90 protein-coding genes (1 of these 90 running past the window's edge) are annotated in these 115,343 nt (G+C 51.3%); 37 read left to right on the top strand and 53 right to left on the bottom strand.

Annotation, left to right across the window (positions count from 1 at the left end):
- On the bottom strand, positions 1-569 hold the 5' end (the start) of the coding sequence (locus JOD20_RS02060) for an esterase/lipase family protein (RefSeq protein ID WP_204753680.1). Its footprint begins 661 nt before the window's first position; 569 of the gene's 1,230 nt are visible here — the first part of the coding sequence; its start codon is at positions 567-569; the stop codon falls past the left edge of the window.
- A gap of 340 nt (positions 570-909) precedes the next feature.
- Here JOD20_RS02060 and JOD20_RS02055 point away from each other — a divergent pair, with 340 nt between their 5' ends.
- A complete protein-coding gene (locus JOD20_RS02055; protein WP_204753679.1) occupies positions 910-1,188 on the top strand; it encodes a hypothetical protein in 279 nt (92 codons plus the stop codon).
- Positions 1,189-1,272: 84 nt separating this feature from the next.
- Here the strand turns inward: JOD20_RS02055 and JOD20_RS02050 are convergent, their stop codons facing one another.
- Positions 1,273-2,379, bottom strand: a complete 1,107-nt coding sequence (locus JOD20_RS02050) for a pyridoxal phosphate-dependent aminotransferase (RefSeq protein ID WP_204753678.1) — start codon at positions 2,377-2,379, stop codon at positions 1,273-1,275.
- Between the two features lies 1 nt (position 2,380).
- Positions 2,381-3,433, bottom strand: coding sequence for an STAS domain-containing protein (locus JOD20_RS02045; protein ID WP_204753677.1), 1,053 nt, complete (start codon positions 3,431-3,433; stop codon positions 2,381-2,383).
- A 184-nt stretch (positions 3,434-3,617) separates the two neighbouring features.
- On the opposite strand from JOD20_RS02045, the gene JOD20_RS02040 reads away from it, so the two are divergent.
- Together JOD20_RS02040 and JOD20_RS02035 are read left to right on the top strand one after the other, a co-directional pair.
- Positions 3,618-3,818 (top strand): YgaP family membrane protein, encoded by a 201-nt coding sequence (locus JOD20_RS02040; RefSeq protein WP_204753676.1) that lies wholly within the window; start codon positions 3,618-3,620, stop codon positions 3,816-3,818.
- Between the two features lie 16 nt (positions 3,819-3,834).
- A complete protein-coding gene (locus JOD20_RS02035; RefSeq protein WP_204753675.1) occupies positions 3,835-4,359 on the top strand; it encodes an RNA polymerase sigma factor in 525 nt (174 codons plus the stop codon).
- Between the two features lie 42 nt (positions 4,360-4,401).
- Here JOD20_RS02035 and JOD20_RS02030 read toward each other — a convergent pair whose 3' ends face one another.
- The 9 genes from JOD20_RS02030 to JOD20_RS01990 all read right to left on the bottom strand — a co-directional run bounded on the left by JOD20_RS02030 (position 4,402) and on the right by JOD20_RS01990 (position 18,133).
- Entirely contained in the window at positions 4,402-4,821 is a 420-nt protein-coding gene (locus JOD20_RS02030; protein WP_204753674.1) for a DUF3054 domain-containing protein, read from the bottom strand.
- Between the two features lie 51 nt (positions 4,822-4,872).
- Positions 4,873-5,517 carry an RNA ligase family protein gene (locus JOD20_RS02025; protein ID WP_204753673.1) on the bottom strand — a complete coding sequence of 215 codons (645 nt, stop codon included), beginning with the start codon at positions 5,515-5,517 and terminating at the stop codon, positions 4,873-4,875.
- A gap of 35 nt (positions 5,518-5,552) precedes the next feature.
- On the bottom strand, positions 5,553-6,011 hold the full coding sequence (locus JOD20_RS02020; protein ID WP_204753672.1) for a hypothetical protein: 459 nt from the start codon (positions 6,009-6,011) through the stop codon (positions 5,553-5,555).
- A 77-nt stretch (positions 6,012-6,088) separates the two neighbouring features.
- Complete coding sequence (locus tag JOD20_RS02015; RefSeq protein WP_204753671.1) at positions 6,089-6,847, bottom strand: Crp/Fnr family transcriptional regulator; 759 nt, start codon at positions 6,845-6,847, stop codon at positions 6,089-6,091.
- 29 nt (positions 6,848-6,876) lie between these two features.
- On the bottom strand, positions 6,877-7,878 hold the full coding sequence (locus tag JOD20_RS02010; RefSeq protein ID WP_204753670.1) for an MBL fold metallo-hydrolase: 1,002 nt from the start codon (positions 7,876-7,878) through the stop codon (positions 6,877-6,879).
- Positions 7,879-8,078: 200 nt separating this feature from the next.
- Positions 8,079-9,461, bottom strand: coding sequence for a vWA domain-containing protein (locus tag JOD20_RS02005; protein ID WP_204753669.1), 1,383 nt, complete (start codon positions 9,459-9,461; stop codon positions 8,079-8,081).
- Between the two features lie 189 nt (positions 9,462-9,650).
- Positions 9,651-10,589 (bottom strand): AAA family ATPase, encoded by a 939-nt coding sequence (locus tag JOD20_RS02000; RefSeq protein ID WP_204753668.1) that lies wholly within the window; start codon positions 10,587-10,589, stop codon positions 9,651-9,653.
- Between the two features lie 368 nt (positions 10,590-10,957).
- The gene (locus JOD20_RS01995; protein WP_204753667.1) at positions 10,958-14,005 is read right to left on the bottom strand and encodes a hypothetical protein; all 3,048 of its coding nucleotides are present in this window, start codon (positions 14,003-14,005) and stop codon (positions 10,958-10,960) included.
- 33 nt (positions 14,006-14,038) lie between these two features.
- Positions 14,039-18,133: a tetratricopeptide repeat protein gene (locus JOD20_RS01990; protein WP_204753666.1), complete on the bottom strand. Its 4,095-nt coding sequence runs from the start codon at positions 18,131-18,133 to the stop codon at positions 14,039-14,041.
- A gap of 150 nt (positions 18,134-18,283) precedes the next feature.
- On the opposite strand from JOD20_RS01990, the gene JOD20_RS01985 reads away from it, so the two are divergent.
- Together JOD20_RS01985 and JOD20_RS01980 are read left to right on the top strand one after the other, a co-directional pair.
- Positions 18,284-19,132, top strand: a complete 849-nt coding sequence (locus tag JOD20_RS01985; protein WP_204753665.1) for a glycosyltransferase — start codon at positions 18,284-18,286, stop codon at positions 19,130-19,132.
- Positions 19,129-20,229 carry a glycosyltransferase family 4 protein gene (locus JOD20_RS01980; RefSeq protein ID WP_204753664.1) on the top strand — a complete coding sequence of 367 codons (1,101 nt, stop codon included), beginning with the start codon at positions 19,129-19,131 and terminating at the stop codon, positions 20,227-20,229. The genes JOD20_RS01985 and JOD20_RS01980 overlap by 4 nt, the downstream gene beginning before the upstream one ends.
- Here the strand turns inward: JOD20_RS01980 and JOD20_RS01975 are convergent.
- From JOD20_RS01975 to JOD20_RS01965, 3 genes are read right to left on the bottom strand one after another with little or no spacing between them, the layout of a single operon-like run.
- Positions 20,215-20,808, bottom strand: a complete 594-nt coding sequence (locus tag JOD20_RS01975) for a histidine phosphatase family protein (protein WP_054536656.1) — start codon at positions 20,806-20,808, stop codon at positions 20,215-20,217. The two genes, JOD20_RS01980 and JOD20_RS01975, sit on opposite strands and share 15 nt — an antisense overlap.
- A gap of 22 nt (positions 20,809-20,830) precedes the next feature.
- A complete protein-coding gene (locus JOD20_RS01970; RefSeq protein ID WP_204753663.1) occupies positions 20,831-22,249 on the bottom strand; it encodes a hypothetical protein in 1,419 nt (472 codons plus the stop codon).
- A 34-nt stretch (positions 22,250-22,283) separates the two neighbouring features.
- On the bottom strand, positions 22,284-22,811 hold the full coding sequence (locus JOD20_RS01965; protein ID WP_204753662.1) for a VTT domain-containing protein: 528 nt from the start codon (positions 22,809-22,811) through the stop codon (positions 22,284-22,286).
- A gap of 518 nt (positions 22,812-23,329) precedes the next feature.
- On the opposite strand from JOD20_RS01965, the gene JOD20_RS01960 reads away from it, so the two are divergent.
- The 7 genes from JOD20_RS01960 (at position 23,330) to JOD20_RS01930 (ending at position 33,372) form a co-directional block, all read left to right on the top strand.
- A complete protein-coding gene (locus JOD20_RS01960; protein WP_204753661.1) occupies positions 23,330-24,733 on the top strand; it encodes an exo-alpha-sialidase in 1,404 nt (467 codons plus the stop codon).
- Between the two features lie 431 nt (positions 24,734-25,164).
- Positions 25,165-27,564, top strand: coding sequence for a hypothetical protein (locus tag JOD20_RS01955; RefSeq protein ID WP_204753660.1), 2,400 nt, complete (start codon positions 25,165-25,167; stop codon positions 27,562-27,564).
- Between the two features lie 410 nt (positions 27,565-27,974).
- On the top strand, positions 27,975-30,200 hold the full coding sequence (locus tag JOD20_RS01950; RefSeq protein WP_204753659.1) for a protein kinase domain-containing protein: 2,226 nt from the start codon (positions 27,975-27,977) through the stop codon (positions 30,198-30,200).
- A gap of 57 nt (positions 30,201-30,257) precedes the next feature.
- On the top strand, positions 30,258-31,157 hold the full coding sequence (locus tag JOD20_RS01945) for an amidohydrolase family protein (RefSeq protein WP_204753658.1): 900 nt from the start codon (positions 30,258-30,260) through the stop codon (positions 31,155-31,157).
- Between the two features lie 259 nt (positions 31,158-31,416).
- A complete protein-coding gene (trxA, locus tag JOD20_RS01940) occupies positions 31,417-32,130 on the top strand; it encodes a thioredoxin (protein ID WP_239583682.1) in 714 nt (237 codons plus the stop codon).
- A gap of 85 nt (positions 32,131-32,215) precedes the next feature.
- Entirely contained in the window at positions 32,216-32,440 is a 225-nt protein-coding gene (locus JOD20_RS01935; RefSeq protein ID WP_204753657.1) for an MbtH family protein, read from the top strand.
- An 80-nt stretch (positions 32,441-32,520) separates the two neighbouring features.
- Positions 32,521-33,372: a hypothetical protein gene (locus JOD20_RS01930; RefSeq protein WP_204753656.1), complete on the top strand. Its 852-nt coding sequence runs from the start codon at positions 32,521-32,523 to the stop codon at positions 33,370-33,372.
- A gap of 209 nt (positions 33,373-33,581) precedes the next feature.
- Here JOD20_RS01930 and JOD20_RS01925 read toward each other — a convergent pair whose 3' ends face one another.
- Both JOD20_RS01925 and JOD20_RS01920 read right to left on the bottom strand, forming a co-directional pair.
- Complete coding sequence (locus JOD20_RS01925) at positions 33,582-36,050, bottom strand: ATP-dependent Clp protease ATP-binding subunit (RefSeq protein WP_204753655.1); 2,469 nt, start codon at positions 36,048-36,050, stop codon at positions 33,582-33,584.
- Positions 36,051-36,134: 84 nt separating this feature from the next.
- On the bottom strand, positions 36,135-37,139 hold the full coding sequence (locus JOD20_RS01920; protein ID WP_204753654.1) for a DnaJ C-terminal domain-containing protein: 1,005 nt from the start codon (positions 37,137-37,139) through the stop codon (positions 36,135-36,137).
- A 522-nt stretch (positions 37,140-37,661) separates the two neighbouring features.
- Here JOD20_RS01920 and JOD20_RS01915 point away from each other — a divergent pair.
- Both JOD20_RS01915 and JOD20_RS01910 read left to right on the top strand, forming a co-directional pair.
- On the top strand, positions 37,662-38,123 hold the full coding sequence (locus tag JOD20_RS01915; RefSeq protein WP_204753653.1) for an ABA4-like family protein: 462 nt from the start codon (positions 37,662-37,664) through the stop codon (positions 38,121-38,123).
- Between the two features lie 10 nt (positions 38,124-38,133).
- On the top strand, positions 38,134-39,141 hold the full coding sequence (locus JOD20_RS01910; protein WP_204753652.1) for a hypothetical protein: 1,008 nt from the start codon (positions 38,134-38,136) through the stop codon (positions 39,139-39,141).
- Between the two features lie 324 nt (positions 39,142-39,465).
- Here JOD20_RS01910 and JOD20_RS01905 read toward each other — a convergent pair whose 3' ends face one another.
- On the bottom strand, positions 39,466-40,923 hold the full coding sequence (locus JOD20_RS01905) for a catalase (protein ID WP_204753651.1): 1,458 nt from the start codon (positions 40,921-40,923) through the stop codon (positions 39,466-39,468).
- A 174-nt stretch (positions 40,924-41,097) separates the two neighbouring features.
- On the opposite strand from JOD20_RS01905, the gene JOD20_RS01900 reads away from it, so the two are divergent.
- The 7 genes from JOD20_RS01900 to xseB all read left to right on the top strand — a co-directional run bounded on the left by JOD20_RS01900 (position 41,098) and on the right by xseB (position 48,960).
- Positions 41,098-42,006, top strand: a complete 909-nt coding sequence (locus tag JOD20_RS01900) for a LysR family transcriptional regulator (RefSeq protein ID WP_204753650.1) — start codon at positions 41,098-41,100, stop codon at positions 42,004-42,006.
- A 244-nt stretch (positions 42,007-42,250) separates the two neighbouring features.
- Positions 42,251-42,913, top strand: a complete 663-nt coding sequence (locus tag JOD20_RS01895; RefSeq protein ID WP_204753649.1) for an SIMPL domain-containing protein — start codon at positions 42,251-42,253, stop codon at positions 42,911-42,913.
- A 100-nt stretch (positions 42,914-43,013) separates the two neighbouring features.
- Positions 43,014-43,430 carry a CBS domain-containing protein gene (locus JOD20_RS01890; RefSeq protein WP_110514802.1) on the top strand — a complete coding sequence of 139 codons (417 nt, stop codon included), beginning with the start codon at positions 43,014-43,016 and terminating at the stop codon, positions 43,428-43,430.
- 868 nt (positions 43,431-44,298) lie between these two features.
- The gene (locus tag JOD20_RS01885) at positions 44,299-46,134 is read left to right on the top strand and encodes a 2-oxoacid:acceptor oxidoreductase subunit alpha (protein ID WP_204753648.1); all 1,836 of its coding nucleotides are present in this window, start codon (positions 44,299-44,301) and stop codon (positions 46,132-46,134) included.
- Positions 46,135-46,137: 3 nt separating this feature from the next.
- A complete protein-coding gene (locus JOD20_RS01880; RefSeq protein WP_204753647.1) occupies positions 46,138-47,184 on the top strand; it encodes a 2-oxoacid:ferredoxin oxidoreductase subunit beta in 1,047 nt (348 codons plus the stop codon).
- Positions 47,185-47,671: 487 nt separating this feature from the next.
- On the top strand, positions 47,672-48,739 hold the full coding sequence (locus JOD20_RS01875) for a type III polyketide synthase (protein WP_204753646.1): 1,068 nt from the start codon (positions 47,672-47,674) through the stop codon (positions 48,737-48,739).
- Positions 48,740-48,753: 14 nt separating this feature from the next.
- Positions 48,754-48,960, top strand: a complete 207-nt coding sequence (gene xseB, locus JOD20_RS01870; RefSeq protein ID WP_204753645.1) for an exodeoxyribonuclease VII small subunit — start codon at positions 48,754-48,756, stop codon at positions 48,958-48,960.
- Positions 48,961-49,102: 142 nt separating this feature from the next.
- Here xseB and JOD20_RS01865 read toward each other — a convergent pair whose 3' ends face one another.
- Entirely contained in the window at positions 49,103-50,407 is a 1,305-nt protein-coding gene (locus tag JOD20_RS01865; RefSeq protein WP_204753644.1) for an alpha-L-fucosidase, read from the bottom strand.
- A 506-nt stretch (positions 50,408-50,913) separates the two neighbouring features.
- Here JOD20_RS01865 and JOD20_RS01860 point away from each other — a divergent pair.
- Positions 50,914-51,495 carry a TetR/AcrR family transcriptional regulator gene (locus JOD20_RS01860; protein ID WP_204753643.1) on the top strand — a complete coding sequence of 194 codons (582 nt, stop codon included), beginning with the start codon at positions 50,914-50,916 and terminating at the stop codon, positions 51,493-51,495.
- 31 nt (positions 51,496-51,526) lie between these two features.
- Positions 51,527-52,645 (top strand): DUF418 domain-containing protein, encoded by a 1,119-nt coding sequence (locus JOD20_RS01855; protein ID WP_204753642.1) that lies wholly within the window; start codon positions 51,527-51,529, stop codon positions 52,643-52,645.
- 52 nt (positions 52,646-52,697) lie between these two features.
- Here the strand turns inward: JOD20_RS01855 and JOD20_RS01850 are convergent, their stop codons facing one another.
- The 4 genes from JOD20_RS01850 to lysA all read right to left on the bottom strand — a co-directional run bounded on the left by JOD20_RS01850 (position 52,698) and on the right by lysA (position 58,809).
- Entirely contained in the window at positions 52,698-53,684 is a 987-nt protein-coding gene (locus JOD20_RS01850) for a TerC family protein (RefSeq protein WP_204753641.1), read from the bottom strand.
- A gap of 440 nt (positions 53,685-54,124) precedes the next feature.
- Positions 54,125-55,327, bottom strand: a complete 1,203-nt coding sequence (gene rpoD, locus JOD20_RS01845; protein ID WP_054536631.1) for an RNA polymerase sigma factor RpoD — start codon at positions 55,325-55,327, stop codon at positions 54,125-54,127.
- A gap of 15 nt (positions 55,328-55,342) precedes the next feature.
- Positions 55,343-57,280, bottom strand: a complete 1,938-nt coding sequence (gene dnaG, locus JOD20_RS01840; protein WP_204753640.1) for a DNA primase — start codon at positions 57,278-57,280, stop codon at positions 55,343-55,345.
- 197 nt (positions 57,281-57,477) lie between these two features.
- Positions 57,478-58,809: a diaminopimelate decarboxylase gene (lysA, locus tag JOD20_RS01835; RefSeq protein WP_204753639.1), complete on the bottom strand. Its 1,332-nt coding sequence runs from the start codon at positions 58,807-58,809 to the stop codon at positions 57,478-57,480.
- Between the two features lie 186 nt (positions 58,810-58,995).
- On the opposite strand from lysA, the gene JOD20_RS01830 reads away from it, so the two are divergent.
- The 6 genes from JOD20_RS01830 (at position 58,996) to JOD20_RS01805 (ending at position 65,223) form a co-directional block, all read left to right on the top strand.
- Entirely contained in the window at positions 58,996-60,858 is a 1,863-nt protein-coding gene (locus JOD20_RS01830) for a PD40 domain-containing protein (protein WP_204753638.1), read from the top strand.
- Positions 60,859-61,241: 383 nt separating this feature from the next.
- On the top strand, positions 61,242-61,538 hold the full coding sequence (locus JOD20_RS01825) for a hypothetical protein (RefSeq protein WP_204753637.1): 297 nt from the start codon (positions 61,242-61,244) through the stop codon (positions 61,536-61,538).
- Positions 61,539-61,763: 225 nt separating this feature from the next.
- Positions 61,764-62,429, top strand: coding sequence for a pyrimidine 5'-nucleotidase (locus JOD20_RS01820; RefSeq protein WP_204753636.1), 666 nt, complete (start codon positions 61,764-61,766; stop codon positions 62,427-62,429).
- 86 nt (positions 62,430-62,515) lie between these two features.
- Positions 62,516-63,001 (top strand): PaaI family thioesterase, encoded by a 486-nt coding sequence (locus JOD20_RS01815; RefSeq protein WP_204753635.1) that lies wholly within the window; start codon positions 62,516-62,518, stop codon positions 62,999-63,001.
- Between the two features lie 3 nt (positions 63,002-63,004).
- Positions 63,005-63,631, top strand: a complete 627-nt coding sequence (locus JOD20_RS01810; RefSeq protein ID WP_204753634.1) for a macro domain-containing protein — start codon at positions 63,005-63,007, stop codon at positions 63,629-63,631.
- A 146-nt stretch (positions 63,632-63,777) separates the two neighbouring features.
- Positions 63,778-65,223, top strand: a complete 1,446-nt coding sequence (locus JOD20_RS01805; RefSeq protein ID WP_204753633.1) for a hypothetical protein — start codon at positions 63,778-63,780, stop codon at positions 65,221-65,223.
- A 50-nt stretch (positions 65,224-65,273) separates the two neighbouring features.
- Here JOD20_RS01805 and JOD20_RS01800 read toward each other — a convergent pair whose 3' ends face one another.
- A complete protein-coding gene (locus tag JOD20_RS01800) occupies positions 65,274-65,963 on the bottom strand; it encodes a CvpA family protein (protein ID WP_204753632.1) in 690 nt (229 codons plus the stop codon).
- A gap of 132 nt (positions 65,964-66,095) precedes the next feature.
- Positions 66,096-67,538: a tetratricopeptide repeat protein gene (locus JOD20_RS01795; protein ID WP_204753631.1), complete on the bottom strand. Its 1,443-nt coding sequence runs from the start codon at positions 67,536-67,538 to the stop codon at positions 66,096-66,098.
- 233 nt (positions 67,539-67,771) lie between these two features.
- On the opposite strand from JOD20_RS01795, the gene JOD20_RS01790 reads away from it, so the two are divergent.
- Entirely contained in the window at positions 67,772-68,971 is a 1,200-nt protein-coding gene (locus tag JOD20_RS01790) for a M20 metallopeptidase family protein (protein ID WP_204753630.1), read from the top strand.
- Positions 68,968-69,915 carry a M28 family peptidase gene (locus JOD20_RS01785; RefSeq protein ID WP_204753629.1) on the top strand — a complete coding sequence of 316 codons (948 nt, stop codon included), beginning with the start codon at positions 68,968-68,970 and terminating at the stop codon, positions 69,913-69,915. The genes JOD20_RS01790 and JOD20_RS01785 overlap by 4 nt, the downstream gene beginning before the upstream one ends.
- 50 nt (positions 69,916-69,965) lie before the next feature.
- On the opposite strand, the gene dnaA is transcribed toward JOD20_RS01785, so the two are convergent.
- The 5 genes from dnaA to JOD20_RS01760 all read right to left on the bottom strand — a co-directional run bounded on the left by dnaA (position 69,966) and on the right by JOD20_RS01760 (position 79,965).
- The gene (dnaA, locus tag JOD20_RS01780; RefSeq protein ID WP_204753628.1) at positions 69,966-71,384 is read right to left on the bottom strand and encodes a chromosomal replication initiator protein DnaA; all 1,419 of its coding nucleotides are present in this window, start codon (positions 71,382-71,384) and stop codon (positions 69,966-69,968) included.
- A gap of 345 nt (positions 71,385-71,729) precedes the next feature.
- A complete protein-coding gene (locus JOD20_RS01775; RefSeq protein ID WP_054536618.1) occupies positions 71,730-71,927 on the bottom strand; it encodes a zinc ribbon-containing protein in 198 nt (65 codons plus the stop codon).
- A 534-nt stretch (positions 71,928-72,461) separates the two neighbouring features.
- Entirely contained in the window at positions 72,462-77,855 is a 5,394-nt protein-coding gene (locus tag JOD20_RS01770) for a beta strand repeat-containing protein (RefSeq protein WP_204753627.1), read from the bottom strand.
- 639 nt (positions 77,856-78,494) lie between these two features.
- Entirely contained in the window at positions 78,495-79,499 is a 1,005-nt protein-coding gene (locus JOD20_RS01765; RefSeq protein ID WP_204753626.1) for a class I SAM-dependent methyltransferase, read from the bottom strand.
- A 169-nt stretch (positions 79,500-79,668) separates the two neighbouring features.
- On the bottom strand, positions 79,669-79,965 hold the full coding sequence (locus JOD20_RS01760) for a PspC domain-containing protein (protein WP_204753625.1): 297 nt from the start codon (positions 79,963-79,965) through the stop codon (positions 79,669-79,671).
- A gap of 126 nt (positions 79,966-80,091) precedes the next feature.
- Here JOD20_RS01760 and JOD20_RS01755 point away from each other — a divergent pair, with 126 nt between their 5' ends.
- On the top strand, positions 80,092-82,554 hold the full coding sequence (locus JOD20_RS01755; RefSeq protein WP_204753624.1) for a penicillin acylase family protein: 2,463 nt from the start codon (positions 80,092-80,094) through the stop codon (positions 82,552-82,554).
- A 62-nt stretch (positions 82,555-82,616) separates the two neighbouring features.
- Positions 82,617-85,058 carry a hypothetical protein gene (locus JOD20_RS01750; protein ID WP_204753623.1) on the top strand — a complete coding sequence of 814 codons (2,442 nt, stop codon included), beginning with the start codon at positions 82,617-82,619 and terminating at the stop codon, positions 85,056-85,058.
- 287 nt (positions 85,059-85,345) lie between these two features.
- Here the strand turns inward: JOD20_RS01750 and JOD20_RS01745 are convergent, their stop codons facing one another.
- From JOD20_RS01745 to tsaE, 19 genes are all read right to left on the bottom strand, one after another.
- Entirely contained in the window at positions 85,346-85,816 is a 471-nt protein-coding gene (locus tag JOD20_RS01745) for a hypothetical protein (RefSeq protein WP_204753622.1), read from the bottom strand.
- Complete coding sequence (locus JOD20_RS01740; protein ID WP_204753621.1) at positions 85,813-87,738, bottom strand: serine/threonine-protein kinase; 1,926 nt, start codon at positions 87,736-87,738, stop codon at positions 85,813-85,815. The genes JOD20_RS01745 and JOD20_RS01740 overlap by 4 nt, the downstream gene beginning before the upstream one ends.
- Before the next feature lie 191 nt (positions 87,739-87,929).
- The gene (locus JOD20_RS01735) at positions 87,930-89,549 is read right to left on the bottom strand and encodes an NADH-quinone oxidoreductase subunit NuoN (RefSeq protein WP_204753620.1); all 1,620 of its coding nucleotides are present in this window, start codon (positions 89,547-89,549) and stop codon (positions 87,930-87,932) included.
- 11 nt (positions 89,550-89,560) lie between these two features.
- Positions 89,561-91,075: a complex I subunit 4 family protein gene (locus JOD20_RS01730; RefSeq protein ID WP_204753619.1), complete on the bottom strand. Its 1,515-nt coding sequence runs from the start codon at positions 91,073-91,075 to the stop codon at positions 89,561-89,563.
- 18 nt (positions 91,076-91,093) lie between these two features.
- A complete protein-coding gene (locus JOD20_RS01725) occupies positions 91,094-92,791 on the bottom strand; it encodes a complex I subunit 4 family protein (protein WP_054536609.1) in 1,698 nt (565 codons plus the stop codon).
- Between the two features lie 12 nt (positions 92,792-92,803).
- Positions 92,804-95,014, bottom strand: a complete 2,211-nt coding sequence (nuoL, locus tag JOD20_RS01720) for an NADH-quinone oxidoreductase subunit L (RefSeq protein ID WP_204753618.1) — start codon at positions 95,012-95,014, stop codon at positions 92,804-92,806.
- Positions 95,015-95,094: 80 nt separating this feature from the next.
- Entirely contained in the window at positions 95,095-95,412 is a 318-nt protein-coding gene (nuoK, locus tag JOD20_RS01715) for an NADH-quinone oxidoreductase subunit NuoK (RefSeq protein ID WP_054536607.1), read from the bottom strand.
- A gap of 10 nt (positions 95,413-95,422) precedes the next feature.
- Positions 95,423-96,109 carry an NADH-quinone oxidoreductase subunit J family protein gene (locus JOD20_RS01710; protein ID WP_204753617.1) on the bottom strand — a complete coding sequence of 229 codons (687 nt, stop codon included), beginning with the start codon at positions 96,107-96,109 and terminating at the stop codon, positions 95,423-95,425.
- A gap of 58 nt (positions 96,110-96,167) precedes the next feature.
- Positions 96,168-97,409: an NADH-quinone oxidoreductase subunit NuoH gene (nuoH, locus tag JOD20_RS01705; RefSeq protein ID WP_204753616.1), complete on the bottom strand. Its 1,242-nt coding sequence runs from the start codon at positions 97,407-97,409 to the stop codon at positions 96,168-96,170.
- A 3-nt stretch (positions 97,410-97,412) separates the two neighbouring features.
- Positions 97,413-98,411 (bottom strand): 4Fe-4S dicluster domain-containing protein, encoded by a 999-nt coding sequence (locus JOD20_RS01700; protein WP_204753615.1) that lies wholly within the window; start codon positions 98,409-98,411, stop codon positions 97,413-97,415.
- Entirely contained in the window at positions 98,408-99,520 is a 1,113-nt protein-coding gene (locus tag JOD20_RS01695; RefSeq protein WP_204753614.1) for an NADH-quinone oxidoreductase subunit D, read from the bottom strand. Before JOD20_RS01695 ends, JOD20_RS01700 begins: the two co-directional genes overlap by 4 nt.
- Positions 99,521-99,523: 3 nt before the next feature.
- On the bottom strand, positions 99,524-100,060 hold the full coding sequence (locus JOD20_RS01690; protein WP_204753613.1) for an NADH-quinone oxidoreductase subunit C: 537 nt from the start codon (positions 100,058-100,060) through the stop codon (positions 99,524-99,526).
- Complete coding sequence (locus tag JOD20_RS01685) at positions 100,044-100,796, bottom strand: NADH-quinone oxidoreductase subunit B (RefSeq protein WP_204753612.1); 753 nt, start codon at positions 100,794-100,796, stop codon at positions 100,044-100,046. Before JOD20_RS01685 ends, JOD20_RS01690 begins: the two co-directional genes overlap by 17 nt.
- Positions 100,797-100,884: 88 nt before the next feature.
- Positions 100,885-101,241 carry an NADH-quinone oxidoreductase subunit A gene (locus JOD20_RS01680; RefSeq protein ID WP_054536600.1) on the bottom strand — a complete coding sequence of 119 codons (357 nt, stop codon included), beginning with the start codon at positions 101,239-101,241 and terminating at the stop codon, positions 100,885-100,887.
- A gap of 305 nt (positions 101,242-101,546) precedes the next feature.
- Positions 101,547-102,023: an FHA domain-containing protein gene (locus tag JOD20_RS01675; protein WP_012192498.1), complete on the bottom strand. Its 477-nt coding sequence runs from the start codon at positions 102,021-102,023 to the stop codon at positions 101,547-101,549.
- Positions 102,024-102,752: an FhaA domain-containing protein gene (locus tag JOD20_RS01670; RefSeq protein WP_054536599.1), complete on the bottom strand. Its 729-nt coding sequence runs from the start codon at positions 102,750-102,752 to the stop codon at positions 102,024-102,026.
- 27 nt (positions 102,753-102,779) lie between these two features.
- Positions 102,780-103,298 carry a P-loop NTPase family protein gene (locus JOD20_RS01665; protein ID WP_239583688.1) on the bottom strand — a complete coding sequence of 173 codons (519 nt, stop codon included), beginning with the start codon at positions 103,296-103,298 and terminating at the stop codon, positions 102,780-102,782.
- Between the two features lie 5 nt (positions 103,299-103,303).
- On the bottom strand, positions 103,304-103,975 hold the full coding sequence (gene tsaB / locus JOD20_RS01660) for a tRNA (adenosine(37)-N6)-threonylcarbamoyltransferase complex dimerization subunit type 1 TsaB (RefSeq protein WP_204753610.1): 672 nt from the start codon (positions 103,973-103,975) through the stop codon (positions 103,304-103,306).
- A 38-nt stretch (positions 103,976-104,013) separates the two neighbouring features.
- Entirely contained in the window at positions 104,014-104,529 is a 516-nt protein-coding gene (gene tsaE / locus JOD20_RS01655) for a tRNA (adenosine(37)-N6)-threonylcarbamoyltransferase complex ATPase subunit type 1 TsaE (RefSeq protein ID WP_204753609.1), read from the bottom strand.
- Positions 104,530-104,568: 39 nt separating this feature from the next.
- On the opposite strand from tsaE, the gene JOD20_RS01650 reads away from it, so the two are divergent.
- From JOD20_RS01650 to JOD20_RS01640, 3 genes are all read left to right on the top strand, one after another.
- Positions 104,569-104,706: a hypothetical protein gene (locus JOD20_RS01650; protein WP_204753608.1), complete on the top strand. Its 138-nt coding sequence runs from the start codon at positions 104,569-104,571 to the stop codon at positions 104,704-104,706.
- Positions 104,707-104,782: 76 nt separating this feature from the next.
- Complete coding sequence (gene clpB / locus JOD20_RS01645; protein WP_204753607.1) at positions 104,783-107,362, top strand: ATP-dependent chaperone ClpB; 2,580 nt, start codon at positions 104,783-104,785, stop codon at positions 107,360-107,362.
- A gap of 174 nt (positions 107,363-107,536) precedes the next feature.
- Positions 107,537-107,914: a nuclease A inhibitor family protein gene (locus JOD20_RS01640; protein WP_204753606.1), complete on the top strand. Its 378-nt coding sequence runs from the start codon at positions 107,537-107,539 to the stop codon at positions 107,912-107,914.
- On the opposite strand, the gene JOD20_RS01635 is transcribed toward JOD20_RS01640, so the two are convergent.
- Positions 107,911-108,639: a hypothetical protein gene (locus JOD20_RS01635; RefSeq protein WP_204753605.1), complete on the bottom strand. Its 729-nt coding sequence runs from the start codon at positions 108,637-108,639 to the stop codon at positions 107,911-107,913. The two genes, JOD20_RS01640 and JOD20_RS01635, sit on opposite strands and share 4 nt — an antisense overlap.
- A gap of 569 nt (positions 108,640-109,208) precedes the next feature.
- Between JOD20_RS01635 and JOD20_RS01630 the strand changes: the two genes are divergently transcribed.
- Entirely contained in the window at positions 109,209-110,504 is a 1,296-nt protein-coding gene (locus JOD20_RS01630; protein ID WP_204753604.1) for a sensor histidine kinase, read from the top strand.
- Here the strand turns inward: JOD20_RS01630 and JOD20_RS01625 are convergent.
- From JOD20_RS01625 to JOD20_RS01615, 3 genes are all read right to left on the bottom strand, one after another.
- On the bottom strand, positions 110,479-111,375 hold the full coding sequence (locus JOD20_RS01625) for a phosphatase PAP2 family protein (protein WP_204753603.1): 897 nt from the start codon (positions 111,373-111,375) through the stop codon (positions 110,479-110,481). The two genes, JOD20_RS01630 and JOD20_RS01625, sit on opposite strands and share 26 nt — an antisense overlap.
- A gap of 98 nt (positions 111,376-111,473) precedes the next feature.
- Positions 111,474-113,219, bottom strand: a complete 1,746-nt coding sequence (locus JOD20_RS01620; protein WP_204753602.1) for a DEAD/DEAH box helicase — start codon at positions 113,217-113,219, stop codon at positions 111,474-111,476.
- A 246-nt stretch (positions 113,220-113,465) separates the two neighbouring features.
- On the bottom strand, positions 113,466-114,860 hold the full coding sequence (locus tag JOD20_RS01615) for a hypothetical protein (RefSeq protein WP_204753601.1): 1,395 nt from the start codon (positions 114,858-114,860) through the stop codon (positions 113,466-113,468).
- Positions 114,861-115,343: the final 483 nt, after the last annotated feature.

The following is a 115,343-nucleotide window of genomic DNA, read 5'->3' as shown; positions in this document are numbered from 1 at the left end:
AATTGCTGACCATTGCTGGCAATCGGCAAACCAGTGTTATAGCGCCCATGAATTGGGCTATAGCCTAAAGCTGCGGCGGCAGCCAAGCCATGATCATGGCCATGCTGTTTGAGTTGCTGCTCGTGCATACACACGCCATGCAGGTAGAGCAAAATTCGCAGTTGGGGCTGCTCGATTGCGGTTTGGAGCGCAGATTGTTCAAGGTCGAGTGGTTTTCCTGCCACGCGTAGGCTCATGCTGGTTTGTAGCGGGTTGTGGCTGGCCACGAGATAATCGCCTAAAACACCATTTAAGGCTGCCAGCAAGTCATCGCGTTGGCGAGATGATTCTGTTTGCGTCGCCGCAGCGCCAAATGCAGCCAAAATTGCCTCAAGGCCCTCGCCAACCAAGCGTGTGATCGTATGGATTTGGCGATAAACGAAGCCAGGAATCCCGCCAATGCGGCGGTTTGGGCGGCGCATAATTGTGGCAAACAAGCCTTCGCTGATATTGGTAATCTGAGTTGTAGCCTCAATTGCCAAGCGACTAATGCCTTGCAGATCGCTGCGCTGCAGATGAGCTTTGGGCATAACGCCTCCCTGCCTATGAGTAGGCTGTGATCAATGTTCAGGTAGATGAAATAGCTAAGGAGCAGAACTGGGAGCCAATCCAATCAACCATTACAGGTATTGTATAGCAGATACGCGAGCGCTGACGGCTTGTATGCTATACTATGTTAAGTTTCTTCGATCAATGTTGCGCCTGTTGCCTATGTTTAGGATGGTGCTATTTGCCCGCAAGCAGATCAGCAATGCAAGCTTCCTCGCTTAATCAACAACTCATGGATGCTCAAACCGAGCCACATGAGCCACAGCCAATTGATTTTTTGCTTCAGCGATACCCCACAATCCTATGAAATGAGGCCAGTCAATGCCCCCGAAAACCTATCTCCATACCCGCAGCCAGCGTTTGGCTGAGAATGCTGCGACCAACGAGCGGATGCTTGATGAACGTATTGCCCGCGTTGTCGCCACTGCCAATGCCGCAGAATCAGTCCGGCTCGCCGAGCTTTGCCCAAGTTGCCAGCGGGTAGCTTGCCAAACTCACCGGAGTTGTATGATTCGGTTTCGTGCCATCACTCAACATCGGCTGCGTCAAGAAGCTGAAGCAGCCGCCCGCTGGCCTGAAAGTCGCGATTTTCCACGCTAATCAGATACTTCAACCCCAATTCAGCGTGATAAGCATTGCCGTCACGCTGAATTATTTACTTCACAAAGCTGGGTTTGACAAGCATCAATGCTGACTCAACCTGCGCAGGGTTTGCTGAAATAGGTCTAAGCCCGCCGCAACAACTGTGGAATCGCCGCCAAAACCAAGCCGCACATGCTGGTGGTAGGCTGGGCCAAAGAATCCTCCAGGCACACAGCCAGTTAATGCAGCTACTTGCGAGATTTGGGCCACAGGTAGATTGAGGCTGGGGAAATAGCTACACCCAGCTTCAGGAAGCGCTCCACGCAGCAATTCGCGCTCAATTAATGGCTGAAGTGCAGCATGCACTATTTGACGATTGGCGGCAACATGGCGTTGAGCCTCCATCTGATAGGTTGGCAACTGTTCAATCACCATCGCGGCCAGATATTCGGTCAGCGGTGAACCAATATTAATCAAATCAAGATAGGCGGGGCGTAGTTGCTCAAGCATTGGTGGCGCTGCCATAATCCAGCCACAGCGCAGCATACTTAAGCCATAGACCTTCGCGAGGCTATTGATGCTAATCCATTGTTCGCCAAGCTCAGCAACGCTGCCAAATTCAGGCTGAGCCACCAAATGCCAATAAATTTCATCAACCACAATTGGCAGCGGCGCAAGGCCAAGCCTAGCAGTTGTTTGATTAAGGGTTTGCTGTAAAGCCAAGAGCTGGCTTTTACTACTTAAGTTGCCACTTGGATTATGCAAATTACTGAGCAGCACAAGCTTGGTGCGGGGAGTAATGCTAGTTGCGAGTTGCGCTAACTCAAATTCGAAGCTGATTGGATGGCGTTGGCAGGCGCTCCAGGTTGCGCCACGAGCCAAAACGCAACGCTGAAATGGCTCGTAGTGCGGAGTTTCGATTAAGGCATGGTCGCCTGGTTGCAACAAGGCTTGGCAGACGACCGCTAAAGCACTCGATGCTCCCGCCACAATTAATGGAGCATAGCTGCTGGTGTGCCAAGCCTGCAATGCCTGTTGGAGCCGTGGATGGCCCCAAGGATTGGCCTGTTGGGCAGCCTCGAACCAAGCAGGCTCGGCCAATTGCTGTTGAATCGCGTTGCGCACACTTGGCAAATAGACGCTGCTATTGCTTAATATTGCGCTTGCTGGCTGCTGTTTAGCCCATTCAAGGTAGCGTGGTTGGGGCATGCTACTTTTTGCTCTGAAGCATAGTTAAATCTTCAATTGCATCGGCGATAGTGGCATAGGTTTCGGGCAAGGCAGTATGCAAATCAAAATCAACAAACATATGCGCAGTTTTTGGCTGAATTCCAGTCAGAAACACTTTTGCGCCCAATACATAAATTGCTTGTACCAAACGCTGTAGGCCTTGAGCAAAATGCTGATCAACGCTGATCACGCCAGTAATATCCACCAAGACTGTTTGAATCCGCTCACGATGAATATGTTCAAGCACAATTTTTTGAATTTTGCTTAAACGTTCATCGGAAACATAGCCCAAAATCGGAATAACCACGGTATCGGCCAGAATTGGAATCGCCGGCGTTTCCAGTGTATCAATGACATCAAGCAGTTTTTGTTTTTCAAGGTTATCGTGGTGCAATTGTTCGTTGAGGACAATTTGATCAAAGCGGGCTTCTTCTGCATCGCGCGCACGTAAAAACGCTTCGTCTGAACTCTCTTCTAAACGCTTAACTGCCATATTAATAATAATTGCCGTAACAATCAACATACTCAATATCATAATGATTTGAATAATAAATGTAATAATTACGCTATCATCAAATTGATAGGCTTTAAACCATTGATTATAGTCGGCGATTGCCAAAAATATCGAAACAATAATTGATACGACTAGAGGATAAATTGTATACCGGAAACCTATCAAGATGGCACTAACAATAATCAAGACAATGGCAACTAAGGCCATAAACGATGGAAGATTAAACACAACTGCCAAAATTGCGCCTGATAAAATACCACTCATAACGAAGAAAAAGGCTCCACGCCGCGGGTAGCCACGCCGAATCCAGTATTGGCTGATGAGAATAATCGCGACTCCATTGATCGCAACCAAGGTCATAATCACAAACGGGAGTGTTCGGGCTTGGGGCAAGGCCAAGGCAATCAGCATCAGAACGCTGAGTGTGCTCGTCGACACGAGCATCGTGCCAAGAATTTGATTAAGCAGGAATTGCTGAATTTGGCGATACGATTGACCAATTGTTTTATCTGCTTCCATAAAAAGCTCCCAAGACCCTAGCAATGAGGATTGATGCTTGGCGCTATTATACTCTAGGGCTGGCAGCAATGATAGTTACCAATCTGGCAGCTTGATGACAAACTCGTTTTGCCGATTTTGAATCCTTTGAGCCAATTGGCGACTCTTATAGCTATAACAACAATGTAGCTATGAGGAATCACGCATGCTCTATCGCAAAAATCTGCCAAGCTGGGAACGTTGGGTGCGAAGCATTGTAGCCTTGGCCTTGGTTGGAGTGGCGCTGTGGCTAGCCCCAACAGCAATTGTTCAATGGCTGAGTATTATCAGTGCGCTTGTGCTGTTGGTCACAGGAATGGTTGGCTATTGCCCTGCATGCCATTTGATGGGCCGTAAACCACAATAAAACCCGAGGAGCACCCATGCTGCTAATCCAAGATTTAGTCGAACAAGCTCAGCAGGGCGATCACGTGGCCCTACAACAGCTCTTGCACCACTACCAACCAGATGTGACCCGCTTTGCGCGCCGCGTCTGTGCCACGCCAGAAGATGTCGAAGATGCGGTACAAGAGGCGTTGTGGATTGCCACCCGCAAGATCGGGGCATTACGCGTGGCAGGAGCATTTAGTCGTTGGTTATTTCAGGTTGTCAAACACGAATGCTATCGTTTAATGCGCCAACTACGAGGCAACACCAGCTTATCTGAGCAATTGGCGCTTAGCATGGCTCAAACTGATCAAAGCGAACTAAGCCATGATTTGGCGTTGGCAATCAGCAATTTAGCACCGCTTGATTGCCAAGTTTTGGTGCTACGCGATATTCAAGCCTTGACCACGCCAGAAGTTGCAGCCCAACTTGGCTTAAGTCAGGCGGCGGTCAAAAGTCGGTTGCATCGCGCACGGCAACAGCTGCGCCAAACCCTTACTGAGCAGTATTGCCTTGGTTAAAAAATTCAGCGCATAAATGTTGGTTTATGCGCTGAAGTAGTTTTATTGGCTGCGCTTGCCCGCTCGATAGGCCGACCAGCCGCGCCATGCCAACAGCAAAATCATGTTGAAAATGAAGGTGGTAATGGCAAAGCCAGGCTTGAAATCGTGCTTCCAAACCAGCGAGCGCAACACGAGTCCAATGGGTGCAGCCACACACCACGCCAACGCGGTGCGTTGCAAGGCAGTTTTGGTATGTTCGCTGACCGCTGGGGTGTAAAGCTTCAGCAGTGGCGCGGCAACGCCCCAGCCAATTACGAATGGCGCAGCTACATTAATCACTGCATCTGCATTCACACCTTCCTCGTGCGAAAGCCGCCCAATAATCACAAATAAGGCAAAAATCGCCACATCGCCAACAATCAGGCCAATCACACGGGCTGAGTTGTCGGGCGTGTTGCTAAGTTCTTGATTTGTCGTCATGGTCAAATCCTTTGTAAAGCAATTCGCTATCTTGGATTGTAGCATAGGCGCTCACTCCCAGTACGCTTCCCAGCGCTCGGCAAAAGCTTGTTTGAGCAGAGCTTGGTAGTGGCGGGTTTTGATTTTGACCATCCACAGATCGCCGCCACCAGTGCCGCCCTTACAAACAACGCCTTCGTGCACACCAAATTTGCCATTGCGCACATCCTCGAAAAATTGGCCAGTTAATTTGCCTTCGTAAACCACTCGCGCACTATTGAGGCTAGCAAAATCGGCGCTAAATTGCTGTGGCCCGATAAAACCATAGCCCTCAAGCCACACATCAAACAAACGCAATTCTTTGGGGTCAGCGGTTTTGTGCAGGCCTGCAAACGAGTTGGGGCCGAAAAATTCAGTAAACACCCGAATTTCATTGTAGGCTTGATAATTGGCATTGCGTAGCAAAATTTCGGTTAATGGCTCGGCCAAACTTGCCTGAAATAGATTTGGCGCTGCTTGAAGATGGGCATGCGCTTGGCTAAATTGCTTGCTGCCATGGCTGGTTAATTCAAAGGCTTCGCGACGCGTGCCAAAGCGATGCCAACCAAGCTCCCGATCCCAATCCCAGTGCAAATTTGTGCCATCGTATTTTTCAAAGGCCCAGCAACGAGTCAAGGGTGCGTTGCGGCTATCAGCCATTTTGGGATAATAAAGCATGATCATTCCTCAGCGCCAGATCATGCGTGCTGGATTTAGGGCACAATCTGGGGCAAATCGCCATTGATTAAGTGTATTTTCCAGCTTATCTCGGCTTTTGTACTTGGCAAATATTGATGATTAACCCGCACTTGCTGAACCACAACGTTATCCACAAGCTGGTGTTGATGGCCGAATTGATCGGTTAGTGTGCTGGTGATGACTGCGGTTTTGTAAAATTGATTCTCAGTATCGTGGAACGCCACAGCTTGAAAATGAACAGTGTGATTGGCGTAGATCGCCGTGGCCTGCTGTAACTGGCTGCGTTGCTGCTCAATCTGATCAACAAATACTGCTTGCTCGCTTAGGGAATCGGGTTGCTGCATATAGTGCAAATAGGCTTCAATCGCTGCTTGGGGATGGGCATGCAGCGGAACTGAATCTAAATTCAATAAGCCCAAGCCAACGAGTAACAAACATCCCGCCATGAGGAAACCAATTAGCCATTTTTGCATTAACTTCTCCCACTTAAACCCAAAGCCACAAGTGGTTGCTTGTGGCGTGTTGCTCGTTTGCAGGGTTGCTCCACAGCTTACTTAATGCGTTTGGCCAAGGCTTCAAGGTTGTGCAAACTGATGTGATAGTGTTGATCAACACTCAGATAGCGGCGTTGCTTGAAATAGCCGATCACTTGATTAACCCGCTCGCGTGATGCACCGACCAAGCCTGCCAAATCGCTCTGGGTAAGCCGAATCGGAATTTGCACTGTGCCAGCTTCATCGGGATGACCATATTTTTGGGCGAAGGCTAAAAGCTGACGCGCCACCCGCCCATGGACATCGAGGGTTGCCAAGGCCTGAATTTGCTCATTGGCAAGGCGTAAACGGCTCGAAAGCATGCGCACAAGGTTCAAGGTAATGACCGGAGCATTTTGCAATGCTTCCAAAAAAGCTGTGCGATTCATCCAAAGCAAGGTTGATTCTTCTTGAGTGACGACGGTGGCTGAGCGGCCAGCGCTATCGATTAAGCTCATTTCGCCGACCGTATCGCCAGCGCCAAGCATCGCGATGATTACATCGGTGCCATCTGCCTGCTCGACATGAATTTTGACCGTGCCACTCAGAATGATATAGACAACCTCGCCAGGTTGCTCGACCGACATCAAATTGGTTCCAGCAGGGAAGGTACGCCGCACCAAGCGTCGGCTAATGTGGGCGGCCTGCTCTGAAGCAAGGCCCTCAAATAGCTCAACATCGCGGAGTAACGCCAGTTCTGCATCGCTCAACATTGGGTTATCTCCTAGCATGCGCCAGCCAAAACTCTGATTTATCGTTGTTATGGTTGGATTCATGAGCGTCTTCCTCCACCTGCTACCGTTAATCAACTTATGACATCGGTGCTTAATGGCTCAGTCACATCCATGCTGGAATCTTCGCTACTGATTGTCTCAGGTTGCGGTTTATTCAGCACCAATTCCAAGCCTTCGCGGGCGGCAAGCGTGCCAGAAAACATCGACTGGGCATGCTGTTCAATTGCTTCGATCACATCGTCGCCATAATTTGGCTCGTGATGGAACAATACCAAGGTGCCAACTTTGGCTGAACGAGCCACATCACAGGCCATGGTGGCGGTTGAGTGACCCCAGCCTTGGGTCGAGCCAAAACCTGGTGCTTTGCCTAAGTAGTGATCCTCGGTGTATTGCGCATCGTGAATCAGTACATCAGCTCCTTGGGCAAATTGAGCTAGCCGTTGATCACCATTAATATAGCCTTCTGTGTCAGTGGCGTAGACAACGCTCATGCCTTGCCATTCAATGCGGTAGACCAACACACCATCGGGGTGTGCATATGAGCGCAGGGATTTGATCACGATCATATTCTCGTCGATATCGCTGAGATTATCGTGAAAACGATTGCGCAACATCGCCTCGCCGCGCTCCTCTGAGAGCAATAATACATCAGTTTCGCGAATGCTCGACACCATTTTTTGGGCGGGCAATTCGGCCATCGAAACCGGAAAAACTGGTGGCAACATGGTTTTGGCCAAGGTTTCTTCTAAATCGCGCTCAAAAATGCCAGGCCCAAAGATATGCATATTGGTATCGCCACGATAGGCAGGGGTGAAAAATGGAAAGCCCTGGGTATGATCGTGGTGCATATGGCTGAACAAAATCGTCACATCAATTGGCTTGCCGCTGGCTTTGGCGCGCGCATTCAGGCTTTTGCCAAGGTTAATAATCCCAGTCCCAGCATCGAGAATAATCGTGTGGCCATTGGCCTCGACCTCGACGCACAGGGTATTGCCACCGTATTTCAAATATTCTGGGCCGGAAACTGGGTGGCTGCCACGCACACCCCAAAAACGCACTGTCATGGTTGTCATTGGCTATCTCCTTCTGGGTTGACGTGGGTTTGATGTATCGTGGTTCTATTATGCCCAATTCGTAAACAAGCGGCTGTTAGCTAGCTCACACTTGCCCAACGAACTATAGCACAGGTTAATTGTGGATTAAAGCAACCATACAGGGGATTATCGGTGAGGATTCTGAGCCACCTATGGCCTATAGGTGGCTCAATAAATAGCTAGTTAGCCAATAAGCGATCAACCGCCGAGGTCAGTTCGGCCAGATTAGTCACGAGGTGAACCCGGTCGCAGAGCGGCGCGTAGAGCTGCATATCGCTATCGCCAGTGCCCCATTGGTAGGTATCTTCGGGCGTAAACCAGATTAAGCGTTTGGCATGGCGACGGATGGTTTGCAACGATTCCAAGCGCGGATTATTAAAGTTGTTGCGACCATCGCCCACAATAATCACCGTTGTGCGCCAATCAACTGTGTCCAAGTAGCTATGCAAAAAGGTATCGAGGCTGCGGCCAAGGTCGGTGTTGTAGTAGCCAGGCGGAATACTTTCGAGCACATCATTGACGCTAATATCAGCGCGACTATCGTTGAGTTGGTCGGTAATATCGTGCAAATTAGCAATAAACGCGAATGAATGCGTTTTACTCACTTGATCTTGCAATTCATAAATCATGCGCAGCATAAACTCAGCCACAGGCCGCATTGAGGTTGAAATATCGCAAATAATTACGAGCTTAGGTTTTTGTTGTTTCTTGCGATGTTCCAATTTCATCGGCACGCCATCATAGCGCATATTATTGCGCATCGTGCGTTTGATGTCGATTTGTCCTGCTTTATCACGCTTTTGGCGTAATGATGCCCGTGAACGCAACAAAGCTGCCAAACGGCGCACTTCTTGACGCATGCGCTGAATATCTGCATCGGAGAGCGAGCCAAATGGTCGATGTTGCAGATCGTCGCCATATTGCGGATTATAATCGTCGCTCATGCGCTCGGCTAAGCCAGAGCCAACAAATTGGCTAATTTGGTCGCGCATGGCTTGAGCGTTGCCCTGCATTTGCTGCATTATTTCAGCGAGGGCTGCCGCATCCATGCCGTCTGCTTCCAATTGTTTGAGCAAATCCTCAAGCGACTGTTTGAACTCGGTCAAGCCCATTTGCTGTTCCATGCGCCGTTCGACCCAGCGGCGTTGGTTGAGCGATTGAATATGATTGATGCCCGAGCTACGAGCCAGCCCCGCCAATTCCTCTGGCGTGAGATTTTGACCATCCATCAGGCGCTGCATTAATTCGCGAATTCGTTCGCGGAGTTGGGCAATTTCTTGGCGCAACTGCTGCAATTCTTCGGAATCAAGGCCGCTCAAGCCATTGGCTTCGCTAATCATCGGGGCATCGCCATGGCCAAAAAAGAGCGGAAACAGCTCCTCGAACTGGGCCTGATTGGTTGCATCTTTGACCAACGTTGCCAACAGCGCATCGTGAAACAGCTGGCGATCGGTGATGCCCAGCTGTTCTAAGGCATTAAAACTATCAAGGCTTTCGGCGAGCGACACACGAACTCCGGCTGCTCGCAGCGCCTTCACAAATGCCACAATTCGTTCATGCATCGGAACCCCCCTGCAAAGGATGAAGGATGAGGGATGAGGGATGAAATATCTTTGGATAAGGATGGATTATGAGCAATGCAGTAATACTAAAGAAGGCTTCATAATTCATCCTTCATAATTCATCCTTCATAATTCATCCTTCATAATTCATCCTTCATAATTCATCCTTCATAATTCATCCTTCATAATTCATCCTTTATTTCTGCGTCCTTCGTCGTTGCGGTTGCGGCCTGTTTGCATAGCGCGTTGGGTGCGTTGCAAATCGCTTTCATGTTTCAAGAGCACGGTCATAGTTTGATCGAGGGTTGCTTGGTCGAGTTGCTTGGCGTTGAGCAACACCAAGGCGCGTGCCCAATCGAGCGTTTCGGAGATCGATGGCGATTTTTTGAGATCAAGATTGCGCAAGCGTTGCACAAACTCAACCACTTGGCGCGCCATTTTGGCTCCCAACGAAGGCACTTTCAACTCAACAATGCGCAATTCTTCTTCGAGCGATGGATAGCCGACGAACAGATACATACAACGCCGTTTGAGTGCTTCAGAAAGTTCGCGGGTATTATTGCTGGTCAAAATCACAATTGGCCGATGGGCAGCTTTGAGCGTGCCAAGCTCAGGCACCGTAATTTGAAAATCTGATAAGACTTCGAGCAAAAAGGCCTCAAACTCAGCATCAGCACGATCAATTTCATCGATCAGCAACAATGTGGGCTTGGGATTGAGAATCGCCTTGAGCAATGGGCGTTGCAACAAAAAGCGCTGCGAGAAGAAAACTTCTTCTTCGGCGGCGAGGCGATCGGCGGCAGAGCGCAACGAATCGGCATCGGAAAGCAAATTGTTGAGCTTATCGCGCAAGAGTTGGGTATACAACATCTGTTTGGCATATTCCCACTCGTAGAGCGCCTTGGTTTCATCAAGCCCTTCGTAACATTGCAAGCGAATTAATTCGCGGCCTGTTGCTGCGGCCCAAGCCTTGGCAAGCTCGGTTTTGCCCACGCCGGCGGGACCTTCGGCCAAAAGCGGTTTTTCCAAGCGATCAGCCAAGTATAAAACTGTGGCAATTTGATCAGTTGGAATATAATTTTGGGCAATCAGCCCATCCTTAACAGGCTGAATTGGTTGCTCTTCCATAGAATGCTGCTCCTGTAGGCTTGGCGGAAAACTTGGTTTAGTGAGGGAGAGTTAGGGGTAACGGTCACACAAGTTAAAGTGTAGCACTTTTTTGATCAAATGCATGGTTGGATCAGTGGAGCATGCCCTTACAGCAACCCCTCTTACAAAGGTAGGTTTAAGATCCCCTCGCCCCAACCCCTCTCCCGTGGCGCGGGCGAGGGGCTTTTGGTTGTGTGGGTTTGGCATGATTGGTGGTGAAAATAGGTACTCCCCCTCGCCCGCGTTTTCGTGGGAGAGGGGGCTGGGGGTGAGGGCAGGTTTGAACCAATCGCTCAAACCTGCCCTTGTTGGGAGCGCGGGCCGAGGGTGAGGGAACGCTCAATCATTTAGCGTTTAACATTGACGCTTGGCAGATACAGTTCGTAATCAATATCGAACCGCCCGCCATAGGTTTCGACCCCAACGTTGCCAGCCTCGTCTTCAACCTGAATCATCAGTTGCAGTGGTTGGGCAGCGGTCGTGGGCAGGCTGGCTGAAATTTGCCAGCGCTCGGTCGTGCCAACTTGGAAGGTATTCATGCTGATGCTTTGCCAAGCGCCAGTGCTAGTTTTGACCAACATCTCGGCTTCAATTTCATCGCCTGGGCCATCGTCATCGCGCTCAATCACCATTGCGCGAATCTTGCCATCGCTGCTGCGTTGGGTATCGCGCACAATCGGTTCGAAGCTATCGTTGAGCAAATCGGCATCAGCGCCATCGCTCAAATATTTAAGCCGCAAGGTGATTGTGTTGAATTGGCGTAATTCGCCGCCGTTGGCCGTGCCTTTAAATTGAGTTGGAGTCAATAAAAGCTGCGAGAAACGCCGATCTTGGTTGAAGGGGCCGTTATCTTCGAGATTATCGCTCTCGAAGACACTATAGCTAAATGGCTGGTCGGGATACCAGCGATCAGCAAAATCGAAGCTTGGCTCGTGAGTCAGATAAATTTCATCGGTAATCAAACGAGTAACAAGCGGATTAAAGGTCGCGGTGGTTACGGTTGTGCCGCCAAGCAGCTGAATACCTTGCAAACGTTGCTCGCCAAAGCTATCGGCCAACGAAAGTGGAATATTAAAGTTGGGCAATGATGGCAAACCTGCCGCATTGACCATGGTGCTATTGAATGTTCGTCCGGTCAGCAAGCCTTCACTATCATTGACCACCGTAGCTTGGGCCGAAATAAGCTTGCCACGGCTAGTATTTTGGGCAGTTGTATAGCTAATGCTGAAGCTAAGATCGCGATCAATTGTATCGTCGGTGACAGTTGCCCTTTGCGCCACATTTGGCGGACAGGTCAAACAGCCGTGATCTTGGCGATCGTTTGGTGGGAAGGGAATTGGAGATTGCACCTTAACTAGGACCATCGGCATGCCATATAAGGTTGATTGCAGTAGCACTTTTTCATCATAGACGCTGAATGTGCCAGGCGTGCCTTCGCGCAAATAGGCTCGTTTAGCACGCACTAAACCATAGCCAACCGGGATTCCTTCATAATCGTTCGATTGATTCATCCATTCGCGGCCCATTTCAAGGGTAAATTGGGCCATGAGTTTTTCGCTATAGCCCACCAAATCGCTATCGCCATAGCCAAAACCAGTGTTACCAACCCAGATCCCATGCTGTTTGATATAGGCTTGGGGGAAGTCGATTGCTGCGCCACTGCCGCTCACCACATCACTATCGACGACGCTAAAGCCTGAGTGACAGCCAACGCTATAGCCTAAACGCCGAATTTGATAGGCACTTTCAAGCGTTGCGTATGGGTGATTATAGAGAACTGAGGCGCTCACAACATCGCTCGAAGTGGCAAAATTGGCCGGAATTGCCTGATAGTGGGTAAAGTGGGCATTGATCGATTGCGCTGGATATGGTGACTTGGAAAGATTATTATCAATATTTGGCAGCCATGTTTGCAGCAGATCATTGGCATTCCAGCTATCGTTAATTAAGCCAATTGGCCGTAGCCCAGTCAACATATTCAAGGTGCTTGAAACCATCTTAGCTTGGTCGGTCAAGAAATCGTAGCCCGTCACCAAACTGCTAGCTTGAGAATCTAAATAAATTTTACTATCTTCCTCAAAGGTAGAATACATATTCAGTTTTTTCAAATAAATATGAATCGAAGCTGGGCTTTCGACCAAGCGCCCAACGCTCAATTCAGGAACCCACAACTGGCGACCACGATAGGGAATTGGCTTGATCGCGCCATAAATATTGTCGGTCAAAATTGTTTTGTATTTAAGGCTGCTGGCGGTAAAGCTATTGGGGTCGATCTTTGAGCTAGCCAAATAATCGCTTTCATTGGCGATCACGGTTTCGTCGGGCACGCGATAGAAGGGCACAACTGCATCGCCGCCTACAATCGTGATATAGCGCAACATCGGGCAACGCCGCGCATATTGAGTGATCAGATGATGCACACCCTCGGCCAGCCGATTGGCATAAAATGGATTTGTGCGATGCGCATTCCACTGGGTCGCGGCATCGCTGAAGGCGTTGCTTGGCTGAATCCAGGCAATATTTGCCAAATCGACCACTAAGCCATTGGTATTCGGATCGTTGATATTATCGGAAAAACCAAGCAGTTCGGTATAGATGCTGGTGTTGTAGGGCGCAAAGGTTTGGTGAATATTGAGATAGTCGCTATGGGTGATGTACAACGCGCGCTTACAATCTGGTGGCTCATTTTGCACAATATTAAACGGAATCGGCGCAGGCTTGGTGAGATTCTCATCGTGCGTACCGCTAATGCGAAAGCTATACTCACCACTCTGATCATCATCAAAGGGATAAATCATCACATAATAACGGCCAGGAGTCCAAATAAAATCGTTAATAACACTGTTTTGATAGCCATATGCGCCAATGGCATCCAAGTTGCCAATGGCATCCAAGTTACCAATTGCGTCCAAGTTGCCAAGGCTTTCGATCTGGCCAATTGCGTCCAAGTTGCCAATTGCGTCCAAGTTGCCAATGGCATCCAAGTTGCCAATGGCATCCAAGTTGCCCAAAGAAACATGGCCCGTTTGGGTAATTGGTTGGGCTAAATCATAGAAGAGCGCAATGCCAAAATCGCCCATTGGATCGGTAAGCGAGATGCTTAAGGTTGTCGCAGGTGGCACCATAAACGAAAACCAGTCCAGATCCTCGCCATCAGCGAGCGCACCTTCAATGCCACAGCGATCGCCCATGGGCCAATGACAATTATTTGCATCCCATGGTGGGGCATAGGCAGTTTGCCATGTATCGTTAACTGCGGTTGTGCTTTCATTTTCGGGCAAATCGATTGAACCGTATGGACGAGCCTGAGCAGCAGGCGTTTGGGCATTGGTTAGCCCCACGCCTAGCCCAAAAATAATCACAAACAGAATTCGAATCCAGCGCGCCATCTGCATACTGCCTCCACAATGAAGCTGATTTCTTGGCTATTAATCAGCGAGTTTTGGTTGGATGATTGTTGCGAGTTGTGCCTGATAATGTGCCGCAAGCGTTAAATTACTGTCGCTTGTCATGGCAATGAGATGCTCAAGGCAGCTCCGAATATCCTCCTTATTGGTACATTGGCTCAAAATAGTTAAGGCTTGCTGACCTGCTTCAAGTGCAAGAGTTGGTTGCTGCAATTGCTGGAGTACCCGACTGCGCCACAATTCGGCCAAGCCTTCGTCGGCCTTGGCCGAGCGTTGTTGGGCTTGGCTAAGCGAAAATTCACAATAATCGAGCGCTCGGCTATAGGCAGCTTGGCGATAAAACAGCTCGGCGTAAATACGATACAGCTCGGATAAAAACGAGCTAACATTAATCTCATCAAAAATGGCGCGGCTTTGATCTAAATAGCTTTCAGCGGCATGAAAGTTCGCTTGGGCTAAGCAGGTATTGCCAATATTCATGGTTGTGATTGCTGCGCCTAAAAACGATTTTAGTTTATTCCACAGCTTAAGGCTTTGCTCAAAGGTATTCAGCGCTTGCTCAAATTGACCAGTTTTGCGATATAACTCACCCAAGTTAAGGCTCACGAGCGCTTGACCATAGCGATCATTGATCGAATCTTTGATTTGATAGGCTTTGAGGTAGAGTTGAATTGAAGGCTCCCATTGGCCAATATCGCTGTAGGCTGTGGCAGTATTATTGTAGGCATCGGCTAAGCGCGAAATTTCGCTGGTTTGTTCGTAAAGTTCAATGCTTTGGGTTAAAAGCCGAATTGCTAAGGGTCGATCGCCCAAAACTCGATGTGCGCTGCCCATCAGCAAATAGGCCCGCGCTTGCTCTGCTTGCAAGCCTAGCTCTTCGGCCAACGCCAAGGCCTGCTCGGCCCAAGCAATTGTTTCGTGGTAGCGGCCTTGGCGTTGATGCAGGCCCGAACCAAGCAACAACGCCCGCACACGCTCAACCGATTGCTGCTCGCCCAACAAGGCGAGTGCTTGTTGCAGCTGCTCAAAAGCTAGCTCGTATTCGCCTTGGCGCTCGTAAATTGTGGTGATATGGCGCAAAATGCGGGCTTCGCGGCTGTGGCTATAGACGCTACTTTGGCGCAATTGGGTTTGCGCTTGAGCCAAAATTGGCAACGCTTCAGCATAATCGCCTGCTTGCAGCAGCACATAACCCAAGCGCTCGGTCAATTCTTGCGCCAATGAATGCTCAGGTTTGCCCAAGTTGGGCAGCAACTCCAAGGCATCGCGATAATGAGCGCAAGCTTCTGCATTAAAATAGCGTTTTTGGGCGGTAATGCCAGCTTCGCGATAATAGCGCACAGCTTCGTGCCAATCCTCGGCGCGGGCATAGTGGCGCGCCAAAATCGGCAACACATCAAGCAAATTTTGGCGATAAACTTCTTGAATACGCGCTGCCACCCGCCGATGCAATTCACGCCGCCGCGCATACAAAATGCCTTCGTAGGCTACGTCGCGGGTTAGCGTATGTTTGAACAAATAGGCCAAATCGGCGGCAATATGGTCGGGCAACACCACGTCGGCGTTGGTCAGGCGATCCATTTGATTGACCAAATCGTCATCGTTGGTGATGCCGCGCAGAATTGTCAATTCAAAGCGGCGGCCAACCACCGAGGCAACTTGCACAGTTTCGCGAATCCGTGTATCAAGCCGATCTAAGCGCGCGGTAATCACGCCTTCAATCGTGGTTGGCAGGCTATCAAGCTCGCCGCGCAAATCCCAGCCGTCGCTGGTTTCGACGATAACGCCTTGCTGAATCAGACTACGCATCATTTCTTCGATAAAAAATGGGTTACCCTGAGGATTGAAAAAGCGTTCGTCGCTGCGTCGCCAGCGTTCGAGCAAAGCCGCAGGCAATGGCGCATTGCCAATAATTGCACTGGCCAAGGCTTCGCTTTCGGGCATGCTCAATTCGCTCAGCTCAAGCGTAATCGTCTGCTCAGGCCAATTCATGGCGCTCAGGCCTTTGGTACGCGAGCCAACCAACAAGGCAATCGGCGCTTGCTCGGCATGTTTGGTCAAGCGTTCGAGCAACTGACGCGATGAGGCATCAATCCAGTGGACATCATCCCATAAAATTACCAGCGGCGTAGCATTAGCGCTAGCCACAATTAATGCCACCACCAACTCAATCGTTTGATCGTGGCGTTGCTCCGGTGCGAGGGCTTGGGTCAATTCATTTTCAGCCAAGCTTACATGCAAAATATCGCTCAGCAAAGGCAAAAATCGCTCAAGCTCAGGAGCCAACTTACTCACCCGTTGGCTGATAATCTGAATCAAACGCTCGCTGGTCAAACTGCTATTTAAGCGTAGCACTTGGCGTAGCATCTCGCTGGCCGAAGCAAATGGCGTTGTTTGCTCATACAATTGGCATTCGATTGTAATCGGCATAAATTCGGGTACGTTCAGGTTTGGGTCGAACGAAGCCAACGATAAACGGCTGAGCAATTCTTCGAGCAAGCGTGATTTGCCAATCCCAGCCTCGCCAAAGATATTGATAATTTGGCCTTGACCTTGCAAGGCTTGGATGCTAATCGCTGCTAATTGATCAAGCTCCTGTACCCGACCCACCAAATCGGCGCGCATTGTTTCGCGACGCACGTTGTAGGCCCGATCAACCCGCGCTGGCTCGATTGGCTCGCTTTTGCCTTTGAGCGCCAAGGCTGGCAAGCTTTCGTAGGCAAAGGCATGGCTGGTCAGTCGCTTGACCGCAGGGCTAGCCAACACCTCGCCATAACGGCAAACGCTCATCAAACGCACAGCAGTATTGACCGGATCGCCCATGACGGTGTATTCGCGGCGAGTTTCGCTGCCTACAATTCCAGCAAAGACGTGGCCTTGGTTGATGCCAATTTGTTGGTCGAGCAAGGGCAAACGCAAATCGTGCTGTTGAATCAAGGCATTAATTTCGTTCATGGCCGATTGCATATCGAGGCCAGCCCGCACCGCTAGCTCGGTATCATTTTCGTTGGCTACTGGCGCACCAAAAATTGCCAACAATTTATCGCCATCGGCAGCCATATCGAGCTTGTTGACCACGCCGCCGTAGTGATTGACGATCTGTTGCATGCGCTGGTAGTAGTGGTTGAGCAACAGCGTGGCGCTAGCGGCATCGCATAATTCAACAATCGTGCTAAATGGCGCAATATGGGCAAAAACAATCGTTACCAAGCGAATTTCGCCACTTTTGCTGGCGGCGTTGCTGAGCAATTGCTCTTCGCTCATGCGTTGCGGCAAGAGGCCTTTTAGGCCGTGATAGATCGTTGCGAGGGCTTGCACCCGCTCCAGAGTAACTGGCTGAGCAATCGCCGTAACATTGGATTCTGCTTGATAGGGCGGATGTTCAAGCGTGGTCGTGAGGGCCGTAAATGGCGTATTGGGGTCGGCGGGCAAGCCAAGCAAGCGCATTGTATCTTTGGAGCACACCACCTCGCCAGGCCGCGCCAACTCTTGCGCACGGGCAACCAAGTTGACCGCAATCCCAGTCAGCATCAACTCGGCATGCTGCTGATCACCCAACAAGGCTGCAAAGGCCTCGCCGCTATGCACGCCAATCCGCAACGTAAGGTTAAATTGGCCAGCTCGAATCTGAATCTTGCCCAAACTGGCCATGGAGGTTTGCATGGCTTGGGCTGCGTGCGCTGCAAACAGGGCGTGCTGCACACCAAGTTTGGTTTGATCAAAAAAAGCGGTAACTGCATCGCCGCCAAATTTGATTAACGCCCCGCCATGGGCCTCAATATCAGCCACCAGCTGGTCAAACAAGCGATTGATAATGCTTGTCACCTGTTCTGCGCCCTCTTTGCCCAAGCGGGTCAGGCTTTCGGAAAGCGCCGTAAAGCCCGAAAGATCGGCAAAGAGCAACGAGCCAGTCCAATGTTCGCCATAAGGAATCGTCAGCGAGCCTTGTTTCAAGCGCTGCACAATTGGGTCGGGCACATAGCGCTGCAATTGCTGAATCCGTTGATCAAGCTGATGGTACAAAGCATCAAGCTGTGGTTGGGTAAGCGAAACCTCGGCCTGTTGAACTTGGCGCAACAATGAGGCAAATTCTGACGAAGAAGGCGAAATCGACATGGTTTAAACCTTCGCAAAGTAGCAAGCATCAATCACGATACCCTGCATTATAGAAGGTTCTGGCAACAAAACAACGGCCTACTGACGGGGATTTCTGAGCGACGTGGTATATTAATCACAGATTGAATTGGCTAGCTGAATGGACGATCTGTGAGCGAAATTCCCCAAATTGCGGTGGTTATTCCGGCCTTGAATGGCGAAATTAGCGCCTTGCGAGCTTCGCTGGCCCGCCAAACGTGGCAGCCAAGCCAAATCGAGGTTGCGGTTGGAGTGCGGCCCAACGGCAAAGCGCGCAATACAGCAACCGTGCGCACCAGCGCGCCCTACGTGGTGTTTATTGATGATGATGCAGTGCTGGCCAATGACGATGCGCTTGAGCAATTGGTCAAGCCGTTGCTCAGCGACCAAACGCTTGGGGTGACGGGCGCAGCCAAGCTCTTGCCACCAGATGCTTCGGCGTTTCAGCGTTGGGTCGCGCGCGAAGTCCCCAGAATTGAGCATGCTGTGGTGCAAACGCCGCTGGAGAGCAATCCCGACCCACCTTCGTTTTATTGCGAATTAACGACAACCTGCTGTGCAATGCGCCGCGCGGTGTATGACGAAGTTGGCGGCTTCAACAACGAGTTAATTCGCGGCGTGGATACCGAGTTTTTTACGCGAGTGCGGCGGGCTGGCTATCGCTTTATTTTGGTGCCAAATACATGGACGTGGCATCCAGCTCCGGCTAATTTGTGGGCTTTATTGCGCAAACATTGGTTGTATGGGCTGGGCCATGCCCAAGAGGTGCGGCGTGATCCGGCGCGTGGGCGGGGGCGGGTGCTCAAAACGCCGTTGCATGCGCTGGCCTATTGGTTGCTGCGCACGCTGATTTTGCCAATTAATATTTTCTTGCCCTACTCGTTTGCAGCGCCATCGTGGCGGCCAAGCTTCAAGCCATTGAAGGCATTAACCAGCTATGTCGGGGCCTTGGGCTATATTTGGGGATGGTATCGGGCATGAAGCAAGCAACGATTGCGCTTGATTTACGGGTGTTGGATGATCATTTTCCAGGGATTGGGCGCTTTACCTATGATCTGACCTTGGCGTTATTGCAAACGCCAATCGCCAAGCAACTGCATTTGGTTTTGCCGCACCAACCTCAAACCCAATTTGATCTGCAACCAATCTTGCGGCACTCGGCAATTTCGCGGGTGCAGCATGGCTTGTTTGGTTTGGGACAACATGGCGAGTGGCGCAGCTTGCTGCGTGAAATTAATGCCGAGCTAGCGATTTTCCCCTATTATATTCGCCCGTTGTTTCAGCCTTGCCCCAGCATCACGTTAATTTACGATACGATTTCGTGGCGCGTGCCAGCTAGTTTTAGCCGCAGCAAGCGTTGGCAAATCGCCGCCTTGCATCATCTGGCAATTCAGCAATCAGCAGCGATTGGCACGATTTCGCATTCTGCTGCTAGCGATATTGCCCAATTTTATAGCGTTAATCCCCAGCGTTTGGCCTATTTGGGCGTGGGCATTTCGGAGCAATTTCAGCCTCAGCCAGCAGCAACCATTGCGGCGCTGCGCGCCAAATATGGCTTACCAGAGCGCTATATCGTTTATGTTGCTTCCGACAAACCGCATAAACAAATCGACTTTTTGTTGCAGGCATGGCAAGCGGCCCAAACCGGCGAGGTTGGTTTGGTTCTTGGTGGGCGTTGGCGCAACCCAGCCAGCGAGCAATTGCTGGCAAATCCCAGTTTGCATGGGCGAGTTTGGCGGATTGCCGATGTGCCAGAGGCCGATTTAGCAGCCTTGTATAGCGGTGCGTTGGCGCTGGCTTTTCCTTCGTTGTATGAAGGCTTTGGCTTGCCTGCACTCGAAGCAATTGCCTGTGGCACGCCAGTGTTGGCCCAAAACAGCTCATCATTGCCAGAAGCGGTTGGCGCGGCAGGCTGTTTATTGCCAAACGAGCAAGCAGCGTGGGTCGCAGCCTTGGAGCGCATCTGCCATGATGCGGCGTGGCAACGCGATTTAGCGGCTCAAGCCAACGCTCAAGCCGCCAAATTTAGCTGGTCGCAGGTTGCCCAACGCTTAGTTAAGCTATTAGATACTCTCTAACTCGGAGATGCCCGCATTCTCGGTGCTGCGGCGCACAATTCGCCAGCCGCCATGGCGTTGCAAATAACGCAGCGTCATCCAAATAAAGGCGCGATGAGCAACCACGACCGCGCGCGTGCTTGGCGACCATTGCTCAAGCATCGTATTCCACGCTTTGATCACGCGGCGCTGCGCCACCCACCACGTTTCGCCCCACAGCGGGCGATGTGGAATCAGCTGCGAAAGATAGCCCCGAATATACATTGTGCGCAACAGCCGCACGCGCTCGCGGCGCAGCAAAAATGGCACAATCGCGCTAATCTCGTGCAATTCATTAATCGTTTGAATTGGCAGCCCAACCCGTGCCGCAATAATTTGGGCCGTATCGAAGGCCCGAATATAGGGGCTGCTATACAAACGGGTGGGATTGAATGCGGCTATTTCTTCTGCGACATTTGCCGCCTGCTCGCGACCCAAGGCAGTTAATGGTGAATGCTGGGCATGCTCCAATAACTGCCGAAAATCTTCTAGCCCAATTAAGCGTTTTAAATCAGCGGCATTTTCTGCCGATTGACCATGGCGCACCAGATAGACCCGCATGGTTCCCCCACAGGCTAAGCAACTATTCGCCAGTCGTTAATGGCGTGTATTGTTTATACATGAATGGGTCGGGAAATGCTAGTACATGAATATTGGGATCGATCATGCGCACAGTGCTGCTATTGGTTGGATAGCCATCAAAATTAAAGACATTCAAGCCGCTGGCAAACTCGCTCATGCCAACCGAGGTCATGGTTTTGTCGTCGCCTTGGCCGCCAACCATGCGAAACAAGGTCAAATCGCTGGTGCGAGTGCTGCCCAAAAGCACATTGGTGTTGGCCCGCAAACGAGTGCGCACTTGTGGCTCGCCATTTTGTTGGCCAACCGTCACATTGCCCACCACAATTCCACGAGTAAACCCAGACGTAGTTAAGAGACAATTGGCCCACGAGCTAAATTCGCCATTGCTGAAGAAGCTGCTTGAATCGTTCATGCTGGTACAGGTGCGGAAGTTGCTGCCACTCGGGAAGGCCAAAACCACCAAACTTGAGCGCGAAAGATAGGCTTGATTGCTGCCGCTACCATTGCCCAAGAAATTGATCGTATGGTTGCCAGCGGTCAAATTAAAGGTTGCAGCAATTGAGGTTGAAATATCATTGCCATCAATTTGCTCATTGTTTGGCTCTAAACTATCAACATCAACATAGCGATCGGTGCGCACATCACCGGTTGTTGCTTCGTCAACGCCCAAGCGAAATTGCAAAGCCACTTCGTTGCCAGGAATTGGCAAGGCCGAGCCATCGGCGCTGACAAAGACGGTGCTATTGCTTGGCAAATTGAAACTACAAGCTCGAACCACACTGAATGCAGGTGTTGCGCGCCAAACCCCCAGCCCAGTGTCGGTGGCGCAAACTTGAATATTGGCCGAGTTGGTGGGGAAGGCCAAAACGGTTAATTGCGCGTTATTCAAGGTCAGAGGGCCATAGCCAACAAAGCCGCCAACCAAACTCAGCGTATGCACGCCAGCGCTGGCAGTAAACACGGTGGTGCTGGCAAAAATGCTGGTTTCGCCAGTGTTGAGTTGGCCCAGCGCATAGACATTGCCCCAACGATTGCTACTTTCACGCAACACACCATCGAGGGTTAGGCCAATCCGGCCTTCGTAGGTGTTGGTTACGGCGTTGGTTTGCATGCTGAAACTGCCAGTAGCCATCACAAAAATCATGGCCGATTCGGGCACATAAATTTCACAATTGAGCGCTGGAGTATCATCGCGGACGCTGCTTTGCCAATTTTCGGCGCTTGCAGCACAGGGAACGAGCCATTCGCTGCCACCTTGCGGGGCTTGGCTGCGTAAGGGTTCGCGATTGCTGAGGCTTGGTTCGGGCCTAATTTTTGGCGATAGCGGTTGTTGCGCTTGGCTCGGCTGCACTGCCGTAGCCAACAACAAGGCCAACAAACCAAAAAGTCCTAGTGTACGAACCTGTAGCAAATGATGCACATGTTCCTCCCTTCCAAAAAAGCTAACACTGGCATCACATTGTAGATTGACCGATGAGCGCAAGGATGGTAAAGCGCACAATTTTACCAGCGCAGCAGGCCAGCAAAAATTTATACACTGGCATGCGGGCGATCCCTGCGGCTATGCCTGCAAAATCCATCAGTGGATTGGGGAGGGCTGCTAGCGCAAAAATGGCGAATGCTCCCCATCGTTCAACGTAGCCTTGAATACGGGTAAAGCGTTGTTGTTGATCAAAAACGCTGCGACCTGCGCGCCCAGCAATATAGCCGGTCACTTCGCCAATGCCAGCCCCCAACCCGCTGATAACTCCTACTAACCAGGGGTTGAGGGTGCGCCCAGCGGCCAAGGCGGTCATAAAGGCTGGCGCGGGCACAACCACGGTCGCATTGCCCAACAAGACCAGCACAAACACTCCCAGATAGCCATATTGGCCAAAATGGCGAAAATCGACCAGCAATAAGCCAATGCTGATGGCGATCATCAATCCAATTGTTAAGCTGGCGCGCAAACGGCTTGGTCGGGGCGATGTTGGCGTTGTCATTGGCTGGCTCTTTCAATTCTAGCATTCATTGTGACGATTAAGCATAGTACTATCCATTGATCAACTGCTAGTTCTTAGGTGTATTGGGCGATTTGGTTTAGCTGCTCTCATCCCCGACGCTTCTGCCAAGTATTGGGGTTTAACCAAGTTTGCATGATCACCACCCTTCCGTCCCGCCTCAAGGCGGGAAACGCAGGGGGTTTTCATCCCCTGCACCCCCTAAAGAACATGAAGTGGATGGTATGCATTGATCGATGAACCAAACATCCTGTGGTTCGCAGCACCAAAACTATGGATGAAACGCTGCACCCGCGCCGTGGCAAATTGGTTGGAATGAGCAGGAGCAACGATTCCTGTTAAGATTAATTGTTTGCTTGCAGGATGTAGACCTTTAGGACGATGACAGGTAATTTAGACTATTAAATTTATTAACTAAGCCCGATAACGGCTTGATTATACGAGTGAATTGCTGGCATGGAGCAAGGCAGGTTTGGCAAATGCTGTATTTGGAGGTTTGGATGGTTCGTTTAATGCGTTGGTTTGGCATCGTGTTGGCAGGGCTTTTAATCAGTAGTTTAGATGCCCAACCACTGGCTCACGGGCCAATTTATGCTGGCGAAGAATTGGATTATCAGCCGTCGATTATGCGGCTTGGCAACTCGAATCAGCTTGTAATTGTGTTTGAGCGTTTGAATCCGACCAATCTCAGCGGCGATTTATTGCTGAGCAGCTCAAATGATAATGGCGCAACCTGGAGCATTCCGCAGCCAATCATCGCCACGAATAGCAACGAGCGCCACCCAGCCTTGGTGCAGCATGGCGCACAAGCCTACAGTCTTTTTTATCTTTCGAATGCAACTGGCGGCTTTCGCATTCATCGAGCAACCTCAAGCGATGGCTTAACCTGGGCAGCCCAAGGGCCGCTTGAGCTTGGCTGGGCCAGCGCTGGCGAGATCAATCCAACCGTGATTGTGGCCGACGGCAAACTGACCATGACCTACCAGCGGCTGGGAAGCCCTTCGACAATCCACATTGCCCAATCAAGCGATAACGGAGCAACCTGGGATACCCAACGCACCCAAATTGCCCAAGGCCAATTGCCGCGCTTGGCATGGCGGGCCGAAGATAATCAGTATCTTGTGGCGTATCAAATTGGCAGTACCATGCTCAAAATGTATAGCAAAACCTCAAGCGATGTTTACAACTGGAGCAACCAAGCGCATCCGCTATCAATCGAGGCTAATAGCCACGATGCAATGCCGCTTGTGCTTGAAGATGGCACATTTTTCGTGAGTTATGTCAAAGCGAGCGCTGCAACAGGCTTTGATGTGATGTATCGCACCAGCAGCGATGGTCAAACGTGGTCGCCTGAAGTTGCGGTTACGAATGAACATGCTGGCGATGTCGAGCCACATGGCTTGCTAACTGAGCAGGCAGGTCGATTGCTGTTGGCATGGGGCCGCCCAGTCAGCGGCAGCGATTATAATATTTGGCTCGAACGCGATTTGGTTATTCCCGCGGATCTCAGCAATGCCCAACTCAGCGTTGATCAAACCAATTTCGACCCCGGCACAAGCCTCAACTACACGCTACAATTTACCAACACCGGCCTTGCGCCAAACACTGGTCAACTGACAATCACCCTGCCAACGGTTTGCTGCCCTGATCTTGCAGGCCAAAGTGCCAGCCATGGAACTCTCATCTATCATTCCCCCAACCAATACATATGGAAGCATCTGCTGGCAGTTGGTGAGCCAATTAGCATCAATTTGAGGCTTAATGTTGCTGATCTCAGTATGGCATCTGGTAGCGTGCTAACCACTAGTGTAATCATTCAAACTAACGATCAACAATGGCCCTTGAGCGTGAGCAGCATCGCCAATGGCGAACAGCGCATCTATCTACCATTCGTTGGGCACTAACTACGCTGTCACGGATGGCTATTGGCTAGTTGAAGTAACAACAGGATCATTCCCTCACCCCAACCTCCCGTGCGCGGGCGAGGGGCCTTCATTCTGTGGTTCTTGCCTCAATCGTGATGAAAACGGTCGGCTCCCCCTCGCTCGCGTTTTCGTGGGAGAGGGGGCTGGGGGGTGAGGGAACGCGATTGATAGTCCAATGAACCATTACAGCTAAGGGATAGCATGCTCCACGTTAATTTCATCCTTCATCCCTCATCCTTCATCCTTTCCGCCTGGGCTTTCAAAAAACGATAAAATATAGTAGGATTAGCACAACAGCGCAACGCGTCAAAACAGGCAACTTTTTAAGCTTTTGACAGCCTGCCTAGGCTCCTCTATCATAAGCATATTAATTTTTTTAGCCATTGGGCATGTGGTGTGGATGGGGTATCATGGATTCGCAGCAACAGTTCACCGCTGCCTCGCATTTGACTGCTGATAACTTGCGGAGTATTGCACGTTCAATCTCAATCAGTCAGGTGTCGCGGTTGTCGTTGCCGGAGATCGATGCCGTTGTTGACCAAATCTCGCGGGTCGTGCCAGCTGGCAACGTGCCGGGGGTTATTCTCAGCGGCATGGCCAAGCTCACAGGCCGTCGCCCTGCTGGCAACGTGATTAAACGCGATGTCAATTTGCTGTTTCGCGGCGTTGAGCAAGCGCTCGATCGAGCAGTGTTTAGCACCTTCTTTGCTGGGCCGGCTGCGGTTATTTGGGGTTATCAAAAGCTGCTCGAACTGGCAGGCAAAGATCCCCAAGATGCTTTTCCCGAAGGCACATGGCAATTTTATGTTGGCTATGCCTTGCGCGAAGATACCGCCCGCCACGCCAACGAAACCATCGGCTTCGACGAAACACTCAGCGATCATAAAATCAATTTGCCGCCGATCGACCGCATGACAGCCTGGGTTATGGCGGCAATTCACATTCTCCACAGCTACCCGGAATTGCTTGAAAATGAATGGCGCGAACGAGTTTCGTTGGCCTTGCTGCGCGACTTAACCAAGGTCAACCCTGAAACCCGCCAATTTGCCGACCTTTATAGCCAATGGGAACGCCAACGCCCCTATGGCCGCGGCCCCGATGTGCAATCGCAAGAAACTTACGCCAGCTATCGCAAACGAAAATTCGATGAATTTATGGCCGAATCGACCCGCGATTTGCCTAAAGAGCTGCGCGAACGCTGGGGCAAGCAATTTCAACGCGCCCGCGAAATCGCCCTGCCTGCCTATCAACGCCAAATGTCGTTGGCAGCCTACCTTGATCCCACCCCATATAACGAAAATATGGTGGCCTTGCCGCGCCAAAGCTGGCATATTGGCTTAATCTTGCGTGGTCACTATTATTTGATTCCTGCTTGTGCTCCCAATAGCACCCGCCCCAACGATGTGGGCAATGTGCGCAGCCAGATTGCCGCGCTGCTGGCCAGCCCCGCCAATCATGCGCCAACCTCGTTGATTCCCTTGGCAACCACCAAGCGCGCAAGTTTGCCAAGCATTTTGGGCAAGCTGCGGCCAGAAACCAGCCAACAGCTCGAAGCGCTGCGTTGTGCGCCAATTTGGTTTAACGCAGATGGCCGCCCGCGCCATTTGCCGTTGGCCGAAGTGCGCCTAACCGAACGCGCGCTTGGCGACCACGGCCTCACCTTGATCGACACAGGCTCAAGTATGGTCTTCGACCAATCGCATATTTTCTTCGATGGCGCTTGGGGTTCAGCAGTTGCCGAAATTATGACCCTCGAAGCCTTGGCTTGGGCGGTCTATTTGCGCGGCCAGCCAGCTCCAGTGGCGGGCACGGTTCGGCCATATGCACCAAATATCGAGCTGAACGACGAAGAAAAGCAGATTTTAGCCGATAGCCCCAAAATCGTGGCCGAAGCTAGTGCCGAATCAATCGGGCTTGATCTGAAGAAAATATTGGATTTGCGCAAGCTCTTCAAGCAGCGCAACGACCAAATTCGAATCACAGTTAATGATATTTTGGTGCTCTATCGCGCCATCCATGCTGTTTCCTACAAGCCAAATCCTGAGTTGCAGGCCTCGTTGCAAGAAGCTGCCAACGATCCTCAGCTCAAGCCAGCAGTGGAAGCAACAATCACGGCATTCGAGGAATCGCTCAGCAATCCAGCGATTTTAATTCCGGTTGATGGCAGCATTCCCAACCCCAGTGATCGCCTGCATCCGATGACCTTTGAAGTTCCACTCGAAGAGCTTGAGATCACCAAGTTGCACGAACGCGCGTTGAGCTTGCTCGATCAGGCTCGCCAAGAGTGGCGGGCCGAAGTGTGGGATACATTTGAAGCTACCCAAAAGCATTATTTGGCCACAATCGCTGGGTTTGGCGAGGTTTCAGCCCGCGCCAAAGATATTGCTCAATCGGGCGAAAGCACCTCGTCGGGAGCTTTGCGCTTGTTGGCGCACGTGCCAATGGCCTTGCAACGCCTGCTTGATGCGATTCCTGGCAAATTCGATGTGCTCAACGATTTGATCAAAGGCCGCGAAGTGCTTTCCAATGTTGGCGCGGTCGCCGACACCAGCTCGCTCTCGCGCTTTATCACGGCCAAAGACGATAACGAAAAGAAAACCTTGGCTTGGGGCGTAATTACCGATGCCAATGGCGTGATGCACGTTTCGCTGCGCGACTTCCGCCCGCATGTTGGCCTGTTTATCAATGCTGGGCGACGCGATTTGGCCCGCCGGATCGCCAACGATTATCTTGAAAGCTATGTCAATGGCCTCAATCGCTTTATTAGCGAATTGACCAAAATTACCCAAGGCCGCCATAGTAGACAGTAAAGAACATAGAACATAGAGCAGAGAAAATAGGGATTGGGGCAGAGAGAAAATTATGAGGGATGAAGGATGAAAGATGAAGAACACAAAGCATAAAAGATAGGATTTGGGGATCAGGGGTCGGGGGCTAGGGATCAGGGATTAGGCTAATGAAACTGATTTGAAATGCAAACCATTGCTCCGGTAGCCAAGAGCCATATCTCCTTCGTGGATCAATATTTTTAACGCAGAGGCGCAGAGAAGCGAAGGATCAAGTTAAAACCCAAAGCCCATAGCCAACAACCTATCCTTCGTGCTCTTCGTGGTCTTCGCGGTTACAATACGTTATGGCACTACAACATTAGCAATATCTCTATTACACGCTCGATCAAGCCGTTCTGCCTTTTGATTTTTGATTTTAAGCTTGGCACACTATGACTGATGATCTGCTTGGAAAACAACTCGCCAACTTTCGCATCGACCGAGTTCTAGGCCGTGGTGGCATGGGCTTGATCTACGTCGGCCACGATGTCAAGCTTGATCGGCCTGTGGCGATCAAGGTGATCGATGGGCGCTATCGTCAAGTGCCAAGCTACGCCGAGCGTTTTGTGCGCGAAGCTCGTGCCATCGCCACCTGGCGGCACGAAAATATCGTGCAAATCTACTACGCCGACGATACCGATAATCTCTATTATTTTGTGATGGAGTATATCGATGGCGTTGATCTTTCCAAAGTGCTTGCCCAATACACCAGCACCAGTAGCCTGTTGCCGCATAGCGCCGTGATGCACATTGCCCGTAGTTTGGCCAGCGCACTCGATTATGCCCACAAAAAGGGCGTTATTCACCGCGACATCAAGCCCTCAAACGTGATGGTTGCTCACGACCAACGGGTGGTGTTGATGGATTTTGGCTTGGCGCTCGATACTCAGCTTGGCTCGCAGGGCGAAGTCTTTGGCACGGCCCACTATATCGCGCCCGAACAGGCTCGCCGCTCATCAGATGCAATTCCGCAATCGGATTTGTATGCCTTGGGCGTGATTTTGTATGAATTGTTGACTGGCTCGGTGCCATTTGATGATCCATCGGCGACGAGCGTGGCCTTGCAACACCTCACCCAAGCGCCGCCAGCACCGCAAGAGAAAAACCCCAAGCTCAACGATGCGACATCAGCGGTCTTACTCAAAGCCTTGGCCAAAGCACCAGCTGAACGCTATCAAACGGGCGCAGATCTGATTGCGGCGTTAGAACAAGCCTTGGGCATCACAGGCAGTCATCAAATTACGGCGGCAGCAAATAATGTTGCGCCTGGCGTGCGCCCACCATCGCAGCCAGGAGCCTTGGGCTTTGCTACCTTCGACCCAGAAAAACCGTTGGAAGGCCAATATCTCGATGGCTATCGGGTTGAGGCCTTGCTTGGGCGCGGCGGCATGGCCAACATCTTCCGTGGAGTCGATATACGGCTCAATCGCACGGTTGCGATCAAAGTTATCGACACGCCCTTCCGCAACGACCAAAGCTACGCCGAGCGTTTCAATCGCGAAGCCCAAGCCATCGCCCAGCTCGAACATCCCAACATTGTGCGGCTCTATCACTATGGCGATTCGTATGGCCTGTTGTATATGGTGATGGAGTATATCGAAGGCCAAAATCTGCACAAAGTGATTGAGCAGGTGCGAACCAGCGCCCAAGAATGGACACCCCGCACGCTGTGCCGCATGATTCGCGAAATCTGCGCGGCGTTGGATTATGCGCATAGCAAAGGCGTAATCCATCGTGATGTCAAGCCATCGAACATTATGATCAACAAAGATGGACGGGCTATTTTGGCCGACTTTGGCTTGGCCTTGTTGACCGAAGTTGGCACGCGCGGCGAGATTTTCGGCTCGCCACATTATGTCGCGCCAGAGCAAGCAATTTCATCGGCCAAAGTTGTGCCCCAAACCGACCTCTACAGCTTGGGCGTGATTTTGTATGAGCTTTGGACGGGCCAAGTGCCGTTTGACGATGCCGATCCGCTGGCGATTGCCATGCTGCATATGGCCGAGCCGCCCAAAGCGCCGCGCTCAATCAATCCGGCAATTTCGGCTCAACTAGAGGCCGTAATTCTCAAAATGTTGGCCAAAGATCCCAGCGAGCGCTTCCCAACTGGTTTGGATTTGGCAGAAGCGTTGGAAGCTGCTTTGGGCATTTCATCAACGGGCACAGGCGAATATGTACGCAGCAAAATCACGCCGGTGCTTGACCAAGCAGTCAATAGCCCAAGCCAACCAGCGATTTCAACTCCAACCCCAGTGGTTGTGGCAAGCGAGCCAACTGCGCCCAAAACGGCTAGCCAGCCAGTTGCCAATGTGGTGCCAGCAGAATCGTTGCCAACGCCACCAACGCCTAGCAACAAGTATGAAAAAGCGCCATCGGAGCCGACTAAGCGCCGAGTGCAACCCTTACCGCCAACGCCTGCGGCAGTGGCCAAAGCGCCTGAGCCAACCAGCGCACCAACCATGCCCATGCCGCCAGCAGATAATACCATTCGCGAAGCACCAGCGCCGCGCTTATACACCAACCGCCAGCAACGCAGCCGCTGGTTGTTTATGCTGATTGGCGCAATTGTTTTAGTTACATTTCTAGTTATTCTCTGGCAATTAGTCAGCATGATTTAGGCACTATGGGCATTGGTGCTACTATTTGAGCAGAACCGCAACTAGCTGGAGTGCTCAATGTATACCAATGCCCATACCCATTTAGAACTTAGCGCCTTGGCCGAGCTTTGCCCAACTGGCCAAGAATTTGGCGCATGGCTGCAAACGATGTTAGCGCGGCGCATGCAGCTCGATAATGCTACCCTCGAACGCGGCATCCACAGCGCCATCGAACAGCTTCACCACAATCAAACCACTACGGTTGGCGATATTTCGGCCACCAGATTAAGCATCGAACCCTTGCTCAACAGCGGCTTGGCTGGCGTGGTCTACCTCGAAGTGCTTGGCTTTGATCCTGATGTGGCAAGCCAGCGGTTTAGTGCCGCCCAACGCGAAATCGACACCTTGCGACAGCGCGAAACCGCCATGAAAATTGGCCTCAGCATTCACGCGCCCTATAGTTGCGCGCCATCGCTGTTTGAGGCAGCGGCTCGTTGGTGTCAGGATGAAGCCTTGCCTTTGGCGATCCACATTGCTGAATCACCAGCAGAAGTGGCATTTTTGCAGCAGGGAATTGGCGCATTGCGCGAGCTGAATCGCCGCATTACGCCGCATATTGAGTGGCAAGCTCCCCAATGCTCACCAATTGCCTATCTCGAACAGCTTGGCGTTTTGGAAGCCCAACCTGTGTTGGTGCATGCAGTCCAAGTCGATGCTGATGATCTGGCGTTAATTGCCAAATATGATTGCGCCGTGGTGCATTGCCCACGTTCCAATCACAACCTCTTGTGTGGGCGCATGCCGCTTGAACAGATGCTAGCCCATGGAATTCGGGTTGGCTTAGGCACCGATAGCCTCACCTCGGCTCAATCGCTGGATATGCGCGATGAAATTAGCTTTGCCCAGCAATTACACGCCTACAAAGTTGAGCCTGTCCAGATCGAGCAATTAGCAATGCAAGCCGCTATCTTGAACTAAGATTGGCTACTTGACTAATCATAGAAGCTCTACGGTACTTCACAAATTGTCCTTTAGGGGGTACAGGGGGATTAAAGCCCCCTGTGTTTCCCGCCTTGAGGCGGGACGGAAGGGTGGTGATCACCAATGCTTGTTCACAACCGATCCAAATCTTAATAGATAAACCTTATAGCTGAGGGCGTGAACATTGATAGATTGCTAATGCACCACGCCAGGGCAGCATGCTAAACTCAGAGCAGAAACAGCAAGGAGCTGAGCAATGACATTTTCAACCCCAATTCATACCAACGATCAAAGTTTCGAGCGCGTGCTCAAAACTGGCTATCCCTTGATGGTCGTCTGGAGCAGCAAAACCGACCAGCACAGCCAAGCCTTGGATAAAGTACTCAATCTTTTGGCAATCCAATACGAAGGCCGCGCCCTGATCGTCAAAGTCAATCCTGAGGAAAATCCCAACTTAACCAAAGACTACAAGATTACGGCGCTGCCGAGCATAGTTTTTATGCGCCAAACCGATGAGCAAGGGCGCTGCGTCGGCGCACTGAGCAAAGAGCAATTGCAACCAGTGCTTGATGCCTTGGTCAATGGCCAAACCTTGAGCAATTTGCCAAATGCTGCCAGCACACCCATAGCATCTAGCGCTGCGGCTGGTGGCTCCACACCCGTGACATTGACCGATGCCAATTTTGAGCAGACGATTCGCAGCGGTCAAACCGTGCTAGTCGATTTTTGGGCCGCTTGGTGTGGGCCATGTCGCGCCATTGCACCCTCAATCGAAGCCCTGGCCAAAGAGTTTGCAGGCCGCGCAGTGGTTGCCAAATTGAATGTTGATGAAAACCCACGCACCGCTCAACGCTTCAACATCCAAGGCATCCCAGCCTTGCTTGTGTTCAAAGCTGGCACGGTTGTCGAACAAGTTACTGGCGCACAGCCATTGAATGCCTTACGCCAAGTTTTGGCGCGCCATGCCTAATTTTGGCTCTTGCTAGCCGCTCAATCTATCTAGTAGAATGGATTGAATTCTATGCAAAGCCAGCTTAAGTGGAGGATTATCGACCATGGGTTGGAATGACGAAGAAGACAGAACGATTTACAAAGTCGTGATCAATCATGAAGAACAATATTCGATTTGGCCAGCCGATCGCGAAAACCCATTGGGCTGGAATGATGCTGGCAAAAGTGGCACCAAAGCCGAATGTCTGGACTATATCAGAGAAGTTTGGACTGATATGCGGCCCTTGAGTTTGCGCAAAATGATGGATGAGCAAGCAAATCAAGGCTAAACAGCTACAAAAAGTCACTGCCTGACACATCAAGCGACTATCCTACAAGGGTAGTCGTTTTTTGCTGCAAGGAGCCTGTGATGAGCCACAAGTTGCCAGCATGGCACACCGAATTGCGCCGCAACCAAACCCTGCATCAATGGGGCTTTCGCTGGCATTCGCAACGCCGCTTGAGCCGCACGCCAGCCCGCAGCGATGGCTTGATCAGCGTGGGTTCATGTCCGTCGCTCACAACCCGCCATGGCCGTGCCAGCATCATCTTTGATCCAAGCCAACCCCACGATTTATGGCTTGATTTTTGTAACGATCCCGAGCAACCACATTTGCGCTGCGAACCGACGTTTGCCGCCTTGAGCCAGGTTTATCAGCGCTATTTTCAGCGCTTCAATGGCCAACCAAACAGCAATGGCATGCGGATGTTGGCGCAAGTGGTGCAATTGCGCGCGCAACTCAACACGGTTGGGCTTGACAGCATTTTAGGTGTTGGGTATCAACAATTTCAGCTTTTCTTGGGCTTGATCGACGAGGATGGAATTGTTGGCTTGGAAAATTCGCTGGTGTTTAATCCATGGCTAGACTTGCATCCCTTGGCCATAGATTCAGCCAGCGGCTGTGGCTATTCGCAATATCTCACAGCCTATTCTGGTTCGATCTTAACTATGCAGTTTAATCGCGATTACACGGATGATGATGTTGCGCTGTGTCTGGCCTGCATTGCCTATCAGCCAAGTGCTGAACAGGCGAACATCCAACGCTGGCAAATGCAAAATTCCGAATCGATTGCTGCTTGCTTGCCGCTTGATGTGCCGTTTGATGTCTTGGGCGCGTTTCAGCATGGCGCTTGGGGTTGGTGGCAAACCGCAGAAGCTGCCCAAGCCTTGGCCGCCGAAGGCGATTCCAACGCGGCGATCATCGCCAGTTTATTGGCCTAAAAAAACGCCCAATAATACCTGAACTCGACAAGCACCATGATCCTTCGCTACAAACAACTCAGGACAACACCACAGTATAAAGCCCCTCGCCCGCCGCGTGGGCGAGGGGTTGGGGTGAGGGAATGTCAAGCGCATACACTGCAAAAGTCTAAAAAAACGCCAGCGGTCGAGAAGCTATTTCTCGACCGCTGGCGTGCAATTCGTTTGGTTTAGGCCGAAAGTGGCTCAACCGGTTTGCTGCTGGTCATTTGCAATTGTTCGCCTTTGTTGAAAATAATCACGCCATTTTCAACATCGACCTCAACCACGTCGCCAGCGCTGAATTCGCCTTTGAGCAAAGCCCGTGAGAGCGGCGTTTCAACCAAGCGTTGCAAGGTGCGGCGCAATGGGCGTGCCCCATACACTGGGTTATAGCCTTCTTGCACCAACAATTCCTTGGCGGCGCTGGTCAAATGCAAGCTAATTTGCAATTCGCTCAAGCGAGCAACAACCTCATTAGCCAAGACATCGATAATTCCAGTCAATTCGGCCATTTCCAATGGCTTGAACAGAATGATCTCATCGATCCGGTTTAAGAATTCAGGGCGGAAGGTGCGTTTCAAGGCATCGTCAACCCGTTTGCGCACTTCGCCAAGGTCAATTTTGTTCTCGCGGCGGAAGCCAATCGAGCCAGCCCGAATCTCATCAGTCCCCACGTTCGAGGTCATAATGATTACGGTGTTGCGGAAATCGACGGTGCGGCCTTGCGCATCGGTCAGGCGGCCATCGTCAAGCACTTGCAACAAGGCGTTGAACACATCACCATGCGCTTTTTCAATCTCATCAAACAAAATGACTTGATATGGGCGACGGCGAATTGATTCGGTTAATTGACCGCCTTCATCGTAGCCAACATAGCCTGGAGGTGCACCAACCAAGCGCGAAACGGTATGTCGTTCTTGGTATTCAGACATATCGACGCGGGTCATGGCATCTTCATCATCAAAGAGGAAGGCTGCCAAGGCTTTGGCCAATTCGGTTTTACCAACCCCAGTTGGCCCCACAAAGATGAACGAGCCGATTGGCCGACGTGGGTCTTTGAGGCCCGAGCGGGCACGGCGAATCGCATCGGAAACCGCAGTCACAGCATCGTGTTGACCAACAACCCGCGCATGCAAACGCTCTTCCATCTCGACCAATTTAAGTTTTTCGGTTTCGAGCATACGCTGCACTGGAATCCCAGTCCAAGTCGCAACAATCGTGGCAACGTCTTCTTCATCGACCACATCGTCGAGTTGGTTGGTTTCGAGCCATTGCTGGCGCTCAAGCTGGAACTCGCTTTCCAAGGCCAAGGCTTCAGCTTTGAGAATCGCGGCGCGTTCGTAATCGCGCTGATTGCCAGCATCTTCCTCGCCACGGTGCAAATCGCGAATGGCTTGTTGCTTTTCGCGCAGCTCTTTGGGCATCGAATAAATATCAATCCGCAGCTTAGCCGAGGCTTCGTCGATCAAGTCGATCGCCTTGTCGGGCAAGAAGCGGTCGTTGATGTAGCGGTGCGAGAGATTGGCGGCGGCCTTCAAGGCAGCATCGCTAATCGTCAAATTGTGATGTTCTTCGTAGCGGCGACGCAAACCACGCAACATCTCGATCGTGGTTTCAACATCTGGCTCTTCAACATATACTGGCGAAAAACGCCGTTCTAAGGCTGCATCTTTTTCGATGTGTTTGCGATATTCGTCGGTAGTCGTCGCGCCGACAGCCTGCATCTCGCCCCGTGCCAAGGCTGGCTTGAGCATATTCGAGGCATCGATTGAGCCAGCAGCTGAGCCAGCGCCAACCACAGTGTGCAATTCATCGATAAAGACAATCACTTTGCCTTTAGCCGAGCGCACTTCGTCCATCACAGCTTTGAGCCGTTCCTCAAACTCGCCACGGAATTTTGAGCCAGCGACCATGCCAGCCAAATCGAGCGCCAAGACGCGGCGATTGCGCAAGAGTTCTGGCACATCGCCATTGGCAATACGTTGAGCGAGGCCTTCAGCGATTGCAGTTTTACCAACACCAGTTTCGCCTACCAGCACAGGGTTATTCTTGCTGCGGCGGCTCAAAATCCGAATCACGCGGGTAATTTCGCCATCGCGGCCAACCACCGGATCAAGCAAGCCTTGGGCTGCCAGCGCGGTCAGGTCGGTGCTGTATTTTTCCAGCACTTCGTAACGGCTTTCAGCAGTTGGATCATCGGCGCGTTGCGAGCCACGAATCTCCATCAAAATTGCCAACAAGCGCTCGGTATCGATGCCAAAGCTGGCAAGGATACGGGCCGAAGCACCTTCGCGTTCGCCAGCGATGGCAATCAACAAATGCTCAGTTGAGACATATTGATCGCCCATGCGCTCGGCTTCTTGCTCGGCGCGTTTGACCAAGCGTTGGGTGCGCGGCGTAACGTAGACGCTTTGCTGTGGATAACCATAATTATAAACTTTGGGCGATTTATCAAGCTCGCGTTCGACGCGGGCAATCACCGATTCAACATTGACACTAAGGCGACCCAAAACCCGCCCGGCAATCCCATCTGATTGGCGCAACAAAGCCAAGAAAATATGCTCAACATCGAGCTGCGAGTGATGCTGTTCGTGCATCAACTCTTGGGCATGTTGAAACGCTTCTTGCGCTTTTTCGGTAAATCGTTCTAACTTCATATAAAAACCCTTTGAAGGGATGAAGGATGAGGGATGAGGGATGAAACAGCTTCATCCTTTATCCTTCGTCCTTCAGCCTTTCGGTTAATCGCTATCCCGTAGAGCCATCACCAATTCGCGCTGTTTGGGAGTCAGGCTAGTTGGTAGCACTGCCTGAACTTTGACCAGCAAATCGCCGCGAGTGTTTTGGTCGCGCAGGTTGGGCAAGCCCTGGCCGCGCAAGCGAAAAACTTTGGCATTTTGGGTCTGTTCGGGCACCGTCAATGTTAATTGCTTCCCATCAGGCAATGGGACTTTTATTTTGCCACCAAGGATGAGGGTATGCCAATCGACTGCGAGATCGGTATGTAAATCGTTGCCTTTGCGCTCGAAGCGGCTATCGGGCACGAGATTGACCACCAACATCAAATCGCCACGTTTGCCTTGGTCGATGCCAGGGCTGCCTTCGCCAGCAACGCGAATGCGCGACCCTTGATCGACACCGGCGGGAATGCGCACGTTGATGGTGCGGGTGCTTGTGCCGCTTACGCCAGTACCGCCACAAGTTGGGCAAATACTGCCACGACTGGCCCCACTGCCACCGCAACTGCTACACATCTCGGGCGCTTGTAATTGAATCGTGCGTTGAGTTCCACTGAGCACTTCAGCTAAAGTAACATCAATGGCTTGCTCAACATTTTGGCCGCGTTGTGGTCGGCGATTGCCATAGACCCCGCTGGTTTGGCGGCGGCTGGCATTGCCGAACAACATCTCGAAAAAATCGGAGAACTCACCGTTGGCGAAATCGCCGCCAAAGTTGCTACCAAAACCACCTGGTTGCGAGGCGTATTGATTCCAATTAAACCCCGAACCTGTACTTTGGGCGCGTCCCCAATCGGCACCGAAGCGATCGTACTTCTCTCGCTTGTCTTTGTCCGACACTACCTCATAGGCTTCGTTGATTTCTTTGAATTTACGTTCAGCTTCAGAATCGCCGGGATTGAGGTCTGGGTGATATTGACGCGCCAATTTCCGATAGGCTTTTTTGATTTCAGCTTCGGTTGCAGTTTTTGTTACTCCAAGAATTGTGTAGTAATCCTTGTAATCCATTACAACCCCTTCTAGTGCGAGCTTCTGAACGTGAATTGATCATACGCCGCCCACCATGGCATGTCAAGATAACACAACGTTAACGGCACATTTTCTAATATCCTGTTAGCAGTTAGGCCGATTAAAACCGGCTTCCTTCAGCCTAACCCCACGCTCATCGCGCAGACGAATGGATTTTCAATGAATGCTAACCCACACATTTTAAGCTTATCGCACTATGCCTAGCATTCAACAATCGTCCTTTAGGGGGTGCAGGGGGTTAAAGCCCCCTGCGTTTCCCTCCGGCGGAGGGACGGAAGGGTGGCGAACCTTGATCGATCGAAACCCACTTCCATGTTGAAAAACCACGCTTCATGTCCATCCAATAGTACCAAGCCATGCTATGAATCGTCTAGCGTTATCAATCGAGGATCAGGCTAGTTCTTTCGGCATAAGCGGCCTAGGCCCAAATAGCCATCACAAGCAATATTGTGACCGCTAAACTATCCAACAGTTACCCTATCTACATACGCGGGAGGCGCTATGGTCGCTCAATTGTTTTCGCTAAGCAGTCTATTTGTTATGCCATTTTGGTTTTTGATGGTCGTGCTGCCCTTTTGGAAGTGGACGCAGCGCATCATTCAATCGCCATGGATTATTCTTGGCCCAGCTTTGATTTATGCAATTGTCTTAGCTCCCATCTTTGGCACGGTTTGGGCAGGCGTAAGCAACCCCACGCTGCCAGGCATCATCGAATTAATTGGGAATGAGACCGGTGCCACCCTCAGTTGGGTGCATTTTCTGGCCTTTGATCTGTTCGTTGGGCGTTGGATCTATTTAGATAGCCGGGAACGCAACATTTTTGCTCTCATCACCAGTCCTATCCTCATCAGCGTCCTAATGATTGGCCCAGTCGGATTTTTGATCTATATGGTCGTGCGCACGATCCACGGTCTTGTTCGTTCAACCAAACCTACATCCGCTATGCAACCTGTAGCTAAATAAAGGAACAGCCATGACAACGACTGCTCAATTCCCAGAGGCTCGGCAGACTATGCCAGGAGCTGGAGCCATTTTGCGCCAATTTTGGGCCACCAGCAAAGGCATGACCATCTTTTTAATTGTAAGTTGCTTTTTCTTGGTGCTGGCCTTGGCAGGGGTAATTGTCGACCCTCGTGAGGTGCTTGGCCAACCAGTTTGGATGAAAAGCCTGAAATTTGCAATTTCGTTTGTGTTCTATGCCCCCACAGTGCTGTGGATGTTCAGTTATGTCAAAATTCGCCCCCGCTTGATGCGCTTTGTGCTGGATGCATGTGCAGCAGCACTTTCGATCGAAATTGTGCTCTTTATCATTCAAGCGGTTCGCGGCCAAGCAATGCACTTTAATATTTCAACTCCGTTTGATACGGCGCTATGGAACATTATGAGCATCTCGATTATGCTGTTCTACATTATTAATATTATTGGATTTGTGGTATTTCTCCGCCAAAAACCAGTTGCCGATCGCGCTTTTATGCTGAGCCTCAAGTTGGGCATGGGCCTGATGCTGATCGGCTTTGGGCTTGGCTTCCTAATGACCAATCCAAGTGCAGATCAGCTGAAAACCTTAGAAGCAGGTGGAACGCTGGCTGCAATGGGCGCGCATACGGTTGGTGCAGTCGATGGCGGGCCTGGAATTGCGCTGATGGGCTGGAGCAGCGAGCATGGCGATTTGCGGATCGCGCACTTTATCGGGATTCACGGCGCACAAGTGCTGGCATTAGTCGGCTGGTTGCTCTATACCGCTAAGCAACGCTTTAGCGATAAACAGCGTTTAACCTTGATTTGGGGCGCTGCGGTTGCCTACCTCGGCCTCGTTGCCAGTGTGACGGTGCAAGCATTGCGTGGTCAAGCGCTCTTTCAGCCAGATGCAATCACCCTCGGCTCATGGCTCGGGCTGGCTGTGGTAAGTATCTTGTTTGCTAGTGTTGTTATGAAGCAGGGATCAGGGGCTGGGGTTCAGGGATCGGAGATCGGGCTATAGGCTATAGGCTTTGGGCTAGCAAGAACAGAATCAAGCCAATCTGTGGTGAAAATAAAATATGAAGGATGAGGGATGAAAAATGAGAGCAAAGAACATAGAATAAGGATGAAGGATGAAATTAAATCATTCGTGTAATTCGTGGCTAAAAACTTAACCTTCGCGCCCTTCGTGTTCTTCGCGGTTTCAGCCCTTCGTGGATCAAAAGGCTCTTGGCTTGGTAGCTTTGCTTCTACTTCTGCCAAGAGCCTTAACTTTTAATCTGCTGTATTACAAAGGTGCGAGCTGTTCATCCCTCATAATTCAGCCTTCATCCTTCCAAAACTACTAGGCTTCGAGACTGCTGATGTCGAGGCCCAAAGCTGCGGCAACACCGCGACCGTAGGCTGGATCAGCTTTCAAGAAGTGGCCAATTTGGCGCAATTGAATAAATTCTGGCACACCTTGCATTGCTGCTGCGATGTTGTTAAACAACTGTTGTTGTTGATCAGCATTCATCAAGCGGAACAAATTGCCTGGTTGGGTGTAATCGTCGTTGCCATCGCGATGATTGTAGCGATCGGCATCGCCGCTGATTTTCAATGGTGGCTCAGCGTAGCGTTGGTTTTCAACTGGGCCGCCAAAGCTGTTTGGCTCGTAGTTGACCGAACCGCCGCCATTGTTGTCGAAGCGCATTTGGCCATCGCGATGATAGGTGCTGACTGGTGAATGTGGCTTGTTGACTGGCAACGCAGCATAATTCACACCAATCCGATAGCGGTGAGCATCAGCATACGACATAATCCGTGCTTGCAACATCTTATCGGGCGAGAAGCCAATGCCGGGCACGATGTTTGATGGCTCGAAAGCGGCCTGTTCGATTTCGGCAAAGTAGTTTTCTGGGTTGCGGTTCAACTCCAAGGTGCCAACTTCGATCAATGGATAATCGGCGTGTGGCCAAACTTTGGTCAAATCAAATGGGTTAATGTGGTAGGTTTCAGCTTCAGCTTCGGGCATAATTTGCACGCACAGCTTCCAGCTGGGGAATTCGCCGCGTTCGATTGCTTCAAACAAATCGCGTTGTGAGCTTTCGCGATCAACGCCAACGACCTCGGCTGCTTCGGCGTTCGTCCAATTCTTGATGCCTTGTTGGCAGCGGAAGTGGAATTTGACCCAGAAGCGTTCGTTTTGGGCGTTGATAAAGCTATAGGTGTGGCTGCCAAAGCCATGGACAAAGCGATAGCTAATTGGCAAGCCGCGATCGCTAAACAAGATGGTTACTTGGTGCAAGCTTTCGGGTGAGAGCGACCAGAAATCCCACATTGATTGGGGCGAGCGCATATGGGTTTTGGGATTGCGCTTTTGGGTATGAATAAAATCGCTAAATTTCATTGGGTCGCGCACAAAGAACACCGGCGTGTTGTTGCCAACCACGTCCCAGTTGCCTTCATCGGTGTAGAACTTGACCGCAAAACCGCGCACATCGCGTTCGGCATCGGCAGCGCCGTGTTCGCCAGCAACGGTCGAGAAGCGCAGCAAGACTGGAGTTTGCTTGCCAACTTCACCAAAGATCGCAGCCTTGGAATATGCCGTTACATCGTTGGTAACAGTAAACGTCCCAAATGCGCCCGAACCTTTAGCGTGGACGACCCGTTCTGGCACCCGTTCGCGGTTGAAGGTAGCCATTTTTTCCAACAGTTGAAAATCTTGCATCAACAGTGGGCCACGGGGACCAGCCGTCAATGAATTTTGATTGTCGGCAATCGGCGCACCATGGGCGGTCGTCAGTTGTTCTTGCTCATCCATTCGAACAAATCTCCTAAGGTAATCTGAGAAAACGGGGTGCTCGCCTCTTTTGGCACAAAGCGAGCGAACGAACAGGTGCAGTAGTTGGTCGAAACCAAGCATGCCCCCATACTGTATGCTATTATAGCTATAGTTGCAAGATCTTATTAACTATACATTCTATAGGCAACAACTATGGAAATTCATCAATTGCTCTATTTTGTGGCCGTGGCTGAAACCGGTGGCTTTAGCAAAGCCGCCCAACGCTGTGCGGTTAGCCAACCTTCACTCAGCCAACAAATTATCAAATTGGAGCATGAGCTTGGCCAAAGTCTGTTTGAACGCTTGGGGCGCACAATTCGGCTCACCACTGCTGGCCAAGCCTTGCTGCCTCAAGCCCAACAATTGCTCGCTCAATGGCGTTCAATCAAGCAGCATGTCAGCGATAGCGTTGAGCAACATGTCTGTCGTTTGGCGCTGGGCATTATCCCAACCATTGCACAGCACTTTTTTCCTCATGCAAGCGCTGCTTTTCAACAGCATTATCCGCGCACAACATTAACAATAGTTGAACATACGACGAGCCTATTATTAATCCAGCTGATCGACTACAGCTTAGATTTGATTATTGCCAGTGCGCCAATTGAGCATCCGTTGTTGCAGATTGAGCCATTATTTGATGAACCATTGTTGGTTGCGTTGCCCGCTAGCCACGCTTACGCGCAGCGTTCAGCTTTGCAATTAAATGATTTATATCACATGCCGCTACTAGCGTTACACGATGACCATTGTTTGAGCCAGCAAGTCGATGCCTTTTGCTACGAGCAACATTTGGAGCCACAGATTGTTGGCAGGGTCACCAATTTAGCCACTATCCAACGCTGTGTTGCTGCTGGGTTGGGTATGGCGTTTGTGCCGCAATCATTGGCCCAAACAGAACCCCAGCCAAATGTGGTTTATCGGCGCTTGGTCGAGGCCCAACCCCACCGCAGAATCGTCGCCGCCTGGCATCATCAACGCTCACCAAGCAGTAGTGTGCTCACGTTGCTGAAAACAAACCTTTTACAAATTCAAAAGGAAGAAATCAAAAGTCAAAATAGTTAACGCAGCGGCGCAGAGGAATGAGGGCTATGGGCTTTTGGCTATCGGAATATTCTTCGGGTAATTCAGGTAATTCGTGGCTAAAAAGCTCTACGCCGCTGCGTTAACATGCTTATCGATGAATGGAGCAACGAATCCCCGATAGCCAAAAGCCTAGAGCCTATTCCCCTTCGTGGCTCTTCGCGCTCTTCGCGGTTTCACCCTTCGTGTCCCTTCGTGCTCTTCGTGGATCAACAAAGGAAAAATTATGGAACTTAATCTGCTCAACGTCAGCAGCAACTACCACCAAATGATCGATGCCAATCGTGCCGAAATCAGCATCAGAATCAAAGGCTCATCGGTGATTAGCAACGCCACCGCCTTGGAAAAAGCCAAAGAAGTGCGCCAATTGGTCGAAGCATTAACCAACTATGGCTTAGCCAAAACCGCCATCCAACTACAAAGCGTGGTGGCTGAGGTCAATAATGGCGTGTTGTTGCGCAGTTCCAGCGCCACCTATAGCCTGTTAATTCGCTGCAACGATTTGGAGCAACTACCCGATCTGCTTGGCATTATCACCAACCAAAAACAAGTCAGCCTCGAAAACGTCAGTTGGGATTTTCCCGATGATCCAGCAATGATCAATACGTGGTTACAAGCTGCCTTGGAATTAGCCAAAGCCAAGGCCAAAGCGATGGCCCAAACCCTTGGCGTGCAAATTATTGGCGTGCATCGGGTCGATGATCACTATCATAGCGAGCACCAAGCCTACACCTCGCAAGCTTTGAATCGCAAATCGGTTAGCCAATCGCGGGCTGGTGGCAGTTTCACAAAAGACGATTTGGGCTTAGCAATGGTGCATCGCAAACGGATTGAGGTTCAGGTACAAGTTGCTTTTATCATCAACCAAAATGAGAATTTTTCGATTTAGCGAATATTCGCTAAAAAGTACTTGATAATGCAGTGCGTCATGCTATAATAGCCAGCAATCGAACCTCGGCCAAACCTCAGAAATGCAAAGGAGCATGGCAATGACTGCTCAATTAACCGTTGGCGACACCATGAACGCAGCCGTAATCTCCTGTCGTACCGAAACCAGCCTGCGTGAGGCGATCACGCTGCTGCAAAGCAATCGCATTCAAGCCCTCGTTGTGGTTGATGGCCCAGGTTCTCTAGCGGGTGTCTTTTCGCAAACCGATGCGCTGGGCGCGTGGAGTCGCGGCCTCGATTATGAGCGCTCGATGGATAGCCCAGTTGGCGAGTTTATGACCCGCGATGTCATTACCTGTATGCCCCATGTTGATCTAAGTCGCGCCGCCAATCTGCTGACCAACAACCGAATTCATCGTTTGGTGGTGGTCGAGGAGCGCAACGATGGCCGCGTTTGGCCAATTGGCGTACTTTCGCAAACCGATATTGTGCGCAAATTGGGTCAAGAAGGGCAGTAATTGAAGGATGAAATATGAAGGATGAGGGAGGAAGAAGTCAGAAGTCAAAAGTCAGAAATCAAAAGCCAATAGTCACATCTTCGTGTCCTTCGTGCACTTCGTGGATCAGATTTTTAACGCAGAGGCGCAGAGGAATGAGGGCTATTGGCTATGAGGCTTTTGGCTATTGGGAAGTCAATCTGTGGCTAAACATACCTTCGCGTTTTTCGTGGCCTTCGCGGTTTCAACCCTTCGTGGATCAACTTTTTAACGCAGAGGCACAGAGAAAGGATGAAGGATGAGGGATGAAGGATGAATGGCTCATTCGTGGAATTCGTGCAATTCGTGGCTAAAAAATAATCCTTCGTGAAACTTCGTGTTCTTCGTGGATCAAGCAACTTCATCCCTCATCCTTCATCCTTCATAATTTCGCAAACTGCTACTTGACAAACAATCGAACCTTGGGTAAACTACGCCCATCAATAAAAACTGATTTATCCGATAAAACAGTTTTTATTATGACGCAGTTCTGAAGCACTGGACATGCATCATTGGCAAAGCGTCAGCATTGATACGAGGGCGTAGCGGCAACTGCGCATCTCGGTGCTCCTCTCTCCCCTCTCCAGTTGGCACGCCAGCCGCCCATGGCACAGAGCGGCTGGTTCTTCTTTTAGTGCTAAAATACAAAAGTGTGCTAAAAACTGGCTAAAACCCCTGTTCTCATAGACGCGCTCTATGGATATAATAGACAGAACACATCGCAGCTAAAGCAATCACGGCGTACAATTATGGTTTAGAGACCGGCTTTGGTTGGTTGACGAACCATTGGGTTCGCAGTATCTTTAGAGGCTATAACCTGGCAAAGAAGCCAATTAAGGAGAATACGTTCATGGCAGTCGTAGATTATCAGACGGAGCAACAGCCCGCTGAAATCGCCCGTGAGGACGTGAATATTAACGACTTCGCGATTATTGTGGCTACTCCCAATGGTTCCGGGAGCCAAACCGCCAATAATACCATCCTCCGTGCTTGTTTCAACATGGGTATTCCGGTAACAGGCAAAAACCTGTTTCCATCAAACATCAAAGGTTTACCCACGTGGTATTCAATTCGCTTGAGCAAGGATGGCTATCAAGCTCGCCGTCACAAACGCGATGTTTTGGTGGCCATGAATCCAGCCAGCTTTGGCGATGACCTTCAATCGCTTGAGCCAGGTGGGATTTGTCTGTATCCTGATGATTCGCGCCAAGAGCTTTCGCGCAGCGACGTGACCTACTTCCCAATGCCAGTTAAGGAATTGGTGAAGAACTCAGGGGTCGATGCCAGCTTGCGCGATTATATTGCCAACATGGTCTATGTTGGAGTCTTAGCCCATTTACTTGGCATTGAAGTTGCCGAAATCGAAAGTGCCTTGAACAAGCACTTCAAGGGCAAGCAAAAAGCTATTGCCTCGAATATGAATGTGGTTAATGCTGCTGTGGCCTGGGCTGCTGCCAACATCACCACCCAATCACCATTCCGCGTTGAGCGCATGGACAAAACCAAGGGCATGATTATGCTCGATGGGAATGCAGCTGGCGCGCTTGGCTCGGTCTTCGGTGGCGTTTCATTCGTTGCTTGGTACCCAATTACGCCTTCAACCAGCTTGGTCGATGCCCTCAACGACTACCTGCCAGAACTACGCATCAACAAAGAAACCAATAAGCCAACCTATGCAGTAGTGCAAGCAGAAGACGAATTGGCTGCAATCGGGATGATTATTGGTGCTGGTTGGGCTGGCGCGCGCTCGATGACCGCAACCTCAGGCCCTGGGCTTTCGTTGATGGCTGAGTTTACCGGCTTGGCCTATTTTACCGAAGTTCCATGTGTGGTTTGGGATGTGATGCGGATGGGGCCAAGCACTGGGATGCCAACCCGCACCGGCCAAACCGACTTGATCTCAGCCTATTTCTTGAGCCACGGCGATACCCAACACGTTTGTTTGTTGCCTTCAAGCATCAAAGAATGCTTTGAGTTTGGCTGGCGCTCATTCGATTTGGCTGAACGCTTGCAAACGATTGTGTTTGTGCTCAGCGACCTCGACTTGGGCATGAACCAATGGATCTCTGAGCCATTCGAATACCCAACCGAGCCAATGGATCGGGGTAAGGTGCTCGATGCCGATGCCTTGACCGCCGTCGGTGATTGGGGCCGCTATCGCGATGTTGATGGCGATGGCATTCCATATCGCACGCTGCCAGGCACCAATCATCCTAAAGCAGCCTACTTCACGCGTGGTTCAGGCCACAACCAAGATGCCAAGTATACCGAACGCTCAGACGAGTGGGTCGCCAACTTGGATCGCTTGGCTCGTAAGTTTGAAACTGCGCGCACCATCGTGCCAACCCCAATCACGGTCAACGAAGAAAACGCCACGATTGGGATTCTCTCGTATGGCTCGAACGATCCAGCAATTATCGAAGCCTTGGATCGCTTGCGCGAAGCCAACATCAACGCCGCCTACCAACGGGTGCGGGCATTGCCTTTCACCAAAGAAGTTGGCGAATTTGTGGCCAAATACGAACGCATCTACGTGGTTGATAACAACTACAACGGTCAAATGGCACAATTGTTGCGGATGGAATACCCAGAATTAGCTGGCCGGATTATTGCTGTTGCAAGCTGCGATGGCTTGCCATTAACCGCCCGCTGGGTTACCGAATCAGTACAAAAAGGGGAAGCATAGGCCATGGCAACGACCAAAGCGACTCCCAAGCCAAAAATTAACCTGCTTGGGTTTGAACAAGGTGAATACAAAGGCGCACCTTCGACGCTGTGTCCCGGGTGTGGCCACGACTCAATCTCATCACGGATTGTGTCGGTCTGTTTCGAATTAGGTGTTCAGCCCTACCAAGTTGCTAAATTCAGCGGCATTGGCTGTTCATCGAAAACTCCGGCCTATTTCTTAGGTCGCTCACATGGTTTCAATAGCGTTCACGGACGCATGCCCTCAGTTGCAACTGGTGCAATCGTCACCAACCGCAATTTGGTTGGCTTGGCTGTGAGCGGCGACGGCGATACTGGCTCGATCGGGATGGGCCAATTCAAGCACTTGGTGCGCCGTAACGTACCAATGGTCTACATCGTCGAAAACAACGGCGTGTATGGCTTGACCAAGGGTCAGTTCTCAGCAACCGCCGACATCGGCCAAAAGCTGAAATATGCTGGCTTGAACGAACTCCCGCCAATTGATCTCTGTGCAGAAGCGATCATTGGTGGCGCAACCTTTGTTGCGCGCTCGTTCGCAGGCGACCCACGCCAAGTTGAAGCCTTGCTCAAGGCAGCCTTGAGCCACCGTGGTTTGGCGATTCTCGACATCATCAGCCCATGTGTAACCTTCAACAACCACGAAGATTCAACCAAGAGCTATGCGTATGGCAAGGAACACGAAGAACGTCTGCACGACATGACCTTCATCCGCGCCCAAGAAGAAATCACGGTTGATTACGAAGAAGGCGAAGCAATTCCAGTCAAGATGCACGACGGCTCGACAATTGTGCTCAAAAAACTTGAGACCGATTACGACCCAACCAATCGGGTTGCTGCCTTGTCACGCTTGGATGCCGCTCGCGAAAACCAAGAGTTTATCACTGGCTTGATTTATGTGAAGCAAGACAACAATCGCACGATTCACGATTTGTTGCACATGGACGAACAGCCATTGAGCCATCTCTCAGCAGAACAACTCCGCCCAACCAAAGAAGCCCTCGATTCAGTCTTGGCTGACTTGTACTAATTTGGTTTTGGCGCATCACCCCAGTTCTGGCATTCGCTCAGGGCTGGGGTGGTTTTTTTTTAAGGATGAAGGATGAGGGATGAAGGATGAAAGCCAGAACATAGAGCAAAGAGCATAGAACATAGGAATTTAACCGCGAAGGTTATTTTAGCCACAGATTGGCACAGATTGCTCAGATTAAATTCCCATAGCCATAATCCATAAATCTTTTAGCCACAGATACCACAGATTGTTGTGATGATGCTTCTATAGCCCAAATCCTATAGCCAAAAGCCCATAGCCTATCGCCTCATTTTTGCCTTCTGCCTTTTGACTTCTGCTTTTCATCCCTCATCCTTCATAATTCATAATTTATATTTCGCTTATGCTCTTATTTTGCCTTCATCCTTCATCCCTCATCCTTCATCCTTATACCTTGGTCTAGCCCATGCTATAGTTAAGCAGCCAACTGCTTCAGCAAATAAGCAGCCACTAGTAGATAGGAACAATGATGCCACGAATCCAAGCAATTGGGCTAGGCGTGCCACAATATTGCGTGCCCCAACGAGCAGTGCAAGATATGGTTGCCCAACGCTTTGCCGCAGCTTTTCCCGAAATTCAGCGCTACCTGACGATCTTTCGCCATGCCCAAATTGATACACGCTACTTGGTACGCCCATTGGAATGGTGGCACGAACCACGCAGTTTTGCCGAATGCAACGCGGTGTTTATTGAGGCAGCCCTCGATTTGAGTTGCCAAGCGATCGAAGCATGTTTACAACCACTTGATCTTACGCCCAACGATATTGACCATATTGTGGTTGTTACAACCACTGGGCTAGCGGCTCCCAGCCTTGATGCCTTGGTGATGCAGCGGCTTGGCATGCCGCCCCAAACCCGTCGCACGCCGATTTGGGGCTTGGGCTGTGCTGGTGGTTTGGGCGGTCTCAACACGGCCTTCGATTATTTGCGCGCCGAGCCAACCCAACGCGTTTTGTTGCTCAATGTTGAATTTTGCTCGCTGACCTATCTCGCCGATGATTTCTCCAAACGCAATTTGATTGCCACCTCGCTGTTTGGCGATGGCGTAACGGCGGTATTATTAGAAGGCGATCAGGTAAACCCGCGCAATCAAGCCTTGGGCGAGATTGTCGCGACTCGCAGTCATCTCTATCCCGATAGTGCCGAAATTATGGGCTGGAATATCGTCAATTCTGGTTTTGAAGTTGTGTTTTCATCGCGGATTCCCTCGATTGTACGCGAGCAATTTCGGCCTTTACTGGAGCAGTTTCTGGCTCAACACGGGCTCAATCAAGCAGATCTTGGGCGCTATTTGCTCCACCCAGGCGGGGCCAAAGTTGTGCAAGCCTATCAAGAATCATTGCAACTCAGCGATGCTGATTTGGCAGTTTCGCGCTCTGTGTTGCGCACCTATGGCAATATGTCTTCAGCGACGATTTTCTTTGTAATGCAACAAGCTTTAGCCGCCAAACCGCTCGCAAAAGACGAATTTGGCTTGCTGGCGGTGTTTGGGCCAGGCTTTAGTGCCGAATTAGGGTTAATTCGCGGCGTGTAAAAAGGAGAACGTTTATGTCAACCAATCAAGCATACGAAACGGTGTTTCATGAGCTAGAGCAAACCGTCAATGCCTTGGAAGCAGGCGATTTGCCCTTAGAACAAGCTTTGAGCCATTACGAACGCGGCATGGCGCTCGCAACCCAGTGCAATCAATTGCTGCAAAGTGCCGAGTTGCGGGTTCAACAAATTATCAATGGCCAGTTGGTTTCAGTCGAATAGCGGCGAGGGTCGAGGGGTCAGGGGTCAGGTTCTAAGCTGAAGTAGCTGTTTTGGCCACAGATTTGGATGATTTTTCTTCAGTACCTAGAACCTGATCCCCGAACCTTGACCGTTATGCTCTATGTTCTATGCTCTATGTTCTTTATTCCAATTCTAAAGCGACGACGGTCGCGGTTTCATTGGGCAATTTGGCTGAGGGCCAATTCAAAAACAGGTCGTCAGCATAATCTTTGGCAATCCACGGCAGCTCAAGTTTTACCTCGGAATGATCGGCGAGCAAGCATGCCCGTTTAACTTTGCCATTCAGCCCGCGAAAGTTAATCGGGCCAATTCCACGCTCGTAGATATGAGCATAGATCGTCGAGCCGCGCTGAGTGTAGCGGCCCCACTCTGGCTTCTCCAGCTGGCTGCGGCCACAGCCATAAATGCTTGCACTATGCTCAGCCATCCACGCCCCAACTTCGTGCAAAATCTGTTGGCAGGCTTGCGGAATGCGGCCTTTGGCATCTGGGCCAACATTCAACAGCAAATTGCCATTTTTGCTCACACACTCGATGAGGCCATGCACAACTTGGCGCGCCGATTTGAAATCGCGGTCGCTGGCCGAATAGCCCCAATGATGATTAAGCGTGATGCAGGCTTCCCATGGCACTGAGCGACCCATTGTATCAACCAAACCAGCAGGCGGAATCAATTGCTCAGGACAGGCAAAATCGCCAGCATAAATTTCGGGTGTTGACGTGCCAAAGCTCGTGTTGCCCTCGCCACTAGCAGCCAAACGATTATCAATAATCAAATGCGGCTGGATTGCCCGCGCTTGATTGATTAATTCGCTGGCCCGCCACGCCTCGCCACTCAGCTCGCCATACGAAAAATCAAACCACATAATATCGATTTTGCCGTAGTTGGTCAGCAATTCCTTGATTTGGCCATGCATATAATCGAGGTAGCGCTGAAAATCGCGGGGCTGGTCGCGATAGGCTTCGTTGCCCCGCATTGGGTGATACTCATCGTCGAAGGCGGGATAATCGGGGTGATGCCAATCGAGCAGCGAATAATACAAACCAACCTGCAAGCCCTCAGCCCGAAACGCCTCGACATACTCGCGCACCAAATCGCGCTTGGCTGGCGTATTGGTCGATTTATACTCGGTCAGTTGGCTATCGAAGAGGCAAAAGCCATCGTGATGTTTGGCAGTCAGCACGGCGTAGCGCATGCCAGCAGCCTTGGCCAGTTTGGCCCATTCGCGCGGCTGATACTCGGTTGGGTTAAATTGCTCAAAATAGGGTTGATAATCTTCGTTGCTAATTTTCTCAAGGCTGCGTACCCACTCACCACGAGCAGGAATCGCATACAAGCCCCAATGGATAAACATGCCAAAGCGTGCATCTAAAAACCATTCGGTGCGTTGATTGCGCGCCGTAATCAGCGGATGTTCATTGTTCATTAAACGTGTTTCCTTTGCTACCCACATTCGTGTAATAGCGTTATCATAGCCAATGTTGGGTTTTGGGTATAGCCTCAAACACGCAGAAATAGTTGATAAAGTTAGAAAAGAACATAGAACATAGAACATAGAACATAAGGCTAGAGGATGAGCTTTGAGCTAGCAGGAACATAATCCAAATAATCTGTGCCAATCTGTGGCAAAAAAAAAGAACTCTTCGTGATCTTCGCGATCTTCGCGGTTTCGGCTCTTCGTGTACCTTCGTGTTCTTCGTGGATCAATCGTTTAACGCAGCGGTGCAGAGGATGGGTGGCTATGGGCTATAGGCTCTCGGAACAGTTGGTGGTAAGTCAAGAATTCCCGATAGCCAAGAGCCTGGAGCCTATCGCCCCATCCTTCGTGGTTAAAAATAGCTTCGTGACTCACCCTAGACAAACATGATTTTTTCTTTTAGAATGCGAGTGAACGTTCATTCGCATTTTTTCTAGCTAGGAGTTTACGAGGGTATGAGCACAAAAGCCGAGGCACGGCAGCGCCAAATCTTAGCAGCAGCAGCGAGCTGTTTTGCCCGCAAGGGCTTTCACCAGACCACCATGGACGATATTTGTCGCGAAGTTCAGCTGAGTCCTGGCTCGGTCTATCGCTACTATCGCAGCAAAGAGGCGATTATCGCGGCCTTTGTCGAGGACGATAGCCGCGATTTAAGCGAACTCTTGCAGCACGTTAGCCAGCAGCCAGATCTTTGGCAAGGGCTTGATTGGCTGATCGACCAATTGTTAGCCGCGATTAGTTCGCCGTTGTATGCAGAGCTCAGCGCCGAAATTGGCGCGGAAACCATGCATAATCCAGCGATTGCGGCCTTGGTGCGCCAAAGCGATCAAGCAAACCTGCAAGCACTGATTGAAGTCTTTCGCTTGGCCCAACAACGCGGCCAACTTAGCGCAACGCTTGATTTGGCAAGCACAGCCAATTTAATCATTGCGCTGATCGATGGCCTAACTTGGCGCAAAGGGCTTTACCCTGATGATGATTTAAGCAGCTATGCCACGAGCATTAAATCCATGATTAAGCAACTCCTGAGCGCTTAATCGGGGAATTTGCGCTGGCTGGAGAGGTACTATGGCAGTTACAACAACCTATAAGACCACAAATGTGGTCAATCAAGCGCAGCGAATTATTGGCTATGATGTTGCCCGCGCTTTGGCAATTTTAGGCATGGTGATCGTGCATTTTAGTCTGACATTAGTGGAAGGCGATCAGCAGAGCGGTTGGTTGGGCTTAATTGTGGCATTTTGCGAAGGGCGGGCGGCAGCCTTATTTGTGGTGTTGGCTGGCGTGGGCTTGAGCCTCATTGGCCGCATCAACCCAGACGCTGAGGCTGTGGCAGTTCATGCTAAGCGCTGGACATTGATCAAACGGGGCTTATTTTTGCTGGTTTTGGGCTTGATCAACCTTTCAATCTGGCCAGGCGATATTTTGCGGGTCTATGGCGTTACGTTTTTGCTGATTGCATGGCTGTTTCAAGCCTCAAATCGCGTTTTGCTTAGCTTAGCACTTGGCTTTGTGCTGGCATTTGTAGGCTTGATTCTGCGTTTCGATTTTAACCAAAACTGGAATTGGGCCACGCTTGAATATCATAATTTGTGGACGCTTGCAGGCTTGGTGCGCAACCTATTGTTTGATGGCTTTCGCAGCGTTTTTCCTTGGGCGGGCTTGATTTTCTTTGGCATGTGGCTGGGGCGGCAACATGTGCAGGTTGCCCACGTTCGTTGGCGCTTGTTTTGGGTTGGGGTAGGTATGGCGCTTGCAGCCCAACTTGGATCAATTGGCTTAACCCATGTTTTCAGCCAAACATGGCCGATTTTGGGTAAGCCCGATGCAGCAATGTTGTTCAGCACCGCGTCGATTCCGCCAATGCCGTTGTTCATGCTCTCGGCAGCTGGCCTGAGCTTAGCAATTATTATGGGCTGTATTCAACTGAGCCTTGGATTAAGCACCAGCCGCATCATCAACAGCCTCGCAGCAACCGGCCAATTGGCATTGACCTGGTATATTGGGCATATTGTGCTTGGTTTGGGTAGCCTGACCAGCCTTGGCTTCTACCAAAATAGCAGTTTGGCAACAGCATTGGGGTTGGCGCTTGGCTTTTTCGGCGTAGCAGTTGGCTGTTCGGTTTGGTGGAAAAAACATTTTAATCATGGCCCATTAGAAGCACTGCTGCGTTGGGCAACCAGCTAAATCAACAAAGCCCCCAATCGCTTGTACGATCGGGGGCTTGAATTCAAACAATTTAGACTTGGTTATCGGGCTTGATCACTGGTTTGTTGGTCACTGGGTTATCCAATGGAGTATCGACACCTTCGAGCCGTTTGGCGCGGCGCAACGAAGCGATAACCGAAATAACCAACACGCCGATAATCACCGCCAACGAAATATAGGTTGGAACGTGAATGCCCAAGGCAATCACCAACATCTTTACCCCAACGAAGGTCAAGATCACAGCCAAACCATATTTGAGGTAGTAGAATTTATCGACCACCCCAGCCAAAACAAAGTACAGCGAGCGCAAGCCGAGAATTGCAAATACGTTCGAGGTATAGACCAAGAAGGTATCAGTTGTTACTGCAAAGATTGCAGGAATCGAGTCAACGGCAAAAATCAAGTCGCTAGCTTCGACCAAAACCAAGACCAAGAACAATGGCGTGGCCATCAATTTGCCAGCATTGCGGGTGAAGAAATGATCTTCATGGTATTGAGAAGAAACAGGTAAGATTTTACGCACAAATTTAACCACGGGGTTGGTATCGGGGTCCATATGGGTTTCGCCTTGGCGAGCCATATTAATCCCAGTGTAAATCAAGAATGCCCCGAAGATATAGATGATCCACTCAAAGCGTTCGATCAAGGCGGCCCCGACGAAAATCAGGATTGCGCGCATGACCAATGCGCCGAACACGCCCCAAAACAAAACCCGATGTTGATATTTGGCTGGCACTTGGAAATAGGAGAAAATCAGCACAAAGACGAAGATATTATCGACGCTGAGCGATTTCTCAATCAAATAACCAGTCAAGAACTTAAGGGCAACATCGCCGCCCTGCCAGAAATACAACCCAACGTTAAAGCTTAGGGCCAACGAAATCCAGACCACACTCCAGATTGCTGCTTCCTTCACTGAGACTTCGTGCGAATTGCGGTGGAACACGCCTAAGTCGAGTGCCAACATCGCGAATACAAAGACGGTAAATCCAACCCACGGCCAAATTCCAATGTCCATTCGTGTCCTCCGCTGCTTGCTTTAGCCTGTGGTGCGGGGCATAAAAAAAACGCCGCGCAAGATCCACACGGCACGGTTAAAAAGAAACGTGTCGTAATGGTCTTGCCGACGTGAACATTGATTGCTCACGTGCAAATAGCCGGGAGCTGTTTGGCTCCGTACTGACGACTATTTGCCCCGAAAGGCGGGTGGCTACTCCCCATGCAGTTCGTTATTTAGCTACCCAACAACTCTACATTGAGTTTTGGTTGATGTCAAATTGGCTATGCAAGCGCTATGCCATCAAAAGAGCATAGAACAAAGAACATAGGATTGGGGATTGGTTGATGGAGGCTGGGGATTGGGAGTAACCGACGAGATTTATTAACCACGAAGAACGCGAAGAACGCAAAGTACTTATCTTCGTGTTCCTTCGTGCTCTTCGTGGTTAATATTTCAATTTACTCGAGATAATCGCGCAGTTTTTTGCCAAAGCGGGGGTGGCGCAGCTTGCGCAGGGCCTTAACCTCGATCTGGCGAATCCGTTCGCGAGTTACCCCAAACTCTTTGCCAACTTCTTCAAGCGTGCGTTGAGTACCGTCCTCTAGCCCAAAGCGTAGTTTCAGCACCCGCTTTTCGCGTTCGGTCAACTGATCAAGCACTTGGGCCACTTGTTCGCGCAACATCTGGTGCGAGGCCGCATCGGAAGGCGCTTCAAGCTTTTCGTCGGGCAAGAAGTCGCCAAGCTGGCTATCTTCCTCTTGGCCAACTGGCGTTTCCAAGGAAACTGGCTCCATTGAGGTTTTACGAATCGCTCGCACCTTCTCGACGGTCAAGTCTAGTGCTTGTGCCAGTTCTTCATCGCTCGGCTCGCGGCCATTCTCTTGGGTCAAACGGCGGGCGGTACGCATCATGCGGTTGATCGTCTCGACCATGTGGACGGGAATCCGAATCGTGCGTGCTTGGTCGGCGATGGCCCGCGTAATTGCTTGGCGAATCCACCATGTCGCGTAGGTTGAGAACTTAAAGCCCTTCAGGTAGTTAAACTTCTCGACCGCACGAATCAAACCAACATTGCCTTCTTGAATCAAGTCGAGCAACGAAAGCCCGCGACCGATATATTTTTTGGCGACGCTGACCACCAAACGCAAATTGGCAGTTGTGAGATGTTCGCGCGATTGATGGCCACGATCAATCCGGCGGCGCAAGGCAAGCCGTTCAGCATCGGAAAGCGTATGATCGTTTTCGATCAATTCCTGTTGCGCTTTATCGCCATCTTCCATGGCCTTGGCCAACTCGACCTCTTGCTCGCCCTTGAGCAACGGCACTAAGCCAATTTCGCGCAAATACAAACGAACGGTGTCGTTGACACTAATGCCCTCGTTGGAAAAATCGACTTCGGGATTCTCGCTGACAGTGATTTCATCATCATCGTCGCCAGTTTCCTCGACCCGAATATTGGCCTTTTGCAAGCTCTCACGAATTTCTTCGAGTTGTTTATCTTCATCACGTTGTGAATCGATAATTTGTTGAATTTCGCCCGGCGTAACATAACCGCGTTTTTTACCGGTGGCTAAAAGATCGCTGAGTGTGCGTAAAGCGGGAAAATCGTCCGTTTCATCGCCCGCAAGCTCAGAGTCGAGGACTTCATCGTCAAGAGCCATCTGTTCCTCCTCTAATTATTTGAGCGAATCACGGGTATCAAGAAAATAGCTGCTACGGCGTGGTTCTGATGTGGCACGCAAATAATGTTGTAAAGCCATGGCTTGCTCCAGCAATCGTTCCTGTTCACCAGGTTCGGCGGCGGCAATCATCTGACCAAGGCGTTCGCTCCAGCGCTTGCCCAATCGGTAGCGCAATGGGCGCAAACATTCCTCGGCCTCACGAGTCACACGGAAACTACGGGTTGGTGGAGCATGATCCCAATTAAGTAGGCGTTCGCCATGGGCTTGCAATTCGGGTGGTACCGTTTCAAGCCATTCAATAGGATTGGGAGTAGCCATCGCCTGGGCTGAGCGCCACAGATCCCATAATACACGATTTTCGACTCGTTCAAATAGTTCGCTCACATCGCCATTCCACAACTCACGCAGGGTTGGCGCTGCGGCTAAATCATCACGTAACTGTTCGCTGACCACCGCATGTACTTGGGGAAAGCGAATTAATAACGATAAGAGAAAATCTTCGCGCCGCGCCTCCTGCTCGAGAATTGAAAACACTGGCGGCGGTGCAGCGGGGCGGCTTTGGCGTTGATTCTGCTTGCGCTGCCGCTCTGGTTGATCGCCGCTAATCGTACCTTCAATGAGCCGCTGATCAACCTTGATCTGGTTGGCGAGCCGCTGAATATAGTGGGCGCGCTCAACTGGGTCGGCAATTTGATTGAGCAATGGCGTAAGCCGCTCAACTGCTGCCGATTTACCCTTGGCACTGCCCAAATCCAAGCCCCGCGTTAAGGTTGCCAGATAAAAATCCATCAACGGCTGAGCATTGGCAATCAGCGCGCGCCAATCATCAGGATTGTTGCGCACAATATCGTCTGGGTCGCGGCCATCGGGCAGCAGAGCAATCGCAATTGTTGCATCAAGTTCACGCTCCCAACGCAGCAAGCCCGAAGCTGTTGGCACAGGCCGCACATGGGTATCAAGGGTTTCGCGCAAGGTTTCAAGGCCACGCAAAGCCGCCGATTGACCAGCAGCGTCGCCATCCATTGCCAAGGTAATGCGCTTGGTCATTTTATTCAGCTGGCTGGCATGAATATCGGTTAGGGCTGTGCCCATTGGCGCAATCACATTGCGAAAGCCAGCCTGATGAGCCATAATCACATCCATATAGCCTTCGACCACAACCACGCTATCGCTGCTACGAATGGTTTCGCGGGCTTGATACAGGCCATATAACAGGCTGCTTTTATCAAAGAGCAAAGTTTGCGGCGAATTGATATATTTGGGGTGGCCATCGCCCAAAATCCGCCCGCCAAAGCCCACAACTTGGCCCTTGGGATTATGAATTGGGAACATCAAACGCCCGCGAAAACGATCGTAATAGCCACCGTTCTCACGCTCCAAGGCCAAGCCCGCCTCGGCAACTTCGCTTGGCTTTGCGCCATGACGATCGTGCAAATAGCCCAACAAGCCTGACCAATCGTCGCTGGCATAGCCCAACTGAAATTGCTCGACGGTTTGCGGCAACAGCCCGCGTTGCTCGATATAGCTGCGAACATGGGCCGCTTTGGGCGATTGCAAGAGTTGATGGCCCCAAAACTTGGCAGCAGCAGCGTTCAACTCGAACATGCGCGAGCGCAGCACATCTTCTTGCTCATCTTGGACGGTGCGTTGGCGCAACTGCACGCCAGCCCGCGCCGCCAGTTGGTTCAGCGCCTCAGGAAAATCGATGCCCTCGCGTTGCATCAAAAAATCAAAAATTGTGCCGCTGGCTTTGCAGCCAAAACAGTGATAGCTATTGCTTTCTGCAAACACGGTAAACGCTGGCGTGCGGGTATTCGAATGGAATGGGCAAAAGCCCACCCAATTGCGCCCGGCCTTGCGCAACGGCACATAATCGCTGATGAACGACACAATATCAATGCGTTCTTTGATGTCTTCAATCACTGAGTTCATAATTATTTAGAGCATAGAACATAGAGCATAGAACATAACAATATTTGGTTGTCGGGGATTGGGGGTTGGGGGTCGGTAACTTCTGTTAGCCTACTATCCCTTGCCAAACCCAACAAGTATTTCAGCCACGCATAATCTCTGCGCCTCTGCGTTAAAACCCAGCCCCTGATCCCCGACCCCCAACAACCGATCCCCAATTAAATATCTCTTGCCATCAAATCGGCGTAGGTTTCGCGGCGTTGCAGCAGCGTCGCTTGGCCTTGATCGAGCAGCAATAACGCTGGGCGTGGCACTCCATTATACGCGCTGGCCATACTTAGGGTATACGCGCCAGCGACAGGCACTGCTACAAGCTCACCAACCTCGGCGGCAGGTAAGGCAACCTCGCGAATTAAGACATCGCCAGACTCACAAAACCTTCCGGCCAATTGCACAGGCGCAATCGGCGGAGCAAGCGGACCAGCAACCAACGCAGCGGTATACTGAGCATTGTACAACGAAGGCCGCAAATTATCGCCCATTCCGCCATCAATATGCAAATAATTGCTGCCACCAGCCACCGTTTTATGGCCAGTAACGCTATAAATTGCCACGCCAGCCCGCGCTACCAACGATCGACCTGGCTCGATAATCAGTTTTGGCAATGGAATCTGATAGCGTTCGCATCCAGTTCGGACTGCATTAGCAATCGTATTGGCGTAGGTTTCAATATCGCCAGCCTGCTCGTTGGGCATGTAGGCCACCGCCAAACCACCACCTGGGCTTAATTCCGTTAATAGCCAACCCCGTTCACGACGCTGCTGATCAGCAAATATCAACAAGCGACTGATCATCTCGCGCAAGGCTGCCCAATCGCGCATTTGCGAACCAATATGGGCGTGCAAGCCAACCAAATTCAAGCCAGGTGCTTGCAAGGCTAGACGCACAGCTTCGGCAGCGCTTCCATCATCAAGCGGCAAGCCAAATTTGGCGCTGGCTGCGCCGGTGCGAATATGGGCATGCGCGCCAGCAGCCACATCGGGCGCAATCCGCAATAAGATTGTTTGCGGTGTAGCGCGATTGGCGCAAAACTCGGCCAAAAATTTCAGCTGATCAAGATTATCGACCACAATTCGGCCAATGCCTGCCTCAACCGCTTGAGCTAATTCGGCTGGTGGTGTACCATTGCCGTGCAAATGAATATGATCGAGCGGCATTCCGGCTCGTTGCGCAATCGCCAACTCACCACCAGATACCACATCCAACCCCAAGCCCAAGGAATGCACCAATCGTGCTACCCCGACATTTAATAAAGCTTTGCTGGCATAGTGAATGCTGACAGGGCCACCATAGGCATGGCGCAAGGCGGCACTATAGCGCATTGCAATCGTGCGAATCGTCTCAGCATCCAAAACATAGAGCGGGGTTCCATATTCGGCAGCAAGCGCCGATAGATCGCAACCAGCAATCTGTAAGCGATCATGAATAACGCTGGCACTCATTGGCCAAATATGGGCATTGGGCATGCGGCGAACTTCGGCGTGTTCCATTGGCTAATCCTCGTGGCATGGTTAGATGAATTTTAGGCGGTTAAACTTTATCAGGTTTAACAAGCATTTATGACATATATCTCAGATCTGTACAATTTGGTTCACACGACGACCATTGTATAGTAGAGCCAGATACCGCAGATGACGGATCGAGAAACTGGTTCTTTTGCTTAGGAGGAAGTCGCAATGTCTCGATTGAAGGTTCGCCTTACTGGTTTGCTTAGTGCTTTCGTGATGGTCAGCACATTATTCCAAGGCACGGCTAGTGCTGCTCCTTGGGCCAATCGTTCGGCCTTTGTCTCACCCAAATTCGAAGAAGTGTGGCGACGTTCGGATGATCCACGGGTTCGTGATGGACGCTCGTTGTATTGGGGTTTCGGGCCATGGTTTGATTATAACGAATATTACCGTGAATCGCCAAATGGCTTACGCCGCGTGCAATACTTCGATAAAGCCCGCATGGAAATCAACGGCATCAATGGCAACACCGACGTAACCAATGGCTTGTTGGTGGTTGAATTGGTCTCTGGCCAATTGAAAACTGGCGATAACGCCTATGATAACGCTTTTCGCAACGCTGCCGACCGCGTGCCAGTTGCCGGCGATGGCTATCAAACCAACAGCAATTCGCCAACCTATGCATCGTTCGCAGCAGTTTCGACCTTCAACAATAACGGCTACCGCGATGCAGACCGCCGCGATCAATCGGTTGCCGATGCAATCGACAAATCGGGCAACAAATCAACCCGCAACGATTTGCGCGATGCCTACAAAGATCAAACCAAACTTGTGGTCTACAACGCCACAACTGGCCATAACATTCCCCAAGTCTTTTGGGATTTCTTGAACCGCACCGGCCCAATTGTGGTCAACGGTCAACGCACAACTGGCTCAATCGTCGATTGGACGAGCGCCATGGGCTTGCCAATCAGTGATCCATACTGGGTCAAAGCAACGGTTGGCGGGGTTCAAAAAGATATTTTGGTGCAATTGTTCGAGCGCAGAATCTTGACCTACACCCCAACCAACGACGCAGCCTATCAAGTTGAAATGGGCAACGTCGGCCAACACTACTTCCAATGGCGCTATACCCACCTTGGCACGCCATGGAATAGCTCAGAGCCAAGCTTGCCAATTGCGTTTGGTTCAAAACGTGATGGTGGCGCAGAATGGGATACCTACACCATGAACGGCGACGGCACCAGCCAATTGTTGTATGGGAGCAACGATAGCAAAGAAACCGTGCCATACTCGTGGGTACGCTCGTGGGACCCAAGCAAAGTTAAATTGTTCGTCGATTCACGCCGTGGCAATGGCGCAAATCGCCAAATCTGGACGGTTGGCGCTGATGGCGCAATGACCCGCGTGACCTACACCGACGGTACGCCCACCCCTCCAGGTGTGCCATACCAAGGCTATGTTGGCACTCCATCGAACGATTACAATGCTTCGGTTTCACCCGATGGCAGCAAATTGGCCTTTGTTTCAGACCGTTCAGGCAAGCCCCAAATTTTTGTGAGCTATACCAACGGAGCTAGCCAAACCCAAGTAACGCTTGATGATTGTGTTAATGAAACGCCAAGCTGGAGTGCTGATGGCCGCTATCTCTACTGGGCAGCAAACTGTGGCACCAGCGCCAAGTACAACATCTATCGCGCCGAATTGAACTGGCTGGCCGACCAACCAACCAACGATTATCCATACCTTTCGTTGGAATTGCGCAACAAGGTCAATTTGACCAACAGCACCACCAGCGATAACGGTTTCCCACGGGTCTCGCCAGACGGCAGCAAGATTGTCTTCACCTCAAACCGTGATGGCAATAGCGAAATCTATTTGATGAATGCTGATGGCAGCAACCAGACCCGTTTGACCAACAGCAGCGCAGAAGATGGCGCTCCATCGTGGAAGCTCGATGGCACTAAAATCGCCTTCGATAGCAACCGCGATGGCAACTGGAACATCTATGTGATGAACACCGACGGCACTGGCCAATCGCAATTGACCAACAACAGCGCCGACGACCGCTGGAATGTTTGGGGCCAATAAGCCCGAATCGTTTCTAACCCGAACCTCTCTCCTGTAACGGGAGAGAGGTTTTTTTGTGCGGATTAGGTGAGTGATTCCCTCACCCCCCAGCCCCCTCTCCCACTGAACGCGGGCGAGGGGGAGCACCTGTTTTTACCAACCAATTGCGCAAAACCATGCTATTAAAGCCCCGCGCCCGCCGCGTGGGAGAGGGGTTGGGGAGAGGGGACGTTTGAGCACGTAGGCTTGGCGGAATGGCACTTGCTATAGCTATTGCAGGTTGAATTATTGGTATTGAGGGTTAATTGGGTTGCCATGATAGGCAAAAATAGGCTACTATACCCAATGCAATACACGTTTGCACCCTCTGGCCAATCCTCAACCCTATGCATAAGGAGCAACCAATGATGCAAGAATATGACTTAAGCTATCAACGCCAGCACGATCTGCTCGATCATTTGGCGGAGCTAGCAACTTGGTGGCGCGCTGCAAATATCGCCCGTCGCCCAATGTTGGTTGAGGCTTATCATGAAACCCTCGATGAATTATATGGCGCTGGCTGGAACGCCGAATTAGCGCCGCAGCAATTGTTGCCACCATGGCTCATGCCCGATTGTTATCTGGCCAAATATCCTCAGCCCTGCGCGACCGATGCCCAATCTCTCCACGATTTGTTTGGCGAGCGCAACTGCGCCGCCTAACACGGCTTTGGTAGGACGTTGATCTTCTGCACCGCTGCAACTCCACGCTTCATCAGTCGCAAGCATGGCAAGGTTTAGTCAAACCAATGCCAATTCTTAACATGCCATTTACACAAGCCTCTTGATCTGCGTGATAGACTACTAAAACCCTCAATTGAGGGTAGTAGATGATCGCTTATCGTTGAGGTATTGAAACCAGCACTGATGTTGTCGAAGGAGGCTCCAATGACGCTTCGTTTTGCTTTGTACGATTTAGATAACACCCTTTACGCTGACTCATCGGGGCTGATGGAACAGATTAATGATCGGATTGGGTTGTTTTTTCAGGAACATTTGCAGTTAGATGCCGCCGAAGCCAATCGCTTGCGCCAAAGCTATTATGAGCAATATGGCACAACCTTGGCGGGCTTGCAAAAACACCATGGCGTGGTCGAAACCGAAGATTATTTGACGTTTATTCATCAATTGACGCTTGATGTGTTGTTGCCTGATGATGGCACGTTGCACGTCGCGTTGCAAGCTTTGCCATTGCAAAAAATCATCTTCACCAATTCGCCACGTGAACATGCGGTGCGCGTGCTCAATCAACTTGGTTTATACGACCATTTTGAGCAAATTTTTGATATTCGGGCCTTTGAATTTTTGGCCAAGCCCGATCTGAATGCCTATCATACGGTTTTGCGCGCCCTCAACGCCCAAGGCCACGAATGTGTGCTGTTTGAAGATACTATGGCCAACCTTGCGCCGGCCAAAAGTTTGGGCATGACCACGGTGCTAATTGCGCCAGAAGGTACGCAGCATCCATTTGCCGATATTATTGTGCCAAACGTTCTCGCAGGCACTTTAGCCATCCACGAGCGTTGTGGCGTGCCCCTCAATATTGCAGCCTAAGCCCCCGATTATATGCTACATTAATCAGCAAATCTTGGAATATTTCAAGCCTATGGGAGTGCCATAGGCTTGTTTGAGGTTGTGCAATGACAACATTTTTAGAGCAAGCTCAGCAGCTTTTGGCCAAAATGGACGAACGCGAACAACAATTGGCCTTGACCATTATTCAGCGCATTGGCAAGCATCATGGCTATGGCGCGGCCTTTACTTGGAGTTTGGGCGTGGTCTATGAGGATGTGCAGCCAGGGCGCTCGCGCTGCTCAATTCAGATCGATCCTGGCCATTACAATCCCGCTGGCATTGCTCACGGCGGCGTTGCCTACAGTTTGCTCGATACCGCGATGGGCAGCGCATTTTGGACGGCGCTGGAACGACCATTAGGCTGCGCCACACTCGAATTGAAAATTAATTACTTACGGCCCATTGTTGACGGCAATATTATTGCTAGCGCCGAACTGGTCGAGCGCACGACGCGCTTTGGAATTTTGACTGGGCGGGTAGTTAACGAAGCTGGTGATTTGTTGGCATTGGGTCAAGGCACATTTGCAATTATTAATTATCCTAAGGAGTAACCGATGCAGATTATCTTGGCCGATGTGCAACCAGCTATGGTCGCCGCATGGCAGCAAATTTGTGGCGATTTGCCGAATGTTAGCATTCAGCATGGCTCAATTCTCGATTGCACGACTGATGCAGTAGTTAGCCCCGCCAATAGCTTTGGCTTTATGGATGGCGGCATCGATATGCTATACAGTCGCTTTTTTGGCTGGCATGTGCAAGAGCGATTGCAAACAATCATTCAACAGGAGCATTTTGGCGAGTTGTTGATTGGTAAGGCGGCGCTGGTGCCAACCGACCATGCCAACATTCCATTTGTGATTGCCGCGCCAACCATGCGCGTACCAATGATTTTGCAAGGCACGGTCAACCCATATCTGGCTTGTCGAGCGGTGTTACTGCTGATCAAACATGGCACATTCGCTGGCCAAGCAATTGCTGAGTTGGTCAAAACTGTGGCGATTCCTGGCTTGGGAACGGGAGTTGGGCGGGTTGCGCCAGAAGTTTGTGCGCGCCAAATTCGGGCCGCAATCGAGGATGTCTATGGCGCAGGGTCGCAATTTCCTAGCAGTTGGTGGGAGGCGCAAGCCCGCCATCAATGGTTGTATGGAGCTGAACCACGCGATTTACAACGTGAACAATAAGCAAGCATCCTCACCAAGGATGAGCGCAAATCACCCGAAAGAACACCCATGCAGGTTCCCCCAAAAGTTTTTCTTTTTAATCTCTTTATGCTAGCATAGGGTCAATCTTTACGACCGCTATTCGTATTCTTGGAAAGGACGTAGCAATGTCGCGAATCCGCGCTTCATTCCGTATCGCCATTGTTCTATTGGCACTGTTGTTCCTGGTTGGGCCTGTTTTTGTTGCCCGTGCCCAAACGAACCCAGCTCAAGCCCCAGTTCAAAGCGCAGCAACTCCCAACGATACCCAGTATCTTTGGATTGCAGGCAGCTCGTTTCAAACCCGCGACTCAACCACGGCCTTTGAAACAACCCGCAACACCAATAATCAACCAACTGGTTGTATTTATGCCACCAGCAGTGGCGAATTTACGGCTCCGGTTGCAGTGCCCAACGGCGCAACCATCTTAGGCTTGGATTATTATCTCAACGACACGAGCACCAGCCAAACCAAGGCTGAGTTGACGCTCAACGACAGCGATATGATTATGCCTCGTGAATTGATCACGGTGGAAATTTCAAGCTCGATTGGTTTGACCAACACCTATGCGCCAATTCGCGCGCCATATGCTCCGTATGTGGTCAACATGCAAAATCGCGGCTTGTTCTTGGAATGGTTTCCCCGCGTGACCAATGCCTCGATGCAATTGTGTGGCGTACGGATTGCTTACACCGCGCCAGCAGAGCCACGCCCAGCAACCGATTATCTGTTTATCGTTGGTAGCACCTTGGTCAACACCAACTCAGCCACCGAACATGGTTATGCTGGGGCTGGCTGTACCTTTGTTAAAATCAATGGTCGAACGCTAAATGCTGATGTCGACTTGCCCCAAGGCAGCCAACTAACAGCAGTGCGTACCTACTTCCGTGATGTTAATAGCGCTGACCTGACGGTGAAACTGATCGCCTCAAATGGCCAAGGCGTAACCAATACGCTTGCGACCTTGACCAGACCAGTTTCCGATACAGCATTGGTCAATGCCGATCAAAACTTGAATTACACCGTCAATGAAAGCAACGAATCGTTGAGCGTGGTTGCTGATTTTGCTGGGGTTTTGAGCAATCAACTGCGCTTGTGTGGAGTTCGGTTCCAATATAGCAACCCTACCACCGAGCCAACCCAAGATAGCCGCTTCATCACCGGCAGCACCTTCGTGCCACGGCGATCAAACGTGAACTACAGCAGCGATGCCAACGGCTGTGTCAACGTCAGCAACGAAATCGAAGATTTGACGACCAACGTCACCGCGCCAGAAGGTGCGAAGGCCGCCCGCGTGACCTTCTACTACAAAAATGCTGCTGCTGGCCCAACCCTCAACTTATATAGCTTTGTTGGCAGCGGCGAATTTACCCAAATCACCAGCGTCCCAGTGATGGGTACAGGCACGCAAAACTCAGTCAGCATCAACTACCCAATTGAGAACACCGATAAAGGCTTAGCCTTGGTGTGGGATGCTTCATCAGCAAGCAGCGACTATGCCTTGTGTGGAGCCAAGATTGACTTCCTCTACACCCAACAAGTGTTCTTGCCAATTGCCTTGAACAACTACTAAATCAACGCTTAAACAGCAATGGCCGAAGCAATTTCGGCCATTGTTGCGTTTTAGGCAGGTGGTTTATCTTTTTTGATCTCAGCCAAAATCAAATCGCGCAAGATCGGGTTGTTGACCGTATCGGGGGCTGGTGGTTTTGGTTCTGGTGGTTTTGGAGGATCTGCTGGTTTTTTCTCAACCTTCTTCTTTTCTTCTTTTTTGGTTTCCTTGCCATGGATTTTGAAAATCAAGCGTTGCAAGAGCCGCAAATTGACTAGCACGGCAATTGCCACAACGCCAAACAGCAACATTGTGGGAAAGCGCTCGATAAACACCATTGCCACGCGGCTACTGGCCGCCCACGGGCTGAGCATCAGATCATTATTATAAACATTGCCATAGCGCAAAATCAGGCTGAGCAGCAAGATACCATTGAACAAGCCAGCGCCAGCGCCAAACCAACGCGAGCGACCCAAGGCCAATTGCTTGCGCGAAGGCAAGAGCAAGGCTCCGCCATAGCCGATAAAAATCGTGCAAATAAGCAGCAGAATAATCGAGATCCACGCAGTCGTATCGGCAATATCTTGATTGAAGCGGGTGGCATTATTTGGTCCCCAAATTGGCCCCCAAAGCTCAGCCAACAACGCTCCCAACAAAATGCCGATTAATGTCATGGCCTCGCGCTGAATCCCACGACTCGCGCCTAAAATGGTCAAACCCAGCGGGACACCCAGCAACAATCCATTGAAGACTAGACCCACAACAACCTTCCTTTTGTGCTGATGGTTTTGCTACGAGCTATGATAGCACAGCCCTTGCCTGATTCGCACAACCAAAAGCGGCCTTTCGAACCTCGAAAGACCGCTTTTGGACCACTGATTGCTTAGGTTTACTTATTGCGAGTTAGCCCGCACATAGTAGCCTTGGTCGAGGTATTGTGGGCTGAACAACACCAAATCGGTTGCATCAGGAGCCACATCAAAGACCAACGCCGTGGTGAAGTTGCCACCTGGCGCGGTTTGTTTTTGGTTGATGTATGGGAAACCACGATTAACAAAATCGGGGTAGACATTGGTTACTGCTTCGGAAGCATCAAGGTTGGCGCGATACACGCGACCTTGCGCATCTTTCAACACAACCAAATCGGCAGGAATGTTGCGCCCGCCAGCAGTGTCGGCCATCAACAAGCGCACCGCAATCCAGCGGCCTTGAGGCTGGAGGTTAATCGCATTGCCATCAGCAACCAAATTGCCACCAGCATAGTTGAAGAACCAACCATCAACATTCAAGGGAATCGTGCCATCGGAAGGCAACAAGGCTGGTTGAGCACTGCCCAATTGTTGATCGACTGGGAAGGTGTTGGGATCAACGATTGGTGGGACTGGGGTCGGCTGTGGCACGTTTGGATCTGGCGTTGGCTCAACGATTGGCGTTGCTTGGGCCAAATCAGCGGTTGGCGAAATTGGCTGGGTTACGCCGCCACCAATTGCGGTTGGCTGTGGTGTGTTCAAATTGGCAACCGGTTCAGGATCGCCTGAGAAAATGAACTTCCAAGCCAAGAAGCCCAACAAGAACAACAGCAAAACCCCAACCACAGCGCGGATTAAGGCGCTATTGCCTTGGTTGGTTTTGCGTTTGCCGCCACGAGGCGTAACATTATTGCTTTCTGCGGTTGCAGCCGACAAGGTTGGTGAACGGCGAATTGGTTTTTTAGCTTCTTCTGGTTTGACTTCGATTTGCGAAACATCGACCCGTTCGCGGTTCATGTAGGCATCGAGGTCGAGATCATCGCCAAAATCGGGAATATCGAAATCGACCGATGAATCGTTGCCACTCTTTTGGCGATCGCTCATGGCGTTCGAATAACTGCCCAGCGAATCCAGCGACATGGCAAATTCTTCATCTGGCGTTAGTTCGCGGGTTCGGGCAGGCTCTGCTTTGGCAGCAGGTGCAGGAGTTGGCTCAACAGCACGCGGGCTTGGTTGCCCCCAATCGACATCAAAATCATCTAATGCGGTAGTGGTTGCTGGCTCCACAAAAACTGGTGCAGGTTCTGGAGCAGGCGGCGGTGTTTGAACAGCAGGCTTAGCCGTTGGGCCACCAAGCGCCTCTAAACCTTGACGGGCCAATTCATTCGACGGATCGAGTTCGGTGACTTTCTCCAGCGCAGCACGCTTTTCCTCGCGATCCTCGGCAACCCCAGCCAACCACAGCCATGCTTGGGGGTCAGATGGAGTTTCGCGGGTCAGCAAACGGAAAAGTTTCCGCGCCTCTTCTTTGTCACCCGCACGCGCAGCTTCGATACCGAGCTGCAGGATGCTCTCTTTGTCTGCCATGCGGTCTCCTTGCCTGCACGTATTGTTCCAGGCACTAGCGCACAATTTGTGCCATAAGAGAGGGATACAACGGTATTGGGCGTTATTGTATCACACGCCTTAGATGCGGGCAAAGCCTATTATTCAGCGTTATGGGTGATTTTTGGTAAACTAAGGGTTTTGTCAAAGATCAAAATCTGTGTAGCATGACGGTAGTGGTCTTTTCACCCAAGCTCAGCATGAAGGAGTTGTCTATGGCTAGTCGTCCAGATTTTCGCTATGTTGCCCACACGTTGGTGGAGCAATTGATCACTGATCGGCGTGATTTACACCAGCACCCTGAACTTGGCTTCGAGGAATTTCGCACTGCCAAAATTGTAGCCGATCGCTTGCGCGAGTTGGGCTACGAGGTGACCGAAGGGCTGGCCACAACCGGCGTTTTAGGCGTGATTCCTGCTCAGCCAGGCGGCAAATTGGCCATGCTGCGCTTCGATATGGATGCGTTGCCAATTCACGAGCAAAATGATGTTGATTATCGCTCAACCATCGATGGCAAAATGCATGCCTGCGGCCACGATGGCCACGTTGCAATCGGCTTGGGCGTTGCCGCAGCCTTGATGCAAAACCGCGAAGCCCTTGGCACTGGTGGGATCAAATTGCTGTTCCAGCCAGCAGAAGAAGGCGGCGGCGGCGCGCAAAAGATGGTCGAGGCTGGCGCGATGGAAAATCCTCGGCCTGATATTTCGCTGGGCTTGCATATTTGGGCACCTATGCCTTTGGGCACGGCCAATGTGCGTTCTGGGCCAATTATGGCTTCTGCCGATACGTTTAATGTGGAAATTACCGGCAAGGGCGGCCACGGCGCACAACCAGAAACTACTGTCGATTCGGTCTTGGTGGCTTCGCATCTGGTCGTCGCCTTGCACTCAATTGTCAGCCGCAATATTCACCCTGAACAACCAGCAGTGCTGTCGGTTGGCTCGGTGCAAGCAGGCACAGCCCACAACATCATCGCCCACAGCGCCACCCTGACAGGCACAATTCGCAGCTACGACCCAGAAGCCCGCGAGCGCTTGAAGCAACGGGTGCATGAAGTGGTACAAGGTGTAGCCGCAACCTTTGGCGCAACCGCAGTTCTCAAATACGATGAAATGTGCCCAGCGACGATCTGCGATCCTGCCGCCACCGCCTTGGTACGCGGCGCAGCCGAAGCAATTTTGGGTGCTGAAAATGTCGATGATAGCATCCGCACCATGGGTTCGGAAGATATGTCGGTCTTGTTGAATGAAGTGCCTGGCTGCTATTTCTTCTTGGGTGGCCAAACCTTGGAGCGTGAATTGGGCGCACATCCGCATCATCACCCAGCATTTAGCTTCGATGAAGGAGTTTTGCCCTTGGGTGTGGCGATTTTATGTGAAGCTACCACCCGTTATCTCAATGGGGGCAACGAATGAGACAGCGCGTTTGGCTACAACGCTTCTTGCAAATTGGCATGATCTTTAGTTTGGCTGGCTGCGGGGCAACCGCCAGCACGCCAGTAGCAGAGCCAGTTCAAACGGTCGCGCCAACAATTGTGCCCTTGCCCAAGCCAAGCCTCACCGATAGCCCGCAATTCAATGGGGCCAATGCGATGGAATTTGCCAAAGCCCAGATGCAATGGATTCCCCGCGACACTGGCACGCCTGGCTGGCAAGCCAACGGCGATTGGATTATCCAAACCTTGCTTGAATATGGTTGGGACGTTGAAGAGCAATTTTTCAACGTGCCCGAAAACAAGAAAGGCCGCAACATTATTGCCAAACGTGGCACCGGGCCGCTGGTGTTGCTTGGCGCGCACTACGATGCCCGCCGCTACGCCGATAATGATCCCGACCCCAATAAGCGGATGCAGCCAGTGCCAGCAGCCAATGACGGAGCCAGCGGCGTTGCCGTGCTGCTTGAATTGGCGCGGGTGCTCAAGCCAGAACGCTTGAACGAGGAAGTTTGGCTGGTGTTTTTCGATGCCGAGGATAATGGCATCATTGGCGAGTGGGGCTGGACGCTTGGCTCAATCGACCTTGCGCCCAAGCTCGAAACAGCACCCAAAGCAGTGGTGATCGTTGATATGATTGGCGATGCCGACCAGCAAATCTACCTTGAGCAAAGCTCCACGCCAGCGTTGCGAGCCGAGATTTGGCAACAAGCAGCCGATTTAGGCTATACCACCTTCATCTCTGAAACCAAACATCATGTGCTTGATGATCACACGGCCTTCTTGCAGCGGGGCTTTAGCGCTGCCGACCTGATCGATTTTGATTATCCGCATTGGCACACCACCAGCGACACAATCGATAAACTCAGCGCCACAGCCTTAGAAGCTGTTGGACGCACGCTTGAAGAGTGGCTGACCAAAAATTAACCATGATTAAACCCAAAGGCCACGGTTGCTCGACCGTGGCCTTCGTGCGTTTAGCGGGCGTTTTCGCCGTAGAGCCGTTGGCGCAGCGAGGTGATGTCGTTGCGCAAACGAGCATCACTCGTCAGTTCGTCGTTAATTTTGTTGTAGCCATGCATCACGGTGGTATGGTCGCGACCGCCAAGCAATTCGCCAATTTCCACTAGCGAGGCATCGGTTTCTTCGCGCAGCAAATACATCACAACTTGGCGCGGCAATACGACGTTGCGCGAGCGGCCACGGCCACGAATTGCCCGTTGATCGATGCCATAATGTTGTGAAACTTCACGAAAAATATCATCAGATGTGACTCGTTTGCGCCGACTGGTATCGAGCAAATCGGCCAAGGCAGCAGAAGCAACCTCAACCGTCACTGGCGTGCGATTAAGATTGGCATAGGCAATCACCCGATTCAAACAACCTTCCAGCTCGCGAATATTGCTTTGAATGCGCTGAGCCAAGAAGTCGATCACATCAGATGAAACTGGCACTTGCAAGGTTTCGCCTTTGGCGCGCAAAATTGCCGTCCGCGTTTCGAGATCAGGGTTTTGCACATCGACAATCAAGCCCCATTCAAAGCGCGAGCGTAAGCGTTCTTCGAGGGTCAAAATCGCTTTTGGCGGGCGATCGGAGCTGAGCACAATTTGTTTGCCAGCGCCATGCAAGGTGTTGAAGGTATGGAAAAACTCTTCCTGCGTGCCTTCTTTGCCAGCGATAAATTGAATATCGTCGATCAGCAAAATATCGATATTGCGGTAGCGAATGCGAAACTCTTCGGTTTGTTGGCGACGAATGGCGTTGATCAAATCGTTGGTGAATTTCTCCGACGACACATAGAGCACATTCACTTCTGGATTGCGATCCAAGGCATAGTTGCCAATTGCCTGCAACAAGTGGGTTTTGCCCAACCCAACGCCGCCATACAAAAACAGCGGGTTATAGGCTTGGGCGGGGTGTTCGGCCACCGCCATACAAGCTGCATGAGCCAAACGGTTGGAGCTACCAACAATAAACGACGAGAAGGTATAGCGTGGGTTGAGCACCGATGAGCGATTGGGATCGCCCAAGGGTAGTTGGTTGAGCATTGGCGCAGGTTGGTTGAAACTAGCAAAACTCGGCTCGACCACCTCTGCTGCTTGGCTAGGTTCGGCTGGTGAGGGCGTGGCAGGCTCGCTTGGCGCAGCAGGCGCACTGCTGATAATCACCCGCACATTCACTTGATAGCCCAACACCTCGCCCAAAGCGCGGCGCAACACACTCATAAAACGATCTTCAATCACCTGCTTGGTGGTGACATTCGGCGCGCCAATCACGGCTAAATCGTTGGCAACCGAAACCAAGGCCGTGGTTTTGAGCCAGGTATCATAATCGTAACGAAGTATTTGGTTTTGCAAAGTCCCGAGGGTTGTCAACCAAATCTGTTTTGTATCCAAAATTAAAAGCTCCTCTGTGCTGGTGGGTCGTCCAACTCGCCGTTGAGTTCATCAGCCCACAGGAGAGTAAATCGTATCGATGCAGGCCTAAATGTAGCTTGCATGATAGCGGATAGTAGCGTTTCTTGGCAAACTCGCATGCGTGCTCTAAGCACGGTGTGGATAAGCAAAGTTGTGGATATGTGGAAAACCAGATCTAGCACTAGAATAATAGCCTGATTCTGATGATTAGAATGGGCTATTTGCTGCCTACAACGCTATTGAATAGCATGTTGATAAGCAGTGGAACGCTGTGGAAAACAGCCTAAAAACGGAGACTGCAAGGTCTCCGTTGATCATCGTCGTTTAGGCGGCGCGTTGATCATTTTTGCTACGATTGGGGTTATTGCGGCGCGCAAGGTTGGTTGAGCCACAGGCATGGCATTTGGCATTATGCGGCAACGGCCCTGAGATTTGCATTTCATGATTGCATTTTTTGCAGACCAAGGCCTCGGTCGCGAAATCGCTCACATCTTCGTAGCGGCCTGTTTTGATCATCTTCATTGAATGCCTCCTTCGGCATGTGAGTTGCTGCTTTTCACTATAGCTAGCCACCCGCCGCAAGGCGACCCTTGAAGATGACAAATCAAGAACATTTGTAATTTTGAAACCCAAACTTCGCGCTCTTCGCGGTTCCCGTTTATCCGACCCTAACAACCGATTCCTGATCCATGAAACCTAATCGCTCGTTTTACCACCCTTCCGTCCCGCCTCAAGGCTGGAAACGCAGGGGTTTTGTACGAGGGGTCAGGGGTCAGGGGCTGGGGATCAGTATCCCGTGCTGTGCCAACCATCTGTTGCTAAACCCGATGATTTTCCGATAGCCAAGAGCCTTCTCCCCTTCGTGCTCTTCGCGCTCTTCGCGGTTCCCGTTTATCCGACCTCCAACGCCCAATCCCCGATCTCAAACTTCGCGATCTTCGCGGTTCCCGTTTATCCGACCCCAACAACCGGATCCCATCTGTATGTTTTGTACATCGCACAAAAAAGCCCCTCGCCCGTACTACGAGCGAGGGGTTGATGTAAACCTAAATTTGCCTATTTGACCACGTATGGCAAATAGACCAGCCACTCATCATCGTCGATAATCGTGACTTCGATGCTGGCAGTGCCAAGCGTGAGGTTGCTTGGATTGCTCAAGCCAACGCTAAAGGTTTCGTTTGGCTCTTTAACACGGTCGCCAACAATGCTGATGCTGACCACTTTTTGGGTTTCGCCAGCGGCAAAGTTGAGGGTCAAATTCTGGCCAACGAAGTCGCTGCCTGCGCTGGCAGTGCCCGCAGTCGTGGCTACTTGCACACTGCTTGCGCGACCGCTGGCTGTCGAAAGGGTCACGGTGAATTGCAAGGTTGTGGTGATACCACTGCCTTCAATCACACTGTTGAGACCGCTCAAAGCCACACTTGGCGTTGGATCGTTATCAACAATTGTGGCTGTGCCAACAGTGCCGAGGGTTGCGCCGCCCGTTGCGCTGCTCAGTACGAGGGTAAAGGTTTCATCGGCCTCATCCAAGAGATCGCCAAGCACCACGACGGTTACGGTTTTGGTCAGTTCGCCTGGAGCAAAATTGAGCGTGCCAGCGGCAGGCGTAAAATCAGTGCCGCTCAAAGCCGTGCCCGCCAAAGTTGAGTAGTTGACGCTCACAGCGGTCGCACTCGGGTTGGATAAGCTGACGGTGAAGGTGGCATTGACGCTGTTGGCATCGCCTTCGGTGACGCTGATGGTGTTGGCGTTGATCGTTGGCGCACCATCGTCGTCAATAATCGTGCCAATTGCATTGGAGTTCAACAAGTTGGCATTTTGCGGATTGCTGACGGTAATGGTAAAGGTTTCGTTGCTTTCGTCGATCAGATCGCCATTAACATTCACAAAAATGTTTTGGCTCAACTGGCCTGCGGGAATCGTCAAGGTTCCGCTGATCGCGGTGTAGTCGCTGCCAGCGGTTGCAGTGTTGTCGAAGGTGGCGTACTGCACGGTCACAGCTTGGCCGCTCACTGCTGAAAGGGTTGCAGTCACGGTCAAAGGCTTCGTGCCCGTATTGCCTTCGAGCACTGGAAAGCCAGTAAGATCGAGCATTGGCGCTGCATCATCATCAAGAATCACGACTGTGCCAGCACTGCCAGCTGTGGCGTTGCTTGGGTTGCTCAATTCTACGCTAAACGATTCGTCAGTTTCATCGAGCAGATCGCCCAAAACTTGGACATCGATGGTTTTGCTGGTTTCGCCTGGGGCAAAGCTCAGCGAGCCATTGCTGCTGGTGAAATCAACATTGGCGGTTGCCGAACCAGCGACGGTTGCATAATCAACCGTGATCAGGCTGCTGCTTGGGTTGCTCAGGCTCACATTCAGGGTTACGGTTACGCTGCCGCTGTTGCCTTCGCTCACTTCGCCATTTGCCACCGTGATGACTGGGGTTGCATCATCGTCGAGAATCGTGGCAATCGCTTCATCGTTGCTAATCGTGGTGTTGACTGCGTTGCTCAGCGCCACGTTGATCGTTTCGTCTGGCTCGTCGATCAAATCGCCAACCGTAGCAATATCGATGGTTTTGCTGGTTTCGCCTGGGGCAAAATTGAGCGTGCCGGTAATGGTGGTGTAATCGCTGGGAGCGCTCGCCGTGCCATCGGTGGTCACAAATTCAACGCTAATTGGCAGATAGCTGGCATTCGAAAGCGTGACTGGCACAGTGATTTGGCCAGGTGTGCCACTGCCTTCATTTGCGCTAGCAGCATTCACGCTAATCGTTGGCGCGCTATCGTCGTTGGTAATTGAGCCAATGCCTTGGCCATCGCCAATTGCGGCGTTGGTGGCGCTCAACAAATTGATAAAGAAGCGTTCGTTGAGTTCAAATTGGGTATCGCCATGAACTTCAATTGTGACTGGCACGCTCAAGCTATTAGCTGGAATCGTGGCGGTGCTGCTGGCAGCGGTGTAGTCTGCTGGCGCAATCGCTGTATCATCAGCGGTTACATAGCTCACAACCACGGGGCTGGCACTGACCGCCGATAAGCTCAGGGTAAAGTTCAGGTTGGTCGTGCCGCTATTGCCTTCGACCACCGTTACATCGTTGACGCTGACGCTTGGCAAGTTGCCAACCGACGAACAGCGCGAGAATTCCGAGGTGTTGCCATTGGCATCAACCGCAGTTGCAGTCACGCGTTGGCCCAAAGCCACGGTCGTGGTCAAATTGGCGGTGTAGGAAATTGCGCCAGTTGCGCCGGTGTTGATGGCGTATGAGCCAATGTAGGTTTGACCTTCGCCAAAGTTGCTTGGATCGCACGCACCTTGGCCATAGAAATCGAGGGTCAAGGCAGCATTTGGTGCGCCAATATACGAGCCAACAATTTGAGTCAAGCCTCCACCAGAGCTGGTCGATTCAACAACTGGATAGTTGAGCAAATTGTTTGGCCCAGTATCGCTATCGTTGGCATCGTTGGCAGTTACGCCATCGCCGTTGGCATTATTATCGGGTCCAAGGTCGATGCCCAAGCGATTGTTGCTAAAAATGCTGTTGCGCTGAATCCGTTGGGTCGTGGCAACTGCCGCGCCTTGGGTAATCAGCACGCCATTTTTGGCGTTGAAGGCAATCACGTTGCCAGCGCCTTGGGCCGAGCCACCGATAGTTGTGGTTGTGCCAGCAGCCACCCGCACGCCGTTGAATTGGTTGGCGACCCCAGTTGGGCTAGCTGGTGCAACAAAGGCATTGGTGCCAATGTAATTGCCTTGAATCACATTCGCTGCCGAACTTGCAGTAAAGATGTTGATCCCGTTATTGCCGTTGCCGGAAATGACGTTGCGCTCGCCGATGGTCAAGCCACCAATTTGGGTGTTGCGCGCGCCGTCGAGTTTGATCCCATCGCTCACATTGCCAAGCGCTGCATTGCCATTGAGCGTCGTGCCAATGTAGTTGCCCTTGATGATATTGCCAATCGCCGAGCCGCCGCCAATCACAATCCCGTTGCTATTGGCTGAGATCAAGTTGCGTTCAGCGGTGGTTGTGCCACCAATCGTATTGCCGCCAACATTGAAGATATAAACCCCAGCCGAGCTATTGCCCAAGGCCGAGCCACCGCCATTGTTAGTGCCGATGTAGTTACCAGAAATTTTATTGTTGGTTGCGCCAGCCTCGATAATTGCCACGCCATCGCTGTTGTTGCCAGAAATGACGTTGCGTTCAGCGGTTGTGCCGCCAACCAAGGTATTGGCGCTGCGATCGATAAAGACCCCGCGTTGGCTATTGCCAATATCGAGGGTTGCGCCAATGTTGGTGCCAATAAAGTTGCCTTGAATGCGGTTGCCCAATGGCGCTGAGCTAACATTCACCAGCACGCCATGTTCGACGTTACCAGAAATAATGTTGCCCAACGTGCCAAACGTACCGCCAACTTGATTGTTATCGCTGCCGATGCGCACGCCGCTCTTGCTATTGCCAAGTGCTGCGTTGCTGTTCAGGCTGGTGCCGATGTAATTATTTTGGATGGTTGTGGCGTTGGCCCCAGCCACCAGCGTAATCCCATCGCCATCGTTGCCAGAAATTAAGTTGCGAGCATTCGAGCCGCTGCTACCACCAATTAAGGTGTTTGCAGATTCAACGCGTACACCCGACAGGCCATTGCCAGCATCGACTGTGCCCGAAGGATCGGTGCCGATGAAATTACATTCAAGCGTGTTGCGGCCAAGAGTTGCCAAACGCACGCCATTGCCAGTAAAACGATTGATCACCAAGCCGCGAATAAGGCTATTGCCACCAGTTACCTCGAGGCCATTGACGTTTGCGCCAGCCAACGAGCCGTTTAATTCGATCAACGGAGCGTTGCATGCAGCGCCAGCTTGGCTCAAGCCATCGAGAATCACCGGAGCGCTGATCGTTGGCAAGGCGGCAGTTGGCGAAATAGTGCGCACGCCGCTGCCAAGCAAATTAAAGCGAATCGTATCGGTTTGCGGGGTGCTATTCGCCAACGTAATTGCTTCGCGCAACGAACAATTGAACGTCGTACATGCTCCATCATTGGTATCCAAATTGGTGCTAACCAAAATTGGCGAAGTTTGGACGCTATTGCTCGCTTCAAATGCACCAATATCCAAGCGGCCTTCGCGCACCCGCACAAAGCCAGGCCCGCGTTGGTCGGTTGCTGGCAAGCCAATTGGCGCAGGATCGCCAGCGTTATAGGCTGGGCTATTTTGCAACACAGCTGCGGTTGGTGTGCCGCCGCCGTTGTTCTGAACCTCACCAAGCGCTGGGTCTTGGCCAGTGATATTGCTGGCGGTTGAGCCACTAAATACTGCGCCGCTGGGCACAGTTTCAATCAAGTTATAGCCATTTGAGGTGATGGTTTGGCCTGTGCCAACCCCAACATCGGCGCTGGTCAAGGCTGTGTTGGCAGCACGTTGGGTATTGTTGGCCACAATCGTGTTATACAAGCTAACGCGTAAACCAGGCTGGCCGCTAGTTGTAAACCCGTTAACAACCCCACCAACAATCGAGCCAGTACTGTTCGAGGCTGCATTGTAGGCAATTGTGCTGTAGTAAACATCGATGATGCCATTGTTATCGTTGTAAATCGCTGCGCCCGCCTTGCCACGGTTGTAGGCAATCGTGGTGTTGGTGATTGCCGTGGTCAAGTTGGCAGGAGGATTTTGAATATTAACGTGGTGAATCCCAGCGCCCAAGCCTGAGCCGCTGGTGATGCCGCCAGATGTGCTGGTGACGGTATTGCTCAAGACAGCGCTATTGACGATTGTGGTGATACTGCCGCTGGTGCTGAAAGCGCCACCATTGGCGGGCGCAGTATTGCCCATAATCACGCTATTGTAGACCCGCAAAATCCCAGCAACGCCGCTGGTGCGTTGGTTGCGCAATGCACCGCCGTTGCCGCTGGTGCCAGCAGTGTTCGAAAGCACAGCGGTATTGCTGATAACAACCGTACCACCTTGGTTAAGCACAGCACCACCGTTGGCAATGCCCGTATTTGGGGCTTTACCACGTTGCAAGGTCAAGTTGTAGATTGCAAGATTGGCAGTTGTGGCCGTGACATTGAAGAGGCGCACGCTATTGTTGCCATCGATTTTCAGGCCAGGCGCGGCGGCTCCATCGATCACAACCACCCGCGCAACGCTCAACTCAGCAGTTAATGTGATCGTTTGGCCCGTCAAACTTGGGTCGAATACAATTGGCGAACAGGTTGCGTTGGCCAATGCTGCCCGGAGCGAACCAACTGGCGGCGAGGCTGCGTCGCTGGTGTTGGTTACGACACAAACCGCAGTTGGCGCGCTGGCAGAACGGGCTTCAGGAAGCTGTGGTGCTGCAATGCGTGCTGCTGTTGGTTGAATTGGAACAACAAATAATGCCAACAAGAGTGCCAAATTAAGCACCAATGCACGACGACGAACCTGCGGTTGCAAAGTTCGCCCTTGATCAGGGGATTGGAGCATACAAACCTCGTACTAGACTCTCGAAGAGCAACCCTGCGCCGAGCATCATTACTCTTGAGGCCAATTAAGTGGAGACGATCAGCACAGCTTCAGCCGAGCTTAAGCCATCACCAACCTATGCCGCTGCTTAGTACGAAGCGGAGCAGTAAGTTATGACTAAGGTACTACTGAAGTGCATGGCGATTATATGCCAAGGTTATAGCAATTGCTAGGGAAAAATTTATTAAAATTGCAGTTAGTAGCGGTTCCAATTTTAACCAATTAATATATTTTTATGGCTAAGAATGAGGCTATTGTATAGCGAAACCACGAAGGCCACGAAGCACGCGAAGAGCGAGGGATGAAAAGTGATCATTCGTGGAATTCATGCAATGCGTGGCTAAAAATGTTCATGGCTATTGGCTATTGGGAAATGAATCTGTGGAATGTGAGGCAATTGGTAGGATGCCCTCACCCCCAGCCCCTCTCCCACTGGACGCGGGCGAGGGGAGCGGACGCTTTTTTAACACGCATTGAGGCAGAACCACCAAGTTAAAGCCCCTCGCCCGCGCCACGGGCGAGGGGCTGGGGTGAGGGGAATAAAGTTTTATGGATGGCTAATTTGGTTCTTCATCCTTCATCCCTCATCCTTCATCCCTTTTAAAATCCTCGGCGGCGGGTTTTCAAAACGGCAATTTTGGTCGAATGATTGAACGGTGCAGGATTGGTCACTGGCTTGCCAACCCGCGTATCAGCATAGCCCGTGAAATCTTGGCCAATATCAATAAACTGATCAATCGTGACATAGCCATCAGCACAAATTTTTTCGAGCAACTCGATATATTCAGCACCGCTCAAAAACAGCGCATTGTTAATTGCGATAATCGTGCCGTTATGCTCCATTAGTGGCCGCACCCGATTTAGCACCTTGGTATAATTTTGGGCCAAATCGACAACGCCATGGTCGGTGGCAGCAAACATAGGCGGATCAACAATTACACAATCGAACAATTCTTCTTTGCGCTTAAACTTGTTGATTTGCAGCCAAAAATCTTCAGTTTGAAAATCGGCTTTGTTAATCGGAAAGCCATTTAAGGTATGTGAGGTTTTGCCAACATTCAAAAAGCGCCGATTGCGGTCGGTTTGTACCACTCGTTTTGCGCCTGCGGCAACGGCGGCCACGCCCAAACTGCCAGTATAGGCAAAGGTGTTGAGCACAGTTTTATCAGCCAAGTTGGCCAAAATCCACTCGCGCAGGTTGCGAGTATCCAAGTAGAGACTTGAATCGCGGTTCATGGTCAGATCAAGCGCGTACCAAACCCCATGCTCGCGCACGCGGGTGGCCAGCTTTTCGCCATAGCGCAAAACCCCGTTTTGGGCGGTTTCATCATCAGTATTGCGGGTTTTGACCAAAATCGATTCGAGCCATGGCAAGCGACTTGGCAACCAAGCCAGCACTTGCTCAACCAAGGCCTCGCCAGCCTTAGCAGGCTCTGCGTAGTTATGTACCACGGCGGTTGTTGCATATACATCAATCACAATTTTGGGTTCGCCTTCAAGAAACCCATTAAACAAGCGCAAACCAGCTTGATGGCGTTCGTCAAACAAACTCTCACGAGCAACAATCGCCCGCTCTATTCGATCAGTCAAATTCACGACTGGCATATTGTATCCTTATTGTTGCCAACAGATCATTAGCATTATGCTATTTTAACCGAAATCGCAAATAAGGATCAAAACCATGCGCATCGGGCAATGCTCGACAAACGCTAGCACCTGTTAAATAAAAAAATGGCGCAGTTTTGATTAACTGCGCCATAGAACCAGTTAAGTTTTAGTTGCCAAACAAGATTGTGAATGGCAATGAAATCAAGAAACACATAAAGGGAATGCCGAAGAGCAACAAGGCAATGATAATTGGAGCACCAGCGCGCTTGCCAGTATAATCAGGCATAACTGCCCAACCAATTAAGTAGGCCAAAATCCCTGAGCCACCGAAGAGGGTGAAAATAACCAAAGCAACCCGTACAACGGTTGGATCGATGCCAAAATAGTTAGCCAGCCCAGCACAAACCCCAGCCATAACCCGACCTTGTGTCGGACGAACCAATGGACGTGATTGATTTGACATTCTATCGCTCCTAAACACACACGAACTGTTTAATTTTATACTATCTCAATCTATCTGACGAACTTGCGTGGCAGTAAGACGCAGGATCATCGTAAAAGGTTTCAGCTTGGACAAAGGAGTCTGCTCGTGGCAACACCAGCCAAACGCTCATTACGCGATCGTCCACCCTTTCAGCGTTGGTTAATTCTCTTTTCGCGCTTTTTGTTAATTGTTGTCCTAGTCCTTCTCCTCGCCAGTGGCGGCGGCTATCTCTATTTGCGCCGTTCGTTGCCAACCACCGAGGGCACATTAACCCTCGCTGGCTTGAGTGCCCCAGTCGATGTGCTGCGCGATAGCAATGGCGTGCCGCATATTTATGCCCAAACCGAATCCGATGCGCTGATGGCCTTGGGCTACGTGCACGCCCAAGATCGCCTCTGGCAGATGGAGTTTCAACGCCGGATCGCCCGTGGCACACTTTCGGAAGCCTTGGGCGAAACCACGGTCGAAACCGACCGCTTTTTGCGCACGCTGGGCGTGTATCGCGCTGCCGAAAGCGCCTACGCCAACCTCGACGCAACCGCCAAAGCGGTGATTGATAGTTATGTCAGTGGGATCAATGGCTTTTTGGCTGAGCATAGCGGCGGCCAGCTTTCACCTGAATTCACCTTAATTGGAGTTGAGCCAGAGCCATGGGTTGGCGCTGATGTGCTCGGCTGGGCCAAGATGATGTCGTGGGATTTGGGCGGCAATTATTCGACTGAATTATTGACCATGGAATTGATGGCCAAACTAGGCAGCGAAAAAACCAAGGATCTCTTGCCTCATTACCCAAGCACTGGACCGCTGATTTTGCCAACCCCCGTTGGCGGCCAAACCCAACAACTCTTGGCGCTCAGTCGGCGGGTAGAGCAAGGGTTGGGCATTGGCGGCGGCAACATTGCAGGAGTTGGCTCGAACAATTGGGTGATTGGCCCAAGCAAATCTGCCACCGGCAAGCCACTTTTGGCCGACGACCCGCATTTGAGCTTTCGCACGCCCTCAATTTGGTATATGGCCGAGCTTGAAGGCGGCGAGTTGCACTCAGTTGGCGCAACCATTCCAGGCTTGCCAGGGGTGATTGTTGGCCACAATCAGCGCATCGCCTGGGGCGTGACCAATACCGGCCCCGATGTCCAAGACCTGTATCGCGAAACGCTCGACCCAACTGGCACCAAAGCCATGTTCAAGGGCAATTACGAACCCTTGACGATCATCAGCGATACGATTCGGGTCAAAGATAAAGGCCTCTTGCCGCTCACGATTCGGGTTAGTCGCCATGGCCCATTGATTTCTGATGCACTGAATGCCAATAACGCCGACGACCCCGACGCGCCGCAACGCGAAGCCTTGGCCTTCCGCTGGACAGCACTTGATCAGACTGATAGCACGCTCAACGCGTATATTGCGATTAACAAAGCCCAAAATTGGCAAGAATTTCGGGCTGGCTTGGCAAGCTATGTTGCGCCAGTGCAAAATTTTGTTTTTGCTGATGTTGATGGCAATATTGGCTACATTGCGCCTGGCAATATCCCAATTCGGGCCAAGGGCGATGGCACCTTGCCAGCAGATGGCGCTTCTGGCGAGTACGAATGGACGGGCTTTATTCCATTTGAGCAATTGCCCCAAAGCTACAACCCGCCCCAAGGCTATATTGCGACCGCCAATAACAAAGTGGTGGCCGATAGTTACCCATATTTTCTGAGCCACGAATGGGCACCACCATTTCGCGCCGACCGCATAACGAGTATGATCGAAGCCAAACCAACCTTAACCATGGACGATATGGCAGCGATTCAGGCTGATGTGCATTCGAGCTATGCAGAGGAATTTCTGCCTGTGTTGCTCAACTTGGTGCAACCAACCACCGATCAGCAACGCCAAGCAATTGCCATGCTGCAAAACTGGAACTACAGCACCGCTGGCGATCAACCAGCAGCCAGTATTTTTCAAGCTTGGGCCTTCTATTTGACCGTACCAATTGTTGGTGATGAATTGGGCGAAACCTTGCTCGAAAGCTATGGCCAACGTCGTCAACTGATCGATCTAGCGATTCCGGCAATGCTGCAAGACCCTAACAACCCTTGGTGCGACGACGTAACCACTAGCGGGGCAACTGAAAATTGTAATGCAATGGTGACTCAAGCGCTCGATGTGGCGCTCAAAGATTTGAACTTCCGCCAGAAGGATGCGCCGATGGAGCAATGGCGTTGGGGAGGATTGCACCTTGCCTTGTTCCCGCACAATCCACTTGATGCAATTGGCCCGTTGCGCAGCTTTTTCAGCAAAGCGATCGAGAGCCAAGGCGATGGCAGCACGGTCAACGTCGGCCATATTGCCGATGACGCGCCGTTTGATCAAGATCGTGGCCCAATTTATCGCCATATTATCGATTTGGGCGATTTTGCCAACAGCCGCATGATCAACGCGCCAGGCCAAGCAGGCCATTTTCTCTCGCCGCACTACGACGATTTGCTTGAACGCTGGCAGAAAGTCGAGTACATTCCGATGCTTTATGGCCGTAGCGCGGTCAACACTGGCGAAGTGAAAATGTTACAATTACAACCCTAGAGCCTTAATTCGGGCTACTGGCTGCAACACCAGTAGCCCGCCAATCACGCTACGGAAGAGGTATGATGAGCCGAGTTTTTTGTTGGTTGGGATGTTTATGTTTGTTAATTGGCTTGAGCTTTGTGCCAAACCCAAGCATCAAGCGTGCGAACGCCCAAACCACGAACTTCCAAGTGCAGGCCGAGTTTCAACGCTATTGGCAGGATAATGGTGGTGCAGGATTAATTGGCGAGCCAATTAGCGAGGCGCTGTGGTTCGATGGGCAGTTGGTGCAATATTTTGCCAACCAACGCCTGCATTTGGTCAACAATCAAGTTGTGCCCGCCAAGCTTGGGCTTGAGCTGTTTCAAGCTAGCCGCCGCACATGGCAAAACCAACGCCAGCATTTGCCAACCAAGCAATGTTTGTGGGTTGAAAGCACCAAACGCTCAATTTGCGAACCATTTTTCAGCGTTTGGCAAGCCAATGGCGAAGCCAACAGCCTCGGCAATCCCATCACCGAAACCGTCACTGAAACCAACCCCTTAACTGGCAAAATCGCCACGATGCAATATTTTGAGCAACAGCTGCTGGCCGTTGATCCAGCCAGCCAACAAACGCGGCTCAGCCCGCTTGGGCATTGGCAAGCCAGTTGGCTCTTGAATGGCACACGCCAAGCAAGCCCAATTCGGGTCACGCTAAGCGGGCCACAAGCAGCAGTAACCCCACTTGCGCAATTGACAATCCACATCGATGCTGGTGCGTATGTTGGCCCTGCCAGCCTACGCATATTTGATAGTGCTGGCCAGCTTGAAACCAGCCAAAACTTGAACCTGACTGGCCAAAGCCAAAGCCTCAAACTACAAGCCCAAGGAGCCTTGGGCCAACATTATGCCGTGTTGCTGATTGAAGGCAAAGTAGCGGCAATCAATAGCACCATCTATCAACTTGATGCGCACACCAGCATTCAAACTGGCGTTGCAGCCTACGACACCATGCCCAGCAAAGTCGAAGAATTTCTACGCAACGACGTTTCGAGCTACGAATACAAGGGCTACCCGATTCGTGGCTATCGCTCGCCCGACAGCTACCTGATTTGGCTGCGCGACCATGTGCATCAAGGCTTGGGCTATCGCTATTTTGAGCACGATATGACCAGCACGCTTGATTATTTTCGGCGCGAACAAAAAGCCAATGGAGCCTTTGATGATTATTTTGCCATGGTCAATGGCGAGCCAGTCCAAGGCCGTACCGAGGTTGAGGCCGATTTAGAATATCTGTTTGTGCAAGGCGTATATCAGGCGTGGCAAGCAACTGGCGATACCAGTTGGATGCTTGAGCAAAAGCCAGCCATGTTGCGGGGCATCAACTATAGCCTCAGCGATCCACAACGCTGGAATCCAGACCTGCAACTGATTCGCCGCCCCTATACGATTGATACATGGGATTTTGAATATGGCGGGCCGACGATTGCCCCCGATGGCAAAAGCTCACCGCGCCATTGGATCGATGCAAAAACCCGCTTTGGGATTATGCATGGCGATAATACCGGCATGGCCCATGCGCTGGCGTTGCTTGGCAAACTTGAAGTAACCCAAGCCAATTTTGCGCAAGCCAACGAGTGGCTCATTCGCTCACAACAACTGACCAAGCAGCTTAATCAAGTCGCATGGAATGGTAAATTCTACATTCACAATGTTTTAGAGCAGCCATTTGATATTCCAGAGGTTGACGAGGCGCGCCAACTTTCGCTCTCCAACTCGTATGCGCTCAATCGCTATGGCATGGAAGCTAGCCGCGCCTTAGCGATTATCGACGAATATTATCAACGGAGAGTTGCTGATTCAAGCAACCTTTCCTCGGAATGGTTCAGCATTGATCCACCATTTCCAGCAGAACGCTTTGGTACTTTACCGGGCTGGGGCAATCAACCAGGCGAGTATGTCAATGGTGGGCGGATGCCGTTAGTTGGCGGCGAGTTGGCACGTGGAACCTTTCGCTGGGGCCAGCCAGCCTATGGCTTTGATATTCTGCGCCGCTACGCTCAAATGATCGAAGCCCAAGGCGGCAGCTATTTATGGTATTACCCTGCTGGCAACCCTGGTATTTCCGGCCCGCAGACGCTGGCAACCGATGGTTGGGGCAGCACCGCAATGCTGGCAGCGCTGATCGAAGGCGCGGCTGGGGTAAACGATCAAGCAGCGCTCTATCAACATGTTCAATTAAGCCCGCGCTGGATTGTTGAGCCAGAAGTGCAGCAAGCGCAGGTTACGGCCCGCTATGCAGCCTCGCAAGGCTATGTAAGCTATCGCTGGCAACGCCAAACCAATGGGTTTCAGCTCGATTTTACTGGCGGCGGCCAACAAACCACCTTGCAATTATTCTTGCCCAACGATGCGCCTGCAAACGTCAAGTTGACGATTAACGGGCAAGCCTCATTTGGCCATGAGCGCAGCATTGGCCCAAGCCGCTACCTCGAAGTGCGCCTAACCAAGGCTACAGGCACCGTTAACGTGAGTTGGTAAGATCCCCTCACCCCAACCCCTCTCCCGCCCAGCGGGCGAGGGGCTTTCATTCCGTGGGTTTAGCATGATTCGTTGGTAAAATGGGTGCTCCCCCTCGCCCGCGTTTTCGTGGGAGCGGGGGCTGGCTTACGGGGGTAGGTGTTACGATCCCCTCACCCCAACCCCTCTCCCGCCCAGCGGGCGAGGGGCTTTACTTACGTGGTTTTAGCATGATTCGTTGGTAAACACGGGTGCTCCCCCTCGCCCGCGTTCAGTGGGAGAGGGGGCTGGGGGGTGAGGGAACAAGTCTATTGCGGAATCGATTGCTTGAGGGTTTGCAATTCACCAAACAAATTCGCCAGAATTTCTGGATACTCAGCGCCATCAATGGTGGCAATCGATTTGTTGCCGGTGGTCAGCGTATAGCTAAACATATCGCAGCAACTCCCCAAATCGCCATAGCTAGCAGCAAGGCTGGCAAACTCAGGGTCGTTCAAAAGCGTCTGAATTGAACTCAATTGCGCAGGCGTGGCCTCGCCGATGCGCAAGGTGCTTGCAGCACTAACGCTGGCAAGCTCCAACTTACCATCACTCCACACAGTGAGGGTTTCGTTGATGCCAGCGATGCCACCGGTTTGGGCAAAGGTCAGCAAGACCTCAGGGCTGGCTGCGGTGGTTGGGGTGGCGGCAGTTGTGGCCGTAGCAGGCACGCTCGTTGGCGTTGCTCCGCCACAGCTTACCAAAAAGAGCAAGATCAAACTAAGCCATACACGTTTCATTCAGTTAATCCTCGAACAAAGGTCTCGTGACGAGCAATTTTATATTTCTCTGGGCTAAATAGAACACTGGCCTCAAACCGCGCGGTTGCATCTGGCGATAAGCTACTATTGCCAGGCATGACTGTATCGACACTAATAATTTCATCTTTCTCGTTGTAGCACACAAGATAAATCATCAAGGTTTTGGTGCGCTTTTTGCCGGTATTGGTAATTTTGCCAGTGGCTTCATAAAACAGGCCATCGGGCTTAATTTCCAAATCGTCAATCCGCAAATCACGATAATCAATCGGGCTAGCATAGCTATTATCCATGCCAAAAATCTCATACTTAACGGTTTGATATTCTGGCGCATCATTCAAAACCAGAATCCATGGCGCGCGTTCACCTGGCCCAAGCACGCCCAAAACCGAATAGCCAGTCTCAAATTCTACCTCTTTATTATCGACCAAAAAGGTAGCTTCGATTTTAACCGCACTTTTGGCGATCTCGGTATTATTGGTAACCATGCCATAGATCAAGGTCGTTGAGCCAGCTTCGCGCTTGCCAACATTCGAAATACTGAACTGATTGGCAGCATCAGGATTCGCTGGCTTAACGGTTGGCTCAGGCTTCTTGTAGGGAGTTATGGTTGGGCCTTTATTGCCGCCATTCGTTGGGCGTGGAGGCCGTTCGGTTGGTAAATCAGGAATTTGGGCCACAACCCCTGGATTTCTGGGCGACTGCTTTTTGAAGGCTGAATTGACGGTATAAACGCCCAAGCCACCAATAATAAAGACCGATAACAAGGCCAACCAAAACCATGGCGAGATACCGCGTTTGGCTGGCTGGCCAATCAGCACTGGGTTCGCTGGCGGCATTGAGCCATGTTGGGGCAGCGTATGGAGATTGCTACTTGGTGGCATTCCACCATAACTTGGCTGGCTCGGATGCGCTGCACCTTGGCTTGGCTGATTACTATAATTGCCATAGCTTGGTTGGCTCGGATTGCCAGCATTATAATTTACTTGGCCCGGGTACGAAGCATAATTGGCAGGCATTGGCTGTTGCGGGCGCACAACCGCTGGCCCAGCAGGATTTGCATAGCCGCCAGGAGTCGCCGCATTGTGCATAATCGAGCGCAAAACCCGCGCAACTTCGGCCATACTTGGCGGACGTTGTTGCGGTGCTTTGGCCATCATTGCCATAATTAAGTTATCGAGGGCTGGGGGCAAAAATGCGCCAGTGGTGCTTGGCGAAGGTGGCTGGGTATACACATGGCCAAACATAATTTGCGGCGTATCGCCTTCAAATGGCAAACGCCCAGTCACCATTTGGAACAGCAACACACCCAAGGCATAAATATCGGTACGCGCATCAAGCTGCTGAGCTTGAATTTGCTCAGGAGCCATATACGAGAGCGTGCCAATAATCATGCCACTTTGGGTCAATTGATGCTCTTGCGATTCGCTATTGGCTAAGCGTGCCAAACCCAAATCGACCAACACGGCGCTGCCATTAGGTCGAATCAAAACATTGGCTGGTTTAATATCGCGGTGCAAAATCCCTTGGCTATGCGCATATTCCAGGGCATCGGCTAATTCGGTGGTAATTTTCAAGACTTTTTCTAAGGGCATGCGCCCTTGACGCAACTCATCGCTCAGGCTCGGGCCTTCGATCAGTTCCATCACAATAAAAGGCATACCTTTATCTTCATCAACATCAAACACCCGCACAATATTGGAGTGCGATAGCTGCACTGCCACTTGAGCCTCGCGCAAAAAGCGCTGGCGGGCATCTTCAGTCGCATTGCCTAAGATAATTTTAATCGCTACAGCCCGCCCAAGCTGTGGATGGATGGAGCGATAGACTGCGCCCATGCCACCAGCCCCCAAGGGTTGGCCAAGGGTATATTTGCCTAAGGTTGTGTTGGTTAAGTCTGTCATGATCGCCTCTTATTGCTTGCACCACGCCGATTTATCTTAGCACACCATAGCAAGAGTTTATCAATTAAATGCTCATGCGCAATCACTATTCTTTCACTATTGACGTTTGAATAGCGGGTTGTGTTTCCCTTAAAAAGCAATCGCCCGCTGCGCACAAGGCGAGCGAGCGATTTTGGGTTGAGTCGCGACGTTTAGCGTGCGCCAATCCGAATTGTTGCTTGTTCAAGCACGCCGTACAACCAAGTTGGCACAATCCCCAAACCAAAGATCAACAAGGTCAGGGCTGTCATGACAATGCCAGGCCCAAAACCAACTTTGATTGGTTCTTCGGTTTCCGCAGGCGCGAAATAAACCGCCTTCAGGAAGCGCAAGTAGTAGTACAAGCTGATGACGGTGTTGCTGACCGCGAAGATTACCAACCACTTCGCGCCTTCTTGCCAAGCGGCAATAAAGACATAGAACTTCACAAAGAAGCCTGAGAGTGGTGGAATCCCTGCCAACGACAAGACGGCAACCGTCAAGAGCAAGGTCAAGCCAGGTGAACGTCGACCCAAGCCATTCAAATTGCTAAAGTCGGTACCACCAACGTTATCTTCGACCACGGCCAAGATCCCGAAGGCTACCAAGTTGGTGACGGTGTAGGCAACCAAATACATCAAGAACGAGACGCTGCTATCGCGTTGCGTACCAACCAAGCCCAGCATCAAGAAGCCAGCTTGGGCAATTGATGAATAGGCTAGCATGCGTTTGGCGTTGGTTTGCGGCAAAGCTGCCAAGTTACCAACCAACATCGTAACCGATGCCAGAATTGCAACTAAGCTCGTCCAACCGCCAAAGCTCGTAGGTACGCCAATCGCTGCCGTGCCCATAATACTTGGCGCATCGAAGCTGGTTACCAGCACCCTATACAGCAAGAAGAAGCCAGCAGTTTTTGATGCCGTCGAGATAAAGGCGGTCATCGAGGTTGGCGCACCTTGGTATACGTCTGGCGACCAAGCGTGGAACGGCACAATCGCTACCTTGTAGGCCATCCCTGCAAGGATAAACAACAGGCCTAAGATCGCAACGCCTTGGCTTGGGCCTTCAGGGTTAGCAAATGCCAACTCAACTGCGGTTTTCACCGAGCTTAAACTGGTTGGGGTAGCGTTCATGGTCTGACCATTCATCAAGGTCAAGCCCAAGAGCAAGCTCATGCCAAACAGCAAGATTGCCGATGAAAGCGCGCCGAAGATGTAGTATTTGGCCCCAGCTTCGGTGCTCACAGGGTCGCGGCGGAAGTAGCCAGCCAACACATACAGCGGAATACTGGTCAACTCAACGCCAAGGTAAATCATGATCAATTCGCCGCCAGCGGTCATGAAAATCATGCCGAGGGTTGCAAACAAGATCAAGGCATAGAACTCGGCTGGGTTGTTCGAAGGCTTGGCTTTGCCAGTCAACACCACCGTCACAAAGGCTGCGCCGATGAAGATCAAGCGCCCAATGTGGGTCAGTGGGTCAACCACAAACGCCCCGCCCAGAATACTGCCATCAAGGCCGCTGGTGCGCAGATTTTGGAAAATACTGAAATTATAGAATTTCCAATCGCCAATCTGCACCCAACTAAAGAAGCCACCTTGGATCAAGACCATCACGAAAGCTAAGCCCAAGCCCATCAAGGTCATGGCAATCGCTTCGCCCGTGCGTTCAGCTAAGGATTCTTTGCCCTTCGACCAGCGCGTCAGAACATCGCCAAGCAACACCAAGGCTGCAATCGCCAGGATCAAGAACTCAGGGATGAGCCGCGTAAAATCAGCTATTTGAAAATTCACGTCATTCCTCCCTAACGTCCTGCTAGATCAATCATGCGCTGGGCGATTGGCTGGACACCGGTTGCAATGTAATCCATGATGATGCTTGGGAATAAACCAACCCCAATCACCACGATGGCCAAAACCGTGCCTGAGAATTTTTCTTGCCATGTCAGCGGTGGCAAATCATGGTAGTGCGGGTCTTTGACCTCGCCCATAAATGCCATATAGCCAACCCGCAAGACATAGGCGGCAGTAATCGGAATCGACAAGGCCGCAACAACTGCAACCAAGGGATATTGATTCATTACACCAGTAAAGATCGTGAACTCTGCCATAAAGCCCGCCGTGCCCGGCATCCCCATCGACGAGAGACTCGCGATGATAAAGACCACGAAGGCAAATGGCATCACTTTCATCAAGCCACCAAGTTCGGGCAATTGGCGGGTGTGGGTCCGTTCATAGACCATCCGACCAACCACCGCAAAGAACAAGGCGGTCATCACGCCGTGCGCAAACATTTGCATCACTGCGCCGTTGAGGGCAGTTTCGTTCATCGAAGCCAAGGCCAACATCACCAAGCCCATGTGGCTCACCGATGAGTAGCCGATCACATACTTGAAGTCTTTCTGAACCATCGCAATCGATGCCCCATACACGACATTCATCAAAGTCATGACCGCAATCCCTGGCAACCAGAATTGTGCGCCATTCGGCATCAACCAGAGCGCTGCCCGCAACGCGCCATAGGCTCCCAGCTTCATCAACACCCCTGCGTGGAGCATCGAAACCGCTGTGGGAGCGGCCACGTGACCTGTCGGCGACCAAGTATGGAAGGGGAACATCCCCGCCAAGACCGCGAAGCCAACAAAGACTGGCAAGAAGAAGATTTTTTGGAATTCGAGGCTGAAGACGCGTTGTGAAAGCTCGACCATATTAAAGGTCCCGCCCACAACGTAAATCGCCACCATCCCAATCATCAAGGCTGCCGAACCAACCATCAAGTAAATGGTAAGTTTCATCGCGCCATATTCTTTGCGCGTCGAACCCCAAATCCCGATCAGCAGGTACATTGGCAACACAGCCAATTCATAGAATACGAACATCAGGAACAAGTCCAGCGCCATAAACACGCCGTACACGCCCACCACCAACAAGAGCAGCAGAACGAAATATTCCTTGACCCGATCTTCAATGTTCCACGAGATGAACGTGCCAGTGAAAATTACCAGCCCGTTCAAAACAATCAAGGGCAAGCTGATCCCATCAGCGCCGACCAAATACGACATGCCGAGCTGCGGAACCCAATCGAGCTTCTCGACAAACTGCATCTTCGTGCCCATATAGCCCGCTGCGTTGGGGTCGTAGGCAAAGAAGACCAACAAGCCGAGGCCAAACGAGATCGTTGCAACCACTGCCGAGATAATCCGCATGGCTTGTTTTTGCTCTTTGGGCAAAAACATAATCACCAAAGCCCCAAGTAAGGGAACTAACCAGATGAGGCTCAGGTACGGAATGCCCGCTGGCAAACTTTCGATCAAATGCATCGTTTAACTCCGTCCACGTTACAGGCTTGTAAAGACCTGAGCCATCACCGTGGCTGCGTAGTTTGATAAATCCATCAGTGGCTTGGGGTAAATCCCAAACACCAACAGCACAATAATCAACGGTAGGGTCACGTTGAAGGCCCAATCACCAACTTTAATGTCAGGCAAGTTGGTCAGCTTGTGGTTGACTGGTCCGTAGAAAATCTTTTGATACATGCGGATCAGCACCAAAGCGGTCACAATCAAGCCCAAGACGGCAATTGTGGTGATAACTGGCTGCGTACCCCACGCGCCACGGAAAATAAAGAATTCGCCGACGAAGCCAGCCAAACCAGGCAAACCAAGATTGGCAAACATCGCCACACCCATAATCCCAGCGAAAATTGGCATAACTTTACGCAAGCCACCAAATTGATCAAGCTGGTAGGTTCCAGTCCGCTCGTAGAGTTCGCCCGCAAGGAAGAACAAGGCAGCGGTACTAAAGCCGTGGGCAACCATCTGGGCTTGGACCCCGTTCAAGGCCGAGGTACGAATAGCCACGTCTAAGTTGCCCAAGCTTTCTGGCGCTGCCGAAGCTGCTGCCGCCAAACCAAGCAACACATAGCCCATGTGGTTAATCGATGCGTAGGCAATCAAACGCTTGAGGTTGGTTTGAGCCAAGCCAGCGTATGCGCCAAACAAGATGCTCGCCAAGGCAAAAATTGCCAAGATTGGTGCAAAGTGATTGGTTTGTTTGGGGAACAGCATAATCATCAAGCGAATCATGCCATATGCGCCCATTTTCGACATCACTGCCGAAACAATCATCGAGCCACTGGTTGGAGCGTTTTCGTAGGTGTCTGGCTGCCACGTGTGCAACGGCCAAACTGCCAATTTCACCGCAAACGCCACAAAGATACACCAGAAGATAATCGCTGCTGGCGTGCCATTGCTATTGCCCAAAACGCTGGTCAAGCCAACATCTTGTACGGCGCTGAACAACATCGATTGCAGGGTTGCGCCATTGCTATAGCCAGCGCCCAATTTTGGCGCAAGCAAAGCTGGATCGACGGGCAAGCCCTGCGCCAAGCGCGAGAGCACTACCAAATCGAAGGTCCCAGTTGCCAAGTAGATAAATTCGAAAATAATCAACATCCCAACTGAACCAGCCATCGTGTACACGAAGAACTTGAAGGCCGAGTAGCGGCGGTTTTCGCCACCCCAGTTGTTGATGATAAAGAACATTGGCACCAAGCTGAATTCCCAGAACAGGAACAACAGCAAGAAGTTGAGCGATACGAAATAGCCCAACATCGCCGATTCCAACAACAACATCAAAGCCAAATAGACGTTTTGGCGTTGTTTGATGCGGAAGGCCGCCAAGATACAGACTGGTGTTAGGGCAGTTGTCAAAAACACCAAGGGAAAGTTCATGCCATCAAGGCCAACAAAGTAGTCAGCATTGAAAAACGGAACCCAGCGCACCCGATCCACTTGCTGGATCATGGCTTGATCGCCAGTGACCGAAGCGAGGGCTGGATTAAAACCGCCGCTTAGCCACAAAAAGAGCGTGAGTCCGAGTGGCACCAAGCTCCACGCAAACACCCCCCACGCGATGGTGCGGCTATTTTCGGCTGGCTTGGGAAATACCAAGGCCAGCAACATCCCCACCAATGGCGAAAGGGCAATTAGCGTGGTGATGCTCCAATCACTGAATTTGATAAATTCGTTCAGCATTCGCTCACGCTCCTAGAAGGCATACATATAAATCAAGGCCAACAGCACCACGCCACCAAAGATGTAGGCACCGTAGTCTTGAATCTTGCCCGTGGCCGATTGACGCACGCCGTCACCCACCGTAATCGTGCCTTCGCCAATATCGTCGGTGACGGTATTCAGCGAGAAGTCGTCGATGATGAAGTTGAGGCGGCCAATGAACAAGGTCACCAAGCCAGTCAAGTTAACAACCCGATCAACCACGTGGCGGTCGATCCAGTTCAGCAACCAGCCTGCGCCGTAGGTCAGGGCAATAAAGGTTTTATCGTAAATCTGGTCGATGTAGAAGCGATTTTCCAGCGCCGTCCAGATTGGCCCCAAAGCGCCAGCCAAGGGGTCGCGATCGTTGGCATTTTTGAAGGCGTTGCGATAGGTCAAGACACCTAAGCCAGCCCCAACCAAAGCAACCGCCGTGGCAATCCCTGCCACCATATAGCTAGGATCAGGAATCTCACCACCTGGGTTCACATAGTCGCTAAACCAGTGAATGCCCAAGAAGCCTGCGTTGACAAACCCAGCAAACACCGCAAATAAGCCCAAGATCATCAACGGAATCGTCATCGAACGTGGCGATTCGTGGGGATCATGCGCTTCGTGATGGTGGTGATGGTCGTCGTGGTCGCCATGGCCGTGATCATCATGCCCATGCCCGGCAGCCACAACAGCTTTACGTGGTTCGTAGCCACGGAACTTGCCAAAGAACACCACGACAATTTGGCGGGTCATATAGAACGCCGTCAAGAAGGCAGCAGCGGTCAATACGCCATACACCACGTAATGGTGCTTGATAAAGGCATCAAGGATAATTTCGTCCTTCGACCAGAACCCAGCAAACGGTGGAATCCCAATCAAGGCGAAGAAACCAGCCATATAGGTCAAGAAGGTAATTGGCATGAATTTGCGCAAGGTACCCATGTTACGAATATCTTGAGCTTTATCAGGATCATGGCCAACTGTTGCTTCCATGCCGTGGATGACCGAGCCAGAGCCAAGGAACAAGAGCGCTTTGAAGAAAGCGTGGGTCAGCAAGTGGAACAAGGCTGCAACCCAAGCGCCAATCCCCAACGCCGCCACCATGAAGCCAAGCTGCGATAAGGTCGAGAAGGCCAGAATGCGCTTGATGTCATATTGCGCCACCGCAATCAGGGCTGCGAACAAGGCCGTGAATGCACCAATAAAGGCGACCACTGGCAGCACATCGCTCACCGCAAAGATTGGGAAGGTCCGAATGACCAAGAACACCCCAGCCGCAACCATGGTTGCAGCGTGAATCAGCGCTGAAACAGGCGTAGGGCCTTCCATCGCATCGGGCAACCAAACGTGCAGCGGAAACTGCGCCGATTTGCCGACCGTGCCAAGGAACACCAAAAACGCCATCAATGAAGCAGCGCTAACCCCAGGAATCAAGCTCGCAGCAGTTTTGATGCTTTCCAAAAATTCGCCGTTGTAGATTTGGCCTGCTTCGTGGCCGAAGGTCAGCGAGCCAGATTTGTTGTAGATGTACATCATCCCCAACATCATGCCCACATCACCAATCCGGGTGGTGATAAAGGCTTTTTTGGCAGCTTCGCGGGCCGAAGGCTTGAAGAACCAGAAGCCAATCAACAAGAACGAACACAGACCCATCAACTCCCAGCAGATAAAGAACAGCAATAAGTTATCTGCCAGCGTCATTCCCAGCATCGAAGCGGTAAACAACGCAATATAGGAGAAGAAACGCGATTGGCGTTGGTGGCCGGCGGGGAATTCGTCGTGAGCCATATAGCCCACTGAGAAGAGGTGAATACACCACGCAGCCAGTGTGACCATCGCCAACATCAGCACTGTAGCACCATCTAAGCGATAGCCAAAGTTGAAAAACCCTGAGCCATCTGGTGCCCATGCAAACGATTTATGATAGAAATTCCCAAATGTTGGAATTGCGGTTTCCGCATGGCCACCTTCACTCGCTGGTTCTTGACCAGCTTCGGCAGCAACACTCGTAACCAACGGAGCACTAGGGAATCCTTCGCTGATCGATTGTGCCAAAACACCCCAGGCAATCACCGTAGCCAGCCCAAGCAACACTAACGCCGTGGTATACGACGCTTTGCGCGAGCGCCCAATCGGTGGCACGAGGGTGATCAACACAAATGCTGCCAATGGCAGCAGCGGAATCAACCACGCAAGATCAAAAAACGGCATTGATCAGTCCCCTACTTCGGGACGAATTGCAAAGGGTGGTCAAAGTGGTTCACACTCTCGCCGGCCTTTGCAATCCGTCACTATCCTTTAAGTGTATCTATTTCGTCAGCGTTAATCGTCAGGCGAGCGCGATAGATTGCAATCACCATTGCCAAACCAACCGCCACTTCAGCAGCGGCAACTGCGATGGTAAAAATTGCAAAGATCAAGCCAGCCGTGCCAGTTGGTTGTAGGTAGCGCCAGAAAGCAACTAAATTAATGTTGACTGAATTCAACATCAACTCAATCCCCATCAGCATCCCCACGATGTTGCGCCGCGAGAGCGCCCCAAACAGGCCGATGCAGAACAATCCGGCAGCGAGGGTAAGCACCCACACTAATGGGACAGAACCAACCATCGTTTTCTCCTTATGCCTGTTCGGAATCGAGCAGAATAACCTTGCCTTCGGCTTCGCGAGGCACAACCGCGCCTTCAGCATCCCGTGGCTCGACAATTCCGCGTTTTTTCAACGCTAGTTCTTCGGCCAAGGTCAGCACCCGACGGCGGCGAGTTCGTTCTTCATAGGCAATGACCACTGCCCCAATCAAAGCCATCAGCAACAAGACTGAAACAACTTCGAATGGCAAGAGATATTCGCCCATAAACGAGCGCCCAATTTCGGTCGCGGTCGCAACTTGCAAGCTATTGGCGGCTCCATCAACCGGAGTTGGGCCAACTTGAGCCAGTTTTGCTGCTTCTTCCCAGGTAGCGCCGTGCTTCCAGAGGGTTGGCACAATCACTCCGAATAGCCCCAAAGCAATTAAGAGGGCTACCCACCAGCGCTCAAACACCACGCGCACACCTTCACCAGTAACTTGGCGTGTGAGCATGATAGCAAACAATACGAGGATTGAAACAGCCCCCGCATAGACCAAAATCTGAACAACTGCTAAAAATTCAGCTTCCATCAGCAAATAGAGCGCTGCCACCCCGATAAACGAGGCAATCAGCCATAATGCTGAGTGGATGATGTTTCTCACTGTCACGACCATAATGCCCGAACCGAGCGTCAGCAGCGCGATGACAATAAAAACACCTATCGCAATCGGGTTCATCAAGCTAGTCCTTCCGTATGAAGGATGGAGCAATCGCCCCATCCTTCACGCTTGCGCTTTACGATAATCCAAGAGCAAGTTCTTCGTCGGTTGTGTATAAGTGTTTCTGAACGTTGCGGTTGGTCAGGCGCATAATCAGCGCCACAGCTCCCGCGTTGATCAACAGGGTCAGCACAATTGCAATCGCCAAACGACCCCAGTTGGTCGCATCAGCAGTGCTTGGTGCGCCAAACCATTCGGTCAATTGTGGCCATTGTTGGTCCCAGCGCAGCAAGGCTACCCAGAACGAGGCGCTCAAAATGTTGACCAAAACCAAGGGCAGCAAGAACTTCCAAGCAAAGCTCATCAGTTGGTCAACCCGCAAGCGTGGTACAGTCGCACGGATCAACACCATCACAAAGAACAGCGCGAAGGACTTGAGCAGGAAGTAGACGAGTGAGAGCAAACCGCCAGCAATGCCACCAAGCGCATCAACGCCCGGCCCATTGCCGCCACCAAGGTACAAGGTTGCGGTGACAAAACAGACGGCCAAGTTGCTCATGTAGTTTGAAAGATAGAAGACCGCAAACTTCATGCCGCTATATTCGGTCATATAGCCTGCAATAATTTCCGAGTCTGCTTCGGGAATGTCGAAAGGTGTCCGTTCGCCTTCGGCCAAACTAGCCGTGAAGAACAAGGCAAAACCCAACAAACCCACTGGCGAGAAGACATACCAGCCCAAGCCAGCAAAATCGTTTTGGGCTTCGACAATCTTTTGCAACGACATCGAGCCGGTCATCAAAACCACCGGGATAATCGCCATAACTTGGGGAATTTCATAGCTGATCAGTTGCGCAACCCCGCGCATCCCCCCAAGCAAAGCAAATTTATTGTTGGAACCCCAACCGGCCATCATCATGCCAATGCTGTGCAAACCGCCAGTAGCGATCACAAACAACACCGCTGCGTTCAGATCGACGGGGAACATACGCCCCCACGGAATGACCGCAAATGACAGCACAGTTGCCCCCAGCATCACGACTGGAGCCAAAAAGTGCACAATTTTATCAGCATCGCGTGGCGTTGCATCTTCCTTGGTCATCGTTTTGATGGCTTCGGAAATTGGCTGCAACAACCCTTGCGGGCCGACGCGGTTGGGGCCGCGGCGGTCTTGCATATACGAAATCGAGCGCCGTTCATACCACGTCAGGAACATCATGCCAACTGAACCGCCCACGAGAATGAGGGTCACTTTAATGATGCTGGCAATCAGAACACTCAGCCATGATGCAAAGCCTAGTTGTGTTAGTGCATCAGCCATCGATTATTCTCCTCGTTCGGCACGTTTCGCAGCGCGAATTGCCTCAAGTTTGGCACGTTTGTCTTCTGACATGTTTTGGCCAATCGCCGCAACTGGGCCAGTTGGGGCAGCGCTTGCTGCTGCTGGCGCGGCGGCCACGGCTTCAGCTACTGGTGCAGCTTGGGCGACTGGCGCAGCATCTGCCGCACCGCCACCACGCTTGGCAGCATTGGCGGCCCGAATTGCCAGCAACTTGGCGGTTTTGTCTTCCGACATGTTCTTGCCAATTGCGGCCACAGGGCCACGTGGCTTGGCTGCGCCTGCTGCTGGCGCTGCGCCTGCTGCTGGAGTTGCAGCAGCGGCGACTGGTGCACCACCCTTGATCTTTTGACCATGGTCGCGACCAATATCGCCTGGGCGACGTTTGATATTGTTTTGCAACTTCTTCATTGCTTGTTCTTTGACATCCGACCACATGGTTGGCGCAATCGTTTCGTAATAGGAAACGGGGCGCAACAAGCGGTTGTAGTCTACGTCAAGCTCTGGGTGGTTGGCAGTTGATAATTCAAAATCGTGATCCATTTTGATTGCATCAAATGGACAAACTTCAGCACAGTAGCCACACGACATACAGGTGTCGTATTCCAAAACAAATTTGGCGGCGGCTGGCACTGGCTTGCCGGTAGCAGGATCTTTAGCTTGGGTAATGTGAATCACCTGAGGAGGGCAGATCCGCTCGCATTGGAAACACGAAGTACACAATTCATGGCCAGTCGCATCATCGTAGAGCAAAATTGGCATATTCCGATAGGCCTCTGGCATTGCCAGGCGCTCTTCGGGATACTGCACGTTGAATTGGCCTTCGGTATCGGCGCGGTCGCTGTTGGGCTTGCCAAACAAGGCTTTACGGAATTTGCGAAACACAATTCCCAAGCCTTTGGTCATGCCCTGACCAGCCCGAAAATCCGCGTCATTGCGTTCAACAACAAACACGTCTTCAGTTGCTAAATGGCTCAACGTCATCGGTCCACCTCGCCCATCACGATATCGATACTACCCAAGATAACCACAACGTCGGCAATCGTGTAGCCCTTGCACATATCGGCCAAAGCCGAGAGGTTGATGAATGATGGAGCGCGGACTTTATAGCGATAGGCGCTGCCCGTGCCATCACTCACCACATAGAAACCTAGCTCGCCCTTGGGTGATTCGACCCGGGCATAGGCTTCGCCAGCAGGAGCTTTGAGGCTTTGTTGCTTCACTTTAGGATTGATAAAGCCGCCAGTTGCATCGGGCAATTGTTCGAGCGCTTGCTCCAAAATTTTGTACGATTCGCGCATTTCGGCGATCCGCACTAAGAAGCGGTCGTAAACATCGCCCACTGTGCCAACTGGCACTTTGAACTTGAAGCGATCATAAACGGCGTATGGCTCGGCTTTGCGAATATCGTAGGCAACGCCTGAACCACGCAAGACTGGGCCAGTCACGCTATAGGCCAGCGCCAAATCTTTGGGCAACACACCGATATTGCGCGCGCGCGCCAAAAGAATTTCACTATTGAGCAGCAAGCCTTCAAAATCGTCGAAGTAGTGCGGCAGACCCTGCATCAACTTCTTCAATTCAGTGATGAACCAATCGTCGATGTCGCGTACCACGCCACCAAAGCGGCAATAGTTACACATCATGCGAGCACCCGACACATATTCAAACATGTCGAGAATCTTTTCACGTTCGCGCATACCCCAGAGCAATGCAGTTTGCCACGCGCCCATGTCGCCGAGCATAAAGCCCATTGCGGTAGCGTGGTTCAAAATTCGCGAAAGCTCATCCATAATGACGCGAATATATTGGGCACGTTCAGGCACTTCAACGCCGGCAAGCGTCTCAATCGTACGGGCGTAGGCATGGTTGTTGACCATCGAGTTGAAGTAATCGAGGCGGTCGGTGAAGGGCATATTTTGCAAATAGGTATTTACTTCACCAAGCTGCTCGTGATTACGGTGCAAATAGCCAAACACTGGTTTAAGGTCAACCAAGGTTTCGCCATCGACAGTAACAAGCATCCGGAACACACCGTGAGTTGAAGGGTGCTGAGGACCAATATTAATTTGCAGTTCTTCAGTCTTTAGCATTGACTATTCTCCCGTGACGTGGGTATATTTATCGCCAGTCTTGGGGAAGTCTTTCCGCATTGGAAAGCCCTTAAACTCATCCCACATATAAATCCGTGCCAGATTTGGATGGCCAGGAAACACCACGCCATACATATCGTAGGCTTCGCGTTCTTGCAAATCGGCACCAGGCCATGTAGGCGTTAGCGATGGAACAATGCACTCTTCAGGGCTACGACCAATCCGCACACGCACCCGTAGGTCGGGGCCTGCCTCAGCAGCGTTATAGAATTGATACACCAATTCAATGATGCCATGATTGAGGTAATCGACCGCAGTGATGTTGGAAAGCAAATCGTAGCCAAATTTATCACGGACGAAATGGGCAACCTCGACAATCGCCTCAGCCTTAACCACTGCGTCGAAATCGAGCAGCACGGTTTGGCCTTCGCCATGGGCTTCTGCTTGGTCGGTTGCTTGGGTATCCCAACGGCTATCGAGCACATTGGGCAATTCGGTTTGCAGGATCGAGCGCAGTTCGCCTCTAGCCAGCAATGCCATGGCCTACCTCCTCGATCGTTACCGTGCCTGAACGTAACATTGGCTTGGGCTGATTGCCTTCCAAGGCCTTGGTTGAAGCATCGCGTTCGCCTTTGCCACCCAAGGCTGGGCTAACGAACGGTGCCATTCTGGGCGTGCCGCCAACTGGATCGGCAGTGCCAGGGATGCCCGCAACTTCCAAGCCTTCAGCGCCAAAGACCGGAATTGGAAACTCATTGACCACGCCTTCGTCATCGCCATACCAGCGCACTTGTTGCAGCGCTTGGACATCGATTTGGGCTTGCAAGGTCATCAACGAGTGCAACAACGCTTCTGGCCGTGGTGGACAGCCTGGAATATACACATCAACAGGCACATATAAATCAACCCCGCGCACCACGTTATAGCCATCGCGGAAGGGGCCACCAGAGGTCGCACACGCTCCCATCGAAATCACATAGCGCGGTTCGGGCATTTGGTTAAACAAACGAACAACCTGTGGCACCATTTTCTTGGTCACAGTTCCAGCAACGATCATCACGTCAGCTTGGCGGGGTGAGGCGCGAAAGAGTTCCGAGCCAAAGCGCGAAATATCATAGCGCGAAGCTGCTGCAGCAATCATCTCAATCGCGCAGCAAGCTAACCCGAACTGCATCGGCCACACCGAAGAGCGGCGACCCCAGTTGTACAGCTTATTGATGGTCGTAAACAGCACCCCCTGCTGCTCAAGATCCATTTGCGTTTGTAGATCAGACATACGCCCTCCGGGCAAATTGGTGAATTGAAGTAGGCCAAGGCCTAGCGCAGCCGCGCCGCCTCCGCGCCGTCACGCCCCTATTCGTCGTTTAGATCCACTCAAGTGCGCCTTTTTTCCAGGCATACACCAAACCGATGGTCAGAATTGCTAAAAAGACCACCATTTCAAAGAGCGCAAACAAGCCCAGTTGCCCATAAGCCACTGCCCATGGATACAAAAAGACCGTTTCGATATCGAAGATCACAAAGGCCAAAGCATACAAGTAGTATTGAACTTTGAACTGGACCCAGATGTCGCCAATCGCCTCCAAACCACACTCGTAGGTCGAAAGTTTAACCTGTGTTGGGCGATTTGGTCGTAAAAAGGACGACAGCACCAGAGGCAAAAGCGGAAAGGTAATCGCGGCAACCGCGAAGATTCCGATAAACGCATAGTTTGTAAGCATAGGTCGGTCTCCTAGTGATGCCCGTTACAAACACACAAAGAGCGAGACGGGTAGCCCCAGTACTCGCTGTACACAATTGCACTAACACCGTGCAGCCATTGCGAAGTATATCACAGGCAGATTAAACTGACAAATAACTTTCACCCCTCAAGAGGTCGTTTTTAGCCCTTTATAATCAGCTATTTTTGAAAAATTAAATTATGTCAAGTTCTCATCTGGGGCGTTAGCAAGCAGCCAGCAATGGGGATTTTCGGGCTAAAAAAGGGGCAGCAGCATCAAGCCAAGCTCAATGCTGCTGAAGGCACTTAACGGGAGAGTTTAAGCTCAATCCGACCAATCCGAATGATGTCGCCATAGACAATCGGGGTCGGGTCGGCTACTTCTATGTCGTTGATAAAGGTGCCGTTGGTCGAACGCTGGTCTTCCAGCCACCAACTATCGCCGCGCCATTCCAACAAGGCATGTTCCGAGGATAAAAATGAGTCGTTCAGGGCAACATCACTATCAGGCCGCCGCCCAATCATATTCACTGCGCCAAGCTCAAAGGCATAGCCGCGCTGCAAGCCAGTATCGCCGCTCGACATGACAATCAGTTTGCCATACAAATTTTGCGCCGCGCCCGCCAGCACGCCCGCACCACCAGTTCCTGTGCCAACGACCTGCAATTCGCGCCGAATAACCCGTACTACCTGATATAAAAAGAAGTACAAGAAAAAGATCACGCTAATTCGTAACAGCAAGATCACAAAATCAAGCGTAGCACTGGTGATGCTCTGACCCATTTAGGCCTCCTCAAAACGCAATTCCAAACCACCAAGCGACACAATATCGCCGTTGCGCAGTTCCCGTTCTTGCACCGGATCACCATTGACAAACGTGCCATTGGTCGAACGCACATCGCTAATCCAGAAGCGCCGCGCCCGATAGCGCAGTTGGGCATGCTCGCGCGAAACCCGACTATCTTCAAGAATCAGATCGTTGTTCAAGCCGCGACCCAAATTGGTCACCGATTTTTTAACCGGAATCCGGTGTTCGCCTTGGTCAGTATACAAGATTAAGTTGGCTTTCGGCGGGGTTGGTTGGCCGCTAATCGCTGCACCGGTTGGCCCAATCATCTGGGTGCTACCGCCAAGATGGGCTGGCGCTTCGCTGATTTGGCCATCGATCATAATCGAGCGTTGCTTCACCGCCGGATCAGCGACCAACTCCACATTCGGATGATGCACCATCGTAAAACCACGCTCACGCGCTAGCTCGGCTAAATAGCGAGCCATTTCATGCTGCAAATTGGTTTTAACCGGCTCAAACGCTTTGTAATCGTCAGGGTGCAAGTGTGCTTTATAGGCATTCGGCACCAAAATCCGATCCATACTAATCGTTTGTTGGCTTTCCATCGCCCGTTCAAGGCGCTTGCCAATTTCGGCTGGTTGAATTGGGCTGCGAAACAAGCGCGCCACATTGCCTTCAACCATACCTTCCATAAATTGTTCAAAGCGTGATAATGCACTCATCGATAATCCTCCGTGCGCAGGAGACTGCTACGCTGACATCTGCGAGAGATCAAGGAGCAATTGCTCAATCGCCGCATCACCACGTAGATGAAAAACCAATTTATTTGCTCTGGCTTCAGCCAAACGCGCCAGCGTCCTTGGCCGCCGAACTCGTGGATACGTCCAAACAAAATCGAAGGCAACCCAATCAAGTTTTTCTGGGCAATCTGCCGCCAAATCAGGCCGCGAACGTCCATGATAGATAATGCGGCGTTTGATTACTCGCCACAAGCAGCGCAAACGCGGCTGATCAAGAAAAATCACGGTGTCAGCATACGGCCAGCGTTCATCAAGCGTGCCCGTATAATTGCCATCCATAATCCATTGTGACGCTTGCACCAATTCACGTTGTTGCGCTCGGAACGCTTCGCGATCTGGCTCAACCCAACCTGGCCGCCAAAAATAGCTATCAAGATGAATGACTGGCAACTTTAATACAGCGCCAAGTCGCTTGGCTAGCGTACTTTTGCCCGAACCCATTGAGCCAAAGATCAAGATGCGCTGCATGCTTTTCACTTGGTCGGCTCCTTGACCGCCGCCCCCAAATACGAAGGCTCTAAGCTGGTCAAATCGTCGCGTTCGCCTGCTTGCAGCCGATTCCAAGCCAGCTCGGCAACAAAACCAGCCCGCCGCAAACCAACTGCTGGCGATGGAATCACCACTCCAGCTCCGCGCGCTTCGTTGATTGCCAAAGCCAAGCGTGGGTCGACATCGCCGCAAACCAAGGCCAATTCAGGAATCGCCGCCAACAGTTCATCGCGCGAAACATTGCGCTCTTGGCCAATCCGCGTCCAAGCGCGGCGCAAGCGAAATTCAGCCATGGCATAGCGATCGCGGCCAAGTTTGATCACCGCCACCACGCTGCGCCCAATCCGTTGATGCGGATAGGCCAAGGTTTCAAGGCTGCTAATGCCGAGCAAGGGCAAATCGTGGGCCAAGGCTAAACCTTTGGCGCTGCTCATACCAACCCGAATGCCGCTCCACGAGCCAGGCCCAACCGAAACGGCAACCCCAGTTAATTCAGCAGGAGTCAGATCAAGGTTGCTCAGCAACTGTTGCGCCATTGGCAAGAGCTGGGTTGAATGACCACGCCCAGCAAACCAATTAGCTTCTGCACGCAATCCATTGGCATCATAAATCGCTACGCCAGCGGTGTCGGTGGCGGTATCAAAGGCAAGTAACATAACAATCTCAATCTAGCAACACAGACAATAAGCCTGATCTATTTACCACGCAAACGCTGAATTAATTGCTTATAGCGCTCGCCATGCGGTTTGAGCCGCATCATGCGTTTGGTTTCGGCCAAGTGATCGATCCGAATTTCCAAATATTCGCTGGGCAACGAATCAGCCACGCGTTCAGCCCATTCGATCACACAAATGGCGCTATCGTCCCATAATTCTTCCAACCCAATCGAATCGAAATCCTTGGCATTGCCCTCAAGTCGATACAGATCGATATGGTGAATCCGAGTGCGGCCATGGGTTTTATCGGCAGTATAGTTATTGACTAAAACAAAAGTTGGGCTGGTAACGTCTGCTTCAGGGATACCAAACGCGCTGGCAATGCCTTTGGTCAAGTGGGTTTTGCCCACGCCAAACGTCCCAAACAACAGCACTAAATCGCCAGCATTTAAGGCTGCGCCGATTTGCTGACCAATCCGCACCGTGTGGGCTGGCCCATGGCTCACCACATCGATGCTATCAGGCTCTAAAATGGCAGGAATACGTGCTTTCATAGGCTCAATTGTAGCATATGCTGGCTGAAAACGGGCATCATGCCAATTGCCATGCTGGCGCTGTTGCATGCCACTGCTCAAGCCAATTTATCCCAGCTGAGCATAGCGCAAAAATACCAACCATATGCTGATATTTTGCTGAAACCAAACAACGATTATGTTCAGACAATCTTCTAATAGTGGCCTACTATATTTTTAACATCGCTCTGCTATGCTTAGCGTAGTTACAACTGAATAGGGAGGTTTCGCAACCATGAATTTGAATATTTACACCGAAAAATCACGTGCGGCTATCTTTGATGCCCAAAGCATCGCATCTCGCAACGGCCAAAGCGAAATCACACCAGAACATGTGCTCGTGGCCTTGCTCGAACAAGCTGATGGCGTGGTTCCGCAAATTATCACAAAAATGGATCGCGATCCGCAAGCCTTGGTTGCGGCGCTCAACGACGAAATTCGGCGTTTGCCCCGCGTTAGTGGCACGCAAATGCAGCCTGGCATCGGCCAACGCTTAGATCAAGTTTCGCAGACAGCCGAAAATGAAGCCAAAGGCATGGGCGATGAGTATGTTTCGACCGAACACCTGTTGCTTGGGCTGGCTGGCGAGCGCGCCAAAGGCCCAGCTCAGCGTTTGCTCACGTCGTTTGGCATTACCAAAGATGCAATTCTCAAAACCTTAACTGCCATTCGCGGGAATCAACGAGTTACCGACCAAAACCCTGAAGGCAAATATCAGGCGCTCGAAAAATATGGTCGCGACTTAACAACCTTGGCTCAGCGCGGCAAGCTTGACCCAGTAATCGGACGCGATGAAGAAATTCGGCGCACGATTCAGGTGCTTTCGCGGCGTACCAAAAACAATCCAGTGCTCATTGGCGAGCCAGGCGTTGGCAAAACCGCCATCGTCGAAGGCCTTGCTGCACGGATTGTGCGCGGCGATGTGCCCGAAGCATTGCGCAACAAACGCTTGATCGCGCTCGATTTGGGTGCGTTGGTTGCTGGCGCAAAATTTCGCGGTGAGTTTGAAGAACGGCTCAAAGCAGTGCTCAGCGAAGTTACCAACGCCGAAGGCCGCGTGATTTTGTTTATCGATGAGTTGCATACCGTGGTTGGTGCAGGCGCAGCCGAAGGCTCAATGGATGCCTCGAATATGCTCAAGCCAGCCTTGGCCCGCGGCGAATTGCACACCATCGGCGCGACGACGCTTGATGAATATCGCAAATATATTGAAAAAGATCCAGCCTTGGAGCGCCGCTTCCAGCCAGTGTTGGTCGGCGAACCAACCGTCGAAGATACAATCTCGATTTTGCGTGGCTTGAAAGAACGCTACGAAACGCATCACAACGTGCGGATTACCGATGCAGCGATTGTGGCCGCCGCAACCTTATCCAACCGCTATATTGCCGATCGCTTCTTGCCCGACAAAGCAATTGACTTGATCGACGAAGCGGCTGCTAAATTGCGCATGGAAATTACCAGCGATCCGGTTGAACTTGACGAGATCAAGCGCAAACGCATGCAATGGGAAATTGAACGCGAAGCTTTGAAACGCGAAAAAGATCCTGCTTCCAAGGAGCGCTTGGAGCGGCTCGAACGCGATTTGGCCAACTTGCGCGAACAACAAGCAGTGCTGGATACCAAGCTTTCGAGCGAGCGCGGCGCAATTAACGCCATCGCTCAATTAAAAGAAAAAATTGACCAAACTAAGGTCCAAATTGAGCAAGCCCAACGCCAATACGATTACAATCGCGCCGCCGAATTGCAATATGGCACGCTCAATACCTTAGAGCAACAATTGGGCGAAGCAGAAGCCAAAGTTCGCGATATGCAAGAACATGGCATGCTGCTCAACGAAGAAGTATCCGAAGAAGATATTGCTCAAGTTGTCGCCAAATGGACGGGTATTCCGGTTTCCAAGCTTTTGGAAGGCGAGCTACAAAAGCTAGTCAAGATGGAAGAACGGCTGCATGCCCGCATTATCGGCCAGCACGAAGCGGTCAAAGCAGTTTCCGATGCAGTGCGCCGTTCGCGGGCAGGCTTGCAAGATCCCAATCGGCCACTTGGTTCGTTCCTCTTTCTTGGGCCAACTGGGGTTGGCAAAACCGAGTTGGCACGGGCCTTGGCTGAATTTTTGTTCGATGACGAAGCAGCCATGGTGCGGATCGACATGTCGGAATATATGGAACGTCACGCCGTGGCCCGCCTGATTGGTGCACCTCCAGGCTATGTTGGCTATGAAGAAGGCGGCCAATTGACCGAAGCCGTGCGCCGTCGCCCATATAGCGTGGTGCTGTTCGATGAAATTGAAAAAGCCCATCCCGATGTGTTCAACACGCTGTTGCAATTGCTTGATGATGGTCGCTTAACCGATGGTCAAGGCCGCTTGGTCGATTTCACCAATTCGGTGGTGATTATGACCTCGAACATTGGCAGTAGCCGCATTCAAAGTTTGGTTGATGATGAAGAAGCGATGCGCGAAGCAGTGATGGAAGAACTGCGCGACGAGCTACGCCCAGAATTCCTCAACCGGATTGATGATTTGATTATCTTCAAACCATTGACCCAGGCTGAAATCAAGCATATTGTTGATATTCAGGTTGATCGGCTGAGCAAGCGTTTGAGCGAACGCAAACTCAAATTGGTCTTGAGTGAAGCAGCCCGCCAACATCTCGCCCAAGTTGGCTATGATCCCGTCTTTGGGGCACGGCCACTCAAACGGGCTGTTCAAAGCGAGCTGCTCAACCCACTCGCCTTGGAAGTGCTCAAAGGTCGCTTCCCAGCTGGCACAACCGTCAGCGTCGATGTTGATGCAGGCAAACTGATTTTCAACTAAATCAATTAATCAATTCGACTTCGCCCCCATCATGAGCTTGATGGGGGCTTTTGTTGGCGCGAAAAATGCCCTATACTAGCCGCATTCAGCCAATTATCGCTGGAGCAGCCTATGCCCTTTCGTCGTCCGCGTCGAGGGCGGATCAGCCCTCTTCGACGTAAACAAGGAGTTCCTGTGGCCGAAACAAGTCTAGAGAACATTACTGCCGCAGCCGATGGCTTGCAGATGATGAGCGAAACCGATGCGCCCTTCACACCCTATACATGGGATGCGGCGACCCCATTCAGCCCCGAAGCACTCGCTAATGGTCAGCCGATCCAAACCATTAGCCTTGAGCAATTCTTTAAAAATGCTACTACTCCCCAAGACGGGGATGGTGAGGCTGAAAAAGCTACAGTGAGCCAATTTCAGAAGTTGGTCGAAGTGCTCAAGGCCGAATTAAGCGACATTCAGGTCTATCGGGTGGGCGAAATTAATATCGATGCCTATATTTTGGGCAAGGATAGTGCTGGCAACGTGGTTGGCCTAAAAACTCAGTTGGTTGAAACTTAGGCTAAAAACCACTGCACCAAAAATGGTTTACAACGTCGCCGCAGCCGATCACGCAAATTGTACAGCTCGTTGGCTTGCAACCCAAGCTGTTTGGCCAAGGCAGTAATGTTGTTATCCTCGCACAACAAGGCATACCAATACTGCTGGGCAATCAGATACAGCGGATCATCGACCATCGCGTGAACTTCAGCCGCCATATGCCGTTGAAGTTCACAGCGCTCCACGTGTTCATGCGGCAAAAGGTCTGGTGAGGCAATTGTATCGCCTAACTCACGTTGACAGTCTCGGCCATTGGTTTGGCTCAGGTAGTAGGTTTGATCTTGCGGTTTTGGCGTATACACATTGGGACTTTCGTGAATTCTGCGGCCACCAGATCCACCCAGTTTTTTGGCGTTTTTGGCCCGCCACCAGTGAATAATTGCCCGCTCGGCAATGGTGTGGATATAGCTGCGTAAGCGGGCTTCAAAACGAAACTGTGGCAACGAACGCTTCACATTCTCGTAGGCTACCAAATCGGGCGAATGCTCGCATAATTGTGAGCCATTGCCCAACGAGAAGCGTTTGCAGCGATACCAGCTGAGGATTTCATCCATAATTGAAACCCAAATTAACTCGTGATGGGGATGTTGTGGATCGCAAGCAGCGGCAACGGTGGCATAATCGTGATAGACATTGATAACAATATCAGGATATTTGGCTGGATTTGAGGCGGGGTTGCGTTGCAAAATTTCACAACTGCGCTGGCAAAGAAGCTGACATCCTGCCCCATCTAATTGCCAACCATGGTGTCGATTCAATTGGCTTACTATATCTCCAATAGCATCAGCGTACATACTCATATACTGCTCCCGTCTTAGTCATTAAGACTAACGGATTCAATAACTAGAAACAGCTGTACTGCATAACAAAAGGTAGTGCAAGGATGCATTGCAGAACACGGCGGTAGAGCGTGAAGAATCCTGCGGCGATACTGCGTATTTGGGATAATCTAGCTCCTTATTTCAATGATTTTAATAAGCCAAAAGACAATTGGTGAACAAAATGACGGCAACAATTGATAACAGTTACTATGGATAGAGCTATTAAATCATGATCTCTTTAGCTGTCACAAGTAGCCATAAGGACTTATTTTGGATAGGACTAAGTGCTAGGTATTGAGTAGTCGCAACAAGCTTTCTACGCGCTTCAAAAGGAACTAGCCCAAGATAGGCTTAATAAACTATTAAAAAGTGTTAGAGTTAATCATTAATAAAACCTTTAGCCGCACTCACCCTGATTGCAAGAAAGCAAAGCTATGCCTGAGCAAGCACCCCTCAGCTGGAAAGCCCGTGGATGGCGCTGGATTAAGCAGTGGTGGCAGGATATTGTCCATGGCGCTGATCCATTTGCGACCTTAACTGCAATTTTGGCCTTGTTTACTGGGCTAATTGGCATTATGGGCGCGTTCAATCTGGATTATGGCGGCGCACCAACAGGCGTTATCTTGCTCGATTTTGGGGTGGCGCTCTGTTTGGGTGGCTTGGCGTGGTGGATGTTTCGCCAGCCGAGCGCAATGTGGCCGCGCTGGATTGTGGTGAGTGTGCTAACCTTGGCCTGTTTTTATGTGCTGGCTACAATTCCTTCAGATGCGGCAGTGGTCGTTTTGACCATGTTGCCGATTTTGATGGCAATGTTAGCTAGCCGACGCTGGTGGCCAATCGCCTTTTATCCGCTCTCCGTGACGATTGTGGCCTCGCTGCATACTGGTGGATGGCAGGTGTTTACGCCAGCAATTATTGCATTTAATATTTTGGAGTTTTTGATGCTTTGGGGCGTAACCTCGCAAGCTGTGCAATTTGCCAAAGCGCGGGTAAAAACCGAAGCTCAACTCAGCAAAGAGCAACAAGTTCGCCAATTTATGCGCTTTTTTCAGCACGAATTACGTTCATATAGCAATAGTCTTGATGTGTTGCTGCCAATGCTCAATCAACAGCTTAGCGAACGCCCAACGCCTGAGCAATCGGCGATTCAGCCGCAAGAATTGGTGAGCGTGCTGCAAAGCACTGCCGATTCGATTCGTCAACTAACAACTGAATTGCTGGTGCTGACCCGCGAAGGCCAATTGCTGCCCCAACAACGCATGCCGATTCAACTTTTGCCCTTGCTGCAAAGCGAACAGGCCGAAAGCCAAGCAGAAATGCAACGCCATGGCCTCAATTCAACAATTCAGATCGATTGCCCTGCTGAGTGCATTGTGATTGGCGATGCACTTTTTTTACGCTTAGCAGTGCATACAATTTTACAAAATGCTATTGAGGCCTTGTTGCGCTACCCCGACGAAGGCCAAATTTTTATTCAGGTCGAGCAATCTGCGCAACAAACCACAATCGATATTTATGACACAGGCAAGGGCTTTTCCGCCGATTTACTCGAACATCTGAATCAGGCCCAATCGTTAAATCAGGCCTTGGGTTGGACAACCAAAATCGGCGGCAGTGGCTTGGGCATGCCCTTGATTCGCCATGTCGCGATGCTCCACGGTGGCACTGCGCACTTTATGAATCGGCCAGAAGGCGGCGCACAGATTAGGCTGGCGTTACCACAGGTTTAGCCAACGTCAGCCGAAAGACCAATGGCGCGCCAAACGTTGTCCACATCCCAATAATCAAATAGCGCAATCCATCAGCCAAGAGCGTTTCGGGCAACATGCTTTTGAGCACAGCCCGCAGCACAAACACGACACTAATACCAATAATAATTTTAATTAATTGCCGCCACCAAACGCTGCGCACTTGAAATTGCGCATAGCGCTGTTGCAAACCCAATGTACCCAACGAGCCAGCCAAAAAGCCCAGCATTTTGACCCGATCAGCGCCAGAATCGAAGAATAAGCCCAATAAACAAATCGCAGCCAAGCCCAAGGCCAAGCGTGCTTGGGTTTTGGTTGGCAAAGCGCTAATCAGCGGCGTAATGTAAATACTGGCAACCACAATCAAGCTGCCAAAAAACCAACCACCAAGCACATCAATTGGCCAATGCACGCCCAGATAGAGCCGTGAAAAGCTCACCAACCCAATCATCAAGCCTGCCAATGCCCAAACCCAACGCTGGCGCAGCCACAACCCAACAAACGACCAAAAAACCAAGGTATGTTGCGCATGGCCACTGGGAAACGACGGACTCCACGAGCCATCGGGATTAAGCGCGGTCTCCTTGGCAGCTTCGCTTAGCGGGAAGCGCTCTGGATAGGCAGCGGCTGGGCGAACCGTATCAAATATATCTTTGAGCCAGGCATTGGTATAAAACGAACCAAGCAACATCAGCAGCAAGCGCACACCCAAGTTGATGCCAACACACCAAAAGATAATTGGACCCAACAACAGGTAAAAATCCTCGCCGCCAATGTTAGTTACCCATAAAAACAGCTGATCCAGCACTGGAGTACGCCATTGCTGCAAGCGTTCGAGCAGATCAAGTTGCATTGCCAACCTCACTAGCATAATTGGTGCAATTATACGTTAACTAAAACCGGCTCCTTGGCAGCAACCAAGGAGCCGGAGCACTGGACGGGTAAAGGATTTTAGCGACGTGGGCGAGCCAAAGTTGGGGTGATTTTCACGCCCCGAATTTGGGTGCGACCAAGCGCAGCCAACACGCGGTTGGCGGCATCGTCTGGTACATCGACAAAAGTGAAGTTATCGAAAATGTCGATTGCGCCGATTGCGCGGCCTGGCAAGCCAGATTCGTTGGCAATTGCGCCCACAATATCAGCAGGACGCACGCCTTGTTCGCGGCCAATATCCACAAACAAGCGGGTCATGCCTTCTTCGCGGAACGAGCGGCCACCGCTGTTGCGATCGCCATTGCGTGGGCCACGGGCTGCACGATCGCCACCGCGATCGCCAGGCCGTTCACCGCCACGTTCGCGGCGGTCGCCACGACGACCATTATCGCGGCTATCGCGGCGATCGCCACGGCGGGCATCGAAGGTTGATTCGTCTTCGACCATTTCCAATGGATCTTCGGCGGTCAAATCTGGTTCGCCGAGCATCATTTTGAAGGCGGCAGCGGCCAAATCGGTTGGCGAATATTGTTCGGCCAATTCTTCGGCCAAAACCAAGTATTGCTCCAAACCACCATGCTCGTTGTGTTGCTCAATCAACTCGCGCAAGTTGTCCTTGAAGGCTTCGCGGCGGCGAGCCACCACGTCGGCAATCGTTGGCAAGCGCAAGCGTTGAATTGGCGAGCCAGTCATGCGCTCAATCGTGCGCAATTGGCGGCGTTCGCGAGGCGTTACCAAGGTAACGGCAACCCCTGAACGGCCAGCCCGACCAGTCCGGCCAATGCGGTGTACATAGGCTTCTGGATCAAGCGGAATATCGTAGTTAATTACGTGGCTGACGTGTTCGATGTCCAAACCACGAGCAGCTACGTCGGTTGCAACCAAGATTTCAACTTGTTCTTCGCGGAAGCGTTTCATCACGCGATCGCGCATTGCTTGGCTCAAATCGCCGTGCAACAATTCAGCGCCATAACCACGAGCCAACAATTTTTCACCAAGCTCATCGACCATCGCCTTGGTGCGGCAGAAAATAATCGCCGAGGTTGGCATTTCAAGGTCGAGGATGCGGGTCAAAACTTCAAATTTATCGCGTGCGCCAATTTCGTAATAGACTTGGCGAATTTGGGGCACGGTCAATTGTTCGCGCTCAATCGTCACCATTTGAGGTGATTTCAAGTATTTGCGCGCCAAACGGGCGATTTCATCAGGCATGGTTGCCGAATAAAGTGCAGTTTGGCGATCTTTGGGCGCGCGTTCCAAAATATATTCAATATCGTCAACAAAGCCCATGTTGAGCATTTCGTCGGCTTCGTCGAGCACCACGGTGCGCACGGTTGAAAGATCAAGCGTGCCACGCTCCATGTGATCCATCAAACGGCCAGGCGTGCCAATCACAATATTAACGCCGCGCTTCAAAGCTCGCAATTGGCGATCAATTGGTTGACCACCATAGACTGGCAAGGCGCGAATGTTCAAATATTTGCCATACGCTGAAATAGCATCCGAGACTTGGACGGCTAATTCGCGAGTTGGGGTCAAAATCAAGGCTTGAACACCCATGGCCTTGGTGTCAATCCGTTCAATTGTTGGCAACGAAAAAGCTGCTGTTTTGCCAGTGCCTGTTTGAGCTTGGGCGATAATATCGTTGCCACTGAGCATCAAACCAATACTTTGGGCTTGGATTGGGGTTGGTTCTTCATAGCCAAGTTCAGTAATTGCCCGCAACGTCGCTTCGCCTAGCCCAAGTTCCGTAAACGTAGTCATTAAAAAGAATATCCTTTCGGTGAATGTAGGGTTAACAGCCCTTTGCTGTTACCGTCCCGCAGCGTGCGGAGTCGCCCTAACCCCCCGAATTGGCAAGCAAGCGACGCGCACGACACAAAAAACGCGGGGGCTATACCGCCCGCGTTTTCGTTCTCTGCTTAGCGTTAGATCTGATTATAGCACGCTTTTTGGATTATGCCAAAACGTAGATAGCTGCATCTTATTAATTTTTCATCTGATTGAGCTTCATTTTATGTAAAATTCGAGCTGGGCCAGCCATGGCGTTTGAATCGCCTGATCTGCTGCTTGTTCCAACAATAGTTGGCCATCGGGCTTAGCTTGTTGCCAGCGCGCAAGCGCATAGAGATAGGCCAATTGTGGCTCAGCTGAGGTTGCCTGATAGAGTGGAGCAATTAGTTGCTCGGCTTCTGCAGGCAGCGCACATTGCAAAGCAACGCTGGCCACCACCCGCCGCGCTAAATCATCAACCGCACTCTTCAAGGCTTGGCGCGCATACTTCAGGCCACTGCTACAGCGGCGCAACGGCGTGTTGATATAAAAATTGGCAGCTTCTAAGGCCAACGTACCACTCATTGGCCCCGTGGCAATTGCTTGATCGTAGGCGGCGGCAGTGCCATTAAAATCAGCTTGGCTTAGGCTAAGCGTTGCCGCAACAAGGTAATTTTCGCTGCTGCCTGGCTCCAAATTAACTGCCTGCTGCAAGGCGGCAACGGCCAAATCGGGCTGGCCACTACTGGCGGCAATTTTGGCTTGAGTTCGCGGTAAGGTTGCAACGTTGGGCCATTGAGCTTGAGCAGCCTCAATCAAAGCCAACGCAGTTGCACTATCGCCAGCGCTCCAATGGAGTAAGGCCCGTTGATTGGCTGCAAAACTCGCCATGGAATCGTTGGCAGGAATTTGGCTCAGCAAGATGTCGGCAGCCTGCCAGAGACCTTGTTCGCTCCATAAACTGGCCACCCCAAGCATGCGTTGGGCTGAATTTTGGGTCGCAAGTTGCTTCAATCGATCAAATCGTTGCTGCAATTGCCATGGATTTGCCAATTGCAGGCCGTTGGCTTGGGGCTGAATTTGGGCAACGAGGCTTTGGGCAAGCTGCGGATCATTGGGCAATGCCAGTTCAGCGCTCCGCAACCAAGCCCAATTGTGCCATGGCTGCTGCAAACCTTGGGCTTGATTCAATTGGTTGGTTGCGCTAATGAGATCGCCGCTACGTAACGCTATTTCTGCCCGTAGCACATGGCTCCATGGCGTGACTGCCAAGGTTTTAAGGGTTGATTGAACTGACGCTTGATCGCCGCGTTGCAAGCCAGCCCACCCGTAGAATTGCCAAGCTTGTTGATGTTGTTCGAGGCTCAATGGCTGGCGAAACACGGCGATCAGTTGATCGTGCGCTGCTTGCCACTCGCCACGAGTCAAATACAATTCAGCAAGTAGCAGTTGGTTGGGAACACTGGGCTGGGTTGCGATCAATTGCTGATAGAAGTGGGTTGCTTGATGCCATTTGCCAGCTAAACGTGCTTGAGCCGCTTGGCGCACCAAACTTGGTGGTTGCTGCACCAGCCATGCCAACCCGAGAGTGATAATTAAACTTGGCCCAAGCCAACGCCAAATCCGTGCCACATACGCCTCCACAACAAGACTTAGCGTTATTATCCACGATTTTATATGATTGGGGATCGGTTGTTGGGAGTTGGGGATCGGGTTTGATCCACGAAGAGCGCGAAGATGAGGCTATGGACTTTTGGCTATAGAACATCAGAAAAAAACAACGCAGAAACAATCCACAAAACAACTATTAGGGGGTGCTGGGGGATGAAAACCCCCAGCGTTTCCCTCCGGCGGAGGGACGGAAGGGTGGCGAAACGAATTTAAAGCAATCAGCGATTAATAAAAATGAAACCACGAAGAGCGCGAAGAACGCAAAGGGAGTGTTAACACAGCGGCGCAGAGAAAGTGAGGCTATGGGCTTTTGGCTGTTGGCTAGCGGACATCGGGGGAAGAGACAACCCAGAAACAATCCACAAAACAACTATTAGGGGGTGCTGGGGGATGAAAACCCCCAGCGTTTCCCTCCGGCGGAGGGACGGAAGGGTGGCGAAACGA

Source organism: Herpetosiphon giganteus (assembly GCF_016907925.1).
Lineage (GTDB): Bacteria > Chloroflexota > Chloroflexia > Chloroflexales > Herpetosiphonaceae > Herpetosiphon > Herpetosiphon giganteus.
Note: the sequence above shows the minus strand (reverse complement) of the source record. Positions and strands in the feature narration are given on the sequence as shown.

Bases quoted from the DNA above. Each gene is read 5' to 3' on its own strand.
- JOD20_RS01960 (WP_204753661.1), top strand. From the start codon at position 23,330: ATGGTTCGTTTAATGCGTTGGTTTGGCATCGTGTTGGCAGGGCTTTTA.
- JOD20_RS01730 (WP_204753619.1), bottom strand. From the start codon at position 91,075: ATGCATTTGATCGAAAGTTTGCCAGCGGGCATTCCGTACCTGAGCCTC.
- JOD20_RS01675 (WP_012192498.1), bottom strand. From the start codon at position 102,023: ATGGGTCAGAGCATCACCAGTGCTACGCTTGATTTTGTGATCTTGCTG.
- nuoH (WP_204753616.1), bottom strand. From the start codon at position 97,409: ATGGCTGATGCACTAACACAACTAGGCTTTGCATCATGGCTGAGTGTT.
- JOD20_RS01695 (WP_204753614.1), bottom strand. From the start codon at position 99,520: ATGCTAAAGACTGAAGAACTGCAAATTAATATTGGTCCTCAGCACCCT.
- JOD20_RS01875 (WP_204753646.1), top strand. From the start codon at position 47,672: ATGATGCCACGAATCCAAGCAATTGGGCTAGGCGTGCCACAATATTGC.
- JOD20_RS01620 (WP_204753602.1), bottom strand. From the start codon at position 113,219: ATGACTACGTTTACGGAACTTGGGCTAGGCGAAGCGACGTTGCGGGCA.
- JOD20_RS01665 (WP_239583688.1), bottom strand. From the start codon at position 103,298: ATGCAGCGCATCTTGATCTTTGGCTCAATGGGTTCGGGCAAAAGTACG.
- JOD20_RS01860 (WP_204753643.1), top strand. From the start codon at position 50,914: ATGAGCACAAAAGCCGAGGCACGGCAGCGCCAAATCTTAGCAGCAGCA.
- JOD20_RS02055 (WP_204753679.1), top strand. From the start codon at position 910: ATGCCCCCGAAAACCTATCTCCATACCCGCAGCCAGCGTTTGGCTGAG.
- JOD20_RS01740 (WP_204753621.1), bottom strand. From the start codon at position 87,738: ATGACAGACTTAACCAACACAACCTTAGGCAAATATACCCTTGGCCAA.
- JOD20_RS02025 (WP_204753673.1), bottom strand. From the start codon at position 5,517: ATGCTTTATTATCCCAAAATGGCTGATAGCCGCAACGCACCCTTGACT.
- JOD20_RS01920 (WP_204753654.1), bottom strand. From the start codon at position 37,139: ATGGATTACAAGGATTACTACACAATTCTTGGAGTAACAAAAACTGCA.
- JOD20_RS01760 (WP_204753625.1), bottom strand. From the start codon at position 79,965: ATGTCAAATCAATCACGTCCATTGGTTCGTCCGACACAAGGTCGGGTT.
- clpB (WP_204753607.1), top strand. From the start codon at position 104,783: ATGAATTTGAATATTTACACCGAAAAATCACGTGCGGCTATCTTTGAT.
- JOD20_RS02050 (WP_204753678.1), bottom strand. From the start codon at position 2,379: ATGCCCCAACCACGCTACCTTGAATGGGCTAAACAGCAGCCAGCAAGC.
- JOD20_RS01795 (WP_204753631.1), bottom strand. From the start codon at position 67,538: ATGGCAGACAAAGAGAGCATCCTGCAGCTCGGTATCGAAGCTGCGCGT.
- JOD20_RS01725 (WP_054536609.1), bottom strand. From the start codon at position 92,791: ATGCTGAACGAATTTATCAAATTCAGTGATTGGAGCATCACCACGCTA.
- JOD20_RS01865 (WP_204753644.1), bottom strand. From the start codon at position 50,407: ATGAACAATGAACATCCGCTGATTACGGCGCGCAATCAACGCACCGAA.
- JOD20_RS01690 (WP_204753613.1), bottom strand. From the start codon at position 100,060: ATGGCATTGCTGGCTAGAGGCGAACTGCGCTCGATCCTGCAAACCGAA.
- JOD20_RS02045 (WP_204753677.1), bottom strand. From the start codon at position 3,433: ATGGAAGCAGATAAAACAATTGGTCAATCGTATCGCCAAATTCAGCAA.
- JOD20_RS01815 (WP_204753635.1), top strand. From the start codon at position 62,516: ATGACAACATTTTTAGAGCAAGCTCAGCAGCTTTTGGCCAAAATGGAC.
- JOD20_RS01925 (WP_204753655.1), bottom strand. From the start codon at position 36,050: ATGAAGTTAGAACGATTTACCGAAAAAGCGCAAGAAGCGTTTCAACAT.
- JOD20_RS01995 (WP_204753667.1), bottom strand. From the start codon at position 14,005: ATGCAGATGGCGCGCTGGATTCGAATTCTGTTTGTGATTATTTTTGGG.
- JOD20_RS01810 (WP_204753634.1), top strand. From the start codon at position 63,005: ATGCAGATTATCTTGGCCGATGTGCAACCAGCTATGGTCGCCGCATGG.
- JOD20_RS01855 (WP_204753642.1), top strand. From the start codon at position 51,527: ATGGCAGTTACAACAACCTATAAGACCACAAATGTGGTCAATCAAGCG.
- JOD20_RS01785 (WP_204753629.1), top strand. From the start codon at position 68,968: ATGAGACAGCGCGTTTGGCTACAACGCTTCTTGCAAATTGGCATGATC.
- JOD20_RS01670 (WP_054536599.1), bottom strand. From the start codon at position 102,752: ATGAGTGCATTATCACGCTTTGAACAATTTATGGAAGGTATGGTTGAA.
- JOD20_RS01945 (WP_204753658.1), top strand. From the start codon at position 30,258: ATGTATACCAATGCCCATACCCATTTAGAACTTAGCGCCTTGGCCGAG.
- JOD20_RS01905 (WP_204753651.1), bottom strand. From the start codon at position 40,923: ATGGATGAGCAAGAACAACTGACGACCGCCCATGGTGCGCCGATTGCC.
- JOD20_RS01980 (WP_204753664.1), top strand. From the start codon at position 19,129: ATGAAGCAAGCAACGATTGCGCTTGATTTACGGGTGTTGGATGATCAT.
- JOD20_RS01935 (WP_204753657.1), top strand. From the start codon at position 32,216: ATGGGTTGGAATGACGAAGAAGACAGAACGATTTACAAAGTCGTGATC.
- JOD20_RS01965 (WP_204753662.1), bottom strand. From the start codon at position 22,811: ATGACAACGCCAACATCGCCCCGACCAAGCCGTTTGCGCGCCAGCTTA.
- JOD20_RS01750 (WP_204753623.1), top strand. From the start codon at position 82,617: ATGATGAGCCGAGTTTTTTGTTGGTTGGGATGTTTATGTTTGTTAATT.
- JOD20_RS01770 (WP_204753627.1), bottom strand. From the start codon at position 77,855: ATGCTCCAATCCCCTGATCAAGGGCGAACTTTGCAACCGCAGGTTCGT.
- JOD20_RS01915 (WP_204753653.1), top strand. From the start codon at position 37,662: ATGGTCGCTCAATTGTTTTCGCTAAGCAGTCTATTTGTTATGCCATTT.
- JOD20_RS01825 (WP_204753637.1), top strand. From the start codon at position 61,242: ATGATGCAAGAATATGACTTAAGCTATCAACGCCAGCACGATCTGCTC.
- JOD20_RS01685 (WP_204753612.1), bottom strand. From the start codon at position 100,796: ATGTCTGATCTACAAACGCAAATGGATCTTGAGCAGCAGGGGGTGCTG.
- nuoL (WP_204753618.1), bottom strand. From the start codon at position 95,014: ATGCCGTTTTTTGATCTTGCGTGGTTGATTCCGCTGCTGCCATTGGCA.
- JOD20_RS01745 (WP_204753622.1), bottom strand. From the start codon at position 85,816: ATGAAACGTGTATGGCTTAGTTTGATCTTGCTCTTTTTGGTAAGCTGT.
- JOD20_RS01625 (WP_204753603.1), bottom strand. From the start codon at position 111,375: ATGCAACTTGATCTGCTCGAACGCTTGCAGCAATGGCGTACTCCAGTG.
- JOD20_RS01990 (WP_204753666.1), bottom strand. From the start codon at position 18,133: ATGTCGATTTCGCCTTCTTCGTCAGAATTTGCCTCATTGTTGCGCCAA.
- JOD20_RS01680 (WP_054536600.1), bottom strand. From the start codon at position 101,241: ATGCTTACAAACTATGCGTTTATCGGAATCTTCGCGGTTGCCGCGATT.
- JOD20_RS01710 (WP_204753617.1), bottom strand. From the start codon at position 96,109: ATGAACCCGATTGCGATAGGTGTTTTTATTGTCATCGCGCTGCTGACG.
- lysA (WP_204753639.1), bottom strand. From the start codon at position 58,809: ATGGAACACGCCGAAGTTCGCCGCATGCCCAATGCCCATATTTGGCCA.
- JOD20_RS01880 (WP_204753647.1), top strand. From the start codon at position 46,138: ATGGCAACGACCAAAGCGACTCCCAAGCCAAAAATTAACCTGCTTGGG.
- JOD20_RS01885 (WP_204753648.1), top strand. From the start codon at position 44,299: ATGGCAGTCGTAGATTATCAGACGGAGCAACAGCCCGCTGAAATCGCC.
- trxA (WP_239583682.1), top strand. From the start codon at position 31,417: ATGACATTTTCAACCCCAATTCATACCAACGATCAAAGTTTCGAGCGC.
- JOD20_RS02005 (WP_204753669.1), bottom strand. From the start codon at position 9,461: ATGCATGAACGAATTGTGGCATTTGTGAAGGCGCTGCGAGCAGCCGGA.
- JOD20_RS01765 (WP_204753626.1), bottom strand. From the start codon at position 79,499: ATGCCAGTCGTGAATTTGACTGATCGAATAGAGCGGGCGATTGTTGCT.
- JOD20_RS01955 (WP_204753660.1), top strand. From the start codon at position 25,165: ATGGATTCGCAGCAACAGTTCACCGCTGCCTCGCATTTGACTGCTGAT.
- nuoK (WP_054536607.1), bottom strand. From the start codon at position 95,412: ATGGTTGGTTCTGTCCCATTAGTGTGGGTGCTTACCCTCGCTGCCGGA.
- JOD20_RS01700 (WP_204753615.1), bottom strand. From the start codon at position 98,411: ATGACGTTGAGCCATTTAGCAACTGAAGACGTGTTTGTTGTTGAACGC.
- JOD20_RS01910 (WP_204753652.1), top strand. From the start codon at position 38,134: ATGACAACGACTGCTCAATTCCCAGAGGCTCGGCAGACTATGCCAGGA.
- JOD20_RS01790 (WP_204753630.1), top strand. From the start codon at position 67,772: ATGGCTAGTCGTCCAGATTTTCGCTATGTTGCCCACACGTTGGTGGAG.
- JOD20_RS02015 (WP_204753671.1), bottom strand. From the start codon at position 6,847: ATGAATCCAACCATAACAACGATAAATCAGAGTTTTGGCTGGCGCATG.
- JOD20_RS01975 (WP_054536656.1), bottom strand. From the start codon at position 20,808: ATGCGGGTCTATCTGGTGCGCCATGGTCAATCGGCAGAAAATGCCGCT.
- JOD20_RS02040 (WP_204753676.1), top strand. From the start codon at position 3,618: ATGCTCTATCGCAAAAATCTGCCAAGCTGGGAACGTTGGGTGCGAAGC.
- JOD20_RS01830 (WP_204753638.1), top strand. From the start codon at position 58,996: ATGTCTCGATTGAAGGTTCGCCTTACTGGTTTGCTTAGTGCTTTCGTG.
- JOD20_RS01930 (WP_204753656.1), top strand. From the start codon at position 32,521: ATGAGCCACAAGTTGCCAGCATGGCACACCGAATTGCGCCGCAACCAA.
- JOD20_RS01775 (WP_054536618.1), bottom strand. From the start codon at position 71,927: ATGAAGATGATCAAAACAGGCCGCTACGAAGATGTGAGCGATTTCGCG.
- JOD20_RS01890 (WP_110514802.1), top strand. From the start codon at position 43,014: ATGACTGCTCAATTAACCGTTGGCGACACCATGAACGCAGCCGTAATC.
- JOD20_RS01630 (WP_204753604.1), top strand. From the start codon at position 109,209: ATGCCTGAGCAAGCACCCCTCAGCTGGAAAGCCCGTGGATGGCGCTGG.
- JOD20_RS01650 (WP_204753608.1), top strand. From the start codon at position 104,569: ATGCCAATTGCCATGCTGGCGCTGTTGCATGCCACTGCTCAAGCCAAT.
- JOD20_RS02010 (WP_204753670.1), bottom strand. From the start codon at position 7,878: ATGACAACCATGACAGTGCGTTTTTGGGGTGTGCGTGGCAGCCACCCA.
- rpoD (WP_054536631.1), bottom strand. From the start codon at position 55,327: ATGGCTCTTGACGATGAAGTCCTCGACTCTGAGCTTGCGGGCGATGAA.
- JOD20_RS02035 (WP_204753675.1), top strand. From the start codon at position 3,835: ATGCTGCTAATCCAAGATTTAGTCGAACAAGCTCAGCAGGGCGATCAC.
- JOD20_RS02000 (WP_204753668.1), bottom strand. From the start codon at position 10,589: ATGGAAGAGCAACCAATTCAGCCTGTTAAGGATGGGCTGATTGCCCAA.
- xseB (WP_204753645.1), top strand. From the start codon at position 48,754: ATGTCAACCAATCAAGCATACGAAACGGTGTTTCATGAGCTAGAGCAA.
- JOD20_RS01950 (WP_204753659.1), top strand. From the start codon at position 27,975: ATGACTGATGATCTGCTTGGAAAACAACTCGCCAACTTTCGCATCGAC.
- JOD20_RS01895 (WP_204753649.1), top strand. From the start codon at position 42,251: ATGGAACTTAATCTGCTCAACGTCAGCAGCAACTACCACCAAATGATC.
- JOD20_RS02030 (WP_204753674.1), bottom strand. From the start codon at position 4,821: ATGACGACAAATCAAGAACTTAGCAACACGCCCGACAACTCAGCCCGT.
- JOD20_RS01850 (WP_204753641.1), bottom strand. From the start codon at position 53,684: ATGGACATTGGAATTTGGCCGTGGGTTGGATTTACCGTCTTTGTATTC.
- JOD20_RS01820 (WP_204753636.1), top strand. From the start codon at position 61,764: ATGACGCTTCGTTTTGCTTTGTACGATTTAGATAACACCCTTTACGCT.
- dnaG (WP_204753640.1), bottom strand. From the start codon at position 57,280: ATGAACTCAGTGATTGAAGACATCAAAGAACGCATTGATATTGTGTCG.
- JOD20_RS02020 (WP_204753672.1), bottom strand. From the start codon at position 6,011: ATGCAAAAATGGCTAATTGGTTTCCTCATGGCGGGATGTTTGTTACTC.
- JOD20_RS01805 (WP_204753633.1), top strand. From the start codon at position 63,778: ATGTCGCGAATCCGCGCTTCATTCCGTATCGCCATTGTTCTATTGGCA.
- tsaE (WP_204753609.1), bottom strand. From the start codon at position 104,529: ATGAAAGCACGTATTCCTGCCATTTTAGAGCCTGATAGCATCGATGTG.
- tsaB (WP_204753610.1), bottom strand. From the start codon at position 103,975: ATGTTACTTGCCTTTGATACCGCCACCGACACCGCTGGCGTAGCGATT.
- JOD20_RS01900 (WP_204753650.1), top strand. From the start codon at position 41,098: ATGGAAATTCATCAATTGCTCTATTTTGTGGCCGTGGCTGAAACCGGT.